This window comes from Kluyvera cryocrescens NBRC 102467 (assembly GCF_001571285.1).
GTDB classification, from domain to species: Bacteria; Pseudomonadota; Gammaproteobacteria; order Enterobacterales; family Enterobacteriaceae; genus Kluyvera; species Kluyvera cryocrescens.
The window spans coordinates 1-115,343 of the sequence record NZ_BCTM01000011.1; the positions used below are offsets into that span (position 1 = coordinate 1).

The window sequence follows — 115,343 nt, forward strand, 5'->3', positions numbered from 1 at the left end:
GTTTGAAAACATATTTCATACATTAGCGGTTTTGCTGAGGATGAATGAAAATTATTTTCATGAGTGTGATCGCGGTTAAAATATTGCTTAAGCTTATGGTTAAAGGATAAAAATGTGACCATCGCAAAAAAAATGAATAATTCAGGCCCGCTTTGCGCAGCGATATCACGGTGGTGATTGAATGAATTGAAAAATAATTTCAATAAATTATGATGTTTTTCATGAGCAGAAAAGAATCTGCTGACAAGAGGACACTCTGGTTATGGACATTGTTTATCAGCTGGTGAATGGGGTTTCTGGGCTACCGGCGCAGGAATCCCGGCTGGCGCGTTTTTTCCTCGACAATTTTGCCCAGATCCCCGAGGCGACCATTGAGGAGCTGGCGGCCAAAGCGGGCGTTAGCCCAGCGACGTTGCAGCACTTCTCTCGCAGCATCGGCTGTAGCGATATTAATGATTTTATCGGCCAGGTGCGTCGGCAGCAGCAGGTCAACAGCCGTGCGCTGCCGGCCGCACCGATGCTGGGCGATGCCGCGTGGGTCGATCCCGGTACGCTGCAAAAGCTGGCGAAAAATGCGGGGGTGAGCAGCGATATTCTCGCACGTTTCTCCCATTCGATTGGCCGGGAAAGCAGCGATGATATTCTGGGGCAGATCCGCCAGCGGCTGCATGATTTCAGCCAGCAGGAGTCGCGGGTCGCGCAGATGATCCTTGACGATGTGTCGTTTGCGGCTTCCGCCACTATCGATCAGTTGGCGACCGCGGCAGGAGTCAGCCCGGCGACAATCACCCGCTTTGCGCGTGCGGCCGGCTGTGATGATATTCGCGATCTGCGCATGAAGCTGGCGCAGGCCAGCGCACCGCTAAGCGCTGGAGATATGCCGGGGCCATGGCGGGAAACGCTCAATCATATTCAGCAGTCCCTAAATACGCAGCTCTGCGAGCTATCTCCGGCGGCGATTGAACAGGCGGCGAGCGTAATACAACAGGCGAAGGGGCTGCATATTTTCAGCGCCAGCACCGCCGATGCGCCGTTTGCCAATTTGCTGCAGTATCGGCTGCTCACCCAAGGCTATCCGGCCAATGTGTGTCTGGATCCCGCGCTGATGGGGATTACCGCGTCAATGCTGGGTGCCGGGCAGGTGCTGGTGGTGTTTGCTGCCAGCTCGCCGGGCAGCGCGCTGATCGCCGCGGTTCATCAGGCGCGTTGGGCGGGAGCGGAGATCGTGATCATTGGGCACTCGCAGGGCGCACTGGCGCACGAGCAAAATATCTCGCTGCCGCTCAACGATCCACGCTACGGATCGCTGCTGGTGATTGATCTGCTCTGCGACGGGATGGATAAAAAATAGAAGGATCGGGCCTCACGCGTATCGCGTGAGGCCGCTTATCAGAACGCGGTTTCCAGGGTTTCCAGCACGTTGTAGCTATCGTCAATCAGCAGCAGCGCTTTCCATTTGTCAAAGGTCAGACAAGGATGTGACGTACTGAAGACCAAGATATCGCCAACCTTCACATCGCTTTCAGGCGTTAGTTTCAACATCGCGTGTTGATCCATAATACCGGTGGTTTCGATACTTTTCGCCGCCATTTCTCGAAGTTTTCCTGCGCGATAATGGGCAATTGGCTGCGGTAACCCGGCGTCAAAAGCGCTATCACGCTTACCAAAATTCACTATCGCCCGGGAGGGTTCCGGCACCGATTGCACCATCGCCACCAGTTCCAGCGCTGAAACCAGATCGCCACCGAGATCGCAGGCGGTCCGGTCTCGGGCGACAATAGCGTCCTGCGCCTCGAGATAGATACCGGCATCGTGGGTGATATAGCACCCCGGACGGATGACTATCCGGCAATTCGTTGGTTTTTCCGTCTCCAGCCAGACGTTACAGACCACGTCATACCACACCGATCCGGCACCGGTCAGAATAAACTCGCCTTCGACGTAGCGCTCAAGCTGACAGGCCAGCGCGGCGGCCTCGCGCAGCAGCGCTTCGACTTTAGGCTGCGGGTTATCGCCGTGTAGCACGCCTTCGTAAAGCTCCAGGCCCCGCAGGCGTAGCGCCGAGAGGTGGGAAATCGCCTCTGCCAGCACTCGCGCTTGCTCCGCAGTGCGGCATCCGCAGCGCCCGCCCGGAACGCCCAGTTCCAGCAGAATATCCAGCGTTTGATTTTTACTGGCAAAGAAGGCTGAAAGCGCATGAGCGTTATCGATACTGTCGACGCAGCACAGATAATCGACCTGTGGGTACTGGTTTTTGAGCTCGGAGATGAGCTGCATATTAGCCTTGCCGACCAATTGGTTAGCCATCAGTACGCGCTGAATGCCGCTGGCCATCGCTACGCTGGCTTGCCAGGCGCTACCAACGCCAATCGCCCAGGCACCGACCTGCTGTTGCTGCAGGAAAATCCACGGCGTCATGGTGGTTTTACCGTGCGGCGCCAGCGATACGCCTCGCGTATCGGCATAGCGCTGCATCCACTGAATATTGTTATCTAACGCCGACTTTTTGATGACGGCGGCCGGTAAACAAACATCTTCATTGAGAATGTTTGCAGGGGTAAAAAGTGGGGCGGATTTGTGAGGGACGAGGAAGTTGTTCTGGTATTTCATAACATAATTCCTTAGCGGTTGTATTTTATATCATGAGACGTTTCAGTTTTAACTTTATGTAAATATTCGAAATTTTTAATTTTTATTGTTGTTATTGAATTAAAGTATCATTATTCGAGGCTGGTTTTGCGTAGTCTTTCACTGTTTTCTGCGCTTGTAAATGGTCAACTTTGGGCCAGGAAACGACAGGGGTAATGAAGAGATGCAGTTTGATTATCTGTTCCGCAACGTCACGGTTATCGACGGCAGCGGCGGCCCGCAGTATCGCGGTGATGTAGCGGTAAAAGGCGATCGCATCGTTGAGATAGCGCCTACCATTCTCGGCTCGGCCCAGCATGACATTGACGGCACCGGGCGGGTGTTAGCGCCGGGATTTATTGATGTTCATACCCACGATGACATCAACGTTATCCGCATGCCTGAGTACCTGCCGAAAATCAGCCAGGGGGTAACAACCGTGATCGTGGGTAACTGCGGCATTAGCGCGGCGGCGGCAAGGATGAAAGGTGAGGTTCCCGATCCGATGAACCTGCTGGGCGAGGCCGGGCATTTTATCTACCCCACAGTTGATGCCTACGCCGAAGCGGTGAAAGAGGCACGGCCTGCGGTGAATGTCGGTACGCTTATCGGCCACACCGCGCTGCGTAACAACCATATGGACTCTCTGTTTCGCGCCGCCAATGATGTGGAAATTCAGGCTATGCGCGAACAGCTGCGCCTGGCGCTTCAACAAGGGGCGTTAGGGCTGAGCACCGGGCTGGCTTATGCTTCTGCCTTCCAGTCGACGACGGAAGAGGTGATGGCCCTGGCGCAGGAGCTGGCTGCCGGGAACGGTATTTACACCACCCATTTACGCTCTGAGTTTGAACCGATTCTTGAAGCCCTTGATGAGGCATTCCGCGTGGGTCGCCACGCGAAGGTTCCGGTGGTGGTGTCACACCACAAATGCGCCGGCGCGCAAAACTGGGGGCGGACGGTGGAGACGCTGGCGCTGTTCGATAAAGTGCGTGCGCAGCAGGACGTCGCCTGCGACTGCTACCCTTATTCCGCCAGTTCCTCAACGCTGGATATGAAGCAAATTACCGCCGATTTTGACATCGTTATCACCTGGTCTACTCCGCATCCAGAAATGGCCGGGCAGACCTTAAAGCAGATTGCCGAGAGCTGGTCGATAAGCCTGGAAGAGGCCGGCAAGCGGCTGATGCCTGCCGGCGCCATCTACTACAACATGGATGAAAAAGACGTGCAGCGCGTGTTGCGCTACCCGTTGACCATGGTTGGCTCTGATGGTTTACCGAACGATCCGATGCCGCATCCGCGCCTGTGGGGGGCATTCCCGCGCGTGCTGGGGCACTACAGCCGCGATGAACAGCTTTTCCCGCTGACCGAGGCGGTTCATAAGATGACCGGCATGTCGGCGGCACGTTTCCAGCTTGCCGATCGCGGGCTGGTAAAATGCGGTTATTTCGCCGATTTGGTGCTGTTTGATCCGCAAACCGTACGCGATGTTGCCAGTTTTAGCGACCCACAGCAGCCCGCCGCGGGCATCGAGGCGGTAATGGTCAACGGCGTGATGAGCTATGACCAGAGCCAGACGATTATTGGGCGTGCCGGACGATTCCTGCGTCGGTAGGCCGCAACACTTAAGGAGCAACAATGAGTATTAAACGTTATGGCGTAGGTGGCAGTACCGGTACCGGCGGGCAGTCGCTGCCGTTTGCGAAAGCGGTAGAGGCCGGCGGCTGGCTGTATGTGTCCGGCCAAACGCCGATGAAAGACGGCGAGGTGGTTGAAGGCGGTATTATCGAACAGTCGCGTCTGGCGATTCAAAACTGCGTGGACATTATGCAGGACGCCGGCTTTTCACTGGCTGACGTCGTGCACGTTAAGGTCTATCTGACCGATGCGCGCTACTTCCCGTCATTTAATAAAGTGTTCCGCGAGTTCTTTGCCGATCATCCGCCGGCCCGCGTCTGCTGCGTGGCCGATCTGGTGGTGGACTGTAAGGTCGAGGTCGATTTGACCTGTTACAACGCGGAGCGCGCGAAGTAACAAGGGGCTGACTGGTCGACCCTCCCCCCTGGAAGGGGGGGATTAACGTTAATCCCCTAGCGGTTGCCGATCAATCCCGCCTCGGTGGCTGTCCAGCGCGAGCTTAATCCGCCGCAGTCGGTTTTTTGCCTGCGTCTTATTCACCATCGCCAGTTCGGTTGCCAGCACGTCCACCATTGCCAGCATGGCGTAACGGGATGTGCTCGGCTTAAAAATATAGTCGTTTTCGCGCACGATAAGCGGCAGCACCGCATCGGCCTGATTGGCCAGCGGCGTATCGGCAGGGGTAATCGCAATCACCTTCGCCCCGTACTGACGGGCAATGGCCGCGCTCTCCACCACTTCCTGGGTGTAGCCGCCAAGCGACAGCGCCAGCACCACGTCATTGGATGCCACCGACGAGCACATCATCCGTACCAGTAAACCATCACTTTGGCTTACGACCGGCAGACCGAGGCGGAACAGACGAAATTGAACTTCCTGCGCGCAGATCGTCGATCCGCCGCCCATTCCAATCGCGAGGATCTGCCGCGCGCCGCTTAACCATTCGACGGCGTTTTTCAGCGATTCAGGATTGAGGGCCCGGCGATTGATCTCCAGCACGTTGATGATCGTTTCATAGATCCCCTGCACCCCTTCAAGATCCGGGACATCGAGAATAAAACGCTGCCCTACCGCTAGCGACTGCGCCAGTTTGACCTTCAGCTCACGCACGTCTTTGCAGCCAATGGCCCGTGCGAATCGGGTGATTGACGCCTGGCTGGTTTGGGTCAGACGCGCCATTTCGGCGATCGGTAAGGTTGTCGCAGCCTGTACGTCATCGAGAATAAATTGCGCGATGCGCTTCTCGGTGGCGGTCAGTTCGACGAAACGGTCGGTAATGCAGGAAATAATGTCGATGGAAACGGACATGGTCAGCCCCTGAAAATAAATAGCCGGTACTTTGTACCATAGAATCCCGGTGCCGTGGGGAACGTCATGCGGATTGTTGGAGTGCGTTCAAGAATCACGCTTCGGAGTGTTCTGGTTTCGCTCACGTTTTTTAGCCACTAACCTAAAATGGTTAGAGTGATAACGAATTTAGCTGAAAAGCAGGAGGGAAACATGACCAACTATAAGCGATTGACCGTAGCGATTCTTACCGCGGGTGCACTCTTTACCGTTGCTGGGTGTTCTTCCAACCAGACGTTAAAAACGACCGATGGCAAAACGATTGTGACGGACGGTAAACCTCAGGTGGATGAAGACACCGGTCTGGTATCGTACAAAAATGCCGAAACCGGGAAAACCGAGCAGATTAACCGCGATCAGGTTAAGGAAATGAACGAGCTCGATAACTAAGATCCTATCTCAGTAGGCTCGACCTATCAGTGTGGCCCCGAGCTCAGTCGTCCGGGGCCTGCGCATCACGCTGATAGCAGTGCGCTATCAATTTTGACGATAATTTTGCGCAGCGGTGCTCCCGCTCCCAGGCTCGCCATGGGGCGATGAAGTTCGCCAGGGAACAGAATAGCGATTTCTTCTGCATGCAGATGAATCAGCGTTTCGCTGCTGATTTGCGTACAAAAACCGATATCGTGCGCATCATTAAACTCACCGTCGGCGATGATCTCCAGCCCTTTATTTCCCGCACCGATAATCTCCTCACCCGCCAGAACGATATGAATATCAATATACTGACGATGGTATTCCGGACGCTGTTCGGCGAGAGGTTTGGTTTCGCCTTCTACCACGTTAAAAAAAAGATTATCTCCGTCGACGATGTATTTTCCCGGCGGCAGCGAGTGCGGCTCCTGCTGGATAACGGCGCGCAGCGCTTTACGAATGACGGCGGGATAAAACGCGTTTTTTTCAGCGCGAGTCAGAGTATCGATAATCATGCCGGAACTCCCTGTAGGGGTTGGTGGGCTAAAAGGGTTAACGAACGGGCGACGATAGTGGAAACATCGGATGAAACATCGACCGGTTGAATATCAGGCTCGTTGGCATCAGGAGCTTCCAGTGCGGCAAATTGGCTGCGGAGCAGCGCTTCCGGCATAAAGTGGCCTTTACGCGCCTGCATTCGTTGCAAAATGCAGTCGTAGTCACCGGTCAGCCATAGAAAACGTAAGCACGGGTTGCCTTCACGCAGCTGATCGCGGTAGTGTTTTTTCAACGCCGAGCAGACCAGCACGCCGGACTCATTTTTTTGCCCCAGGCTGAAAATGACGTCGCCGATACGTTCCAGCCACGGCTGGCGGTCGCTGTCTTCCAGCGGTTGCCCGGCGGCCATTTTAATGATGTTTTGTCGTGGGTGCAGATCGTCACCGTCGATAAATTTCGCTCCCAGCGCCTGCGATAGCGCCAGCCCAACGGTGGTTTTTCCGGTACCGGAAACGCCCATTAAAATAATGCATTGTCCTGCCATGAGTGGCTCCTTTCTTACACCGCAACCAGCATGCCGCCATCGACGAACAGCAAATGGCCGTTAACAAAATCAGAGGCTTTCGACGATAAGAATACCGCTGCACCAACCAGCTCCTGCGGGTCGCCCCAGCGTGCTGCCGGAGTGCGTTTGCACAGCCAGTCGGTAAAGGCTTTATCGTCCACCAGAGCCTGAGTCATCGCCGTTTTGAAATAGCCGGGGGCGATACCGTTAACCTGAATATTGTGCCGCGCCAGCTCCACGCACATACCGCGCGTCAGCATTTTGACCGCCCCTTTGGCGGCCGCATAAGGAGTGATAGTGTCGCGTCCTAGCTCACTTTGCATCGAACAGATATTGACGATTTTCCCCGCCTGGCGCGTCATCATGCGTTTGGCGACGGCCTGCGAAACGAGGAAGACAGCGGTTTGGTTCACGGCAATGACGTCGTTCCATTCTTTCACCGGAAATTCGGTGAAAGGGTGACGGCGCTGAATACCGGCGTTGTTGAACAGCACGTCGATTGCGCCAATGTTCTCTTCAATTTGCGCGATGGCGGTTTCCACGGAGTCCGGGTCAGTCACGTTAAAGACTGCCGTATGGGCGGTAGCGCCTTCATCACGTAATTTCATCGCCGCCTGTTCAGCACGTTCAGCGGAAAGGTCGTTAATGATGATTTCCGCGCCGTACTGCGCCAGCCCCTGTGCCATGACGTAGCCGATGCCCTGGCCGGAACCGGTAATTAAAATACGTTTGCCCTGTAAGCTGAATAAATTGTTCATCACTGTTTCCTGTATCACGGGCGGCATATGCCCTGGGAAGATGCTGTCTATCTCACGGTTTTTATGCCGGTTAAACTGTGATGAAGATCACTGTCAACTATGTTACAAAAAGGGGTTACAGCATGTGTGATCCAAGGGCGGAAATTCGTGGGGAAACCGCGCGGTAAGCGGCTTGTGGCCTGTTCTAGCGCATTCTCTTTTCACCCGCCAGCAGGCATAATAGCGGGACAGTCTTCGGCCATGACGGACAGGGTTAATGAAAGCACAACGGATAACGTTAGATGATATCGCCACGCTCGCGGGCGTAACTAAAATGACCGTCAGCCGTTATCTGCGTACGCCGGAAAAGGTGAAGCCGGAAACCGCAGAGCGGATTGCCAGCGTGATTGCCGAAGTGGGCTACCAGCCGGATGCTGATAATCCTGCCATCAGCAGCAATATTGCACCGCGTATCGGCGTCTTAATTCCCTCCTTTAATAATCAAATATTTGCCGACGTGTTGGCCGGCGTTGAGTCGGTGACGACCGCGCACGGATATCAAACGCTGGTGGTGAATTATGATTACGACAGCCAGCGTGAAGAAGAACAGATTGCCACCGTACTGGCGCTGAACGTGAAGGCGCTGTTATTAACAGAGTCTCTTCATACATTACGGGCTGAGAAATACCTCAAGGCGGCTAAAATACCGATCGCCGAAGTGATGGGATTATCGGATAACGCCGGGCGTATAAATGTCGGATTTGATAATTATCGTGCCGGTTTCGATATGACCAATATGCTGCTGGCCAGCGGTAAAACGCAGATTATCTATTTTGGTTCGATGTCGGATATTCGTGATGAACAGCGTTATGCCGGTTATTGCAAGGCGATGGAAGAGGCCGGTTTGACGGTTGGGCGGATTGCCCCGAATAAAGTCTCTTCGGTCTCCATTGGCACCGGAATGATGACGCTGGCTCGGCAGATGTATAAAGAGATGGATGCCATTTTGTGCACGAATGATGATCTGGCGGTTGGGGTGTTACAGGAGTGCCTCGCTTCGGGTATCGCGGTGCCGCAGGAGATGGCGATTGCAGGTTTCCATGGGCTGGAGATTGGGCAGATAGTTAACCCGCGCCTGGCCAGCGTACTGACGCCGCGCTTTGAAATGGGCAAAGTCGCTACCGAGATTTTAATCAAGAAAATAAAAGGGTTACCGACTATCGAAAAAGTCGATTTGCACTATCGCCTGTCGATGGGTGAAACCATCTAACCTCTCCCTCTCGATCCTCGGTGTTACGTGATTGTTGCCACCCAGCCGGTGCCAGCGCTGGGTTTTGCCTTTGAGATCACGTCATCCGTAACACGGATTTCTAACACGATCCAGCGTGATGCAGATCGCAAAACGACGCAGTGAAAACCCGTTTGATAGGCGTAACGAATTTTCGAACTCTCAAACAGGTAAAACGATGAATACTGCAAACCCGAATACTGTGTTGTTGATTGCTCCGGTGGTTGACGGCTTGCTGGATAAACTCTCTTCTGCATTCCAGGTTTATCGCCTGTATGAACAGGCTGACCCACAGGCGTTCCTGCGTCAGGTTGGCGGCGATGTTCAGGCGGTGGTGACCCGCGGCGATATTGGTGTGACCCGTTCGGTGCTTGAACAGTTGCCGAATGTGGGGCTGGTGGCGGTGTTTGGCGTCGGCACCGACGCGGTGGATCTCGACTACACCCGTGCGCATCAGATTGCGGTGACCATCACTTCCGGCGTGCTGACGAACGATGTGGCCGACCTGGCCATGGGGCTGCTGATCTCCGGCGCACGCCAGCTCTGCCAGGGCGACAAGTTTGTCCGCGAAGGCAAATGGCTCAAACAGGCCCCCGCGCTGGCGACCCAGGTCAGCGGTAAGCGAATCGGCATTTTCGGCATGGGCAATATCGGCCAGGCTATCGCCCGTCGCGCCAGCGGCTTTGATATGGACATTCTCTACACCGATCGTAAAAAACTCAGCCATGTCGACTATCAGTGGTGCGCTGACCTGCACACGCTCGCCCATGAAAGTGATTTTCTGGTGATTGCCGCCTCGGGCGGCGCCGCCAACCGTGGGCTGATCGATGCCAGCGTGTTTAACGTTATGCCGAAACATGCGTGGCTGATTAATATCGCGCGCGGCACCTTGGTGGATGAAAAAGCGTTAATTCATGCGCTCCAGAATGGGGTGATTGCCGGGGCTGCGCTGGACGTTTATGAAGACGAACCGCATGTACCGGCGGCGCTAATGGCGCTGGATAACGTGGTCTTACAGCCGCATGTGGCGAGCGCCACCCATGAAACCCGCCAGCGCATGAGTGAGGTGGTCTTTAATAATGTCGCCGCCTTTTTTGACCGTGCGCCATTACCGAATGCCATTGATTAAGCATGAACCTTTCTCGCCATTGAATAACGTGACCTTCCCTCGATAGAGAGTGTGAATTATGAATGAGAAAATACCTGGCACTCGCTGGCTGCGCATCATTGCGCCTGTTCTCATCGCGTGCATTATTTCGTTTATGGACCGGGTTAATATTAGTTTTGCGCTTCCCGGCGGTATGGAGTCCGATCTGGGTATTACCAGCCAGATGGCCGGTGTGGCCAGCGGTATCTTTTTTATCGGTTATTTATTCCTGCAAATACCCGGTGGCCGTATTGCCGTTAACGGCAGCGGCAAGCGATTTATCGCCTGGTCGCTACTGGCCTGGGCGGTGGTCTCCATCGCTACCGGTTTTGTCACTCATGAATACCAGCTGCTGGTGCTGCGTTTTATTCTCGGCGTCTCGGAAGGCGGAATGTTACCGGTGGTGCTGACGATGATCAGCAACTGGTTCCCGGAAAAAGAGATTGGCCGTGCCAATGCCTTTGTGATGATGTTTGCCCCGCTGGGCGGCATGCTCACAGCGCCGGTCTCTGGGGCGATTATTGCGGCACTGGATTGGCGCTGGCTGTTTATCATCGAAGGGCTGCTGTCGTTGGTGGTGCTTTTGGTGTGGTGGCTGATGATCAGCGACCGTCCGGAAGAAGCACGCTGGCTGCCGGCTCGTGAACGGGAATATCTGCTGACGGCGCTCCACGCCGAACGCGAAGCGCGGCGCTCTGAAGCGCCGGTCAGTAAAGCCCCGGTACGGGAGGTGTTCCGTAACTCTGGGCTAATGAAGTTGGTGCTGCTGAACTTTTTCTACCAGACCGGGGACTACGGCTACACGCTGTGGCTGCCGACCATCCTGAAAAACCTGACCGGGGCCAATATGGCGAGCGTTGGCGTGCTGGCGATTCTGCCCTTTGTCGCCACTCTGGCCGGGATCTATATTATTTCCCTATTCAGCGATCGCAGCGGTAAACGCCGCCTGTGGGTGCGCTTTTCGCTCTACGGTTTTGCTGCCGCGCTGCTGGCTTCCGTGGTGCTGCGCGACCATGTGGTCGCCGCCTATATCGCGCTGGTGGTGTGCGGTTTCTTCCTGAAGGCGGCAACCAGCCCATTCTGGTCGATTCCGGGGCGTATTGCGATGCCGGAAGTGGCGGGCAGCGCGCGCGGTGTGATTAACGGCCTTGGGAATCTTGGTGGCTTCTGCGGGCCGTATCTGGTGGGGGTGATGATTTATTTCTATGGGCAAAACGTGGCGGTGTGTGCGCTGGCCGGCTCGCTGATCATCGCTGGGACCATTACCTTCTTCCTGCCGAAAAACTGCGACCTTAGCCAAACGCCTGATGTTCCGCCGGTGGCGGATAAACCGGCTAATCAACCTTCCTGAACCATCATCGGGGGCGTTTGACGCCCCCCAATTCCTGCGGTTACGCCAACTGATCCTGTAAGTGTCATCATTAACTGTCTAAACTCAGAGATAAAATAATGAAGTAAGACAGGCAAATCATGATTCTAATTATTTATGCGCATCCTTATCCGCATCACTCGCATGCGAATAAGCGAATGCTTGAACAGGTAAGGACGCTCGACGGCGTGGAAATCCGTTCTCTCTATCACCTCTATCCCGATTTTAATATTGATGTTGCAGCCGAACAGGCGGCGCTGTCTCGCGCCGATCTGGTTATTCTTCAGCATCCTATGCAGTGGTACAGCACGCCCCCGTTGCTAAAACTGTGGCTGGATAAAGTGCTGTCGCACGGTTGGGCGTATGGCCACGGCGGAACGGCGCTGCACGGTAAAAGCGTGATGTGGGCGGTGACGACCGGCGGGGGGGAAAGCCACTTTGAGATTGGCTCACATCCGGGGTTTGAGGTACTGGGGCAACCGCTGGAAGCCACCGCCGTTTATTGCGGCATGAAGTGGCTGCCGCCGTTTGCGGTGCACTGTACGTTTATCTGCGATGAAGAGACGCTGCAGGCGAAGGCACGTCACTATAAACAACGGCTGCTGGCGTGGCAGGAGGAGCACAATAATGGATAGCCATACGCTCATACAGGCGCTGATTTATCTCGGATCGGCGGCGCTGATTGTGCCCATCGCGGTACGCTTGGGGCTGGGGTCGGTGCTGGGTTACCTGATTGCCGGCTGTATCATCGGCCCTTGGGGGCTGCGACTGGTGACCGACGCCGAAGCCATTTTGCACTTTGCGGAAATCGGCGTCGTGCTGATGCTGTTTGTGATTGGTCTGGAACTCGATCCGCAGCGGCTGTGGAAGCTCCGCGCCTCGGTTTTTGGCGGCGGGCTGCTACAGATGGTGCTGTGCGGCGCGCTGATTGGCGCCTTCTGTATCTTCCTCGGCCTGCGCTGGCAGGTGGCGGAATTAATCGGCATGACGCTGGCGCTCTCTTCGACCGCCATTGCGATGCAGGCGATGAATGAACGTAACCTGACGGTGACTCAGGTTGGGCGCAGCGCCTTTGCGGTGTTGCTATTCCAGGATATTGCGGCGATCCCGTTGGTCGCCATGATCCCGCTGCTGGCAACCAGCGGTGGCTCCACCACCCTTGGCGCATTTGCGTTTTCCGCACTGAAGGTGGCCGGCGCGCTGGCGCTGGTGGTGGTGCTCGGCCGCTATGTTACGCGTCCGCTGTTACGCTTTGTTGCGCGTTCGGGGCTGCGTGAGGTATTCAGCGCCGTGGCTCTGTTCCTGGTGTTTGGCTTCGGTCTGCTGCTGGAAGAAGTGGGTCTGTCGATGGCGATGGGGGCATTTTTGGCCGGGGTTCTGCTGGCAAGCTCCGAGTACCGCCATGCGCTGGAGAGCGATATCGAGCCGTTTAAAGGGCTGCTGCTGGGGCTGTTCTTTATTGGCGTGGGGATGTCTATCGACTTCGGCACGTTGATCCATAATCCGCTGCGTATCATCACGCTGCTGGTGGGCTTCCTGGTGATTAAGTCATTCCTGCTGTGGCTTATCGCCAAACCGTTGCAGGTGCCGCGTTCCCAGCGCCTGTGGTTTGCGGCACTGCTGGGCCAGGGGAGTGAGTTTGCCTTTGTGGTCTTTGGTGCCGCACAGATGGCGAACGTGCTGGACGCTGACTGGGCAAAAGCGTTAACCCTGGCCGTCGCGCTGTCGATGGCGGCAACGCCAATTCTGCTGGTGTTGCTGACGCGTATGGAAAAACGCGCCAGTAGCGTCGATTCACGTGAAGCGGATGAAATCGATGAAGAACAGCCGCGGGTTATTATCGCCGGATTCGGTCGCTTTGGTCAGATTACTGGCCGTCTGCTGCTTTCCAGCGGCGTAAAAATGGTCATCCTCGATCACGATCCGGACCACGTCGATACGCTGCGTAAATTCGATATGAAGGTATTTTACGGCGATGCCACTCGCGTCGATCTGCTGGAGTCCGCCGGGGCTGCGAAAGCAGAAGTGTTGATTAACGCCATCGACGATCCGCAGGCCAGCCTGCAATTGACGGAGCTGGCGAAAGAGCATTTCCCGCATCTGACCGTGATTGCTCGCGCCCGTGACGTTGAGCACTACATCCAACTGCGCCAGGCCGGGGTTGAAGCACCGGAACGTGAGACCTTTGAAGGGGCATTAAAATCGGGCCGATTAGCGCTGGAATCGTTGGGGCTTGGTGCTTATGAGGCCCGCGAGCGCGCCGACCTGTTCCGCCGCTTTAATACGCAACTGATGGAAGAGATGGTGATGATGGCGGAAAATGATGCGTCTTCACGGGCAGCAGCGTTTAAACGCACCAGCGCGATGCTGACGGAAATCATTAATGAAGACCGTAACCATTTGTCGGTGGTGCAGCGCCACGGCTGGCAGGGAACGGAAGAGGGGAAGCACAGCGGTAATCCACAGGATGAACCGGAGATCAAGCCAACGCTGTAAGCGCGGCTGAAGTGTAATGCTGGCTGTCCACTTTAGCTTCGTGGGCTTGCCAGCAAATCTAAAAATTTTATTATTCTTTACCCGGCAGCCAGTCGACGAAAGTTTATGCTTTCCGTATAGTGGCGACAATTTTTTTCGCATCTGGGACACACTCAATGATCAGTCTGATTGCTGCACTAGCGGTAGATCGCGTTATCGGTATGGAAAACGCCATGCCCTGGGACCTGCCAGCCGATCTGGCCTGGTTTAAACGCACAACATTAAACAAACCCGTGGTGATGGGACGCCTGACCTGGGAGTCAATTGGCCGTCCGTTGCCGGGGCGTAAGAACATTGTTATCAGTAGCCAACCGGGCACCGACGATCGCGTTCAGTGGGTAAAATCGGTTGATGAAGCGATTGCCGCCTGTGGCGATGTCGAAGAGATCATGGTCATTGGCGGTGGTCGCGTGTACGAGCAGTTCCTGCCAAAAGCGCAGAAGCTGTATCTGACGCATATTGATGCGGAAGTGGAAGGTGATACCCATTTCCCGGACTACGATCCTGACCAGTGGGAGTCGGTATTCAGCGAATTCCACGACGCGGATGAGCAGAACTCTCACAGCTACTGCTTCGAAGTGTTGGAACGTCGTTAAGACAGGCTTTCCCGGCGGCGCCATGCTTCGCCGGGAGACCCATCGCCAATAAAAACGCCGGGTTTAACCCGGCGTTTTTTTGTTTGGCTCATTCGTCCGGGCGTAGCGCCGCTGACGATGCGTGCTGTTCTATGATGCCACGGCTTCACTCTCGCCCGGATCCAGGCGACGATTCGACGGCTGCGCAAAGTAGGTTTTATCTTCCCAGCGCAGGCAGGTGAGATCGCCACCCCAGCAGCAGCCGGTATCCAGCGCGTAAATCCCGTCAGGGGTGCCTTTTCCTTCCAGCGAAGCCCAATGACCAAAGGCAATACTGTACTCTTCGGTAATCGGGCCTGGCAGCATAAACCACGGCTTAAGCGGCGCCGCGACATCCTCTGGTGACTCTTTGCTGTACATATCCAACTGGCCGTTGGGGAAACAGTAGCGCATGCGGGTAAACGCATTGGTAATAAAGCGCAGGCGTGCCAGACCGCTAAGATCCGCCGACCAGTTGTTTGGCATATCGCCGTACATCGCATCGAGGAAGAATGGATAAGAGTCGCTGGATAAGACGGCTTCAACGTCCCGCGCGCACTGTTTGGCGGTTTCCATATCCCACTGCGGCGTTATGCCCGCGTGCGCCATGACCAGCTTTTTCTCTTCATCTACCTGCATTAGCGGCTGGCGACGTAGCCAGTTGAGCAACTCATCGGCATCCGGCGCTTCCAGCAGCGGATTGAGGCGATCTTTTGGCTTGTTGCGGCTGATGCCGGCGAAAACCGCCAGCAGGTGCAGGTCATGGTTACCCAATACGATTTTGACGCAGTCGCCTAACGATTTAACGTAGCGCAGCACCTCTAAAGAGCCAGAACCGCGCGCGACTAAATCACCCGTCAACCACAGGGTATCTTTGCCCGGCGTGAATTCAACCTGCTGTAACAGGGCAATAAACTCATCGTAGCAACCGTGAATGTCGCCAATAAGGTATGTAGACATAATTAATGGATCAGCGTGGGAACAAAGAGACGGAAAACGGGGATATCGATGGAGAACGGCACGCCGTCCACGTCGATCATGTCATAGTGGCCCTGCATGGTGCCGAGCGGGGTTTCCAGCACGGCACCGCTGGTGTACTGATATTCACCGCCGGGTTCGATGTGCGGCTGAACGCCAACCACACCTTCGCCCTGTACTTCAGTTTCACGACCGTGGCCGTTGGTGATGACCCAGTAACGGCCAAGAAGCTGAACCGCGGTTCGCCCGAGATTGCGAATGGTTACCGTATAAGCGAAAACGTAACGTTCCTCTTCCGGCATGGAGTGCGTCTCAATATAGACGCTCTGAACCTGGACGCAAACTCGTGGCGAATCGATCATGTTCTAGCTCTCCCTGGAGGGCGCATTCTCTGACAGATAATTGGCCATCCGACAGTACTGCGCAACCGAAATATTTTCAGCTCGCATCGCTGGGTCGACACCTAATTCCGTCAACAGCTCAACGCTGAACAGATTGCCCAGGCTGTTACGGATGGTTTTACGACGTTGGTTAAACGCTTCGGTCGTAATTCGGCTCAGTACGCGGACATCTTTTACCGGGTACGGTTTGGTACTATGCGGCACCAGACGGACGACGGCGGAATCCACTTTTGGCGGTGGCGTAAATGCGGTCGGCGGAACTTCAAGCACCGGGATCACATTACAGTAGTATTGCGCCATGACGGTCAAACGGCCATACGCTTTACTGTTTGGCCCTGCAACCAGACGGTTAACCACTTCTTTTTGCAGCATGAAGTGCATGTCTGCAATAGCATTAGTATAGCTAAACAGATGGAACATCAACGGCGTGGAGATGTTGTACGGCAGGTTACCGAACACGCGCAGCGGCTGACCCAGCTTCTCGGACAGCTCGCCAAAGTTCATGGTCATGGCGTCCTGCTGATAAATGGTCAGCTTCGGCCCCAGGAACGGGTGAGTTTGCAGACGCGCCGCGAGATCGCGGTCGAGCTCGATAACGGTCATTTCGTCAAGACGTTCGCCAACCGGCTCGGTTAGCGCGGCGAGGCCCGGGCCGATTTCAACCATCGCCTGACCTTTTTGCGGGTTGATGGCCGCAACAATGCTGTCGATAACGAACTGGTCGTTTAAGAAGTTCTGCCCGAAACGTTTACGGGCTAAGTGGCCCTGATGGACTCGATTATTCATTAGAGTTAACAATCATTTTGATGGCGAGATTAAGCGCCGTAATAAAACTGCCGACGTCCGCTTTTCCAAGGCCTGCCAGTTCAAGGGCGGTACCGTGGTCAACGGAGGTGCGAATAAAGGGTAAGCCGAGCGTAATATTCACGCCGCGACCAAAGCCTTGGTATTTTAGCACGGGTAGGCCCTGATCGTGGAACATTGCGAGTACGGCATCGGCATGCTCCAGATACTTCGGCTGGAATAGGGTATCGGCAGGTAGCGGCCCGCTAAGGTTCATTCCTTTTTCCCGCATCTCATTCAGTACCGGGATGATGGTGTCGATCTCTTCGGTACCCATATGCCCGCCTTCCCCGGCGTGCGGGTTGAGACCGCAGACCAGGACATGCGGTTCTGCAATACCAAACTTGTTGTGTAAATCGTCGTGCAGGATGGTAATGACTTCCCGCAGCAGGTCCGGTGTGATGGCATCGCTCACCGCTTTCAGCGGCAGGTGCGTGGTGGCCAGCGCAACGCGCAGTTCTTCGGTCGCCAGCATCATGACCACTTTTTCGGCGCCAGAGCTCTCTTCGAAAAACTCGGTGTGGCCAGTAAAGGCGATCCCGGCATCGTTAATAATACCTTTGTGCACCGGCCCGGTGACCAGCGCTGCAAACTCTCCGTTCAGACAGCCATCGCAGGCGCGTGCCAGCGTCTCAACGACGTAGCGCCCATTGTCGACGTTCAGCACGCCGGGCTGGACATCCGCATGCAGCGCAACGGGCAGCAGCGTGAGCGTGCCGGCGCGTTGTGGCGTAGCGGAGTGGTCGGGAGAGTAGGGTTGGAGCGTGAGGGGAAGGCCAAGGAGTCTGGCCCGCTCGGTGAGCAGGTCGCCGTCAGCGCAGACGACCAGTTCGAGCGGCCAGTCGCGCTGGGCCAGTTGGATAACGAGATCCGGGCCAATCCCGGCCGGTTCGCCGGGAGTGATAACAACGCGATGTTGTGTCATTAGTTGCTCAGAATTTTAACGTAGGCGCTTGCGCGCTGTTCCTGCATCCAGGTGGCCGCTTCTTCAGAGAACTTACGGTTCATCAGCATACGATAAGCACGATCTTTCTGTGCGGCATCGGTGCGGTCAACGTTACGCGTATCCAGCAGTTGAATCAGGTGCCAGCCGAAGGAAGAGTGAACCGGGCCGCTCATCTGGCCTTTGTTCAGTTTCATCAGCGCATCGCGGAATGACGGATCGTAAATATCCGGCGTTGCCCAGCCTAAGTCACCGCCCTGGTTAGCAGAACCGGGATCCTGAGACAGCTCTTTAGCCGCTTTCTCAAAGGTGGTTTTGCCGCTGCGGATATCCGCTGCAACCTGTTCCAGCTTCGCACGCGCCTGGTCGTCGGTCATGATTGGCGACGGTTTCAGCAGAATGTGGCGAGCGTGAGTTTCCGTTACCGAAATGCTCTGAGTCTGGCCGCGCATGTCGTTAATTTTCAGAATATGGAAACCAACACCGGAGCGGATTGGACCCACGATATCGCCTTTTTTCGCCGTGCTCAGCGCCTGGGCGAAGATCGCCGGCAGTTCCTGAATACGACCCCAGCCCATCTGGCCGCCTTTCAGCGCCTGCTGGTCTGCAGAATAGGTGATAGCGAGTTTACCGAAGTCGGCACCGTTACGCGCCTGCTCGACGATAGATTCGGCCTGGCTTTGCGCTTCGTTAACCTGATCGGAGCTTGGATTTTCCGGCAGTGGCACCAGGATATGGCTCAGATTCAGCTCAGTGCTGGCGTCGTTCTGGGTACCAATCTGATTGGCCAGGGCGTCAACTTCCTGCGGCAGCACGGTAATGCGGCGACGCACTTCGTTGTTACGCACTTCAGAAATCAGCATCTCTTTGCGGATCTGATTGCGATAGGTGTTGTAGTTCATCCCATCGTAGGCCAGACGGCTGCGCATCTGATCCAGCGTCATGTTGTTCTGCTTGGCGATGTTGGCGATAGCCTGATCGAGCTGCTCGTCAGAAACCTTAACGCCCATTTTCTGCCCCATCTGCAGGATAATCTGATCCATGATCAGACGCTCCAGAATCTGGTGGCGCAGGGTTGCGTCGTCCGGCAGCTGTTGACCAGCCTGGCCAGAGTTCATTTTGACGGACTGCATCAGACCATCAACGTCGCTCTCGAGTACGACGCCATTATTTACGACGGCTGCAACTTTATCGACAACCTGTGGGGCAGCGAAGCTGGTATTCGCAACTAAGGCGATACCGAGAAGCAGCGTTTTCCAGTTCTTCATACTTTTTCCATTTCAATTAACCGCAATGCGGATTATGTGTCTAACCAGTGACATTACAGCGAGCTTTGGTACGGCATGATATTGGAACGCAGCATCTGCTGGGTACCCAGACCGTAGTTAGAGCTCAGACCACGCAGCTCAATGCTGAAGCCGATGGAGTTATCATATTTGGAGCGACCACCCGTGTTGTTGCTGTTGTAGTCCCAACCGTTGAGCTTACGCTCGTAGCCAACGCGGATCGCATAGCAGCAGGAGTTATACTGCACGCCAAGCATCTGATCGGCCGAGCTATGGGTGTTGGTGTCAAAGTAGTACGCACCCACCACGGACCAGCGGTCGACGATTGGCCAGCTTGCCGTTGCGCCAACTTGCGAGATCCCTTCCCGGTACTGCTCGGCCGTTGAGTAAGTTGGCAGCGTGGCCTGAATATACTCTGGGCTGGCGTAGCGGTAGGTCAACTGCACTAAACGCTCGTCGTCCTGGCGGTATTCAATCGCTGAGCTGCTGGTCGAGATGTTGTTCAAACGAGTATCGTACTGAATCCCGCCGCGCAGGCCCCACTTGTCGCTGATGCGCCAGTAGGTATCACCCGCCCATACCAGTGAGCCCGTTTTGTCGTCTTTCTCCCAGTTTACGTTGTCATCACCGGTGCGAGACTCGGTGAAATAGTAGATTTGACCAACGGAAACGTTAAAACGTTCAACGGCAGCGTCATCATAAATACGTGATGTGACACCGGTCGTGATTTGGTTTGCCGACGCAATACGGTCGAGGCCGCTGTAGCTGCGGTCGCGGAACAGGCCCGAGTAGTCAGACTGCAGGAATGTCGAGTCGTAGTTGTTGATTTTGCTCTGGTCACGGTACGGGATGTACAGGTACTGCATCCGCGGTTCCAGAGTCTGGGTATAGCCCGGCGTCAGCTCAACATCGCGCTCAAAGATAAGCTTACCGTCAACTTTGAGCTGTGGCATGGTGCGGTTAACCGAACCGGCCAACTGATTTACGTTATCCGTATCGCGGTTGTAGCTGTCGATATTAGTCTGGTCATAGTGCGTGGCCAGCAGCTTCGCTTCGGTATTGAGACTCCCCCAGCGGTTGCCTAATGGCAGGCTGATGGTTGGCTCCATATGCACACGCGTAGCTTCTGGCATGCTGCTGTTACTGTTGACGAACTTCACCGCCTGCGCGTACAGGTGGGTATCAAACGGGCCCAGGTCGTTCTTGTAGACGTTAACGTCCAGCTGCGGCTCAGCGGAATAAGAGTTGCTGTTGGCGCGGTCAAAGACCTGGAACTGTTTGGATGACACGGTGGCGTCAAAGTTCTGTACCGCATAGCCAACGCTCAGTTTCTGCGTGGCGTAGCCGTCGGTACTGGAACCGTACTTGGAATCGAAGTCGTTGAAATAGTCTGGATCGCTGACTTTGGTGTAGTCGGCGTTGAAGCGCCACACCTGATCCATCACCCCGGCATGACGCCAGTAGAACAGCCAACGACGGCTGTTATCATCGTTCGGGTGATCGTTTGAGTAGACCTTATCTGATGGCAGATAATCGAGCTCAAACAGGCCTTCACCGGCCTGAGTCAGGTAACGGAATTCGTTCTCCCACATGACGCCACCACGCTTGTCCATATAGTGCGGCGTCAGGGTTGCGTCCATGTTTGGCGCAATGTTCCAGTAGTACGGCAGCGAGAATTCGAAGTGGTTTGAGCTGCCGTATTTGGCGCTTGGGATCAGGAAGCCTGAGCGACGCTTGTCGCCTACCGGCAGCTGCAGGTACGGGCTATAGAAAACCGGCACTGGGCCGATTTTGAAGCGGGCGTTCCAGATTTCTGCCACTTGCTCTTCGCGATCGTGGATCACTTCGCTACCGACTACGCTCCAGGTGTTAGAACCCGGAAGACAAGAGGTAAAGGTGCCGTTTTCCAGAATGGTGTAGCGGTTTTCGCCGCGCTGTTTCATCACGTCGGCGCTGCCGCGGCCCTGGCGGCCGACCATCTGGTAGTCGCCTTTCCAGACGTTGGTATCTTTGGTGTTCAGGTTTGACCAGGCTTTTGGCCCTTTCAGGATCACCTGATTATCGTCATAGTGGACGTTACCGAGTGCATCAACGGTACGAACCGGCGTGGGCTGGCCATCGGCCTGTTTCTGATGCAGCTGAACTTCATCCGCCTGTAGGCGGCTATTGCCCTGATTAATATCAACGTTGCCTTTAAAAACGGCGTTGTCAGGGTAGTTGCCGTCGGCATGATCGGCCGTAATGGTGACGGGCTGCTCGTTAGTTTTGCCGCTCACGAGCGGGCGATCGTAACTCGGGACGCCAAGCATACATTGTGATGCGAGATCCGCAGCCAATCCCTGCTGGCTGTACAAGGCGCTGGCGATCATGGTCGCGAGGAGAGTGGGAATACGTTTTTTCATACGTTGTATTTGTTGTTCCGTCATCTATAGCATTGCGGCTTGCAAACGGTCAGAGACTAACGTACTCATCGTTATCACGCTAGTTTTATCCTGCCCGTTCTCGCCAGAGGTGTTATGCACGGCATTGAATGACAGGTATGATAATGCATATTTTAGCCGCTGGCATGACGATTTGGGGAGTATATGCAGTATTGGGGAAAAGTGATTGGTGTGGCCGTCGCTCTGATGATGGGCGGAGGGTTTTGGGGCGTTGTCCTCGGGCTGCTCGTGGGTCACATGTTTGATAAGGCGCGAAGCCGTCGCATGAACTGGTTTGCTAACCAACAGCAGCGTCAGTCGCTGTTCTTTGCAACCACGTTTGAAGTGATGGGCCACCTGACCAAATCGAAAGGGCGCGTGACCGAAGCGGATATTCATATCGCCAGTCTGTTTATGGACCGTATGAATTTGCATGGTGAATCGCGTACCGCAGCTCAGCAGGCGTTTCGCGTTGGCAAGGCTGACAACTACCCGCTGCGCGAGAAAATGCGTCAGTTCCGTAGCGTCTGTTTCGGCCGTTTCGACCTGATCCGGATGTTTCTTGAAATTCAGATTCAGGCGGCGTTTGCTGACGGTTCATTGCATCCGAACGAGCGCGATGTGCTGTACGTGATTGCCGAAGAGCTGGGGATTTCCAACGCCCAGTTCGATCAGTTCCTGCGCATGATGCAGGGCGGCGCGCAGTTCGGCGGCGGCTACCATCAGCAGTCGCAGTCTGGCAACGGTGGCGGCTGGCAGCAGGCGCAACGAGGCCCAACGCTGGAAGATGCCTGCAACGTGCTCGGCGTGAAGCCCGATGATGATGCAACAACCATTAAGCGCGCTTACCGTAAGTTAATGAGCGAACATCACCCGGATAAGCTGGTGGCCAAAGGGTTACCGCCGGAGATGATGGAAATGGCGAAGCAGAAAGCCCAGGAAATTCAAAAGGCGTACGAGCTGATTAAAGAACAGAAGGGGTTTAAGTAAGCGTTTGAGCGTCGCCGGATGGCGGTCTGTGTCTTATCCGGCCTACGCAGAAGGGTAGGCCGGGCAAGCGAAGCGTCCTCGGATAAGGGCTTCGTTAAAAATCGACGGGTGCCTTAAACGTCATGCTAGTGCCAAATTCCGGATGGGTAATAGTCAGCGTCTGTGCATGCAGCTGCAGGCGGGGAGCCATCGCCAACGCTTCCGGGGTTGCGTAGAAACGGTCGCCCAGAATCGGATGCCCCAGCGCCAGCATATGCACGCGCAGCTGGTGGGAACGTCCGGTAATCGGTTTTAGCAGCACGCGGGCAGTATTATCCGCCGCGTACTCCAGTACCTCATATTCGGTTTGCGCCGACTTCCCGGTTTCATAACATACTTTCTGCTTTGGCCGGTTCGGCCAATCACAAATCAGCGGTAAATCCACCAGACCTTCCTGCGGCTGCGGGTGTCCCCAAACGCGAGCCACGTACTGTTTCTTCGGCTCACGTTCGCGGAACTGGCGTTTTAGCTCACGTTCAGCCGCTTTGGTCAGGGCCACTACGATGACGCCGCTGGTTGCCATATCGAGGCGGTGCACGGACTCTGCCTGTGGAAAATCACGCTGGACGCGCGTCATAACGCTGTCTTTATGCTCTTCCTGACGGCCGGGCACGGACAACAGGCCGCTCGGCTTGTTGACCACCATGATATGGTCATCCTGATAAAGGATGACCAGCCATGGATCCTGTGGCGGAAAGTAGTTTTCCATTCCCATCGCGGGCTCCTGTTACTGGTGAGTGACGACGATAAGACGCAGCGCGTCCAGACGCCATCCCGCCTGTGACAGGCTTTCCATCACCTGCTGACGGTTGCTTTCAATCGCCGAGAGTTCATCGTCGCGAATGTTTGGGTTCACCGCTTTCAGCGCTTCCAGACGCGACAGTTCAGCGCTGAGTTTTTCATCAGCTTCCTGACGTGCACCATCAATCAGCGCCTGCGCAGCTTTGGCAATCTGCCCTTCGCCCAGTTGCAGAATAGCGTGCACGTCCTGCTGTACCGCATTCACCAGTTTACTGCCGGTGTGGCGGTTGACCGCGCTGAGCTGGCGGTTGAAGGTTTCAAATTCAACCTGCGCGGCGAGGTTGGTGCCGTTCTTGTCCAGCAGCATACGCACCGGCGTAGGTGGCAGGAAGCGATTAAGCTGCAGTTGTTTCGGCGCCTGCGCTTCGACCACGTAAATCAGTTCAACCAGCAGAGTACCGACCGGCAGCGCCTTGTTTTTCAGCAATGAAATGGTGCTGCTCCCGGTGTCGCCGGAAAGGATCAGATCCAGGCCATTGTGAATCAGCGGGTGTTCCCAGGTCAGGAACTGTGCGTCTTCGCGGGACAGCGCGACATCACGCTCGAAGGTTACGGTGCAACCATCTTCCGGCAGCCCTGGGAAGTCCGGCACCAGCATATGGTCGGACGGCGTCAGCACGATCAGGTTTTCACCGCGGTCATCCTGGTTGATGCCGACAATGTCGAACAGGTTCATGGCAAAGGCGATAAGGTTGGTATCGTCATCCTGCTCTTCAATGCTTTCCGCCAGGCGCTGGGCTTTCTCGCCGCCGTTGGAGTGAATCTCCAGCAGGCGGTCACGGCCCTGTTCCAGCTGTGCCTTCAGCGCTTCATGCTGTTCGCGGCAGTCTTTAATCAGCTCGTCAAAACCGTCGGTATTTTCCGGTGCTGCCAGGTAGCCGATTAGGCGATCGTGAACGCTGTCGTAAATGGTACGGCCGGTTGGGCAGGTGTGCTCGAACGCGTCCAGACCTTCGTGGAACCAGCGCACCAGTACGGACTGAGCGGTTTTCTCGAGGAACGGCACGTGGATTTGAATATCGTGCGCCTGACCAATACGGTCCAGACGGCCGATACGCTGCTCCAGCAGGTCCGGGTTGAAGGGCAGGTCGAACATCACCAGATTGCTGGCAAACTGGAAGTTACGGCCTTCAGAACCGATTTCCGAACACAGCAGAACCTGAGCGCCGCTGTCTTCTTCGCCAAACCACGCGGCAGCGCGGTCGCGTTCGATAATCGACATACCTTCATGGAATACCGCCGCGCGGATGCCTTCGCGTTCGCGCAGAACCTGCTCAAGCTGCAGTGCGGTGGCGGCTTTGGCGCAAATCACCAGTACTTTTTGAGAACGATGCGCGGTCAGGTAGCCCATCAGCCACTCAACGCGCGGATCGAAGTTCCACCAGGTACCGGTATCGCCTTCAAATTCTTGATAAATCTGCTCCGGATACAGCATGTCGCGAGCGCGTTCTTCAGCGCCTTTACGGGCACCCATAATGCCGGATACCTTAATCGCCGTCTGATACTGTGCCGGCAGCGGCAGCTTGATGGTGTGCAGTTCGCGTTTCGGGAAGCCTTTCACCCCGTTACGGGTGTTACGGAACAGCACGCGGCTGGTACCGTGGCGATCCATCAGCATGGAGATCAGCTCCTGGCGCGCGGCTTCTGCACCTTCGCGATCGCTGTTGGCGGTTTGCAGCAGCGCTTCAATATCCTGCTCGCCAATCAGTTCACCCAGCATGTTCAGATCATCGTTGCTGAGTTTGTTACCGGCCAGCAGCAGCGCGACGGCGTCAGCAACCGGACGATAATTATTTTGTTCTTCAACGAACTGTGCGAAATCGTGGAAGCGGTTCGGGTCAAGCAGTCGCAGACGTGCGAAGTGGCTCTCCATACCCAGCTGCTCCGGCGTTGCGGTCAGCAGCAGGATGCCCGGCACGCGCTCGGCCAGTTGTTCAATAGCTTGATACTCGCGGCTTGGCGCCTCTTCACTCCACACCAGGTGGTGCGCTTCATCGACCACCATCAGATCCCACTCGGCATCACACAGGTGTTCGAGGCGCTGTTTGCTACGGCGCACGAAGTCCAGCGAGCAGATCACCAGCTGTTCGGTTTCAAACGGGTTATAGGCATCGTGCTGGGCTTCGGCGTAGCGCTCGTCATCAAACAGCGCAAAGCGCAGGTTGAAGCGGCGCAGCATTTCGACCAGCCACTGATGCTGCAGGGTTTCTGGCACGATAATCAGCACGCGCTGTGCCGCACCGGACAGCAGCTGTTGGTGCAGGATCATCCCGGCTTCAATGGTTTTACCCAGACCGACTTCATCCGCCAGCAGTACGCGCGGGGCGTGACGGCGGCCAACGTCATGGGCGATATTGAGCTGGTGCGGGATCAAACTGGTGCGCTGACCGCGCAGGCCGCTCCACGGCATGCGGTACTGTTCGCTTTGATATTTACGCGCGCGGTAGCGCAGCGCGAAACGATCCATACGGTCAATCTGGCCGGCAAAAAGACGGTCCTGCGGTTTGCTGAACACCAGCTTGCTGTCAAGCAGCACTTCGCGCAGCATCACGTTCTCTTCTTCGGTGTCCTGGCGGGTACCGATGTACGCCAGCAGACCATTTTCTTCTTTAACTTCATCAACGAGCAACTGCCAGCCTTCATGGCTTGTGATCGTGTCGCCGGGATTGAACATTACGCGGGTCACGGGGGAGTCACTACGAGCGTACAGACGATTCTCTCCGGTTGCGGAAAAGAGCAGGGTGACGGTTCGTGCATCCATTGCAACAACAGTACCAAGTCCCAATTCGCTTTCTGTATCGCTGATCCAGCGTTGACCAAGTGTAAAAGGCATATGCGTTCGGCTCTATCTTTAATAAATTGCAGGCAATATCCATCCACCACCTAAAGGAAGGCGGCGAGTGAATGAGGTCCAGGAATGGAAAGGGCGCTATGGTACTGGATGGCGAGACGTTAGTCACCTGTCAAAATAGACCCAGTTGCCCCGTCACTATTGTAGCAAAATCGTCGTCGACAAAGGGGAGAATTCCTTCGGCAACGGGGGCTAATTGTTTTGTCAGGTAGTGATCGTAATCCAGCGGTGATTGCTGGTAAGCCAGTGGCTCTGGGCCGTTAGTGGTCCAGACGTAGCGGATACTGCCGCGCTGCTGGTACTGCTGCGGACGCCCAAGCCGCACGTTGTGTTCATCAGCAAGACGAGCGGCGCGCACGTGCGGCGGGATATTGCGCTGATACTCCGCCAGCGGGCGGCGCAGCTGCTTACGATAAACCAGCTGATCGTCGAGCTCGCCGGCCATCAGTTTATCAATGGTATCGCGAATGAATTCCCGGTATGGCTCGTTGCGGAAAATGCGTAAATAGAGCGCCTGCTGAAACTGCTGTGCCAGCGGCGTCCAGTCGGTGCGCACGGTTTCCAGCCCTTTGTACAGCATGCGCTGTTTATCACCTTCCTGAATCATCCCGGCGTAGCGTTTTTTACTGCCGGTATCCGCCCCGCGAATGGTTGGCATCAGGAAGCGGCAAAAGTGGGTTTCAAACTCCAGCTCCAGCGCGCTGGTCAGGCCGCTTTTGTGTAGTTCATCGGCCCACCACTGGTTAACAAACGCGACCAGCGAGCGGCCGATTTCAGCGGCCTTTTCTTCTTCGTGGGCGCCTTTGAGCCAGACAAAGGTGGAGTCGGTATCGCCGTAAATGACATCGTAGCCCTGCGACTCAATCAGCGCTTTGGTCTGGCGCATGATCGCATGCCCACGCATGGTGATCGACGAGGCCAGGCGTGGATCGAAAAAGCGGCAGGCGCTGGTGCCGAGCACGCCATAAAAGGCGTTCATGATGATCTTCAGCGCCTGCGACAACGGTTTGTTGTGCTGACGCTTGGCCTCATCACGGGCGTGCCAAATCTGGCTGACGATCCCCGGCAGACAGTGTTTATCGCGGGAGAACCATGCGTCGAGAAAGCCTTCCGTACTGTGCTGTTGCTCAGGATGGGCCATCCCTTCAATCAGGCCAACCGGGTCGATCAGGAATGAGCGAATGATCGACGGATACAGGCTTTTGTAGTCGAGCACCAGCACGGAATCATACAGTCCGGGGCGCGAGTCCATGACGTAGCCGCCGGGGCTGGCCTGCGGAGGAACTTCGCCAAGGTTGGGTGCCACATAGCCGAGGCGATGCATGCGCGGAAAATAGAGGTGGCTAAAGGCGGCGACCGAGCCGCCGTGTCTGTCGGCCGCCAGTCCATTGACCGTGGCGCGCTCCAGCAGGAATGGCATGATTTCCGTTTTGTGGAAAATACGCGTCACCAGCTCGCAGTCTTTCAGGTTATAGGTGGCAAGCGCGGGCTTATCTTCGGCGAAACGGCGGTCAATTTCGTCCATTCTGTCCCATGGGTTGTCGATAGCTTTGCCTTCGCCCAATAATTCACGAGAGACATTTTCCAGAGAAAAGGAAGAGAAGCTCCAGAAAGCGGACTTCAGCGCCTCAATGCCATCGATAATTAACCGCCCGGCGGCTTGGGCGAAGAAGACGCCATTTTTAAAGCCGTGCTCGCGCCACTCCAGTTCGCTGCCGCCGCGTCCAAGACGCAGCGGAACCTGATAGCGTTCGGCGCTTTTTTGCAGCACCCGAAGATCAAACTGCACCACGTTCCAGCCGATCAGCACATCCGGATCGTGCTCGGCAAACCAGGCGTTGAGCTTTTCCAGCAGCAGCGGGCGGCTGGCAACATATTCGAGATGAAAATCGACCTGTGGCTGCTGCTCCGGGGGGGAACCGAGCATATAGACGGTGCGCTGGCCACAGCCTTCAAGGCCGATGCAGTACAGCTCGCCGTGACGGCTGGTTTCGATATCCAGCGATACCCACTTCAGCGGGGGGCGATAGTCGGGATTTGGCTTCATCCGCGCCTGGCGAAGGATATTTCCGTGCATATCACCTTCGACCCACACCGGTGCAGTGATAAATCGCTCCATCAGGTAGCGCTCTGGGGGCCGGATATCAGCTTCATAGACGGTAATGCCGTTTTCGCGCAATAGCTTTTCCAGCCGCATCAGTTGGCGATGGGCCCGACAGTAAAGGCCAAAAACCGGCTGACGATGAAAATCTTTGAGCGTGAGCGAAGCAAAACGCAGGCCATTTTCGCCATGTAGCAGACGTTCAACCTGCGCACGCTGGGATTCGGGGATAAACGCCACGGATTCTTGCGGCGGCAGCGTGACCTGTAGCGGGCCGCTATCGGTCGCCAGCCAAAAGGTCAGCTCCGTGCCCTGCGGCGTATCCCGCCAGTGACGGGTGAGTAGAAAACCTGCTTGTGGCTGCGTCACGCTCTGCTCTTTGTCAGTAAACCCTGCCCAAGTATAGCATGAATGCTACAGGGGATATGGGATTATATACAGTATTTATAGGTTGGTTATAAGCTGTATTTACTTCCTTTTCAATGTGTCAATGAGGGGAGAAATCATCTGTGCTCTTAGCGCCTCTTTGTCGCCGCGGCCCGCATATTTGATATCAGGGTGCGCATAGCGGTTCATTTCGCGGGCAATATCCAGCATGGCATTGCCATAGCGGCGCCCTTTCGTCATTTCATTTTCCTGCTCAATTACCTGCACCATGATATCCATGGTGGAATTGAGCATAACCTCGAGCTCACACTTCATTTTGGGCAAAATGCTTTTCACCTGCGCGAGCACCGCGGCTTTGGCATCTTCCATAACATCCTGATCAATAACGTAGTTAGAAACCAATTGAACGGTGATTTTGTCTACCATCCGAGAGAAATTTTTGAAGAGGATCCCATCGCTGCAAATGCGGGGCAGATTCTTAAGGAAGGAGAAGTAATTATTGCCATCATAATCAAGTAGCGAGCCGTATTTGTCTTGAGTGAGCTCGGTGTAGGCATAGATAGCTTTTTTAGGGCCGCGTACTTTTGATTCGGCGATAACCAGGTGACGCGTTTCAGGATCGTAGGCGACAACGTCAATATCACTCCAGCCACCATTTTCGGTTTGATAGGCAAATCGAACCCGGGTCCAATAATCTTTTAACAACCAATAAGATTCAATAATTCCTTCCGAGACCATAACTTCAGACATGAGTGAGACCTTAATATGAGTATTTAGACATATGAAGCGAGCGTATGCCGTAACAACTTAAATATTAAGTTGATTTTACGACGCTTTAGCAGTGCTAAATAAGTCCAGGAATCAGGTAGGGAAGGGATTTAAAAATAGATTGTTATGCCGTCAGAACCTGCTCTGACGGCCATAATTTACTGCCCGTAATAAGCCTTTTCCCCGTGCTTACGCAGGTAGTGTTTGTCCAACAACGTCTTTTGCATATCCGGTAGCTCTGGTGCCAACTGGCGGCAGAAGATGCCCATATAGGCAATTTCTTCCAGTACGATGGCGTTATGCACCGCATCTTCGGCACTTTTTCCCCAGGCGAACGGGCCGTGGGAATGGACCAGCACGCCGGGCATTTGCGCCGGGTCAATGCCGTTTTGCCGGAAGGTTTCGACGATCACCGCACCGGTTTCCCATTCGTAATCACCGTTGATTTCCGCGTCGGTCATCAGGCGAGTACAAGGAACAGCGCCGTAGAAATAGTCGGCGTGAGTGGTGCCGGTTGCTGGAATAGATTGCCCGGCCTGCGCCCAGATGGTCGCATGGCGCGAGTGGGTGTGAACGATACCGCCGAGCGTGGGAAATGCTTGATACAGCAGGCGGTGGGTTGGGGTATCCGACGAGGGCTTTTTCTTGCCTTCAACTACTTCACCCGTTTCGAGGCTCACGACCACCATATCATCGGCGGTCATCACGCTATAGTCGACGCCGGAGGGTTTGATCACCAATACGCCGCGTTCGCGATCGACGGCGCTGACGTTGCCCCAGGTTAAGGTGACCAGGTTGTGTCTGGGCAGCGCCAGATTGGCTTCCAACACCTGGCGTTTAAGATCGTCTAACATGGTTTGCTCCGTGTTTCAGTTTCCTTTACCCCGGCCCTCTCCCTGAAGGAGAGGGGGAGGGGAAAGGAAGCTTCTTAGCGTTTTGACCCGTAATACACTTCGTTCCAGCGCAGTGCGTCTTTGAACGCCGGCAGGCGGGTATCGTTGTCGATGACGGCGATTTCGATATCGTGCAGTTCAGCGAACTGGCGCATATCGTCCAGCGTTAGCGCATGGCTAAACACGGTGTGGTGCGCGCCGCCGGCAATGATCCACGCCTCAGAGGCGGTTTCCAGATTCGGATGTGCTTTCCACAGGGCGTTAGCCACCGGCAGCTTCGGCAGATTGTGCGGGGTTTTCACCGTTTCGATGGTATTGACCAGCAGGCGGTAGCGGTCGCCAAGATCGATCATGCTCGCGACGATTGCCGGTCCCGTCTGGGTGTTGAAGATCAGACGTGCCGGATCGGCTTTGCCGCCGATGCCCAAGGGCTGCACGTCAAGCAGCGGTTTATCTTCAACCGCGATGGACGGGCAGACTTCCAGCATGTGCGAACCGAGCACCAGATCGTTCCCACCGTCGAAGTGGTAGGTGTAGTCTTCCATAAATGAGGTGCCGCCCTGTAGACCGGTCGACATCACTTTCATAATGCGAAGCAGGGCGGCAGTTTTCCAGTCGCCTTCGCCCGCAAAGCCGTAGCCCTGCTGCATCAGGCGCTGCACGGCGAGACCCGGGAGCTGCTTCAGGCCGTGCAAATCTTCAAAGGTGGTGGTGAAAGCGTGGAAACCGCCTTCTTCGAGGAAGCGTTTCATCCCCAGCTCGATGCGCGCGGCGTCTAACACGTTCTGGCGTTTGTCGCCGTGGATCTGCGCGGCAGGCGTCAGGCGATAGCGGCTTTCATATTCATCAACCAGTGCGCTGATTTCACCGTCGGTCACGGCGTTGACCACCTGTACCAGATCGCCAACGGCCCAGGTATTGACTGAGAAGCCAAATTTAATCTGCGCCGCGACTTTATCGCCGTCGGTCACTGCCACTTCGCGCATGTTGTCGCCGAAGCGGCACACTTTCAGCTGGCGGGTATCCAGTTTCGATACGGCCTGACGCATCCAGTCGCCGATGCGCTCCTGCGCGCGTTTTTCCTGCCAGTGGCCGGTCACGACGCTGTGCTGCTGGCGCATACGCGCGCCGATAAAGCCGAATTCGCGGCCGCCGTGCGCGGTTTGGTTAAGGTTCATAAAGTCCATATCAATACTGTCCCAAGGCAGGGAGGCATTGAACTGGGTGTGGAACTGCAGCAGCGGTTTGTTGAGCTGGGTCAGGCCGTTGATCCACATCTTCGCCGGGGAGAAGGTGTGCAGCCAGACAACCATGCCGGCACATTTGTTATCGTAGTTGGCATCGCGGCAAATTGCGGTGATCTCATCCGGGCGCGTCCCCAGCGGTTTGAGCACCAGTTTACACGGCAACTTGGCTTCGGCATTTAAGGCATTAACCACGTGTTCTGCGTGCTGCGTCACCTGGCGCAGGGTTTCAGCGCCATACAGATGCTGGCTGCCAATGACAAACCACACTTCATAATTATCAAAAACGGTCATAGTCGTATCCTTTAATGAGTCAACGCTGCAGGGGAAGTGGCGGTTTTTTCCGACGAAGCAGCAGGAAGATAATGGTGTTCGGCGCTGGTGGCCCATTGCTGGTAGCGCTGGTAGAGCTGTTCAAAGCGCTGAGCTTGCGCAGGCTGAGGTTGTAGCGTGTGTTCGACGCGGCTGGCCATCTGCCGCTGAGCCGCAGGAATATCGTCATGCACGCGTGCGGCGACGGCGGCGAAAATCGCGGCGCCCAGTGCGCAGCACTGATCGGAGGCGACAATCTGCAGCGGACGGTTGAGCACGTCGCAGCAGGCCTGCATGATGACGCGGTTTTTACGGGCGATACCGCCCAGCGCCATCACGTTATTGACCGGGATGCCCTGCTCGGTGAAGCACTCCATAATGGCGCGGGCGCCAAAGGCGGTGGCGGCAATCAGCCCGCCAAACAGCGCTGGAGCATCGGTTGCCAGATTTAAATCGGTGATTACGCCTTTCAGGCGCTGGTTAGCGTTCGGCGTTCGGCGACCGTTAAACCAGTCGAGCACCACCGGCAGGTGGTCGAGAGACGGATTGCTGGCCCACGCTGCAGTAAGCGCCGGCAGCAGCTGTTTCTGGCTGGCTTTGATCTGCTCTTTAAGTTCAGGATGCTGGGCGGCGAGCTGTTCCAGCGGCCAGCCGAGCACGCGGCCAAACCAGGCGTAGATATCGCCGAAGGCCGACTGGCCCGCCTCCATACCGATAAAGTTTGGTACCACGCTGCCATCAACCTGGCCGCAGATGCCTTTCACCGTGCGCGAGCCAACGCTGTGTTTGTCGGCAATCAGAATGTCGCAGGTCGAGGTGCCAATGACTTTTACCAGCGCGTTTGGCTGTGCACCTGCGCCGACCGCCCCCATATGACAGTCGAATGCGCCGCCGGAGATAACCACTTTGGTCGACAGCCCCAGGCGCTCGGCCCAGTCGGCGGTCAGCGTGCCGACGGGAACGTCCGCGGTCCAGGTATCGCCAAACAGCGGGCAGGGCAAATGTTGATTAAGAATCGGGTCAAGTTCGTCGAAGAATGAGGCCGGTGGCAGGCCGCCCCAGCTTTCATGCCACAAGGATTTATGCCCGGCGCTACAGCGACCGCGGCGAATATCCTGCGGGCGAGTGGTGCCAGAGAGCAGCGCGGGAACCCAATCGCATAGCTCAATCCACGATGCGGCCGCCTGCGCGACGGCGCGGTCTTCGCGGGTGACGTGGAGGATTTTGGCCCAGAACCATTCGCTGGAGTAAATACCGCCAATGTAGCGGGAGTAATCTTCTTTTCCCGGCTGGTGGCACAGGCGGGTGATGGCTTCGGCCTCTTCAACTGCAGTATGGTCTTTCCACAGCACGAACATCGCGTTCGGGTTGTCGGCAAACTCCTCTTTCAACGCCAGCACGTTACCGTCAGCGTCAATCGGCGCGGGCGTTGAGCCGGTACTGTCGACGCCAATGCCGACCACATCCGCACGCTGGGCGCTGGAAAGCTCGGCCAATGCGCCTTTTAGCGCCGCTTCCATCGACTCAATGTAGTCGCGTGGATGATGGCGGAAGCGGTTATTTGGCGCGTCGCAGAAACGGCCTTCCTGCCAGCGCGGATACCATTCGACGCTGGTCGCGATTTCTTCGCCCGTCGCGCAATCTACTGCCAGGGCGCGTACTGAATCACTGCCAAAATCGAGGCCAATTGCGATTGCCATCGTGTTACTCCATCTCAAAGAAAACGTGATAGTGAAACAGTAGATATCTCCGCTAAAAACCGTCAGGCAGGAACCGCTAATCTTATGGATGATCTTGCTGTGACCTCTCAAAGTGTGACGCCGTGCAAATAATCAATGTGGACTTTTCTGCCGTCTTTATAGACACTTCAGTTGTTGTCCTGAGTGCGGCTCTTTCCCGGGCTAATTCTCTAAGTGCCTTGAAATAACGGGGTTGCCAGCAGCGCTGGTACGGATGCTGATTGATGGCTGCAGCCGCAAGGATAAAAAGCAGATATGGATAATTGGTTTCTTAAAATATCAATGAGGGGGAGCTGAAATGGCTGAAATGCAAAACGATCCCCTGCTGCCCGGCTACTCGTTTAACGCCCATCTGGTGGCAGGATTAACGCCCATTGAGGCCGGGGGATACCTGGACTTTTTCATCGATCGTCCGCTCGGGATGAAGGGTTTTATTCTGAATATGACGGTGCGCGGTGAAGGGGTCATCGAAAATCAGGGTAAACAGTTTGTTTGTCGGCAGGGGGATATGCTGCTGTTTCCACCGGGTGAAATTCATCATTACGGTCGTCACCCTGACGCCAGCGAGTGGTATCACCAGTGGGTCTACTTCCGCCCGCGCGCCTACTGGCACGAATGGCTGAACTGGCCGGCTATCGTGGCGCAAACCGGTTTTTATCGTCCGGATGAGGCGCATCAGGCTGAAATCGCCAGCCTGTTTAACAAAATCATCGAGGCCGGGCAGGGCGTGGGACGTTATTCGGAGCTGTTGGCTATCAATTTGCTGGAGCAACTGCTGCTTCGCCGTATGGAAGCGATTAACGAATCGCTGCACCCACCGATGGACAACCGGGTGCGGGATGCTTGCCAGTATATCAGCGACCATTTGGCGGATAACCACTTTGAAATTGCCAGCGTTGCCCAGCACGTTTGTCTGTCGCCCTCGCGTTTATCGCACCTGTTCCGCCAGCAGCTTGGCGTGAGCGTGTTGAGCTGGCGTGAAGATCAGCGTATTAGCCAGGCGAAGCTGTTATTGAGCACCACGCGAATGCCTATTGCCAGCGTCGGACGCAACGTTGGTTTTGAAGATCAGCTTTATTTCTCGCGAGTGTTCAAAAAATGTACCGGCGCCAGCCCGAGTGAATTCCGCGCCGGGTGTGAATAAAAAGTAAAGAAAAGGAAATGCGCTGTGTCGGCTTTTGTCTTTGCCAGTAAACTCTATAGACAATTGAAGGCTTGACGATGCGGGGAACGCTCCGGAGAATCCCTGCTTCGTTTTCAAACCGGGCACACTATGCAAGAACTGCTGGAACACTTTATTACGCAATCCACGACCTATTCGCTGATTGCGGTGGCGCTGGTCGCGTTTTTGGAATCACTGGCATTGGTTGGCTTGATTTTGCCGGGCACCGTGATGATGGCGGGACTGGGCGCGCTGATCGGTAGCGGTGAGGTGAATTTCTGGCAAGCATGGTTGGTCGGGATAATAGGCTGCCTGCTCGGCGATTGGATCTCATTCTGGCTGGGATGGCGTTTTAAAAAGCCGCTGCATCGCTGGTCTTTTATGAAGAAAAACCGCGCGCTGCTGGATAAGACCGAGCACGCGCTGCATCAGCACAGCATGATTACCATTCTGATAGGCCGCTTTGTGGGGCCAACGCGGCCACTGGTGCCCATGGTTGCCGGGATGCTCGACCTGCCGGTCGCCAAATTTATCACGCCGAATATTATCGGCTGCGTGCTGTGGCCGCCGCTGTACTTCCTGCCGGGTATTTTGGCCGGGGCGGCTATTGATATTCCTGCCGATGAAAATAGCGCGGGTTTTAAATGGCTGCTGTTGGCGGCGGCGCTGCTGCTGTGGGTGGGCGGCTGGCTGTGCTGGCGTTTGTGGCGTAGCGCGAGTCAAAGCCATGATCGCCTGAGCGCGTATTTACCGCGGCAACGCTTATTGTTGTTGGCTCCGCTCGTGACGGGTGTCGCCGTGGTGGCGCTGGTGAGCGTGATTCGTCACCCGCTGATGCCGGTGTATATCGATATTTTACGTAAGGTTGTCGGCCTGTAATGGGCCGAGCGCCGGATAAGCCAACATCTTATCCGGCGGCCGTCATGCCTTTATGCCCAGCAGGGCTGAAGCACTGGTGTTGCCGCTTAGCAGTGCCTGCGTGTCGCCATCCCAGGCGATACGGCCATCGGCAATCACCATCGCCCGCGTGGCAATGCGCGCGGCATCCTCCACGCTGTGCGACACCATCAACAACGTTAATTGCTGGCGCTGGCAAACGTCGTCGACCAACTGAAGCATCTCCTGACGAAGCGCCGGGTCGAGCGCAGAAAAAGGCTCATCAAGCAGCAAAATAGGTTGTTCCCGCACCAAACAACGCGCCAGTGCCGCACGTTGACGCTGGCCGCCGGAAAGCTCGCCGGGTAACCGGTCCATCAGGCTCTCCAGCCCCATCTGCCCGGCAATAACCTGAATCTTTCGCTGTTGATCGGCTGAAAGCTTCAGGCGTGGGCTCATCCCCAGACCTATGTTCTGACGCACCGTCAGGTGGCTAAATAGATTGTTCTCCTGGAACAGCATCGATACCGGCCGCTGTGACGGCGGAGTATCCGTATGGATACGGCCTTCCAGCATAATCGTCCCGCTGGCGGGCGGAAGAAAACCGGCGATCAGATTGAGCAGCGTGGATTTACCCGCCCCGCTGGGCCCGAGGATCGCCACTTTCTCGCCCTGAGCGATCGAGGTGGTGAAACGCATCGGTAAATGCTCATACAGCCAGGTCACATCATTGAGTTTTAGCATGGCGTCCGGGTAATTTTTCAATCATGGTAAACAGAGCAAAGCACAGCAGAAGCAGAATCAGCGCGGTCACGGCGCCGTCCTGGCTGCGGTAGGCACCAATTTGCTGATAAAGATAAAACGGCAGGGTGCGGAAATTCTCATTGCCGAACAATGCGACGACACCGAAATCACCAATCGACAGCACGCAGGCAAACGCCAGCGCCTGCGCCAGCGGCCGCTTGAGCGCCCGCAGTTCGACCACGCGTAGCCGGTTGAAACCGGCCAGCCCCAGCGATTCGCAGAGAATCGTGTAGCGGGCGGTGATGTCGCGCATTGGCGTTTCCAGTACTTTGATGGCATAGGGCACCGCCATCAGCGCGTTGGTGAAAATCACAATGCCGTCGGCCGATTCCGGCAGGCCAACGGTATTGTTCAGCAGCAGGAAGAAGCCGGTTGCCAGCACGATCCCCGGCATCGCCAGAATCAACATTCCGCTTAACTCCATCGCCTGCCCGGCCAGAGGCCGATTGCGCGCCCGCAGTTCGCGGCTGCTCCACAACAGCATCATCGTAAGGATGACGCACAGCACGCCGGCGGCGAGGGCGATACGCAGCGATGTACCGACCGCTTGCCATAAAATGGGCTGCTGAAGCACCTGCCACAGGCTGGCGTTGAGGCCGTCAAACACCACCGCCAGCAGCGGCGGTAGCAGCAGTAACAGCGTGAGTGCAACAAGCAGTGCGTCGCCAATCCGGCTGTGCCAGCGGTCATCAGGATCGCGCCAGCCGTGGACCTGCGTATTACCGACGGCAATCGCCCGGCTTAAGCGCTGGCTTAACAGCACCAGCGCCAGACAACAGGTCATTTGAATGATCGCCAGCATGGCCGCACGTGCAGGGTCGTAATCGAAGTTCAGCGCCTGGTAAATAGCCAGCTCGATCGTGGTGGCGGAAGGCCCGCCGCCTAGCGATAGCACGGTGGCGAAGCTGGCGAAACAGAGCATAAAAATCAGGGTCGCGATAGGCAGAATCTGCCGCCGCATCCACGGCCATTCAACGTAGCGGAAGAATGGATAGCCGCGCATGCCTAGCTGGGCAGCAAGCTGCCGCTGCTCGCCGGGGATTTGCTCCAGCGCTTGCAGCAGCAGTCGAGTCGCCATCGGCATATTAAAGAACACGTGCGCCAGAAGAATACCCTGTAGGCCGTAGGGCGAGAAATTCCACTGCCAGCCGAGCCACGCGAAAAGCTGTGCCAGCCAGCCCTGCCGCCCGTAAACGCTCAGAATGCCGAATACCGCGACCAGCACCGGTAAGATCAATGTCATTGCGCATAGGCGCAGCAATAGCAGTCGGCCTGGGAAGCGACGCCGATACAGCGCCCGTGCGAGGAAAATGGCTGGGATAACCGACAGCAGCGCCGAAAGAAACGCCTGCCAGAAGGAGAAGCGCACCACGTGCCAGAGGTAGCTATCACCGAGCAGCGTTGACCATGAGAAATCCGGCGCGTTGAGCCACAACGCCAGAAACGCCGCCAGGGCGACGCCCACCATTAACACAGTGGCCGTCAGTCCAGGGTAAAGCCAGCGGGGAATTAGCGGCTGGCTGCGCGAAGCCATGCGTTAATCCAGTTTTGACGTTCAGTCGCCACCTGCTGTGGCGTAAATTCCAGTGCGGTTTGCGGTTTCACCAGGCTGTTAAAGCCTTCCGGCAGCGTGACCTGGGTAACCGGGTACATCCAGTTGCCGGTCGGGATGGCGTTCTGGAACGCTGGGGAGACCATAAAGTTCAGGAATTTATCCGCCAGTTTCTGCTGTTTGCTGGCGGCGGTTTTCGCCGCCACTTCCACCTGCAGATAATGACCTTCGCTAAAGGCCGCCGCCGCGTAGTTATCTTTCTTCTCTTCGATGATGTGGTACGCCGGCGACGTGGTGTAGCTCAGCACCAGGTCGCTTTCCCCTTTCAGGAATAGACCGTAGGCTTCGCTCCAGCCTTTGGTGACGGTGACGGTTTTAGCCGCCAGCTTGTGCCAGGCTTCCGGCGCTTTATCACCGTAGACTTTTTGCATCCACAGCAGCAGGCCTAAGCCGGGGGTGCTGGTACGCGGATCCTGATAAATCACGCGCCATTTCTGATCGCTTTCCACCAGTTCTTTCAGGCTTTTTGGTGGGTTTTTCAGTTTGTTTTTATCGTAGACGAAGGCGAAGTAACCGTAGTCGAACGGTACAAAGGTATCGTTAGTCCAGCCGCCCGGGACGCTCACCGCGCTGGCAGGAACATTGCTTTTGGCAAACAGATTGGTGTCGGTAGCTGCCTGCAGTAGGTTGTTGTCCAGCCCTAACACGACGTCAGCCTTGCTGTTTTTGCCTTCCATCCGCAGACGGTTCAGCAGTGACACGCCGTCTTCCAGCGCCACGAATTTCAGTTCGCAGTCGCAGTCGGCTTCAAAGGCTTTTTTCACCGCCGGGCCCGGGCCCCAGTCAGCGGCGAAAGAGTCATAGGTATAAACCGTCAGAACCGGTTTGGCGAAGACGGGAGCGGCCACCAGGACCAGCAGGGGGAGTAATTTTTTGAACACTTTGCACCTTTAGTATATTGGTGGCAAAGGATTTTGAGTGAGCCTCAAATCCCTTCGCCGGGATTATCCGGATCAGGTTCGACGGGTATTATCTCAGCCCATACGCTTCATCCTTCGAGCTGCCTCTGCGTTGGCTGCACTCGTTCGCCGCCTTGATGCAACTCAAATGATGTCGTGTATGCTTTTTTAGCACCCCGTTGAGAACGGCACATTGTAATGATTACGTGAATAAATCAAAAGCCTTAAGCGTTATCCAGTCGGTTCTACGGATCGGGCGGAGCAAACCACGCCGATTTAAAGTCAAACCAGCCCAATGTATTCATACGCACGCCGCGCATACTGCGCTGCCCCTGGATCATCAACCAGTGGTGAATGAGTGGTACGACGGACTGATTCACCAGCAGCTGTTGGCACCAGTCTGCCTGCGGAAGGTCACCCGCGCGCCAGCGCTCGGCATCTTGTTCCCAATCGATGGGGACGCAGTGACGAATCAGCGGCACTTCATACAGATAGGCAAACAACGAGAAATCCAGCGGCAGCGTAAAGTTGGCGCTGTTGAGCCAGACGTCGCTCACTGCTTCGCCGCGATGCCACTCGTCGTAATCCACTTCCTGAATATTTAGCGTGACCTGATGTTCGGCTAACAGCGCCTGCATGATGAGGCCAATGATTTTGTGTTCAACGTGTTCCCGATAATAGGTGAGGGTGACCGATTCCAGCCCGGCCGGCTTTTCGCAGATTTGGCTGCGCGCATGGTGCCAACGCGGCAGCAGGCCATAGGCAGGGAACCAGTGGCTTTGGTGCTGCTCACCCGCGTGATAGAGAAGATTGTTGGGATGGAAGATGTGGCTTAGCCACTGGCGCACCGCCGGATTGCTACCGCGTGGGCTGCGCGCATCGAATAGCAGATAGTAGCAGCCTTCTTCCAGGCGACTCTCGATCGCTTTTTCGCTCTGCGTGGTGCCCTGAAGCGTCAGACCGCAGTTATTCTCTTCGCCAATTTCCGGCAGTACCCAGACGTTAACCTCATCGATCAGGGCACGGAAACCAAAGTAATCATCAAAGGCATGGATCTTTAACTGGTTCTGATTGTTGCGCGCTACCGCATACGGTCCGGTCCCCACCGGCATACGGGAGAAATCAGGCAGCGATTGCCATTCGCGCGGCAGGATCATTGCCGAAACTTGGCCGAGCAACAGCGGTAGCCAGCGATCGGGCTGGAGCAGATGCACGTCCAGCGTCCAGGCGGTGGGGGAGTCGATGCGCGAAATATTGGAAAACAGCGGCAGGGTCATGCTGCGATGCAGCGAAGCGATGACGTCTTCCATCTCCAGCTCGCGCCCATGATGGAAATGAATCCCAGGACGCAGGTAAAAACGCCAGTGTAATGGGGATATGGCCTGCCAATGGTGCGCAATATCGGCTTCTAGTTCCCCATTTACCTCATTAACGCGGGTCAGTGCGCTAAAAATCTGTCGCGCAATGTGGGTTTCTGAGCGTCGCAGCGCCGTACCGGGCAGTAAATTGTGCATTGGGCGATAGTAAAGCACGCGCAGAATATGTCGGCCTTGACGGAAGCTGCGGCCTAAATGCGACACTAGCATCTGGCGCACCGCTGCTTTATCCCCCACCAGTTGCACCAGCTGATCGATCCGATCTTGTTCCAGCAGATCCTCTGCCCGCTGCTGCTGTAATGCCAATCCGGTATAGAGGAAATGCAGCTTAGAGCGCTTGCCGCGCCCGACTTCGGCTTCCCAGGTCAGCCAGCCGCGCGCTTCCATCGTGTTCAACAGCGTGCGCATATGGCGGCGGGAACAGTTCAGCAGTTCAGCCAGATCGTTGAGCGTGGTTTCCTGCGATTTCCCTTCGCAGCACTGCCATAAGCGGATGAATTGTTGTTGCAGTCGACCTGAAGGCATAAAAGAGGAACTCCCGCTAAAAACTCAGCAATTTATTAATCCCTATATTAAGCCAATAATGACTTTCGATGAAGCGAGGAGGTGTCTACCCATCGTCTTTCAGGTTGCGGATGCATTGGCTGCGCCTGCTCGCCCTGGCCACATCGTTGTATGTGAATGGGGACAAACAGGTATGCGGTTTACCGGCAATGTGAAATCTACGAGGTAGATGAGGAGGTCACTATGTATCAGTTCTACCAGCGTTATTTTTCTGCTACCAAACAGGTTTCCTGGCTGGCCCGCCAGGCAACCGCGCAGCGGCTTGAAGTGCTGAATTATCTGATGCAGTGGGAAGTTACGAAACCGACCTCTGAGCATTAATTCGCCTAATCATGTGTGACTGAGTATTTGCCAGCAGGTATTATCTGCTGGCTTTTTTTTATTCTTTCGCGTGCTTAAAGGATTTCACATGCTCTGGTTAATGACGATGGGACGACGTCTCAACGGTGTGTACGCTGCCTTTATGATGGTAGCGTTTATGATGGGGATCGCGGGAGCGCTCCAGGCGCCAACCCTGAGCCTGTACCTCAGCCGTGAGGTCGGCGTACAGCCGTTCTGGGTTGGCCTGTTCTATACCGTCAATGCGGTCGCCGGGATCGTCGTCAGCCTTGCGCTGGCAAAGCGATCCGATAGCCGGGGAGACAGGCGTAAGCTGATTATGTTCTGCTGTCTGATGGCGGTTGGCAACGCGCTGCTGTTTGCGTTCAATCGCCATTATCTGACGCTGATTACCTGCGGCGTGCTGCTGGCGTCGATTGCCAACGCCGCCATGCCGCAACTGTTTGCCCTGGCGCGCGAGTACGCCGACAGTTCGGCGCGTGAAGTGGTGATGTTCAGCTCGGTGATGCGTGCCCAGCTTTCGCTGGCATGGGTCATTGGCCCGCCGCTGGCCTTTATGCTGGCGCTGAATTACGGCTTTACCGCCATGTTCTCTATCGCGGCAGCCATTTTTGCCATTAGCCTAGCGCTGATCGCGCTGACGTTGCCTTCGGTCGCGCGCGTGGAGCAGCCCAGTGAGGCCGAGCAGAATCAGCTGAGCGGCTGGAAGGACAGCAACGTGCGGATGCTGTTTATCGCATCGACGCTGATGTGGACCTGCAACACCATGTATATCATCGACATGCCGCTGTGGATCAGCAGCGATCTCGGCCTGCCTGACAGCCTGGCGGGGATCCTGATGGGGACCGCAGCCGGGCTGGAAATTCCGGCGATGATCCTCGCCGGTTATTACGTGAAGCGTTTTGGTAAACGACGCATGATGGTCACGGCGGTGGCAGCAGGCGTGCTGTTCTATGTGGGGCTGATCTTCTTCCATAGCCACACGTCGCTGCTGATACTGCAGCTGTTTAACGCCGTGTTTATCGGCATTGTCGCCGGGATCGGTATGCTGTGGTTCCAGGATTTGATGCCGGGACGCGCAGGGGCGGCGACCACGCTGTTTACCAATAGCATTTCAACCGGGGTGATCCTTGCGGGCATTGTGCAGGGCGCGCTGGCGCAAAGTTTTGGCCACTTTTCGGTGTACTGGGTGATTGCGGGAATATCCGTGGTCACTTTGGCCATGACCTGCCGGGTGAAAGACGTGTGAGGTGATGATGCCGGATGCGCAGGGCATCCGGCATCAGAAGCGTTAGCGCATAAACGCTGGCTGCTTGTTTTCGTAGGTGGAGATGGCGTCTTCGTGCTGCAGCGTCAGGCCGATGCTATCTAAGCCGTTAATCATGCAGTGGCGACGGAAGTCGTCAATTTTAAAGCTATAAGACTTATCGCCTGCTTTCACCACCTGTGCTTCCAGGTCTACTTCAAATTTAATCCCCGGATTGGCCTTCACCAGCGCAAACAGTTCGTCGACCTGTGCATCGCTCAGGGTCACCGGCAACAGCTGATTGTTAAAGCTATTGCCGTAGAAGATGTCGGCGAAGCTCGGGGCGATCACCACTTTAAAACCGTAGTCGGTCAGCGCCCACGGCGCGTGTTCACGCGAAGAACCACAGCCGAAGTTTTCCCGCGCCAGCAGGATGGAGGCGCCTTTGTACTCCGGGAAGTTCAGCACGAATTCTGGATTTGGCTGCTCGCCCTTATCGTCGAGGAAGCGCCAGTCGTTGAACAGGTGCGCGCCAAAGCCGGTGCGGGTCACTTTCTGCAAAAACTGTTTCGGGATAATCGCATCGGTATCGACGTTCGCGGCATCCAGCGGCACCACCAGTCCCGTATGTTGGGTAAATTTCTCTGCCATGATGGTTTCCTTATTTCATGCTACGAATATCGGCGAAATGACCGGTGACCGCGGCCGCTGCGGCCATTGCCGGGCTGACCAGGTGAGTACGGCCACCGCGGCCCTGACGGCCTTCAAAGTTACGGTTGCTGGTGGAGGCACAGCGCTCGCCGGGGTTCAGGCGGTCATTGTTCATCGCCAGACACATCGAGCAGCCCGGTAAACGCCATTCAAAACCGGCTTCAATAAAGATCTTATCCAGACCTTCCGCTTCGGCCTGTGCTTTCACCGGGCCGGAGCCTGGCACAACCAGTGCCTGTACGCCCGGAGCCACTTTGCGGCCTTTGGCGATTTCAGCCGCCGCACGTAAATCTTCAATGCGTGAGTTGGTGCAGGAACCAATAAACACTTTGTCGATAGCGACATCGGTCAATGGGATACCCGGCTTGAGGCCCATATAGGCCAGCGCTTTCTCGGCGCTGGCGCGCTCGACCGGATCGCTGAAGGATGCGGGATCCGGAATGTTGTCATTTACGGAAATCACCTGGCCTGGGTTAGTGCCCCAGGTGACCTGTGGCGCAATCTCTTCCGCCTGCAGGGTGACGAAGTTATCAAAGGTCGCGCCATCGTCGGTCTTCAGGGTTTTCCAGTAGCTGACCGCGTCGTCAAAATCTTGGCCTTTTGGTGCGTGCAGACGGCCTTCCACATAGTTGAAGGTGGTTTCGTCTGGCGCCACCAGGCCCGCTTTTGCACCCAGCTCGATAGCCATGTTACACAGCGTCATACGGCCTTCCATGGTCAGATCGCGAATCGCCTGGCCACAGAATTCCACCACGTAGCCGGTGCCGCCGGCGCTGCCGGTTTTACCGATAATTGCCAGTACGATATCTTTTGCCGTGATCCCCGGCGCTGCTTTGCCGTTGACTTCAATCTTCATGGTTTTCGCGCGGCCCTGTTTCAGCGTCTGGGTCGCCAGCACATGTTCGACTTCCGAGGTGCCGATACCAAACGCCAGTGCGCCGAATGCGCCGTGGGTGGCGGTATGGGAGTCGCCGCACACGATGGTCATGCCCGGCAGAGTCACGCCTTGTTCCGGCCCCATCACGTGCACAATACCCTGGTAAGGGTGATTCAGGTCGTACAGCTCTACGCCAAACTCGCTGCAGTTCTTGATCAGTTCCTGCATCTGAATACGCGCCATCTCGCCGGAGGCGTTGATGTCTTTCGTCTGAGTCGAAACGTTGTGATCCATCGTCGCGAAGGTTTTGCCCGGCTGACGTACCGGGCGTTTATGCGCGCGCAGGCCGTCAAACGCCTGTGGTGAAGTCACTTCGTGCACCAGGTGGCGATCGATGTACAACAGCGGCGTTTCGTTTGGCGCTTCAAAGACCACGTGAGCATCAAACAATTTTTCGTATAAAGTCTTCGCCATGGTTACACCCCTTCGGCAACGTAGCGGGCAATAATGTCGCCCATTTCATCGGTACTCACGGCTGCGCCACCGCGGGCTAAATCGCTGGTGCGAACGCCTTCTTCCAGCGCGCGGTTGATCGCGGCTTCAATCGCGGAAGCTGCGTCGTTGGCATCCAGGCTATAGCGCAGCAACAGCGCCAGCGACAGAATTTGCGCAATAGGGTTAGCGATGTTTTTACCGGCGATATCCGGCGCGGAGCCGCCGGCAGGTTCGTACAGGCCAAAGCCCTCTTCGTTCAGGCTTGCGGATGGCAGCATCCCCATGGAACCGGTGATCATTGCGCATTCGTCGGAGAGAATGTCGCCGAACAGGTTAGAACACAGCACCACGTCAAACTGGGACGGATCTTTAATCAGCTGCATGGTGGCGTTATCGATGTACATATGCGCCAGCTCAACGTCCGGATACTCTTTGCTGATTTCGCTGACAATCTCACGCCACAGGATAGAAGACTGCAGCACGTTAGATTTGTCGATGGAGGTCACTTTGTGACGACGTTTACGTGCAGATTCAAACGCGATGCGCGCAATACGTTCAATTTCAAAGCGGTGATAGACCTCGGTATCAAACGCTTTTTCGTGTTGACCGCTGCCTTCACGGCCTTTCGGTTGGCCGAAGTAGATGCCGCCGGTCAGCTCGCGAACGCACAGAATATCGAAGCCGTTGGCCGCGATGTCGGCACGCAGTGGACAGAATTCTTCCAGCCCCTGATACAGCTTTGCGGGACGCAGGTTGCTAAACAGCTTGAAGTGTTTACGCAGCGGCAGCAGGGCTCCGCGCTCTGGCTGCTGTGCGGGCGGCAGGTTTTCCCATTTTGGCCCCCCCACGGAGCCAAACAGAATGGCATCGGCCTGGTCGCAGCCGTCGACGGTGGCCTGCGGTAATGGCTCGCCGTGACGGTCGATGGCAATACCACCGACATCATAGTGGCTGGTGGTAATACGCATATCAAAACGCTGACGCACGGCTTCCAGTACTTTCAATGCCTGTGTCATCACTTCCGGGCCAATACCGTCACCTGGTAACACAGCAATATGGTAATTCTTCGACATTACACGGTTTCCTTGTTGTTCTCGTTATTCTTAATTTTGCGTTGCAATTCTTTTTCGACTTCGGCGGCACGCCAGATATTGTTCAGTACGTGGACCATTGCTTTGGCGGAGGATTCGACGATATCTGTCGCCAGGCCCACGCCGTGGAAGCGACGACCGTTATGGGTCACCACGATATCAACCTGACCCAGTGCGTCTTTACCCTGGCCTTTAGCGTTCAGGTCATATTTGACCAGCTCGACGTCATAGCCGGTGATACGGTTAATCGCCTGATAAATCGCGTCAACGGGGCCGTTGCCGTTAGCCGCTTCGGCTTTGCTCTCTTCGCCGCAGGCCAGCTTGACGGAGGCCGTGGCGATGTCGCTGGAGCCAGACTGCACGCTGAAGTAGTCCAGGCGGAAATGTTCCGGCTCTTCCTGCTGCTTGTTAATGAAGGCCAACGCTTCCAGATCGTAATCAAAGACCTGGCCTTTTTTATCCGCCAGCTTCAGGAAGGCGTCGTACAGGTGGTCCATGTTGTAGTCGGTGTCTTTGTAACCCATCTCTTCCATACGGTGCTTGACGGCAGCGCGGCCGGAGCGAGAGGTCAGGTTCAACTGAACCTGATTCAGGCCGATGGATTCTGGGGTCATGATTTCGTAGTTTTCGCGATTCTTCAGTACGCCATCCTGGTGGATGCCGGAAGAGTGGGCGAAGGCGCCGGTGCCGACAATGGCTTTGTTTGCCGGGATTGGCATGTTGCAGATCTGGCTAACCGTCTGGCTGGTACGCCAGATTTCATTGTGGTTGATAGCGGTGTGCACTTTCATGATGTCTTTGCGCACTTTAATCGCCATGATGACCTCTTCCAGCGAGCAGTTACCTGCGCGCTCGCCGATGCCGTTCATTGCGCCTTCAACCTGACGCGCACCGGCGTGGACTGCCGCCAGGGAGTTACCGACAGCCATCCCTAAATCGTCGTGGGTGTGGACGGAGATAATCGCTTTATCAATATTGGGTACGCGTTCGTACAGGCCGGTAATGATGTTGGAGAATTCAAATGGCAGGGTGTAACCGACGGTGTCTGGAATATTAATGGTGGTGGCACCGGCGTTAATGGCGGCTTCAACCACACGGGACAGCTGATCGATTGGCGTACGGCCGGCATCCTCACAGGAGAACTCTACGTCATCGGTATAGTTACGAGCGCGTTTCACCATATAGACCGCGCGCTCAATAACTTCTTCCAGCGTACTGCGCAGCTTGGTGGCGATGTGCATTGGGGACGTCGCGATAAACGTATGAATGCGGAAGGCTTCAGCCACTTTCAGCGACTCGGCGGCCACATCAATATCTTGTTCTACGCAGCGAGCCAGTGCGCAGACGCGGCTATTTTTAATGTTGCGTGCGATGGTCTGTACGGACTCGAAATCGCCCGGCGAAGAGACAGGGAAGCCGACTTCCATGACGTCAACACCCATACGCTCGAGGGCGAAAGCAATCTGCAGCTTTTCTTTCACGCTCAGGCTCGCCTGTAATGCCTGTTCACCATCACGTAAGGTCGTATCAAAAATAATGACTTGCTGGCTCATGGTTTAGGTCCTTGGGTTTTCTTGGGCGCCTTGCTACGAGCATAAAAAAACCCGCGCAGCGGCGCGGGTTTTTGTTTTACTGATGATGACTTAACGTAATACGTCGCACACCAGTCTACCGCGCACAGAAGAGGCGTTTAGTAGTAGTAGACCGTTGATGCGAGTGGTACGTAACATTGTCATCATTCTCCAGATGAATTCGATATGCTATTAGTGGTACTGGATATGACTTCTGATGTCAACACTGAATGAGATTCACAAGGTCAATTGAGCAAGTAAACGAAACGGCTGGATTAGCTAATTGTGCTGATGAATGTCTCATTTCATAGCGAATCATTTTTTAGGTTAACGTGCGGTTTTAATATTTTGTCGCATTTATACAAGCTTTATTGCATCTGCTCATTATTCTGTCATCTATAAGTGCGATCTATATCATAATGATAGTAAAGGGATAATTTCTTTAAAATTGCATTTTGTATAGTTAAAAAGAGTATTTCTGATAGAAAAATGTTAATTTGCTTTTTTGATTTAATAACACACTTTAATAAAACTTAATCCATTATTACGATTTCGGCATGTTGTGTATTCGTCTAATCCATGAGTAAACTATGTTCCATTAAGTTGGTGATATATATAAGCGCCGCTGTTTTCTGCTGTAAGCCACGCGCTTTGCCTCTTTATATATTCCGATTTTTATTAAATTATCTTTTTTGGAACTTATATGCATGGTAAATCATATGGCCACAATATATTTATGTCATTTGGCAAAGGGAGTTTTGTATGACAATGGTATCTGATTGTGGAATTAACGCATCGGAGCAGCAGCACGTACCGACGAATGAAGGAACAAAACCGCAGCTCCGGATGGTCGATTTAAATTTGCTAACCGTATTTGATGCGGTGATGCAGGAGCAAAATATAACGCGTGCAGCGCACTCGCTCGGAATGTCTCAGCCTGCGGTCAGTAATGCGGTTGCCCGGCTGAAAGTCATGTTCAATGATGAGCTCTTTGTGCGCTACGGCCGGGGGATTCAGCCTACCGCTCGCGCTTTCCAGCTGTTTGGCTCGGTTCGCCAGGCGCTGCAGTTGGTGCAAAATGAGCTCCCGGGTTCGGGCTTCGATCCTTTGAGCAGTGAGCGTATTTTTAATCTTTGCGTATGCAGCCCGCTGGATAATTATTTAACGTCAATTATCCTCAATAAAGTGCATGCCGTTGCGCCACATATTCACATGGTATTTAAGTCAGCCTTAAACCAAAATACAGAGCATCAGCTTCGCTACCAGGAAATTGAGTTCGTTCTGGGTTATGACGAGTTCCGTCGCCCTGAGTTTTCCTGCGTGCCATTATTTAATGATGAAATGGTGCTGGTCGCCAGTAAAAATCATCCTCGTATTAATGGCCCTATTACCGAAGACAGTATTTATCAGGAAGAGCATGCCGTTGTTTCTCTGGAACGCTATGCATCATTTAGCCAGCCATGGTATGACTCAATTGATAAACAAAATCGTATTGCGTATCAGGGCATGGCACTTATTAGCGTACTGAATGTTGTTTCTCAAACGCATCTGGTGGCTATTGCCCCGCGTCGTTTAGCGGCAGAGTTTTCTGAACAGTTGGGTCTACAGATTTTACCGCTGCCGATGAAGCTAAATAGCCGTACCTGCTACCTTTCCTGGCATGAAGCGGCCGGTCGGGATAAAGGTCATCAGTGGATGGAAGAGCTGCTGGTGAATGCTTGTCGCCAGCAGTAACACGAGTAAATAAACGGGGTGCGTTGGCATCCCGTTTATTTTTTTAATAACGATAAATGCAAAATATTATTCTGTTATTGCCGACGAAGGTGGCCGGCAACAAAGTGAAAAATGCAGGTTTTGCTGTAATGGTGCGTTTCGCCCGAGTATCCACGCTCTTCTTTTCTTATCGCTGAAGCAATCATCCATCATTTTCCCTTTTCCCCTTATTTTCCCACTTATTAGTACCGGTTCTACTGCAGATGTGCGAATTGCCTGCCTGTTGGCGAGCGGTTATGTTAGGTCTTTACCGATCATTTAGCGTCGGCGGATGAGTTATACGCCGTCGACACATGGCCGCCGGAAAATGAGTTCCCCGGTCATCAAGATGCAAGAGAAGCCTGGAGGCAAACCATGGAGATGTTGTCTGGAGCCGAGATGGTCGTCCGGTCGTTAATCGATCAGGGCGTGAAGCAGGTATTTGGCTACCCGGGGGGCGCTGTCCTCGATATCTATGACGCGCTACATACGGTCGGTGGCATTGATCATGTGCTGGTGCGTCATGAGCAAGCGGCGGTCCATATGGCCGATGGCCTGGCGCGCGCGACGGGTGAAGTGGGCGTGGTGCTGGTGACTTCCGGCCCAGGAGCGACCAATGCCATTACCGGTATTGCGACGGCTTATATGGACTCGATACCGCTGGTTGTGCTGTCCGGTCAGGTGGCAACTTCGCTGATTGGCTACGATGCATTTCAGGAGTGCGACATGGTCGGGATTTCGCGACCGGTGGTGAAGCACAGTTTCCTGGTGAAGCAGACCGAAGATATTCCCGGCGTTTTGAAAAAAGCATTCTGGTTGGCGGCCAGCGGTCGTCCAGGCCCGGTGGTGGTTGATCTGCCAAAGGATATCCTCAACGCTGCGCATAAGATGCCTTATGTTTGGCCTGATGCGGTGAGCATGCGTTCTTATAATCCGACCACCACAGGGCATAAAGGACAAATCAAACGCGCATTGCAGACGCTTATCGCGGCGAAAAAGCCGGTGGTGTACGTTGGCGGCGGCGTAGTCAACGCCGAATGTCATACGCAGCTACGGGCGCTTATCGAAAAACTCAATTTACCGGTTGCTTCTTCACTGATGGGGCTAGGCGGTTTTCCGGCAACGCATCGACAGGCACTGGGGATGTTGGGGATGCACGGTACCTACGAAGCCAATATGACGATGCATCATTCTGACGTGATTTTTGCCGTCGGGGTCCGCTTCGATGACCGCACAACCAATAATCTGGCGAAGTACTGCCCGAATGCGACCGTACTGCATATCGACATCGATCCTACCTCGATCTCGAAAACCGTTCCGGCGGATATTCCGATTGTTGGCGATGCGGGTCTCGTTCTCGATCAAATGCTGGAGCTGCTGGATCAAGAGAGCACCGTCCAGCCGCTGGATGATATCCGCGACTGGTGGCAGCAAATCGAACAGTGGCGCGCTCGCCAGTGCCTGAAATACGACACCCAGAGCGGCCAGATTAAGCCTCAGGCGGTGGTGGAAACCATCTGGAAACTGACCAATGGTGACGCTTATGTGACCTCTGATGTGGGCCAGCATCAGATGTTCGCCGCGCTGTACTACCCGTTTGATAAACCGCGCCGCTGGATTAACTCGGGCGGGCTCGGCACGATGGGCTTCGGTCTGCCTGCCGCCCTTGGCGTTAAGATGGCTCTGCCGGATGCCACCGTGGTGTGCGTGACTGGCGATGGCAGCATCCAGATGAATATTCAGGAGCTCTCGACCGCATTGCAATATGAACTGCCGGTGCTGGTGCTCAACCTCAACAACGGCTATCTGGGGATGGTGAAGCAGTGGCAGGATATGATCTATTCCGGTCGTCACTCCCAGTCTTATATGCAGTCGCTGCCGGACTTTGTTCGCCTGGCTGAAGCTTACGGCCATGTTGGGATCCGCATTACCGAGCCATCCGAACTTGAGAGCAAGCTGACGGAGGCACTGGAGCAGGTGCGCAATAATCGCCTGGTGTTTGTCGACGTCTGCGTCGATGGGAGCGAACACGTCTATCCTATGCAGATCCGCGGCGGATCAATGGACGAGATGTGGCTGAGTAAAACGGAGAGAACCTGATTATGCGCCGGATATTATCTGTATTGCTGGAAAACGAGTCCGGTGCGCTGTCGCGCGTCATCGGGTTGTTCTCACAACGTGGGTACAACATTGAAAGCCTGACCGTTGCGCCCACTGATGATCCCACGCTGTCACGCATGACCATTCAAACGGTCGGTGATGAAAAAACCATAGAGCAGATTGAAAAGCAGCTGCATAAGTTGGTGGATGTGCTGCGGGTTACGGAGCTAGGGCAGGGCGGGCACGTAGAGCGTGAAATCATGCTGGTGAAGGTTCAGGCCAGCGGTTATGGCCGTGACGAGGTCAAACGCAACACGGAGATTTTCCGTGGGCAGATTATTGACGTCACGCCGTCGCTGTATACCGTGCAGCTCGTTGGCACGAGCGATAAGCTGGATGCATTCCTTGCCTCGCTGCGCGATGTCGCCAGAATTGTGGAAGTGGCGCGCTCAGGTGTAGTTGGATTATCACGCGGTGACAAGATTATGCGTTAGCCTGGATCTCATCGCTTTATCGTAGCCCGGCCAGACGTCGGGCTTTTTTTTGCGAAATCAGCAAGAAGTGCGAAGAAAAGCTATTGCCGATGAGATCATTCTGCGTTTAGATGTTACGGATTATACTTATAAAGCAAGGGGCAATTGTGAAACTGGATGAGATCGCCCGGCTTGCCGGTGTTTCCCGAACCACCGCTAGCTATGTGATTAACGGCAAAGCGAAGCAGTATCGCGTGAGCGACAAGACTGTCGAAAAAGTGATGGCCGTGGTGCGTGAGCATAACTACCATCCTAACGCGGTCGCTGCCGGCCTGCGTGCAGGACGCACGCGTTCTATTGGGTTAGTGATCCCGGACCTGGAGAACACCAGCTATACCCGTATCGCGAACTATCTTGAACGGCAGGCGCGCCAGCGCGGCTATCAGCTGCTGATTGCCTGTTCGGAAGATCAGCCAGATAACGAAATGCGCTGCATTGAGCATCTGCTGCAGCGCCAGGTTGACGCCATTATTGTTTCCACCTCTCTGCCGCCGGAACATCCTTTCTATCAGCGCTGGGCTAACGACTCATTCCCGATTGTCGCGCTTGACCGTGCACTCGATCGTGAGCACTTCACCAGCGTCGTTGGTGCCGATCAGGACGATTCGGAGATGCTGGCCGCTGAGCTGCGTACTTTCCCGGCCGAAACGGTCCTTTATCTCGGAGCGCTTCCGGAGCTGTCGGTAAGCTATCTGCGTGAGCAGGGCTTCCGGACTGCCTGGAAAGACGATCCGCGCGAGGTTAATTTCCTCTACGCCAACAGCTACGAGCGCGAAGCGTCAGCGGTGCTGTTTGAGAAGTGGCTGGAAACGCATCCGATGCCGCAGGCGTTGTTCACCACTTCATTTGCATTGTTGCAGGGGGTTATGGACGTCACGCTGCGCCGTGAAGGTAAGCTGCCGACCGATCTTGCGATTGCGACCTTTGGTGATAATGAGCTGCTCGATTTCCTGCAGTGCCCAGTGCTGGCGGTGGCTCAGCGTCACCGTGATGTGGCTGAACGCGTGCTGGAAATTGTCCTCGCAAGCCTTGATGAGCCTCGTAAACCGAAGCCAGGGCTAAGTCGTATTCGCCGTAATCTTTATCGTCGCGGCAGTTTGAGTCGCCGGTAATCCTTTTACGATGAGGGTGGCAATAGGCTGCCTTCATCGTGAAAACATTATTCTCGTGTGGATATTCAGATAATTCCTTATTTTTTGTTAGCCTTCTATTTAATTCCCCTCAAAATTACCTGCCGAGCGTTTATTATTGTGAACGCAAAATAAAATTATATTATTTGTGTATTATTTTGTTACATTCTCCCGGCAGATTGCCGAAATAACAAACACTTCTTTGCTGACCTACCAGAATGGGATCTCGTCTGCATTTGAAATCCTCGCAAGGGCGCGCCACTAGGACTGTTAACGGACAGCAGAATGTCCTAAAATGCCGCTCGCGTCGCAAACTGACACTTTATAAATTCTTTTGATGATATTTAGTTGCGTTAACGCGTTGTGAAACTGTCTGTATTTTTCTTGCGGGTATTCATGACGTTAATTTGCCTCGTCGGTTGGATAATTTTTAATCAGGGCTATTGTCGTCCGTAAATAACGGTATTTTGGACTCTGTTGGCATTCATGCTGGCTTGACAAGCTTTTCCTCTGCTCCGTAAACTCCTTAAAGTGGGAATTTGTGGGGCAAAGTGGTAATTAGGGGAGAGGCTGGCATGTTCCGAGGGGCAACGTTAGTCAATCTCGACAGCAAAGGGCGTTTAGCCGTCCCAGTCCGATATCGGGACACGCTGCTTGAGAATGCTACCGGTCAAATGGTTTGTACCATTGACATCCATCACCCCTGCCTGCTGCTTTATCCTCTGCCCGAGTGGGAAATTATCGAGCAAAAGTTATCGCGTTTGTCGAGCATGAATCCCGTCGAGCGCCGCGTACAGCGATTGCTGTTGGGACATGCTAGCGAATGTCAGATGGATAACGCGGGGCGATTATTGATTGCGCCGGTTTTACGGCAACACGCCGGATTGACCAAAGAAGTGATGCTGGTCGGGCAGTTCAACAAATTTGAACTGTGGGATGAAACGGCCTGGTATCAACGGGTCAAGGAAGATATCGACGCTGAGCAATCTGCTTCAGGGGCGCTGTCGGAGCGATTGCAGGATTTGTCCTTATAAATATGATGGAAAATTTTAAACATACTTCTGTACTGCTGGATGAAGCCGTTAACGGCCTGAATATTCGTCCAGACGGTATCTATATTGATGGCACCTTTGGCCGTGGCGGTCACTCGCGTCTCATTCTCTCGCAGCTTGGCGAGCAGGGACGTCTGATCGCAATCGATCGCGATCCTGAAGCGATCGCAGTGGCCAAGACCATTGATGATCCGCGTTTTTCCATCGTCCATGGCCCTTTCTCTGCGCTGGCGGACTACGTCGCCGAGCGCGATCTCGTCGGCAAGATCGATGGCATTCTTCTCGATCTTGGCGTCTCTTCGCCGCAGCTCGATGATGCCGAACGCGGTTTCTCATTTATGCGTGACGGTCCGCTGGATATGCGTATGGATCCTACGCGCGGCCAATCGGCTGCCGAATGGCTGCTTACCGCGGAAGAAGCGGACATTGCCTGGGTTATTAAAACCTTCGGTGAAGAACGTTTTGGTAAACGCATTGCGCGCGCCATTGTGGAGCGCAACCGTATTGAGCCGATGACGCGAACCAAAGAGCTGGCGGAAGTGATCGCCGCTGCGATGCCGGTAAAAGACAAATTCAAACACCCCGCAACCCGTACCTTCCAGGCGGTGCGTATTTGGGTGAATAGTGAGCTGGAGGAGATAGAGCAGGCGCTAAAAAGCTCGCTTGGCGTGCTGGCCCCGGGTGGGCGGCTGTCAATCATTAGCTTCCATTCGCTGGAAGACCGCATTGTGAAACGCTTTATGCGTGAACAAAGCCGCGGTCCTCAGGTTCCAGCGGGGATCCCGATGACTGAAGAGCAGCTCAGGAAACTGGGTGGCCGTCATTTACGAGCGCTAGGCAAGTTGATGCCGGGCGAAGAAGAAGTGGCCGAGAATCCACGTGCTCGTAGTTCAGTGCTGCGTATTGCAGAGAGGACGAACGCATGATCGGCAGAGTGACAGAAACCCTAAGCAAAATAACCGGGTCGTTAGGAAATGGCGAACGTCATGCCTTGCCTGGCGTTATTCGCGACGACCTTTTGCAATATGGGAAGCTGCCACTCTGTCTGTTCATTTGCATTATTGTTACGGCGGTAACGGTGGTGACGACCGCTCACCATACTCGCCTGTTAACGGCCCAACGTGAACAGTTGGTGCTGGAGCGCGATGCGTTGGACATTGAGTGGCGAAACCTGATCCTCGAAGAGAATGCTTTGGGCGATCATAGCCGCGTCGAACGTATCGCTACAGATAAGTTGCAGATGCAACATGTTGATCCGTCAAAAGAAAACATTGTTGTACAAAAATAAGGATTATTGCAACGCATGAAACCGGCGGCAAAAACGCTTAAACCGAAACGTCAGGAAGAACAGGCCAGCTTTATAAGCTGGCGTTTTGCGTTGCTTTGCGGCTGTATTCTGATTGCACTGGGTTTCCTGCTGGGCCGCGTGGCTTGGCTACAGATTATCGCGCCAGATATGCTGGTGCGTCAGGGTGACATGCGTTCGCTGCGCGTGCAGGAAGTTTCCACGTCTCGCGGCATGATTACTGATCGCTCTGGTCGCCCGTTGGCGGTGAGCGTGCCGGTAAAAGCCATCTGGGCTGACCCGAAAGAGCTGCATGAAGCCGGCGGTGTGGTGCTGAACAATCGCTGGAAGGCGCTGGCAGATGCGCTCAATATGCCGCTCGATCAGCTGGCATCGCGCATCAACACCAACCCACGTATGCGCTTTATCTATCTGGCTCGTCAGGTTAACCCTGATATGGCCGACTACATCAAAAAGCTCAAACTCCCGGGCATTTATCTGCGTGAAGAATCTCGCCGTTATTATCCTTCGGGCGAAGTGACCGCTCACTTGATCGGCTTTACCAACGTCGACAGTCAGGGGATTGAAGGGGTTGAGAAAAGCTTCGATAAGTGGCTCACCGGCCAGCCGGGCGAACGTATTGTGCGTAAAGACCGCTATGGTCGCGTCATCGAAGATATTTCTTCCACCGATAGCCAGGCCGCACACAACCTTGCGTTGAGTATCGATGAACGCCTTCAGGCGCTGGTTTACCGTGAGCTGAATAACGCCGTGGCGTTTAACAAAGCGGAATCCGGCAGCGCCGTTTTGGTCGACGTGAGTACTGGCGAAGTGCTGGCGATGGCCAACAGCCCGTCCTACAACCCGAATAACTTTACCGGCACGGCGAAAGACACCATGCGTAACCGGGCAATTACCGACGTGTTCGAGCCGGGTTCAACGGTAAAACCAATGGTCGTGATGACCGCGCTGCAGCGCGGCGTGGTGCGTGAAAATACCGTACTGAACACCATCCCATATCGAATTAACGGTCATGAAATTAAAGACGTGGCGCGTTACAGTGAATTGACCCTGACAGGGGTTCTACAGAAGTCGAGTAACGTCGGTGTCTCCAAACTGGCGTTAGCGATGCCCTCCTCAGCGTTAGTAGATACTTACTCACGTTTTGGACTGGGAAAAGCGACCAATTTGGGGTTGGTCGGGGAACGCAGTGGCTTATATCCTCAAAAACAACGGTGGTCTGACATAGAGAGGGCCACCTTCTCTTTCGGCTACGGGCTAATGGTAACTCCGTTACAGTTGGCGCGAGTCTACGCAACGATTGGCAGCTACGGCATCTACCGTCCTCTGTCGATTACCAAAGTTGACCCGCCGGTACCCGGCGAGCGCATCTTCCCGGAATCTATCGTCCGCACTGTCGTTCATATGATGGAAAGCGTGGCCCTGCCTGGCGGCGGCGGCGTGAAGGCGGCGATTAAAGGCTACCGTATCGCGATTAAAACCGGTACGGCGAAAAAAGTCGGTCCGGACGGGCGCTATATCAATAAATACATTGCTTACACCGCGGGCGTTGCCCCCGCCAGCCAGCCGCGTTTCGCACTGGTGGTGGTTATCAACGATCCGCAGGCGGGTAAATACTACGGTGGCGCCGTTTCCGCGCCGGTCTTTGGTGCCATCATGGGCGGCGTACTGCGCACGATGAACATTGAACCGGATGCGCTGGCAACGGGCGATAAAAGTGAATTTGTGACAAATCAAGGCGAGGGTTCAGGTGGCAGATCGTAATTTGCGCGACCTTCTTGCTCCGTGGGTGCCAAATGCGCCGGAGCGAGCACTGCGGGAGATGACGCTCGACAGCCGTGTGGCTGCATCGGGCGATCTGTTCGTGGCGGTAGTAGGTCATCAGGCGGACGGGCGTCGATATATCCCGCAGGCAATTGCGCAAGGTGTTGCCGCGATTGTTGCCGAGGCAAAAGATGAAGCGACCGACGGTGAAATTCGCGAGATGCACGGCGTGCCGGTTATTTACCTCAGCCAGTTAAATGAACGTTTATCGGCGCTGGCCGGGCGTTTTTATGATGAACCGTCCGAGAGTCTGCGCCTGATTGGCGTGACAGGAACAAACGGTAAAACCACCACGACCCAACTGATTGCTCAGTGGTGTCAGCTGCTGGGTGAAACCAGCGCGGTGATGGGGACCGTTGGTAACGGTCTGCTCGACAAAGTGATCCCGACTGAGAACACCACCGGCTCGGCGGTTGACGTCCAGCACGTGCTCTCGGGGCTGGTCGCGCAGGGCGCAACCATGGCGGCGATGGAGGTTTCCTCCCATGGCCTGGTGCAGCATCGCGTGGCGGCACTGAAGTTTGCCGCCTCCGTGTTCACCAATCTCAGCCGCGATCATCTTGATTATCATGGTGATATGGAACATTACGAAGCGGCTAAATGGCTGCTTTACTCCACTCATCACTGTGGCCAGGCCATTGTGAATGCCGATGATGAAGTGGGCCGTCGCTGGCTCGGTCGTCTGCCGGATGCGGTGGCCGTATCGATGGAAGACCATATCAACCCAAATTGTCACGGTCGCTGGCTGAAAGCCGTCGACGTGAAATATCACGACAGCGGCGCAACGATTCGCTTCGCATCAACATGGGGCGAAGGTGAGATTGAAAGCCGCCTGATGGGCGCATTTAACGTCAGCAATCTGCTGCTGGCGCTGGCTACGCTGCTGGCGCTGGACTATCCGCTGGCCGATTTGCTGAAAACCTCGGGGCGTCTGCAACCGGTTTGCGGGCGCATGGAAGTGTTCAGCGCGCCGGGTAAACCTACGGTAGTTGTCGATTATGCCCATACCCCTGATGCGCTGGAGAAAGCGCTGCAGGCGGCGCGTCTGCACTGCGTCGGTAAACTGTGGTGCGTCTTTGGCTGCGGCGGCGATCGCGATAAAGGTAAACGCCCACTGATGGGCGCGATTGCCGAGGAGTTCTCCGACATCGTGGTGGTCACCGACGACAACCCGCGTACCGAAGAGCCTCGGGCAATCATTAACGACATTCTGGCAGGCATGGTTGATGCCGGGCACGTGAAGGTGATGGAAGGCCGCGCTGAAGCGGTGACCAACGCCATCATGCAGGCGAAAGAGAATGATGTCGTACTGTTGGCCGGTAAAGGCCATGAAGATTATCAAATTGTAGGCAACCGCCGTCTGGATTACTCAGACCGTATTACCGCAGCGCGTCTGCTGGGAGTGGTGGCATGATTGGCGTAACGCTTAGCCAGCTTTCCGGCGTACTGAACGGTGAGCTTCAGGGTGAAGATGTACTGATCGACGACGTTACGACCGATACCCGAAAAATTACCCCGGGCTGTCTGTTTGTGGCGCTGAAAGGCGAACGTTTTGACGCGCACGATTTTGCGCAAACGGCGAAGGATGCAGGCGCAGGCGCACTGCTGGTCAGCCGTAAGCTGGCTATCGATCTGCCGCAGCTGGTGGTGAGTGATACCCGTCTGGCATTCGGCGAACTGGCGGCGTGGGTGCGTAAGCAGGTCCCTGCTCGCGTGGTCGCGCTAACCGGTTCATCCGGCAAAACGTCGGTAAAAGAGATGACCGCCGCCATTCTGGCGCAGTGCGGTAACACACTTTATACCGCTGGCAATCTAAATAATGACATCGGCGTGCCGATGACATTACTTCGTCTGACCCCAGAACATCAGTTTGCGGTCATTGAACTCGGGGCAAACCACCAGGGCGAAATCGCCTGGACCGTGAGCCTGACGCGTCCTGAAGCGGCGCTGGTGAACAATTTAGCGGCCGCCCATCTGGAAGGATTTGGTTCGTTAGCCGGCGTGGCAAAGGCAAAAGGCGAGATTTTCTCCGGGCTGTCGGAAGGCGGTATTGCCATTCTCAATGCCGACAATAACGACTGGGCAAACTGGCAGCAGATAATTGGCGATCGCACCGTATGGTGCTTCTCGCCGACTGCCGCAGGCAGTGATTTCAGCGCCTCTGATATTCGCATTACCGCGCAGGGCACCGTATTTACGCTGCATACGCCAAACGGCAGTGCTGAAGTGCTTCTGCCGCTACCGGGCCGCCACAATATCGCGAATGCGCTCGCAGCGACCGCGCTGGCGACGGCGGTTGGTGCCGATTTGAATGCGGTGAAAGCCGGGCTGGCGCAGCTTAAAGCGGTACCGGGGCGTCTGTTCCCGGTGCACTTATCGGAGACTCAACTGCTGCTGGACGACTCCTACAACGCTAACGTCGGTTCAATGACTGCGGCGGTGCAGGTGCTGTCCGAAATGCCGGGCTACCGCGTACTGGTGGTCGGCGATATGGCGGAACTGGGTGCTGAAAGCGAAGCCTGTCATATTCAGGTGGGTGAAGCGGCGAAAGCGGCTAGCATCGACCGGGTGTTGAGCGTGGGTCATTTAAGCCAGGCCATCAGTGACGCCAGCGGGGCAGGGGAGCACTTTACCGACAAGGCCTCGGCGATTGCTCGCCTTAACACGCTGATTAAAGAACATAAAACTATCACCATTCTGGTGAAAGGATCACGCAGTGCCGCCATGGAAGAGGTTGTACGCGCATTACAGGAGAATGGGACATGTTAGTATGGCTGGCCGAACACCTGGTCAAATATTATTCTGGCTTTAACGTCTTTTCCTATCTGACGTTTCGCGCCATCGTCAGCCTGCTGACCGCGCTGTTCATCTCATTATGGATGGGCCCGCGCATGATCGCCCGTCTGCAAAAAATGTCCTTCGGCCAGGTCGTGCGTAACGACGGTCCGGAATCCCACTTCAGCAAACGTGGCACTCCGACAATGGGGGGGATCATGATCCTCACCGCGATTGTCGTTTCCGTGCTGCTGTGGGCTTACCCGTCTAACCCATACGTTTGGTGCGTGCTGACGGTGCTGGTGGGCTACGGCATTATCGGCTTCGTCGATGACTACCGCAAAGTGGTTCGCAAAGACACCAAAGGTCTGATTGCTCGCTGGAAATACTTCTGGATGTCGGTGATTGCTCTGGGCGTTGCCTTCGCGCTGTACCTTGCAGGGAAAGACACGCCAGCCACCGAGCTGGTGGTGCCGTTCTTCAAAGACGTGATGCCCCAACTGGGTCTGTTCTACATCCTGCTGGCCTATTTCGTTATCGTGGGTACCGGCAACGCCGTTAACCTGACCGATGGGCTCGATGGCTTGGCGATTATGCCGACCGTATTTGTGGCTGCGGGCTTCGCGCTGGTGGCGTGGGCGAGCGGTAACATGAATTTTGCCAGCTATCTGCATATCCCTTATCTGCGACACGCCGGTGAACTGGTGATTGTCTGTACGGCTATTGTTGGCGCGGGCTTAGGTTTCCTGTGGTTTAACACCTATCCGGCGCAGGTCTTCATGGGTGATGTGGGTTCGCTGGCTCTGGGCGGTGCGCTGGGTATTATCGCTGTGCTGCTGCGCCAGGAGTTCCTGCTGGTCATCATGGGCGGCGTCTTCGTGGTTGAAACCCTGTCGGTCATTCTGCAGGTCGGTTCCTTCAAGCTGCGCGGTCAGCGTATTTTCCGCATGGCGCCGATTCATCACCACTATGAACTGAAAGGCTGGCCGGAACCGCGCGTCATCGTGCGCTTCTGGATTATTTCGCTGATGCTGGTGCTGATTGGCCTGGCAACGCTGAAGGTACGTTAATCATGGCAGATTACCTGGGTAAAAACGTCGTCATTATTGGTCTTGGATTGACCGGGCTTTCCTGCGTGGATTTCTTCCTTGCGCAGAACGTCACGCCGCGCGTGATGGATACCCGAGCGACGCCACCCGGTCTGGATAAACTGCCGGAGACGGTAGAGCGTTACGTCGGCAGCCTGAATGAAGACTGGTTGATGGCAGCTGACCTTATCGTCGCCAGCCCGGGTATTGCGCTGGCGCATCCGGCGCTTTCCCGCGCCGCCGATGCGGGTATTGAAATCGTTGGCGATATTGAGTTGTTCTGCCGTGAAGCGCAGGCACCGATTGTGGCCATTACCGGCTCGAACGGTAAAAGTACCGTCACCACGCTGGTAGGCGAAATGGCGAAAGCCGCGGGTGTCAACGTCGGTGTGGGCGGCAATATTGGCCTGCCAGCGCTGATGCTGTTGGATCCTTCGCGCGAGCTATACGTGCTTGAACTTTCCAGCTTCCAACTGGAAACCACCTCCAGCCTGCGTGCGGCGGCGGCCACAATCCTCAACGTCACCGAAGATCACATGGATCGCTATCCGCTGGGTTTGCAGCAGTATCGGGCGGCGAAACTGCGCGTTTACGAGAATGCCAAAGTTTGCGTGGTGAATGCCGATGACGGCTTGACCATGCCGGTGCGTGGTGCGGATGAGCGCTGCGTCAGCTTTGGCGTTGATGTCGGCGACTATCACCTGAATCGCCAGCAGGGGGAAACCTGGTTGCGCGTGAAGGGCGAAAAAGTGCTGAATGTGAAAGAGATGCCGCTCACCGGGCAGCATAACTATAGCAACGCTCTCGCGGCGCTGGCGCTGGCGGATGCCGTTGGCCTGCCGCGCGCGACCAGTTTGAAGGCGCTGACCACTTTTACCGGGCTGGCCCACCGCTTCCAGATTGTGCTCGAGCATAACGGCGTGCGCTGGATTAACGATTCTAAAGCCACCAACGTGGGCAGCACTGAAGCGGCGTTAAATGGCCTGCACGTCGCGGGGACACTGCACCTGCTGTTGGGGGGAGACGGTAAATCGGCCGACTTCGCGCCGCTGCAGCGCTATCTGACCGGCGATAACATTCGCTTGTACTGCTTTGGCCGTGACGGCGGTGAACTGGCCGCGCTGCGTCCGGAAATTGCCACGCAAACGGAAACCATGGAGCAGGCGATGCGTTTGCTCGCACCGTTGGTGAAAAACGGCGATATGGTTCTGCTGTCGCCAGCCTGCGCCAGCCTCGATCAGTTTAAAAGCTTTGAGCAACGCGGTGACGTCTTTGCTCGTCTGGCGAAGGAGTTAGGTTGATGCGTTTTTCGCTCCCGCGCCTGAGACTGCCTCAACTGAGGCTGCCGCGTTTGCCGGGCATGGGCATTTTCGCATGGCTGTTTGCTGCGCTGAAAGGCTGGGTAATGGGCTCTCGGGATAAAGATTCCGACAGCCTGATCATGTACGACCGCATGCTGCTGTGGCTGACGTTTGGTCTGGCGGCCATTGGTTTTATCATGGTGACCTCGGCGTCAATGCCGGTCGGACAGCGCCTGGCGAACGATCCATTCCTGTTCGCCAAGCGTGATGGGCTGTATCTGCTGCTGGCGCTTGGGTTATCGCTGATTACCCTGCGTATGCCGATGGCCTTCTGGCAGCGGCACAGCACCTTTATGTTGATTGCTTCTATCGGGATGTTGTTGGTCGTTCTGGTGGTGGGGAGCTCGGTTAACGGGGCATCGCGTTGGATTGCTTTCGGCCCTCTGCGTATCCAGCCGGCCGAACTGACCAAGCTGTCGCTGTTTTGCTATATCGCCAACTATTTGGTGCGTAAGGCCGATGAAGTGCGCAACAACCTGCGCGGCTTCTTAAAACCGATGGGCGTGATTTTCGTGCTGGCGATTTTACTGCTGGCGCAGCCGGACTTAGGTACCGTGGTCGTGCTATTCGTCACGACGCTGGCGATGCTATTCCTGGCGGGGGCAAAGCTGTGGCAGTTCATCGCCATTATCGGCATGGGGATCTCAGCGGTGGTGCTGCTGATCCTTGCCGAACCGTATCGTATTCGCCGCGTGACCTCCTTCTGGAACCCGTGGGAAGACCCGTTCGGTAGCGGTTACCAGCTGACGCAATCGCTGATGGCGTTTGGCCGCGGTGAAATGTGGGGGCAGGGATTAGGCAACTCGGTACAAAAACTGGAGTATCTGCCTGAAGCGCATACCGACTTCATCTTTGCCATCATCGGCGAGGAATTGGGTTATATCGGTGTGGTACTGGCCCTTTTAATGGTATTCTTCGTCGCTTTCCGCGCCATGTCCATCGGTCGCAAAGCGCTGGAGATTAACCAACGTTTTTCTGGCTTCCTGGCTTGCGCAATCGGCGTATGGTTCAGCTTCCAGGCGTTGGTCAACGTCGGGGCCGCGGCCGGTATGTTGCCGACCAAAGGTCTGACCCTGCCGTTGATAAGCTACGGTGGCTCCAGTCTTCTGATTATGTCGACAGCCATTACGTTCTTATTACGAATTGATTATGAAACGCGTCTGGAAAAAGCGCAGGCGTTTACCCGAGGTTCTCGATGAGCGGTCAAACAAAGCGGTTAATGGTGATGGCGGGCGGTACTGGCGGACACGTGTTCCCAGGGCTGGCGGTTGCGCACCATTTAATGGAGCAGGGCTGGCAAGTGCGCTGGCTGGGAACCGCAGATCGTATGGAAGCTGACCTGGTGCCGAAACACGGCATTGAAATCGACTTCATTCATATTTCCGGGCTACGTGGCAAAGGCTTGAAAGCGCTGCTGCTGGCACCGATGCGTATTTTTAACGCCTGGCGTCAGGCGCGCGCCATTATGAAACGCTTTAAGCCGGACGTCGTGCTGGGGATGGGCGGTTATGTTTCCGGGCCTGGAGGTCTGGCGGCATGGTCGCTGGGGATCCCGGTGGTGCTGCATGAGCAAAACGGTATTGCCGGTCTGACTAACAAATGGCTGGCGAAGATTGCCACCAAAGTGATGCAGGCTTTCCCTGGCGCATTCGCCCATGCGGAGGTTGTCGGTAACCCGGTGCGCGTTGATGTGCTTGCGCTTCCGTTGCCGGAACAGCGCCTGGTCGGTCGCGATGGCCCGATTCGTGTGCTGGTGGTTGGTGGCTCTCAGGGCGCTCGCGTTCTTAACCAGACCGTGCCACAGGTTGCGGCGCTGTTGGGTGATGCGGTCACTATCTGGCATCAGAGCGGCAAAGGCGGTCAGCAGACCGTTGAGCAGGCATATGCAGATGCCGGCCAGCTGCAGCATAAAGTGACAGAATTTATTGATGACATGGCGGCCGCCTATGCATGGGCTGACGTGGTCGTCTGCCGCTCCGGTGCGCTGACGGTCAGTGAAATTGCTGCTGCTGGGCTACCGGCGATCTTTGTGCCGTTCCAGCATAAAGATCGGCAGCAGTACTGGAATGCGTTACCGCTGGAAAAAGCGGGCGCGGCAAAGATTTTTGAGCAACCTCAGTTTACCGCGCAAGCGGTCGCCGACACGCTGGCGAGCTGGGATCGCAGAACATTACTGGAGATGGCCGAGCGCGCACGCGCAGCGGCTATCCCGGATGCTACCGAGCGGGTAGCAAAAGAAGTGAGCCTGGCAGCTAAGGCTTAATCATCGCGGCGCATTTGCGTCGCCCGAATTTGTAGAAGTGATGGCGTTTAGAGAATGAATACACAACAACTGGCGAAACTGCGTTCTATCGTGCCCGAGATGCGTCGCGTCCGGCACATTCACTTTGTTGGCATCGGCGGCGCCGGGATGGGCGGTATTGCCGAAGTATTAGCCAACGAAGGGTATCAGATTAGCGGTTCCGATCTCGCGCCGAACCCGGTGACGCAGCAGTTGGCTCAATTGGGCGCCACCATTTATTTCAACCATCGCCCGGAAAACGTTCGCGATGCGAGCGTGGTCGTGGTCTCTACGGCGATTTCTGCGGATAACCCGGAAATCGTGGCAGCACATGAAGCGCGTATTCCGGTGATTCGTCGCGCGGAGATGCTGGCGGAGCTGATGCGTTTTCGCCACGGTATTGCGATTGCTGGCACCCACGGCAAAACGACCACCACAGCGATGGTATCCAGCATTTATGCGGAAGCCGGGCTTGACCCGACCTTTGTTAACGGTGGATTGGTGAAAGCAGCGGGCGTCCATGCGCGTTTGGGCCACAGCCGTTATCTGATCGCGGAAGCGGATGAGAGCGATGCGTCGTTCCTGCATTTGCAGCCGATGGTGGCGATTGTCACCAACATCGAAGCTGACCATATGGATACCTACCAGGGCGACTTTGAGAATTTAAAACAGACCTTTATTAATTTCCTACACAATTTGCCGTTTTATGGTCGTGCGGTGATGTGCGTGGACGATCCGGTGATTCGCGAGCTTCTGCCGCGCGTAGGTCGCCAGACCACCACCTACGGTTTTAGTGATGACGCCGACGTACGCGTTGAAGACTACCAGCAGATTGGCCCGCAGGGGCACTTCACGCTGGTGCGCCAGGATAAAGAAAACCTGCGCGTGACGCTCAATGCGCCAGGTCGTCACAATGCGCTGAACGCCGCAGCCGCCGTTGCAGTCGCGACTGAAGAAGGGATTGAAGACGACGCGATTCTGCGCGCGCTGGAAAGCTTCCAGGGCACCGGTCGCCGCTTTGATTTCCTCGGCGAATTCCCGCTGGCTGAAGTGAATGGTCAGGACGGTTCCGCGATGCTGGTGGACGACTACGGCCACCACCCAACGGAAGTGGATGCCACGATTAAAGCCGCACGCGCGGGCTGGCCGGATAAAAAGCTGGTGATGGTTTTCCAGCCGCACCGTTACACCCGTACGCGCGATCTGTACGATGATTTTGCTAACGTGCTGACGCAGGTCGATGCCCTGTTGATGCTGGATGTTTACCCGGCAGGAGAAGCTCCGATCCCTGGCGCCGATAGCCGTTCGCTGTGCCGTACCATTCGTGGACGCGGGAAAGTGGATCCGATTTTGATTTCCGACCCAGCACAGGTACCGGAAATGCTGGCTTCAGTACTGACGGGTAATGATTTGGTCTTGATTCAGGGCGCGGGAAATATTGGTAAAATCGCGCGTAACTTAGCTGAAATCAAACTCAAGCCGCAAACTCAGGAGGAACCGCGTCATGGCTGATAAAATCGCGGTTCTTTTGGGGGGGACCTCAGCCGAGCGCGAAGTCTCGCTCAATTCCGGCGCTGCGGTGCTGGCGGGTCTGCGCGAAGCTGGCGTTGACGCGCATGCGGTTGACCCAAAAGAGACTGATGTTACCCAGCTGAAAAACATGGGTTTTAAGAAAGCGTTTATTGCACTGCATGGGCGCGGCGGGGAAGATGGCACGCTTCAAGGGCTTCTGGAGCTGATTTCGCTGCCTTATACCGGCAGCGGCGTAATGGCATCGGCGATTTCCATGGATAAGCTGCGCAGTAAATTATTGTGGCAGGGCGCAGGTTTACCTGTTGCTCCATGGGTAGCGATAACGCGCGAAATGTTCGAAAGTGGGCTGTCTGCAGAGGTTTTAGCGCAGGTCACTGATCTGGGTTTACCGCTGATTGTGAAGCCAAGCCGTGAAGGTTCCAGCGTCGGTATGTCAAAAGTCACGGAGAGTGACAAACTGGCCGATGCGTTATCGCAGGCGTTTCAACATGATGACGAAGTTCTGGTGGAAAAATGGCTGAGTGGGCCTGAATTTACCGTAGCGGTGCTCGGTGAAGAAATTTTACCGTCAGTTCGCATCCAACCTGCCGGAACCTTCTATGATTATGAGGCGAAGTATCTCTCTGATGAGACAAAATATTTCTGCCCTGGTTGTGAGGAATTAGGCCAGGAAGCTGCAATGCAGTCTTTGGTGCTGAAAGCCTGGAAAGTTTTAGGCTGTCGCGGCTGGGGACGTATAGATGTAATGCAGGACAACGACGGGCAATATTATCTGCTGGAGGCGAACACGTCTCCGGGGATGACTAGCCATAGTCTGGTGCCGATGGCGGCGCGACAAGCGGGAATGAGCTTCTCGCAGCTGGTAGTACGAATTCTGGACCTGGCGGGGTGATATGTCGCAGGCTGCGCTGAATACGCGGAACCGTGAAGAAGAGGAGTACGCCTCTTCACGGCGCAATAATGGAACACAGTTAGTCGGTATTTTCTTCCTGCTGGCCGTGTTGTGTACCGTGTTTGTTAGCGGCTGGGTAGTGCTGGGCTGGATGGAAGATGCGCAACGTTTGCCCATCTCAAAACTGGTAGTGACCGGCGATCGTCATTACACGCGTAACGATGATATCCGTCAGTCCATTCTGGCACTGGGATCGCCGGGAACCTTTATGACTCAGGATGTGAACATCGTTCAGAGTCAGATTGAACGACTGCCGTGGATTAAACAGGCAAGCGTAAGAAAACAATGGCCGGACGAATTGAAGATTCATCTGGTTGAATATGTGCCCATTGCGCGTTGGAATGATCAGCACATGGTGGACGCGGAAGGCACGGCCTTTAGCGTACCGGCCGATCGTGCCAACAAACAGAACTTACCTATGCTTTATGGCCCTGAAGGTAGCGCAAGCGAAGTTTTACAGGGTTATCACGACATGGGTGCGGTGCTCGCGAAAGGGAAATTCACGTTGAAGGTTGCGGCGATGACCGCGCGCCGTTCGTGGCAGCTGACGCTTGATAATGGTATCAAGCTGAATCTGGGGCGGGGCGATACGATGAAGCGGCTGGCGCGTTTTATGGAACTGTATCCGGTTCTTTTGCAGCAGGCGCAAACAGAGGGTAATCGGATTAGCTATGTTGATTTGCGTTATGACTCGGGGGCGGCAGTAGGCTGGGAACCTGCACCTGCGGCGGACACCAATCAACAACAGAATCAGGCACAGGCAGAACAACAATGATCAAGGCGACGGACAGAAAACTGGTAGTTGGACTGGAGATTGGCACTGCGAAAGTAGCCGCTTTAGTAGGGGAAGTTCTGCCCGACGGAGTGATTAATATCATTGGGGTTGGCAGTTGCCCGTCCCGAGGTATGGACAAAGGCGGAGTGAACGACCTTGAGTCGGTAGTGAAATGCGTACAGCGCGCTATCGATCAGGCCGAGCTAATGGCGGATTGCCAGATCTCTTCTGTGTATCTGGCGCTTTCCGGTAAGCACATTAGCTGTCAAAATGAGATAGGGATGGTGCCTATCTCAGAAGAAGAGGTCACGCAGGAAGATGTTGAGAACGTGGTGCACACGGCGAAGTCTGTTCGCGTTCGTGATGAGCATCGTGTTTTACACGTTATTCCGCAAGAATACGCCATTGATTACCAGGAAGGGATTAAAAACCCGGTAGGCTTGTCCGGCGTACGTATGCAGGCCAAGGTACATTTGATTACCTGCCACAATGATATGGCAAAAAACATTGTCAAAGCGGTTGAACGTTGTGGTATGAAGGTTGATCAGCTGATTTTCGCCGGGCTGGCATCCAGTTATTCCGTATTGACGGAAGATGAACGTGAGCTGGGTGTCTGCGTTGTGGATATCGGTGGCGGTACAATGGATATCGCGGTATACACCGGCGGTGCGCTGCGTCACACCAAAGTGATCCCTTATGCCGGGAACGTGGTGACCAGTGATATCGCTTACGCCTTCGGTACGCCACCAAGCGATGCCGAAGCGATTAAAGTGCGCCATGGCTGCGCATTAGGCTCCATTGTGGGCAAAGATGAGAGCGTTGAAGTGCCAAGCGTAGGTGGACGTCCACCGCGTAGCCTGCAGCGTCAGACATTGGCAGAAGTTATCGAGCCGCGTTATACCGAGCTTTTGAACCTCGTCAATGAAGAGATTTTACAGTTACAAGAGCAACTGCGTCAGCAAGGGGTAAAACACCACCTGGCGGCGGGGATTGTATTGACCGGCGGTGCGGCGCAAATTGAAGGGTTAGCGGCCTGCGCACAGCGCGTGTTCCATACGCAAGTTCGTATCGGGGCACCGCTGAATATTACTGGTCTGACGGACTATGCCCAGGAGCCGTATTATTCAACGGCTGTGGGTCTGCTGCACTACGGGAAAGAGTCCCACTTAAGTGGTGAAGCAGAGGTAGAAAAGCGCGTAACCGCATCGGTTGGATCGTGGATCAAACGACTGAATAGCTGGTTACGGAAAGAGTTTTAATTTTTAAAGAGACCGGGCACGTTAGCGGTCTCAGGCGACAGGCACAAAACGGAGAGAAACTATGTTTGAACCTATGGAACTGACCAACGACGCGGTGATTAAAGTCATCGGCGTCGGTGGCGGCGGCGGTAATGCCGTTGAACACATGGTGCGCGAACGCATTGAAGGTGTTGAGTTTTTTGCTGTTAACACCGATGCGCAGGCACTGCGTAAAACGGCCGTTGGCCAGACCATCCAGATTGGTAACGGTATTACCAAAGGTCTGGGTGCAGGGGCTAACCCGGAAGTCGGCCGTAACGCGGCTGACGAAGACCGTGAAGCGCTGCGCGCAGCACTGGAAGGTGCGGACATGGTCTTCATCGCAGCAGGCATGGGCGGCGGTACCGGTACCGGTGCAGCACCTGTCGTTGCAGAAGTAGCTAAAGATTTGGGTATTCTGACCGTTGCTGTCGTGACTAAGCCATTCAACTTTGAAGGCAAGAAGCGTATGGCGTTTGCGGAGCAGGGTATCACTGAGCTGTCCAAGCATGTGGACTCGCTGATCACCATTCCAAACGACAAACTGCTGAAAGTGCTGGGTCGTGGTATTTCTCTGCTCGATGCATTTGGCGCGGCTAACGACGTGCTGAAAGGCGCAGTGCAGGGTATCGCCGAACTGATCACCCGTCCGGGTCTGATGAACGTCGACTTTGCAGACGTGCGTACCGTGATGTCCGAAATGGGCTATGCGATGATGGGCTCCGGCATTGCGAGCGGTGAAGACCGTGCAGAAGAAGCGGCTGAAATGGCTATCTCTTCTCCGCTGCTGGAAGATATCGACCTGTCCGGTGCTCGTGGCGTTCTGGTCAACATCACCGCGGGCTTCGACCTGCGTCTGGATGAATTCGAAACCGTTGGTAACACCATCCGTGCGTTTGCATCGGACAATGCGACCGTGGTTATCGGTACTTCCCTTGACCCGGATATGAACGACGAACTGCGCGTGACCGTTGTGGCAACCGGTATTGGCATGGACAAACGTCCAGAGATTACCCTTGTTGCGAACAAACAGGCGCAACAGCCGGTGCTGGATCGCTATCAGCAGCACGGTATGGCTCCGTTGACGCAAGAGCAGAAACCGGCCGCTAAAGTGGTAAACGACAATACGGCGCAAACCACGAAAGAACCGGATTATCTGGATATCCCAGCGTTCCTGCGTAAGCAAGCTGATTAAGAATTAGCTGGAATTAGGGAATCTGCGCTCTTTGTGCTAAACTGGCCCACCGAATGTATAGTACACTTCGGTTGGATAGTTAATTTGGCGAGATTATACGATGATCAAACAAAGGACACTTAAACGTATCGTTCAGGCGACTGGCGTCGGTTTACATACCGGCAAAAAGGTCACACTGACGCTACGCCCTGCGCCGGCAAATACCGGGGTCATCTATCGTCGCACCGACTTGAATCCACCGGTAGATTTTCCGGCCGATGCCAAATCTGTGCGTGATACAATGCTCTGTACTTGTCTGGTCAACGAGCATGACGTGCGGATTTCGACCGTAGAGCACCTTAACGCCGCACTGGCGGGGTTGGGTATCGACAACATCATTGTTGAAGTCGATGCGCCAGAAATCCCGATCATGGACGGCAGTGCTGCGCCATTCGTTTATCTGCTGATGGATGCTGGCATTGATGAACTGAACTGCGCGAAGAAATTCGTCCGTATTAAAGACACCGTTCGTGTTGAAGATGGCGATAAGTGGGCTGAATTCAAACCGTACAATGGTTTTTCGTTGGACTTTACCATCGACTTTAACCATCCGGCGATTGATGCAAGCACCCAGCGTTATGCGATGAATTTCTCCGCAGACGCCTTTATGCGCCAGATCAGCCGTGCACGTACCTTCGGTTTCATGCGTGATATCGAATATCTGCAGTCCCGTGGCCTGTGCCTGGGCGGCAGCTTCGATTGTGCCATCGTTGTTGACGATTATCGCGTACTGAACGAAGACGGCCTGCGTTTTGAAGATGAATTCGTTCGTCACAAAATGCTGGATGCTATCGGTGACTTGTTCATGTGTGGTCACAACATTATTGGTGCATTTACCGCGTTTAAATCCGGTCATGCGCTGAATAACAAACTTCTGCAGGCAGTCCTGGCAAAACAGGAAGCCTGGGAATATGTGACCTTCGAAGACGACGCAGAACTGCCGCTGGCGTTCAAAGCACCGACAATGGTTCTGGCATAAGCCTAACCATCGCGTAAATTCGACTGGCAACCTGGCACTCTCTCCGGTCAGGGAACCAGTCGTTTTTTCTTTTTTGACCCCTCTTCATTCTTCTTTTCTGCTATGGGTGTTTCTGGAAAGATCACACTCCTGCGCGACCGCTGTTTTCTTGAGCCATTTTTCGCTGATGAATTCGTCAATACTGCTGCTGTAGAGCTGCATTAATGGTAATATCTGGGCGCTAAAATAGAATAATGACAATAAAAACGAAGGTGGAACATTACGTGAGTGGAATGCTGACGCGCTGGCGACAGTTTGGTAGACGCTACTTCTGGCCGCATCTCCTGTTGGGGATGGTTGCTGCTGGATTTGGCCTGCCTGCACTTGCGAATAATACCGAACCCGCCTCGCCTACCCGTACGACGGCCAGCAACCATAGCCCGTCACAGAAAATCGATTTTACGCAGCTGGCGCGGCTGGAAAATAATCGCCGTCCTTCTTTCAACGTCGATTACTGGCATCAGCACGCTATTCGTACGGTTATCCGTCACCTCTCTTTTGCCATGGTGCCGACTGCGCTTCCGGTTGCAGAAACCGCATCGCCGCTGCAGGCGCAGCATCTGGCGTTACTTGATTCGCTGAATGCGTTACTAAATGTAGAAAGCCAACCGTCGCTTGTCATTGCGCAGGCCGCGGTACTACCTGCTTCACCTCCTCTGGTTTTTAACATTCCGTCCTGGGTTAGCCAGGTACATGGGATCCGCGCAGGACCGCAGCGCCTCGTCTGAAAATAACCGTTTTATCCTTTTATTTTTATGACTCCGAAATGTCGGGGCGTTTGAGATTTTATTATGTTAATCAAATTATTGACCAAAGTTTTTGGCAGTCGTAACGATCGTACGCTGCGTCGTATGCGCAAAGCTGTCGCCCTCATTAACTCGATGGAACCGGAGATGGAAAAACTCTCCGATGACGAGCTGAAAGCCAAAACCAATGAATTCCGCGCGCGCATTGAAAAAGGCGAAAGCGTAGAAAGCCTGATCCCGGAAGCGTTCGCCGTAGTACGTGAGGCCAGTAAACGTGTGTTTGGCATGCGCCACTTTGACGTGCAGCTGCTGGGCGGTATGGTTCTGAACGACCGCTGCATCGCGGAAATGCGTACTGGTGAAGGTAAAACCCTGACCGCAACGCTGCCGGCCTACGTGAATGCGCTGTCCGGTAAAGGCGTTCACGTGGTTACCGTCAACGATTATCTGGCACAGCGTGACGCCGAAAATAACCGCCCGCTGTTCGAATTCCTCGGCATGACCGTGGGCATTAACATGTCTGGCCTGCCGGCTCCGGCTAAACGTGAAGCCTACAACGCGGACATTACTTACGGTACTAACAACGAATACGGTTTTGACTACCTGCGTGACAACATGGCGTTCAGCCCTGAAGAGCGCGTACAGCGTAAACTGCACTATGCGTTGGTGGATGAGGTCGACTCCATCCTGATCGATGAAGCGCGTACCCCGCTTATCATTTCCGGCCCGGCTGAAGACAGCTCGGAAATGTATAAGAAAGTGAACAAAATCATCCCACATCTGGTTCGTCAGGAAAAAGAAGACTCCGACACCTTCCAGGGCGAAGGTCACTTCTCCGTGGATGAAAAAGCGCGCCAGGTCAACATCACCGAGCGCGGTCTGGTGCTGGTAGAAGAATTGCTGGTGAAAGAAGGCATTATGGAAGAGGGCGAATCGCTGTATTCCCCTACGAACATTATGCTGATGCACCACGTGACCGCTGCGCTGCGCGCACACGTGCTGTTCACTCGTGACGTCGACTACATCGTTAAAGATGGCGAAGTGATTATCGTCGATGAACACACCGGTCGTACCATGCAGGGGCGTCGCTGGTCTGACGGTCTGCACCAGGCGGTTGAAGCCAAAGAAGGCGTTGATATTCAGAACGAAAACCAGACGCTGGCATCTATCACCTTCCAGAACTACTTCCGTCTGTACGAGAAGCTGGCGGGGATGACCGGTACTGCAGATACCGAAGCATTCGAATTTAGCTCTATCTACAAACTCGATACCGTAGTGGTACCGACTAACCGTCCGATGATCCGTAAAGATATGCCGGATCTGGTCTACATGACTGAAGCGGAGAAAATTCAGGCCATCATTGAAGATATCAGAGAGCGTACCGCCAACGGACAGCCGGTTCTGGTTGGTACTATCTCCATTGAGAAATCCGAAGTGGTTTCTAATGAGTTGGTCAAAGCGGGTATCAAGCATAACGTGCTGAATGCCAAGTTCCATGCCAGCGAAGCGGATATCGTTGCGCAAGCGGGTTACCCGGCCGCGGTCACCATCGCCACCAACATGGCGGGTCGTGGTACCGATATTATGCTCGGTGGTAGCTGGCAGGCGGAAGTCGCTCAGCTTGAAGATCCAACGCCGGAGCAGATCGCACAGATCAAAGCTGACTGGCAGGTGCGTCATGATGCAGTACTGGCTGCAGGTGGTCTGCACATCATTGGTACCGAACGTCACGAATCTCGTCGTATCGATAACCAGCTGCGCGGCCGTTCTGGTCGTCAGGGTGATGCGGGTTCTTCTCGTTTCTATCTGTCTATGGAAGATGCCCTGATGCGTATCTTTGCCTCTGACCGTGTGTCTGGCATGATGCGCAAACTGGGTATGAAACCTGGTGAAGCGATTGAACACCCATGGGTGACCAAGGCGATTGCTAACGCCCAGCGCAAAGTGGAAAGCCGTAACTTCGATATTCGTAAGCAACTGCTGGAATATGATGATGTCGCCAACGATCAGCGTCGCGCGATTTATACCCAGCGTAACGAACTGTTGGACGTGTCAGACGTAAGCGAAACCATCAACAGCATTCGTGAAGATGTGTTTAAAGCCACGATTGATGCGCACATTCCGCCACAATCGCTGGAAGAAATGTGGGATATCCCGGGTCTGCAGGAACGTCTGAAAAATGACTTCGATCTGGAGCTGCCAATTTCTGAATGGCTGGACAAAGAGCCTGAACTGCATGAAGAGACGCTGCGTGAGCGTATTCTGGAAAATGCGGTTGAAGTCTACAAACGCAAAGAAGAGGTGGTTGGCACTGAGATGATGCGCCACTTCGAGAAAGGCGTGATGTTGCAGACCCTCGATTCCCTGTGGAAAGAGCACCTGGCAGCGATGGATTATCTGCGTCAGGGTATCCACCTGCGTGGCTATGCACAGAAAGATCCAAAGCAGGAATACAAACGTGAGTCCTTTGCGATGTTTGCTTCCATGCTGGAGTCACTGAAGTATGAAGTGATTAGCACTCTGAGCAAGGTTCAGGTGCGCATGCCGGAAGAAGTCGAAGAAATGGAGCAGCAGCGTCGCGAAGAAGCTGAGCGTCTGGCGCAGCTTCAGCAACTGAGCCATCAAAGCGATGATTCCGCTGCCGCACAGGATTTGGCAGCACAAACCGGCGAGCGCAAAGTAGGGCGTAACGATCCGTGCCCATGTGGTTCCGGTAAAAAATACAAACAGTGCCACGGCCGTTTGAGCTAAGGGTCGGTTAGACAATAAAAGGCGCAGATTACTGCGCCTTTTTTATAGGTAAAACAAGATGAAAAAACTGCAAATATCCGTTGGTATCATTCGTAACGCAGAAGGGGAAATTTATATCACCCAGCGTGCTGCCGACGCGCACATGGCGAATAAGTGGGAGTTTCCTGGCGGTAAGATTGAAGAGGGCGAGACTGCTGAACAGGCGGTGATCCGAGAACTGCAGGAAGAGGTGGGGATTACCGTGACGACCCTTCAGCAGTTTGACAAGCTGGAGTATCAGTTTCCCGATCGTCACATCACGCTGTGGTTCTGGTTGGTGAATGGCTGGGACGGTGAGCCGTGGGGTAAAGAAGGGCAGCCGGGACGTTGGATTGCGCAACAGGATTTAGCGGTGGATGAGTTTCCGCCGGCTAACGCACCGATCATTGAAAAGCTCATCGCGAGCTAAACTCATGACGTTGACGCCGGGATAACCCGGCGTCGCTGTATTCAGACCGCTTATAATTCCTTCTCTTCGCTCCAACCATCGGTATCGGAAAGATCGCCGCTGCTTGGAATACGCTTTTCTTCCGCCGCCCACTCGCCAAGATCAATGAGCTGGCAGCGTTTAGAGCAGAATGGGCGATATGGGCTTTGCTCGCCCCAGATAACCGGTTTGTTGCAGGTTGGGCAGTTTACCGTCGTGACGTCAGACATTATGGCTCCTTAGCAGCATGCCAGTTCAAAATCGAGACGTTCCGGAACGCTTCCGTGTTCGCTATCCAGCGGCATGAAGCGAATGGCAAAGCGGCTCTTGTGGCCGGAAATTTGCGGATAAAGCTGGGAAACCAGATCCAGCTTCAAGCGCAGCAGATCGGCATCATCGCCATTGTCCTGGTAGAAGCCGTTCAGGCTGGTTTGCTTGCGGAACTGCGCGGAGTTGCGCACCAGGTCGAGGATCAGCGCTAACGCCTGATTCAGCGGTTCGAGGCTGGCGAGCCAGGATTCTACCAACGTATCGCGCTGGCTCTGCTTGGCGTGTAGCCACATATGCAATGTCGGTAAATCAAAGCTGCAGCAGCCGCCAGGAATGCTCAGACGTTGGCGAACCAGTGCGATCAGTCGATCTTCTCGCAGGAACTGGCCAATACGCGGAGCGGCCATCAGGATACTGCTGCTGTTCTTTAACTGTTGGCGCAATGCATCAATACGACTGATATCAACACCGGGCACTTCGCTCCAGGCATTGAGTTTCCGCTGCTGGCGCTCCAGCTCTTTGAGGAGTTCAGTGCGGATATCACCGCGCTCGAACACATCCAGTAAATCCCCAACATTACGGAAAAAATGCAGCGCGCTGGCGTGATCCCTGATAGGTAAATTGGCATTCATTTGCTCTGTCAGAAATTCAATACGCAGCCAGGTACGCATTTTTTCATTCAAGGGATGCTCAAAAAGGATGTGGGTGTGCATTACGATTTTTCCTGTGATACAGCCTGCGCGGCGAGCTGGAGATAGCGGGCGTGCAGGCGAGCGACATCCGATGCAATTGCATCTGGTGTGCCGTTGTTATTAATAATGTCATCAGCCACGGCCAAACGTTCTTCGCGGGAGGCCTGGGCTGCAAGAATATTCTCCGCATGCTCTCGCGACACCTTGTCGCGCTGCATGGTTCGGTGAAGCTGAGTTTCACGTGCGACGTCGACAACCAGCACGCGATCGGCTCGATGATAGAGCTTATTTTCCACCAGCAGTGGAACAACCCAAAGCACATATGGCGATGTGGCCTGTTGGAACTGACGCTGGGTTTCTTGCTGAATAAGCGGGTGCAGAAGGCTGTTTAACCAGGTTTTGTCATCAGGGTGAGCAAAAATATGCTCGCGTAGCGCACGGCGATTCAGTGCACCGTCTGAGGTTAGCATCTGAGGACCAAAATATTCTTCAATTGCTGCCAGAGCAGGCATTCCCGGTTCGACAACCTGGCGGGCGATAATATCGGCATCAATAACGTTTATTCCCAGGCGAAAAAATGCATCTGCGACCGTACTTTTACCGCTGCCGATGCCGCCCGTTAACGCTACTGTGTAAGTCATACCGCTTTGCCCTGGGTTTTTAGTATGAAAATCATTTGGTTAATAAACTGGCCGCCGGCAACGAGGATATCAATGTTGCACGGCGCTCAACGCCAGGTAAATTTATGGGATTGTAGCTTAAAAAAACTGAAAATCGCAGTCTTGCGAAGCCCTGATTAGTGCGTATGATTACATTACTGGAGTTGTGCTCTCAATTTAATTGCCATTAACCCCAGGAATTCGCACATGCGTATCGAAGAAGATCTGAAGTTAGGTTTCAAAGACGTTCTTATCCGCCCTAAACGCTCTACCCTTAAAAGCCGTTCCGATGTTGAACTGGAACGCGACTTCACCTTTAAACATTCAGGACAACGCTGGTCAGGCGTGCCGATTATCGCAGCGAACATGGATTCTGTGGGCACTTTCGGAATGGCAAAAGTCCTTTCCTCTTTTGGTATTCTGACGGCGGTACATAAGCACTACACCGTTGAAGAGTGGAAAACTTTCGTACAGACCGAGTCTGTGGACGTGCTTAAGCATGTGATGGTTTCTACCGGTACTTCCGATGCTGATTTTGAAAAAACGCAGCAGATCCTCAAACTGAATCCGGCACTGACTTTTGTCTGCATTGATGTAGCGAATGGTTACTCCGAGCATTTTGTACAATTCGTCGCGAAAGCGCGTGAAGCATGGCCGACCAAAACCATCTGTGCCGGTAACGTCGTGACTGGGGAAATGTGCGAAGAGCTGATTCTCTCCGGTGCCGATATCGTTAAAGTCGGCATTGGCCCTGGCTCCGTTTGTACCACTCGCGTGAAAACCGGCGTCGGCTACCCGCAGCTTTCTGCCGTTATCGAATGCGCTGATGCTGCACACGGTCTGGGCGGTCAGATCGTCAGCGATGGCGGCTGCACCATGCCGGGCGATGTGGCGAAGGCTTTTGGCGGCGGCGCGGATTTCGTTATGCTGGGTGGTATGCTGGCGGGTCACGATGAGAGCGGTGGCAAACTGGTGGAAGAGAACGGTGAGAAATTTATGCTGTTCTACGGAATGAGCTCTGAGTCTGCGATGAACCGTCACGTTGGCGGCGTTGCCCAGTATCGCGCTGCGGAAGGCAAAACGGTTAAGCTGCCGCTGCGCGGACCGGTGGAACATACCGCACGCGATATTCTTGGCGGCCTGCGTTCAGCGTGTACCTATGTCGGGGCTTCGCGACTGAAAGAATTGACTAAACGCACGACCTTTATCCGAGTACAGGAACAAGAGAACCGCGTGTTCAACAGCCTGTAGCTTTGAGGATTAACGCTGGTGCTTAGTGCGCCAGCGTTACCCCATCCCACTAATGGCATCTCCCAAGTGAAAGATTGGCAGATACATCGCCACCACCAACGTACCAATAATTAATCCCGTCACGATCAGAAGCATCGGCTCCAGTAACGATGTCAGATTCTCCGCCAGATTTTGCGTATTCTCATCATGATGACGCGCCAGATTATCCAGCATTTCATCCAGCGCACCTGACGCTTCCCCGGTTCTGACCAGCTGCAAGCAAAGCGGCGTAAAAACCTGACTCTTTTCCATTGCTTGCCAGATAGCGCTGCCATGGGCGATGTCCTGATAAAGCGTGCTGATGATTTCGCGCCACCACGGACAGACCAGCGTCATTTCAACCGTTTCCAGCCCCTGTAAGAAAGCGATACCCGCGCGTTGTGTTAGCGCGAGCACGGTGAAGATTTGACTGAGCTTTTGTCCACGCGCGAGCTTTCCCATCACCGGTAGCGATAGCACTATTTTTTGGCGGGTGCGTTGCCACGGGGGGTGATTTTTCAGGGCCGTACTGAGGACGAGGGGAATAATGGGCAGTAATAATATTATGAAAAACCACTGCTCGACAAAAGCGGCCATTGCCATCACGGCAAGCGTGAGCGTGGGTAATGGGGTGTTAAATGTGCGATAGATGGCCGTGAACTCCGGCAGAACGAATCCGGTCATGGCCATCACCACTAGCGCAGCGAGCGACAGAATAATCATGGGATAACGCAGCGCTTTTTTTACCTTCGCCGCCAGCAGGAGCTGCGCTTTTTGCTGGCGTACGAGCTCAAGACAGCACTGTTCCAGTTTACCGGTGATTTCACCGGTGCGAATCATGGCAAGGTATAAAGGCGGAAATGCCTGGGGCCATTGCTGTAGCCCTTCTGACAATGAGACACCTTGTGCCAATCTCTCTGATAACGATGACAGCAGGGCTCGCCACTGCGCACTGGGATGTTGTTGTGCCAGCAGGGTTAGGCTGTCCGATAATGTGAGCCCGGCCTGTAGCAATGTGGCTAACTGACTGATAACCATACAGCTATGCTGTGTGCGCCACTGCGAGGCGTTAATGCTACGGCGCTTTAGCGTTATGACGGTAATACGCTGTTGTTGTAGCGCAATGAGAACGGCAGGGCGATGGTTGCCCCAAATGGTACCATGGAGTCTCTCTCCATTAGCGTTTAGTCCCTGCCAGTGCCAGAGTTGTTCACGCATCCTGAGGCATCCCAAGAACGCGAAGCAGCTCTTCCTGAGTCGTGAGTCCCTGTTCAACGGCAAGGCAGCCGCTCTCGAAGAGCGTGTTCATCCCTTCTTGCCTTGCGCGTTGCATCAATTCAGATGGACTTGAACCGTGGAGAATGGATTGACGTAGCGTTGGCGTGAGCGGTAGAACCTCAAACAGCGCCAACCGTCCGTGATAGCCATGATAGCAATGTGAGCATCCTGGCGCAGCCCAGTGTGGAAGCGCGCGTGGCCAAAGTGCCAGCGGCAGCGTGTAGCCGCCCTGAACTTCAACACGGCAGTGAGGACAAAGTTTCCGTACAAGACGCTGTGCAACGACCATCAGCAATGCAGATGAAACCATCCAGCGGGCTACCCCCATTTGCTCAAGGCGTACCAGTGTTTCTACGGTAGAGTTTGTATGCAGGGTTGAAAGCACCAGATGCCCGGTTTGTGCTGCTTTGATGGCAATTTCCGCGGTTTCGTTATCGCGGATCTCGCCAACCATCACGATATCCGGATCTTGCCGCAGCAAAGATCGCAGCACGCTTTGAAAGGTGAGCCCCGCTCTGACGTTAACCTGGGTTTGATTGAGACCATCCAGCGGGATCTCAACGGGATCCTCGACGCTGCATATATTCACATCACTGCTATTACGACTTTGCAGGGCGCTATAGAGCGTGACCGTTTTTCCGCTTCCCGTTGGCCCGGTAACCAGAATCAGCCCCTGCGGTTGGTTCAGTGCCGATTGGAATTGCACCAACGCTTCTGGCGACATCCCTAGCCCCTGGAGATCCAGCGCTTGCTCAACCTTATGCAGCAGGCGCAGGACCACTTTCTCTCCATAGCGGCAAGGTAGCGTCGAAATGCGAAAAGAGAGGGGAGCACCACTGATCTCAACCGTGAACTGCCCGTCCTGGGGGAGACGACGTTCGGCGATATCAAGACTACCCAGCACCTTCAATCTGGCAACCAGCGGAGTCATCAGCAGCAACGAGGCGGTAGACAGCGTGTGTAACACACCGTCCACTCGCAGACGGATGCGTAGATGGTGTTCCGTGGGCTCGAAGTGAATATCGGATGCGCGCTGGAGCTGTGCTTGTTGAAAGAGTTGGTTCAGTAACTCCACCGGGTTGTTCGCATCGTCATGGAGGACGGGCAGATTAACGCTGCTGCTTTTTTGTCGATATTTATCCATACGCTCCTGGTCCCAACACTCAATGTCTACCCGTTTTTGTGTGGCAAAACGCAGGGAGTCCATGAGTTCGCCTGCCGGGGAGCCAACCACGGCGATGCCGAGTTCGTCCGGGCCGTTAAACAACAGCACAGCATGGTGGCGTTGGCACAGCGTGAGTAATTGTTCATTCTTCATTGACGGCTCCTTTGCCTATTGGGCGTCAAAACGGAAAACATCTTCACAGGCCTGCTGTAACGCACTGTCGCTCTGAATACCACAGGTGCGCTGCCAGCCGGTTATGCCATTTGCGTTATCCCAGCCGGGCACTAATGTGACCGTTAACCCATTGAGGCTCTCCTGGCCGGTGAGTACGACGGTACCTTTGGTGATGCTCATTCCCGAAACATAACGGGTAGTCGTGGGGGAGGGGATGCCGTTGCTGCTGGCATTACAGCTATCAATACCGCCATGATCGAGTGCGCAAAGTTCTATGGCGGTGCGGTAGGGAACAAAAGTTTGCAGCATGTCGGTCAATGCCGCTTTACGCAGGTAGTTTTGATAGGCTGGAATACCGATAGCGCTGAGGATAGCGATGATGCCAATAACAACCATCAGTTCGATGAGGGTGAAACCTTTTTGTTTATCCATGATCTGCTCCTTGCTGAGTCTGGCGCTACTGTGTCAAAGCTCAAGGAGAACGGCGAGGGAGGAAAATGGATTCGGGGAAGCGCGTTCCAGGATGTGTTATGTCGTTGCAGCGATACATAAAAAACGGGAAGCCGGGACGAAAAAAAGCCCTCCAGAGGGAGGGCATTTAGAAAGGGGCGTTTTTAGCGAAAACGCATCGACAGGTCAAGGGCGCGAACGTGTTTGGTCAGTGCTCCGACAGAGATAAAGTCGACGCCCGTTTCGGCGAACTCACGCAGGGTTTCGGCGGTAACATTACCGGAGACTTCCAGCTGCGCCTGACCACGGGTCATTTTCACCGCTTCGCGCATTTGTTCGGTGTCGAAGTTATCGAGCATGATGATATCCGCGCCGGCCTTTAGCGCTTCTTCTAGCTCTTTCAGGCTTTCGACCTCGACCTCCACCGGCACATCAGGATGTAACCAGAAGGCTTTTTCCACCGCCTGGCGTACGGAACCAGAGGCAATAATGTGGTTTTCTTTAATCAGGAAAGCGTCAGAAAGGCCCAGACGATGGTTGGCGCCACCGCCGCACAGGACGGCATACTTCAGCGCGGTGCGTAGGCCTGGTAGCGTTTTACGGGTATCCAGCAACTGAGTATGGGTACCTTCCAGTAGATTGACGTATTTGCGCACTTCGCTGGCCACGCCGGAGAGTGTTTGCACGAAATTCAGCGCGGTGCGTTCGCCTGTCAGCAGTACACGGGATGGCCCGAGAATTTCAAAGAGCGGTTGGTTGGCGGTCACGGCATCGCCGTCAGCGACATGCCAGGTGAGGGTAACGTCATCACCGGCAAGCTGGATAAAGACCTCTTCAACCCAACGTTTACCGCAAAAAACGCCATCTTCGCGGGTGATTACCACCGCATGCGAGTGGCTGTTTTCCGGTAAGAGTTGTGCGGTAATATCGTTATGCGCATCCACTTCGCCTCCGAGGTCTTCACGCAGCGCCTGGGCAACAGCGTTAGGGATATCGAGGTTGATACGTTCTAGCAGCGCGTCACGTCGGTGGTCTGGGTTATAGCGGCGAGGCGGCATGATTAAGCTCCAAAATGGTAACGATGCGAAAGATTGAAACATGCTACTCTGAACCGACAAGCATAACCACTTATAAGGAAATCTCGAATGCGGTTCAACCGATCGCCTTTGAGTGGTCTCAGTCGTGGTTGTGCGCGTTAACCTCAGCCATCGATCTCGATGTATGCCTGAGGATCATCTCCTTTGCCGACGTGATGAAACTGAAATGACTTTGTGTATAGATAAGGGCTGGCTAGTGGGTGTGCGGCAGGTGCCGTCTCCTCATTTTGATGGCCGTCCGGATGATGAAACCCCTTCGCTGCTGGTGGTACATAATATTAGCCTACCGCCAGGGCAGTTCGGTGGCCCCTGGATTGATGCGCTGTTTACCGGCACGCTCGACCCTGATGCCGATCCTTTCTTTGCTGAGATTGTTCATCTGCGGGTTTCTGCCCACTGCCTGATCCGTCGTGATGGCGAGATTGTGCAGTACGTTCCCTTTGATAAACGCGCCTGGCATGCCGGTGTGTCGAGCTACCGTGGCCGCGAACGCTGTAATGATTTTTCCATCGGTATCGAGCTGGAGGGCACTGACACGCTGGCCTATACCGACGAGCAGTATCGACAGTTGGCGACATTAACCGAGCTGCTCATTAGCGAATACCCGGCGATTGCCAACAATATGGCCGGCCACTGTGATATCGCGCCCGTGCGCAAAACCGATCCTGGCCCGGCATTTGACTGGACCCGTTTTCGTGCGCTGGTCACCCCCTCGTCAAATAAGGAGATGACATGACGTTGTTTACCACGCTTCTGGTGCTGTTTGCTGAACGCCTGTTTAAACTGGGCGAACACTGGCAGCTCGATCATCGGCTGGAGACGCTGTTTCGGCGGGTGAAACATTATTCGCTTGCCGGTACTCTCGTCATGACCCTTGTGGCGATGGCGCTGGTCGGCATTATTCAGCGAGCGCTAAGCGGCGTTTTGTTTAACGTGCCGTCGCTGATCTTCTGGATCCTGCTCGGGCTGCTGTGCATCGGTGCCGGTCGCGTTCGCCTGCACTATCACGCCTATCTAAAAGCCGCTTCCCGTGATGATGTCCATGCGCGCGAGGCTATGGCCAGCGAGTTGACGATGATTCATGGCGTTCCCGCCGGCTGCGACGAGCGTGAGTTCTTGCGCGAGCTGCAAAACGCACTGTTGTGGATCAACTATCGCTTTTACCTCGCACCATTGTTTTGGTTCGTCGTCGGCGGCTCGTGGGGGCCTGTGGCGCTGATAGGCTATGCCTTCCTGCGGGCCTGGCAGTCCTGGCTTGCTCGTTACCAGACTCCGCATCACCGCTTACAGTCGGGTATTGATGCCATTTTGCATGTCGTGGATTGGGTGCCGGTCCGTTTGGTTGGGGTGGTTTATGCGCTGATTGGTCACGGTGAAAAAGCGCTTCCGGCGTGGTTTGCATCGCTGGGCGACCGTCATTCGTCGCAGTATCAAGTGCTGACCACTCTGGCGCAGTACTCTCTGGCACGTGAACCGCACGTCGACAAGGTTGAGACACCCAAGGCCGCCGTTTCAATGGCGAAGAAGACGTCCTATGCGGTAGTCGTGGTCATGGCGCTGCTGACGATTTACGGGACGCTGGTGTAGCTTTTCTGGCCCGGTCAATATCGTGTGACCGGGCCAATTCTTTACAGGGTGTCTGCGGGTGGAATACCGAAGTCCGGCATACCATTCTCCTGCCAGCGCACCGTCTTCAGACGCGTATGACGATTCGGGTCATACAGCGGATCACCTTCAATTTCCGTATAATTTCTGGCGTGATATACCAACACGTCTTCACCGTCCGGCGTTTGCGTAAAGCTGTTGTGGCCTGGCCCATACTGGCGGTTTTCATTGCTGGTGGTGAACACCGGCGTGGGCGATTTATGCCAGTTTTCGGTGTCGGTCATCTCGGCGTCTTTATCGATCCACAGTAGCCCCATGCAATAGTTTTCATCGGTGGCACTGGCGGAGTAGCTGATAAATAAGCGATTGCCGCGGGTGATGACGGCAGGCCCCTCATTGACCAGAAAACCCCGACACTCCCAGTCAAACTCCGGTTTGCTGAGCATCAGCGGTTCGCCCTTAATTGTCCACGGGTTGGCCAGCTCTGCCAGATAGATGTTGGAGTTGCCGGCAATCTCCGGGGATTTCTGCGCCCACAAATACCACTGTTTACCCTGATGGTGGAACGTGGTGGCATCAAGGCAGAAGGTATCAAACGGTGTCTTTATCTGACCTTTTTCGACCCATTTCCCGGTTAACGGATCGGCGTCGCTGCACTCGATCGCGTACATACGGTGCTGGAACATCCCCAGTTCATCAAGCGCCTGCGTGTGGGCGGCAGCGAAGTAGATATACCATTTGCCGTCGATATGGTGCAGCTCGGGGGCCCAGATAAGGTTGCTCATCGGGCCGCTATTCGGTTTACGCCATACCACGACGGGCTCTGCGCTGCGTAGGCCGTCGATGTCGGCTGCCCGACGGATCTCCAGCCGGTCATATTCTGGCACTGAGGCGATAAAATAGTACGCTCCCTGGTGGCGCAAAATAAAGGGATCGGCGCGCTGCTCAATAAAAGGGTTGGGCCAATTCTTCATCAGGCTTTCCTTACGTGTTCAGTCGTTTGCAGTTCTTGTTGATATTCATTCAGTTCGCGATAGTTGGTGCGGCGTTTCTCAAGATCTTCCTGGATCTGTTTCATCAATGAGCGGTCCACTTTCAGCAGGCGCACTACGCCGGCGGTGATCAGATAACCTACGCCTGGGATGATGGTGAACAGCAGCATAATACCGTTGAGCGTAGTTTCGCTCTGGGCTTTAGCACCGGCATCGTAGCCGTACCAGGAGAGCAGGAAGCCGACCATCGCCCCAGCGACCGCGAGACCCACTTTCAGGAAGAACAGGTTACCGGAGAAGCTGATCCCGGTGATACGCTTGCCGGTTTTCCACTCGCCGTAGTCGTCAACGTCGGCCATCAGCGACCAGTGCAGCGGCGATGGGATCTGGTGCAGGATGTTCAGCAGGAAGTAGAGCACCACAATCAGCATCGTGGCGTGCGGGTCGAAGAAGTAAAAGGCCACGGAGAAAATGGCCAGCGCGATGTTGGTCCAGAAGAAGACCTGCAGTTTACACCAGCGGTCGGTCAGGACTTTCGCCAGCATACTGCCAATCATCATGCCGATGACGCCAAGGCTGATAAAGAGGGTGGCGAAGTGGGTACTTTCTCCCATCACCCAGGTCACGTAATACATGGTGGCGGCCATGCGGATAAAACCTGGGCAGACGTTACACAAGGTGAGCAGCAGGATGCGTACCCACTGATCGTTTTTCCAGACGTCTTTTAAATCCTGTTTGAGTTCATCGTTGGTCTGTACCGCCGGGCGCACGCGTTCACGCACGGTGGCAAAGCAGAACAGGAACATGCACATGCCAATAAATGCCAGCACGGCCATCGCCATCTGATAGCCTTTGGCTTTGTCTTCACCGCCAAACCAATCGGCCATAGGTAACAGCGTCAGTGACAGCAGCAGGGTTGCGATACCCACGAGGACGAAGCGGTAGGATTGACAGGCGACGCGCTCTTTCGGATCGTTGGTGATGACGCTGCCAAGAGAGCAGTAAGGGATGTTGATTGCGGTATAGGTGATGGATAACAGGAAATAGGTGACAAATGCATAGATAACTTTGCTGCTATAGCTCCAATCAGGCGTGGTGAACATCAGCACGCTGAACAGGGCATAGGGGAAAGCTATCCACAGCAACCATGGACGAAAACGACCGTACTTACTGCGGGTGCGATCGGCTAGTGCGCCCATAATAGGGTCGGTAACGGCATCAATGACGCGAATTGACAGCAATAGCACGCCGACCAGCGCCGGGGCCAAACCAAAAATATCGGTGTAAAAATAGTTTACGAACAGCATGATAGCGCCAAAGATGATATTGCATCCCGCATCGCCCATGCCATAGCCAATTTTCTCTTTTACTGACAGTTTGCTTGCGTTCATCGCCAGATCTCTTTTGTGTGATATGGAGAGGATTATTGGCTGTGAACGAAGAAATTGCGTAGCAGGATAACGTTGTTGATATGGATAAATCTGCTACTTATGGGAAAGTGTGAAGCAGATAACAGGCGCGGTAGCGGTATTTATCCGCTACCGTGTGTGGAGGATTAACGGAGCTCGGCGGCCGGTACCAGCACGCGCGTTTTACCGTAGATAATCGTCAGGATCATCGGCACGCTGAAGGCGACGATAATCGCGAACACCTCATAGATAGCTTTTGATTCCGGGCCGCTGAACAGTCCAAGCTCAAAGACGTTGAGTACCGGTAGGAAGCTGTAGGTTTTGACTTGCAGTAGCCCGGTAATCGCACCGCCCAACGCCGCGCCAATACAGCCGAAGATAAACAGCATCCGGTATTTGAGGTTTACGCCATACAGCGCAGGCTCGGTAATGCCAAAGAACGCGGAGATTGAGGCCGAAATCGCCAGCTGCTTGTCTTTCAGGTTACGGGCGATAAAGATGGCGCCAAAGACGGTACCAAACTGGCCCATGACCGCAGACATAAACATCGCCATCACCGTGTCGTAGCCATTCACCTGCATGTTAATCAGCGCAATGGGAATAATGCCCCAGTGAACGCCGAAGACCACGAACAGTTGCCCAATCCCCGCCAGTAGTGCGCCGGAGAGCATCGGGCTTAGGTTGTAAAGCCAGGTGTAGCCGTTGGCAATGCCAATACCCACATAATCCGCAATCGGGCCAATCACGGTAAAGACCACAAATCCGCTAATAATCAGCGACAGGCACGGTACAAATACCAGCGCGGCGATTTCTGGTACCCACTTTTTGCACCAGCGTTCGACGTAGCTCAGGAACCATACCGCAAAGATAGCCGGGATCACCGCACCGCCATAAATTTTCAGCGGGAACGCGAGATGGAAGAGTTCTACGTGATCCGGCGTGGCGGCGTCGGTCAACGGGAAGACCATCGCCGCGGTCAGCGCCAGCGCGGTGAAGCGGCTGGTTTTAAAACGGTCTGCGGCGGTCACGGCGATAAACAGCGGCAGCATGACAAACACGCCGCTGGAAAGGGCGTTAAACACCACAAACAGCCAGGATTTGGTTGAGATAAGCTCCAGCGTTTGCAGCAGGACGACCAGCCCTTTGACTACCCCAACGCCTGCCAGCACGCCAATGTAAGGGGTGAAAATGGCGGATAGCGTCGCCAGCAGACGGTTAAAGAGCGAAACGTCCTGCGTTTGGGGGCCGGCGGCTTCCTGTGCCGCAGGCAGCAGCTCACTGAGTGCCGCGAAGATTTTTTCGACTTTGGGACCGATCACTATTTGAAACTGGCTCCCGTTGTTGACCAGTTTTACCACCTCAGAAATCTCGTACAGTCCCTTTTCGTCAATCTGCGAATCGTCCCTTAAATTCAGGCGTAAGCGAGTCGCGCAGTGGTTTGCGTGGTCGATATTCTCCTTGCCGCCGACGGCTGCAAGGATTTTTTGTGCAACGGCTAAGTATTGAGTCGCCATAACGAGGCACCTTTATCAGTAGGTAGGGTACAGGCAGTAGATCAGGCGTAATCGCCGGGTTTTGTTTTACTTTTTACTGCGACGCCAAAGTCGGTGAAGATCCGCTGCGGCAGGTTATTACCTTTTGCCTCGGCAATATGGTGCGCGAGGATCTGGAAAGGGATCACCATCAGCAGCGGCAGCACGGTCTCCGGCGTGTTGACATTCAGCGCCAGGGTATGCGGATCGTCGCTGGCCTCAGGTGTGACGGTGTAGACGTATTGGGTATGGCGTTGTTCATACTGGCGAAGCAGCGTCAGTCGTTCGCGGGCCACGCTTGGCACGTCGAGGAAGAACAGGCGATGCTGCGGGTTAATTTCAAAATACGGGCCGTGCATAAAGACTTCCATCTCGATGCCCTGTGAAGGTACACGCACGGTCTCGGTAAATTTGGTTGCCATCTCCATGCACACGCCGATAGCCGGTCCGTAACCGATGCTGGTAAAGCGCGGTGCGGCGGCCAGTTCGGACTGCCAGCGGCGGAAGAAGGCCTCGGTGGTGTGGATGATTGAGCCGATAGCGTTAATCGCCTCGCGAAAAACCGAGAGTTCCTGCTGCTCGCGGGCATCGTCAATCGCGTTCACCGCGCGTGCGTGGCGCAACCCCATCAGCATCAATGTCAGAATGGTCGCCACATAGCCTTTGGTTACATATCCCACGCGCTCTTCGCCAATATCCAGCAAAACAAATTGATCCGCGGTTTTGGCCAGTTCGCTCTGCGGTTTGCTGGTTAAGCCTACCGTTTGCAGCGGGAAGCGCTGTTTCAGCGTTTCCAGCGCGTGCAGCGTTGAGGTGCTTTCACCACTCTGGGAGATGGCAATCACCGTTTTAATCGCCGGATTGTGCTTTTCAAAATGCTGATAGTGGAATGGTTCGGCAAGCGTCAGGCGCACGGCGGAAAGGCTTTCGATATAGTATTTTGCGCTCGCGGCGGCATTGGCGCTGGAACCTGTCGCCAGTAGCAACCATTCGCTATCATCAGCGATAGCTGGAACATTTTGCGGGTAGTTATCCAGAATCTGCGCAAGCGTTGCCTGCTCTTCGTGGATGTAGGTCATCATGTTGGGTTTCATTGCGGCCTCTCGTGACTGAAAAAACTGAAAACGTTTTCAGTAAAATATTATGAGAGAATTTGGATCGTCAATTTTACGATCAGAGATCTGTGATTAAGATCTGAATATTTAGTGTGCGGCTGGCCGGTCGGCCAGCCCGAGGGATTATGCGGATTCGCCGGCGATCAGTTGCGGTGTAATTGGGGAAACGTCGGGCAGCATGTCCTGAAGAATGGTCATCATTTGGCGAATAACTTGTTGACCAATCTCGTTATTTTTATGATCGATAGTCGTTATCCGTGGAATGAAATACTCGCTGCCGGGGAAATACTCACAGCTGGCGACGGCGATGTCCTCCGGGACCGTCAAACCGTTATCTTTCAGCGCGCGAATGGCCCCCATGGCGACGCGATCGTTAATTGCCAGAATGGCCTGGGGGAGGGGACGCCCGGATTTCAGCAGTTTTACCGCCGCGTCATAGCCGTGTTCTGGATAGAAGTTGGTCTCAAAAATAGCGGCTGCGTGTTCATCAATCCCGGCCGCTTTCAGCGTTTGCAGGAAGGTGGCGACGCGTTGGCCGGTCATGTAGACGTGCGATGAGCCCCCCACAAACGCAATGTCACGATAGCCCTTTTCCAGTAAATGGCGGGTGATCATCGCCACGCAGTTAACCTGGTCACGCTCAAGGCAAGTGTAGTCGTAACGGGCGAGTTTGCGGCCCACGACGATCACCGGCAGTGAAGCGATAAGCTTTTTCAGGCCCTGGAGGTAGCTCTCGGGGACCTTCAGGTAGTCGATATTACCGCCGAGAATGATGACGCCGTCGAGCTGGCTATCGATGATGGTATTGAAGATCTGATCTTCGGCAATCACCTGCACTGAACCGGCGCGTTTGTTCGCGGATTGGGTATCGAAGAGGATAATTTTATAACCGGCCTGGAGGCAGGCTTTTTCGATTTGTTCAACCAGCGTGGCGAAGTAGGGGTTGGTAATATCGGAAACCACCACGGCAAGGGTCATGCTCTTGCGGGAAATCATGCTGCGCGCCATCAGGTTGGGGCTGAAGTGGTGCTCGTCGATGACCTTTTGTACTTTGGTTCGGGTTTTATCCGAGACCCAACTGTTGTTGTTGAGCACCCGGGAAACGGTGGCGATAGAGACATTGGCCAGTTCAGCAATGTCTTTGATAGTGAGGTTTTTTTTCATCAGCCACCCAGGTCCTTTTGTCGACGGTAACCCAGGTAATGGTACATCACTTTGGCGGGAGGGTGAACGCTCTGTACCCAAGGCGGGTACAGAGCAGAAACAGAAATTAGTGCGCTTTCACGGTTTTCACATTTTTCTGTTTAAACATGTAGCCGATACCGAGGATAACCAGCCATACCGGAATCAGCCATACGGAGATAGCCATGCCTGGGGTCATCACCATGATCACCAGCACTGCCGCCATGAAGACCAGGCAGATCCAGTTCCCGAGCGGATAGAACAGCGCCGGGAAGCGAGTGGTGACACCCTGCTGTTGTTTCGCTTTGCGGAACTTCATGTGAGCCAGGCTAATCATCGCCCAGTTGATCACCAGCGCCGAGACCACCAGCGCCATCAGCAGACCAAACGCAGATTCAGGCGCCAGGTAGTTAATCAGTACACACAGCGCGGTAACAAAGGCAGAAACCAGAATCGTATTGACCGGTACGCCGCGTTTATCGACGCTCAGCAATGCTTTTGGTGCGTTGCCCTGCTGTGCCAGGCCGAACAGCATACGGCTGTTGCAGTATACACAGCTGTTGTAAACGGACAGCGCTGCGGTCAGCACCACGATGTTCAGGGCGTTAGCAACGAAAGAGTCACCCAGTTCGTGGAAGATCAGCACGAACGGGCTGACGTCTGCGGTGACGCGGGTCCACGGCATCAGGGACAGCAGAACGGCCAGTGAGCCCACATAGAAAATCAGGATACGGTAGATCACCTGGTTGGTGGCTTTTGGAATGCTCTGCTCTGGATTATCCGCCTCTGCTGCGGTGATCCCGACCAGCTCCAGGCCGCCGAAGGAGAACATAATGATCGCCATCATCATCACCAGCCCGGTCCAGCCGTGCGGCAGGAAGCCACCTTGTTCCCATAGGTTGCGTACGGTGGCCTGTGGGCCAGCGGTATCGCTGAACAGCAGCCATGCACCGAACAGAATCATCGCAATAACGGCGATAACTTTGATGATCGCAAACCAGAACTCCATTTCACCGAACACTTTTACGTTGGTCAGGTTAATGGCGTTAATGGCGATAAAGAAGACGGCGGCAGACGCCCACGTTGGAATTTCCGGCCACCAGAACTGAATGTATTTACCGACCGCAGTCAGCTCGGCCATGGCAACCAGTACGTACAGTACCCAGTAGTTCCAGCCTGACGCGAAGCCGGCGAAGTTGCCCCAGTACTTGTAAGCGAAGTGGCTAAAGGAGCCGGCTACGGGCTCTTCAACCACCATTTCGCCCAGTTGGCGCATGATCATAAAGGCAATGAAACCGGCGATGGCGTAACCGAGAATAATCCCCGGGCCTGCCGATTGAATAACGGAAGCGCTGCCGAGAAACAGGCCCGTGCCGATAGCGCCGCCCAGAGCGATCAGCTGTATATGGCGGTTCTTCAGGCCGCGCTTAAGCTGGGAGCCTTGCTGTTGACCTTCCATTGTGAAACCTCGTGTGTGGTTATTATTGTGACGCTGTTTGCGTATGTACTTAAGAAATTCCGTTTTCTGTATTGTTATGTTTACGAAAAGCTTTTCTTAAAAAGAGGTAAGGCTCTTTCGTCATCAGCAGAATAGTGGTAAGCGCGAAGGAATGCACCTGCTTTATGAAGGGATGAAGAGAGGTTGGATAAAAAGCCAACAGCTGTCACGCAGGTGTGCAAATGTTTCATTGAATCAAATGTGGTTATTTATGCGATTTAGATGCATTTAAATTCGAAAATTGCGGAATTGAAACGCTTCAGTTTGCTTATCTTTGTTTTTATTTGGTTAATTGTACTTCTTTATAGGTAAAGTTGTTTTTTGTGCAAGGTTACAATTCTGAAACATCATTTCTGTAATGTTGTTAAAAAGTGCCGGGTTTACTGATTTCAATCAAAACCTGTATGGACAGAAGGTGAATACTTTGTTACTTTAGCGTCAAGAACATGAAATTGGTAAGACCAATTGACTCCGGGCAAATGGCTTAAGACAGGAAATCATGGCCTACAGCAAAATTCGCCAACCAAAACTCTCCGATGTGATTGAGCAGCAGTTGGAGTTTTTAATTCTTGAGGGGACTTTACGCCCCGGGGAAAAACTCCCACCGGAACGCGAACTGGCAAAACAGTTCGACGTCTCCCGCCCCTCCTTACGCGAGGCTATCCAACGTCTCGAAGCGAAGGGTTTACTGCTGCGTCGTCAGGGTGGTGGCACTTTTGTTCAGAGCAGCCTATGGCAGAGTTTTAGCGACCCATTGGTAGAACTGCTCTCCGACCATCCTGAATCCCAGTTTGACCTGCTTGAGACGCGCCATGCGCTGGAAGGTATTGCGGCCTATTACGCTGCACTGCGTAGCACGGATGAAGACAAGATCCGTATTCGTGAACTCCACCATGCCATCGAGCTTGCTCAACAGTCCGGCGACCTTGACGGTGAATCTGATGCGGTACTCCAGTATCAAATTGCTGTCACCGAAGCGGCACACAATGTCGTGTTGCTCCATTTGCTCAGATGTATGGAGCCAATGCTGGCGCAAAATGTTCGGCAAAACTTTGAATTGTTATACGCGCGTAGGGAGATGCTGCCGTTAGTCAGCAGCCACCGAACCCGTATTTTTGAAGCGATTATCGCGGGTAAACCGGAAGAGGCACGCGAAGCGTCCCACCGTCACCTGGCGTTTATCGAAGAGATTCTCCTGGACCGTAGTCGTGAGGAAAGCCGTCGTGAACGCGCCTTACGCCGCCTGGAGCAACGCAAGAATTAGTGATTTTTCTGGCAGAAATTTAACCAGAAGATGTTGTAAATCAAGCGCTATTTAACGCGCGGCAACTAAACGCAGAACCTGTCTTATTGCGTTCTTACGCAAGAGCGCAATGGGACAGGTTCCAGATAACTCAACGTATTAGATAGATAAGGAATACCCCCATGTCAGAACGTTTACAAAATGACGTGGATCCGATCGAAACTCGCGACTGGCTACAGGCGATCGAATCGGTCATCCGTGAAGAAGGTGTTGAGCGCGCTCAGTATCTGGTCGACCAACTGCTCTCTGAAGCCCGCAAAGGCGGCGTTCAGGTAGCTGCTGGTGCAGGGGCGAGCGGTTACGTCAACACTATTGCCGTTGAAGATGAACCGGAATACCCGGGCAATCTGGAGCTGGAACGCCGCATTCGTTCTGCTATCCGCTGGAACGCCATCATGACCGTGCTGCGTGCGTCTAAAAAAGACCTCGAGCTGGGTGGCCACATGGCTTCCTTCCAGTCTTCAGCCACTTTCTATGAAGTGTGCTTCAACCACTTCTTCCGCGCCCGCAACGAGCAGGATGGCGGCGACCTGGTGTACTTCCAGGGCCACATCTCCCCGGGCGTATACGCACGTGCGTTCCTTGAAGGCCGTCTGACCGAAGAGCAGATGAACAACTTCCGTCAGGAAGTTCACGGTAAAGGTCTGTCTTCTTATCCGCACCCGAAACTGATGCCAACCTTCTGGCAGTTCCCAACCGTTTCTATGGGTCTGGGTCCAATCGGTGCGATCTACCAGGCTAAATTCCTGAAATATCTGGAACACCGTGGTCTGAAAGACACCTCCAAACAAACCGTTTATGCCTTCCTGGGCGACGGCGAGATGGATGAGCCAGAATCCAAAGGTGCGATCACCATCGCGACCCGTGAAAAACTGGACAACCTGGTCTTCGTCATCAACTGTAACCTGCAGCGTCTGGACGGCCCGGTCACCGGTAACGGCAAGATCATTAACGAACTGGAAGGCATCTTTGCAGGCGCTGGCTGGAACGTTATCAAGGTTATCTGGGGCGGTCGTTGGGATGAGCTGCTGCGTAAAGACACCAGCGGTAAACTGATCCAACTGATGAACGAAACCGTTGATGGCGACTACCAGACCTTCAAATCCAAAGATGGCGCTTACGTTCGTGAGCACTTCTTCGGTAAATACCCAGAAACTGCTGCGCTGGTTGCTGACTGGAGCGACGAGCAGATCTGGGCACTGAACCGTGGTGGTCACGATCCGAAGAAAGTCTTCGCTGCACTGAAAAAAGCGCAGGAAACCACCGGTAAAGCGACCGTAATCCTTGCTCATACCATCAAAGGTTATGGCATGGGTGACACCGCTGAAGGTAAAAACATCGCTCACCAGGTTAAGAAAATGAACATGGACGGCGTTCGCTACGTCCGCGATCGTTTCAATGTGCCTGTTGCCGATGCTGATATCGAAAAACTGCCATACGTGACCTTCCCGGAAGGTTCCGAAGAGCACACCTATCTGCACGCCCAGCGTGAAAAACTGCACGGTTATCTGCCAAGCCGTCAGCCTAACTTCGATGAGAAGCTGGAGCTGCCAACGCTGGAAGATTTCGGTCCGCTGCTGGAAGAGCAGAACAAAGAAATTTCTACCACCATTGCGTTCGTTCGTGCTCTGAACGTGATGCTGAAGAACAAGTCCATCAAAGACCGTCTGGTGCCAATCATCGCCGATGAAGCGCGTACCTTTGGTATGGAAGGCCTGTTCCGTCAGATCGGTATTTACAGCCCTAACGGCCAGCAGTACACCCCGCAGGACCGTGAGCAGGTTGCTTACTACAAAGAAGACGAAAAAGGTCAGATCCTGCAGGAAGGTATCAACGAACTGGGTGCCGGCGCATCCTGGCTGGCTGCTGCGACCTCTTACAGCACCAACAACCTGCCGATGATCCCGTTCTACATCTACTACTCCATGTTCGGGTTCCAGCGTATCGGTGACCTGTGCTGGCAGGCAGGCGACCAGCAGGCTCGCGGCTTCCTGGTAGGGGGTACTTCCGGTCGTACTACGCTGAACGGTGAAGGTCTGCAGCACGAAGATGGTCACAGCCACATTCAGTCTCTGACTATCCCGAACTGTATCTCTTACGATCCATCTTACGCGTACGAAGTTGCGGTCATCATGCATGATGGTCTGGAGCGTATGTACGGTGAGAAACAAGAGAACGTTTACTACTACATCACCACGCTGAACGAAAACTACCACATGCCGGCGATGCCAGCAGGTGCCGAGGAAGGTATCCGTAAAGGTATCTACAAACTCGAAACCGTTGCAGGTAGCAAAGGTAAAGTTCAGCTGCTGGGCTCCGGCTCTATCCTGCGTCACGTCCGTGAAGCAGCGCAGATCCTGGCGAACGACTACGGCGTAGGTTCTGACGTTTACTCCGTCACCTCCTTCACCGAGCTGGCACGTGATGGTCAGGACTGTGAACGTTGGAACATGCTGCACCCACTGGAAACCCCACGCGTTCCTTACATCGCTCAGGTGATGAACGACGCGCCGGCAGTGGCATCCACCGACTATATGAAACTGTTTGCTGAGCAGGTTCGTACTTATGTACCGGCTGATGATTACCGCGTACTGGGTACCGACGGCTTTGGCCGCTCTGACAGCCGTGAAAACCTGCGTCACCACTTCGAAGTTGATGCTTCCTATGTGGTAGTAGCGGCACTGGGCGAACTGGCTAAACGTGGCGAAATCGATAAGAAAGTGGTTGCGGAAGCCATCACTAAATTCAACATCGATGCAGAAAAAGTTAACCCGCGTCTGGCGTAAGAGGTAAAAGAAACATGGCTATCGAAATCAATGTACCGGACATCGGGGCTGATGAAGTTGAAATCACCGAGATCCTGGTCAAAGTAGGCGACAAAGTTGAAGCTGAACAGTCGCTGATCACCGTAGAAGGCGATAAAGCCTCTATGGAAGTTCCGTCTCCTCAGGCTGGCGTGGTTAAAGAGATCAAAGTCTCTGTCGGCGACAAAACTGAGACCGGTAAACTGATCATGATTTTCGATTCCGCCGACGGTGCAGCAGCTGCTGCACCTGCCAAGGCAGAAGAGAAGAAAGAAGCGGCTCCGGCAGCAGCACCTGCTGCGGCAGCGGCAAAAGACGTACACGTACCTGATATCGGCGGCGATGAAGTTGAAGTCACTGAAATCATGGTTAAAGTGGGCGACACCGTTGCGGCTGAACAGTCTCTGATCACCGTAGAAGGCGACAAAGCTTCGATGGAAGTTCCTGCGCCATTCGCCGGTACTGTTAAAGAGATCAAAATCAACACCGGTGACAAAGTGTCAACGGGTTCCCTGATTATGGTCTTCGAAGTTGCGGGCGCAGCGCCTGCTGCGGCACCAGCTCAGGCTGCGGCTCCAGCTGCGGCGGCTGCACCAGCCGCTTCCGGTTCTAAAGAAGTGAACGTTCCGGACATCGGTGGTGACGAAGTTGAAGTGACCGAAGTGATGGTGAAAGTGGGCGATAAAATTGCCGCTGAACAGTCACTGATCACCGTGGAAGGTGATAAAGCGTCTATGGAAGTTCCGGCACCGTTCGCGGGCACCGTGAAAGAGATCAAAATCAGCACCGGCGATAAAGTGAAAACCGGTTCCCTGATCATGGTCTTCGAAGTGGAAGGCGCTGCACCAGCAGCCGCTCCGGCACAAGCAGCAGCGCCGGCTCCGGCCGCAGCACCTGCGCCAGCCGCGACACCTGCTCCGGCAGCCGCAGCAGCCGGTAAATCCGACTTCGCTGAAAACGACGCTTATGTTCACGCAACGCCGCTGATTCGTCGCCTGGCGCGCGAATTCGGTGTTAACCTGGCAAAAGTGAAGGGCACTGGCCGTAAAGGTCGTATCCTGCGCGAAGACGTTCAGTCTTACGTGAAAGACGCTATCAAACGCGCTGAATCTGCTCCAGCAGCAGCGGCGGGTGGCGGCATTCCAGGCATGCTGCCTTGGCCGAAAGTGGACTTCAGCAAGTTTGGTGAAATCGAAGAAGTGGAACTGGGTCGTATCCAGAAAATCTCTGGTGCTAACCTGAGCCGTAACTGGGTGATGATCCCGCACGTAACTCACTTCGACAAAACCGATATCACCGATCTGGAAGCGTTCCGTAAACAGCAGAACGCCGAAGCTGAGAAACGCAAACTGGACGTGAAATTCACCCCAGTGGTCTTCATCATGAAAGCGGTTGCCGCGGCTCTCGAGCAGATGCCTCGCTTCAACAGCTCTCTGTCCGAAGACGGTCAGAAACTGACGCTGAAGAAATACATCAACATCGGTGTTGCGGTTGATACGCCAAATGGTCTGGTTGTTCCGGTCTTCAAAGATGTGAACAAGAAGAGCATTACCGAGCTGTCCCGTGAACTGACTGTGATCTCTAAGAAAGCGCGTGACGGTAAGCTGACCGCTGGCGAAATGCAGGGCGGTTGCTTCACTATCTCCAGCATCGGCGGCCTGGGTACGACCCACTTCGCGCCGATTGTTAACGCGCCGGAAGTGGCGATCCTCGGTGTCTCCAAGTCTGCTATGGAGCCAGTGTGGAACGGTAAAGAGTTTATGCCGCGTCTGATGATGCCAATTTCTCTTTCCTTCGACCACCGTGTGATTGACGGTGCGGATGGTGCACGCTTTATCACCATCATTAACAACACGCTGTCCGACATTCGCCGCCTGGTGATGTAATAAAAAGCCGGCCTGACGGCCGGCTTTTTTCTGGTAACCTTGGGCTTGTTTCGGGGTTACCAGCAACAAAGGACAAAATCGTTTGCCGTTTGTTGTTTAAAAATTGTTAACAATTTTGTAAAATACACGCGGATAGAACGTCCCGGTGGACATGGGCGTAAAAACATAAGCGTCAGACCCGCCGGATATAAATGATAGAGGTCATGATGAGCACTGAAATTAAAACTCAGGTCGTGGTACTTGGGGCGGGCCCGGCAGGCTACTCTGCTGCCTTCCGTTGCGCGGATTTAGGTCTGGAGACCGTAATCGTAGAACGTTACAGCACCCTGGGCGGTGTTTGTCTGAACGTTGGCTGTATCCCTTCTAAAGCGCTGCTGCACGTAGCAAAAGTTATCGAAGAAGCCAAAGCGCTGGCTGAGCACGGTATCGTCTTCGGCGAACCGAAAACCGATATCGACAAAATTCGTACCTGGAAAGAGAAAGTTATCACTCAACTGACCGGCGGTCTGGCTGGTATGGCGAAAGGCCGTAAAGTGAAAGTGGTAAACGGTCTGGGTAAATTCACCGGAGCAAACACTCTGGAAGTGGAAGGTGAAAACGGCAAAACCGTGATCAACTTCGACAACGCCATCATCGCAGCGGGCTCTCGTCCGATTGAGCTGCCATTTATTCCGCACGAAGATCCACGCGTATGGGACTCCACCGACGCACTGGAACTGAAAGAAGTGCCTAAGCGCCTGCTGGTTATGGGCGGTGGTATCATCGGTCTGGAAATGGGTACCGTGTACCACGCGCTGGGTTCAGAGATTGACGTGGTTGAAATGTTCGACCAGGTTATCCCGGCTGCTGACAAAGACATCGTTAAGGTCTTCACCAAGCGTATCAGCAAGAAGTTCAACCTGATGCTGGAAACCAAAGTGACCGCCGTTGAAGCGAAAGAAGACGGTATCTACGTTTCCATGGAAGGCAAAAAAGCGCCGTCCGAAGCACAGCGTTATGATGCGGTTCTGGTAGCAATCGGTCGTGTACCGAACGGTAAAAACCTCGACGCGGGCAAAGCTGGCGTAGAAGTTGACGACCGTGGCTTCATCCACGTCGACAAACAGCTGCGTACCAACGTACCGCACATCTTTGCTATCGGCGATATCGTCGGTCAGCCAATGCTGGCGCACAAAGGTGTTCACGAAGGTCACGTTGCCGCTGAAGTTATCGCCGGTAAGAAACATTACTTCGATCCGAAAGTGATCCCATCGATTGCTTACACCGAGCCAGAAGTTGCCTGGGTGGGTCTGACCGAGAAAGAAGCGAAAGAGAAAGGCATCAGCTACGAAACCGCCACCTTCCCGTGGGCTGCTTCTGGCCGTGCTATCGCTTCTGATTGCGCAGACGGTATGACCAAACTGATCTTCGACAAAGAATCTCACCGTGTTATCGGTGGTGCGATTGTCGGGACCAACGGCGGCGAGCTGCTGGGTGAAATCGGTCTGGCTATCGAGATGGGCTGTGATGCAGAAGACATCGCGCTGACCATCCATGCTCACCCGACTCTGCACGAGTCTGTGGGTCTGGCGGCTGAAGTGTTCGAAGGTAGCATCACCGACCTGCCGAACCCGAAAGCCAAGAAGAAGTAATTCTTCTGAAGTAAAAAAAGCGGCCAACTGGCCGCTTTTTTTATGCCTGAAAAACCGTAGCGAGGCGGTAACTGATTTATTTAAAAACGTTTCTTCAAAAATATCTGCACACATCTGGTTATGAATTCGACAATCATCACGCACTAAACTGATAGCGTACAAACGATATCGAGGTGCATCATGAAAACGTTTCTGACTACCGCGCTACTTGCTGTTACGTTGATATCTGGCGCTGCTATGGCCAGCGACCCGCTGATCCCATGGGCCGATAATAGCGGTGGCACGGAATCCACGCACATCGCTTCAATGGGGCAGAACCTGAATGCGCAGCATCAGGCGGTGAGTAAAACGCAAGAAGGGGTGTGGGCGGCAAATTCGGGCAGCATTAAAGCCGATGAGCAGGCGCTGACCATCGCCAGGCCAGCCGCCGGGCAGTAGGTTCAGCGTCGAATGACAAGACCTGGCTTGCGCCAGGTCTTGTTGTTTACTGTGCTATCTCTTCCCAGGGTTTATCCACTGTGAAGGCTTTCACCTCCGCAGCTTTCGACGCGGAGAGCTCACCGAGGTTAGCCTGATAAACCGTATCGTTCCGATCGATCATAAAACTCATGATTCCGGTTACCGCATACTTGACCGGCCAGGCGATAAGAGCAAATCCCTGCTGCTTCTGATCCGCAATGATGCGGAAGCGGTAGCCGTGATAGCCGCTTTCTGGTGTGTTTGGGCTATAGGCTGGCCCCAACGGGCTGGGCTGCTCGCCGGGTGCAGTGGGCCAATAGAGTCCATCCTGTTGGCCTTCACTGCTCAGTAATTTTCCGGCATAACGCTGGAAACGTTGATAGTAATCATTCTGCGCATCCACATAAGCATGCATGGCCTGAATTGCCGACAGTTCATTGCGGCCAATTTCGCGGGTCTGGATTTCGTCCTGGGCCTGGGCCATATCGAAATGCCAGCCTTGGGCCGTTTTCACCATAGGGATTGGTAGCTGCCAGCCGCTGCTCCCGACGTTCAGATGCGCGGTATCGCCTTGTTGATCAATTTGGTGTCCCACCTTCCAGTCGCGCAGGAAGCGGGCAACGGCCTCCGGCTCGGCTTCTTGTTGCGGCAGGTACTGACGCCAGTTCTCTCCCAGTACGGCATTAAGCGCCCCGTCATCATGGTTTTGTAGCGCGTCGGCAAAAGCGCTGGCGGCCTTTTCCGGCGTTGCATAATTTTGTTGGGCAAAGACCGGCAAGGCAAACAGCGCAAGCAGGCCTGCGATCATGACTCTTTTCATGACTTCTCCTTAGCGATGACGTATTTCGCGATGTTGAGAGGTACGTTCCCGCACGGCGGATTTCTGCGCATCACTGATGCCTGACGCGCTGCGGCTTTGTTGTCCCCGCTGATTCTGCGCTTGCCAGGATGGCGAGCGACTGTCGTTGCCGCTTAAGGCATTAGCCCGGAGATTTTGTACCTGTTGCTCGCGATGTTGATATTGTTCCAAGGTGGGCGAGGTTCGGTGTTGTTGAACCTGATCGCGGCGCTGTTGCTGCCCAGCGGTAGGGTTCTGCACGTGAGATTTTGCGTTGTCGCGGCGCTGTTGCTGCTGTGCCGTTGGATTCTGCCGTTTTTGTTTCGCCACTGCCGTCTGAGACCCATCGTAACCACGATAGTTGCTGCGTTGGGTGACCTGATGCAGCTGATTTGAGGCCGCCTGACGCTGGGCATCGCGCGACCCCGCCGCGGCAACGCCTCCAGTGGTCAGGTTTTTTGCTGCGCCATTGTGGGTGCTGTGCTGAAATTGGTTCAGTGCCGCCTGACGCTGGTTGTCCAGGGCTGCCGGCGTCCTCTGCGTGGCGCTTAAGCCACCCGGCACGTTGGTCTGGTGGAAGCGCTGTGCCACATTGTTATTCGGATACGGCAAGTTGTTGCGATACGCCGGGTTATGCTGCCAGTTGGTGTTATTCCCGTTCAGATGCTGCCCGGTGATGTGGTTGTAATTATTGACGTCAATATTGATGTTGTTATTGCCGCCGCCGTGCCAGCCGCCATCGTGATAGTCATCATCGTGATGATGGTGATCGTCATCATCATCCCAGTCGATACTACTGAAGAGCGCGTAAGTGGTGGCGACTCCCAGGCTGAAACCTAAACCGTTCACAAAACTGTTGGTAAACTGCTCGCCCGGGGTTGGAGGCAAATAGACCGGAGGATATGCGCTGGAAGGCCAGGTGCCGTATGCCGTGTTCGGATTGTAGGTTGGTACGTAGACCATATTGGGATCGGCCGATTCAATCTTTATCACCTGTGGCGCGGGCGTTGATGTGGTGGTGGTGGTGGTCTTGCCTGATGACGTCGCCGCCGGTGCGGCCGCTTGAGCTGTCGTCGTTACCTTTTGCTGGGGTGTAGATTTCAGCGTTCCCGTTTGCTGGGCCACGGCGCGCAGTTTTTGCACCGAATTCATCACATCCTGCGGCTGCGCGAGGAAGGCGTTCCCCAGATCCTGTACCCACTGTGGATTTTCCCCCATCAATGAGAGCAGCGCCGGGAAAGCGACCAGCGATTTTACGCTTGGATCCCACGGTTGGTTGGCCACGGCCTGCACTGCGGCATCGCCTTGCTGCGTTGGATTATCCTGGGACCACTGTACGGCCTGCAGCACGTTACTCGGATAGGTTGCGGCCATCAGTACCTGTGACAATAAATTGTCAGGATAAAGCGCCACCGGGGCCGTTAGCTGGTCGATTTGCGCCGAAGTGAAGGTCGCCACCGCTGCTGGCGCGCTGGTGGCCGGCTCAACCACCGGCGCTGGAGCGGGTGCGGGCGCGGTAGGTTGTATGGCTGGCGCAGGAGGCGCATCGGCCGCACGGCTTTTGACATAGAGAGTACCGGAGGCCGCTAGCAGCCCTGCACTGCAGATCAGAGCAAGGATATGGGGCTTAAAAGGTAACGTCATTTGTTTCTCCTGGCGCAAATGGTTGGCCTGTTGCAGAGAGTATTGTCGAAAAAGTCAGCACTGGCGGAAGTATAGGGAGGCATATTTTTCGTTTTTGACTTTAGTTGGGATCGCGGGACGAAGTGTGTAACCGGATAAGATTATTGTGTCCCAAAAAATAGTTACGGGAGTCTTTGTTCTGGCCTTAACGATTCAGCAAATGATTTAATGTTGCTTTTTTGTAAACAGATTAACACCCCCTATAAATCCTGATATGCTGGCCCACGCGGTACCGGGCTTTTACCCTACAAACTGCTGTCTCACAGGAGCGTGAAGAGATCGCCGACCGCATATGACAATGAGAGCGAGGAGATACCGTCGTGCTAAAAGAATACCGTGAGCACGTAGCTGAGCGTGCCGCCGAAGGGATTGTTGCCAAACCCTTAGATGCAACCCAAATGGCCGGCTTGGTTGAGCTGCTAAAGAATCCGCCTGCAGGCGAAGAAGAATTCCTGTTAGACCTGTTAATTAATCGCGTACCGCCGGGCGTTGACGAAGCCGCCTATGTTAAAGCGGGCTTCCTCGCCGCCGTGGCGAAAGGTGAAGCGACCTCTCCGCTGGTTACCCCTGAAAAAGCCGTTGAACTGTTAGGCACCATGCAGGGTGGCTACAACATCCATCCGCTGATTGACGCTCTGGACGATGCCAAACTGGCTCCTATCGCGGCGACCGCGCTGTCCCAGACTCTGCTGATGTTTGATAACTTCTACGATGTAGAAGAAAAAGCCAAAGCGGGCAACGCCTTCGCAAAACAGGTTATCCAGTCCTGGGCTGACGCAGAATGGTTCCTGAACCGTCCGCAGCTGGCTGATAAAATTACCGTTACCGTCTTTAAAGTTACCGGTGAAACCAACACCGATGACCTGTCTCCGGCGCCGGATGCCTGGTCTCGTCCAGATATTCCACTGCACGCGTTGGCGATGTTGAAAAACGCCCGTGAAGGCATTGATCCGGATCAGCCGGGCGTTGTGGGCCCGATCAAACAGATCGAAGCGCTGCAGCAAAAAGGTTTCCCGCTGGCCTATGTCGGTGACGTTGTCGGTACCGGTTCTTCCCGTAAATCCGCGACCAACTCCGTACTGTGGTTCATGGGCGATGACATCCCACACGTGCCGAACAAGCGCGGTGGTGGCCTGGTTCTGGGCGGCAAAATCGCACCTATCTTCTTCAACACCATGGAAGATGCGGGCGCGCTGCCAATCGAAGTTGATGTGAACAAGCTGAATATGGGCGACGTGATTGACGTTTACCCGTTCAAAGGCGAAGTGCGTAATCACGAAACCAACGAGCTGCTGGCGACCTTCGAACTGAAAACCGACGTGCTGATTGACGAAGTGCGTGCCGGTGGCCGTATTCCACTGATTATCGGTCGTGGCCTGACGACCAAAGCGCGCGAAGCGCTGGGCCTGCCGCACAGCGACGTATTCCGTCAGGCGAAAGACGTGGCGGAAAGCAGCCGCGGTTTCTCTCTGGCACAAAAAATGGTGGGACGCGCCTGTGGCGTGAAAGGGATCCGTCCTGGCGCCTACTGTGAACCGAAAATGACGTCCGTGGGTTCTCAGGACACCACTGGCCCAATGACCCGTGACGAACTGAAAGACCTGGCGTGCCTGGGCTTCTCTTCCGACCTGGTGATGCAGTCGTTCTGTCATACTGCGGCATATCCGAAGCCGGTCGACGTGACCACGCACCACACGCTGCCTGACTTCATTATGAACCGCGGCGGCGTATCGCTGCGTCCGGGCGATGGCGTTATCCACTCCTGGTTGAACCGTATGCTGCTGCCGGATACTGTGGGTACCGGTGGTGACTCCCATACCCGTTTCCCAATTGGTATCTCCTTCCCGGCGGGCTCTGGTCTGGTGGCGTTTGCTGCCGCGACCGGCGTCATGCCGCTGGATATGCCGGAATCCGTACTGGTCCGCTTCAAAGGCAAAATGCAGCCGGGGATCACCCTGCGCGACCTGGTTCACGCTATTCCGCTGTACGCGATCCGTCAGGGTCTGCTGACCGTTGAGAAGAAAGGTAAGAAAAACATCTTCTCTGGCCGTATCCTGGAAATCGAAGGCCTGCCAGATCTGAAAGTTGAGCAGGCGTTTGAGCTGACCGATGCCTCCGCTGAGCGTTCTGCTGCGGGTTGTACCATCAAGCTAAACCAGGCTCCGATTGTTGAGTACCTGACGTCTAACATCGTGCTGCTGAAGTGGATGATTGCCGAAGGCTACGGCGATCGCCGTACTCTGGAGCGTCGCGTGCAGGGCATGGAAAAATGGCTGGCGGATCCGCAATTGCTGGAAGCCGATGCTGACGCAGAATATGCGGCAGTGATCGACATCGATCTGGCGGATATCAAAGAGCCAATTCTGTGTGCACCAAACGATCCGGACGATGCGCGCCTGCTGTCTGACGTGCAGGGTGAGAAGATTGATGAAGTCTTCATCGGCTCTTGCATGACCAACATCGGCCACTTCCGTGCGGCTGGTAAGCTGCTGGATGCTCATAAAGGCCAACTGCCGACCCGCCTGTGGGTTGCTCCACCAACGCGTATGGATGCGGCACAGTTGACGGAAGAGGGCTACTACAGCGTGTTTGGTAAGAGCGGTGCGCGTATTGAAATCCCTGGTTGTTCCCTGTGTATGGGCAACCAGGCGCGCGTAGCTGACGGTGCGACGGTGGTGTCGACCTCTACCCGTAACTTCCCGAACCGCTTAGGCACCGGGGCTAACGTCTTCCTGGCTTCGGCTGAGCTGGCGGCAGTTTCCGCGCTGATTGGCAAGCTGCCAACGCCGGAAGAGTACCAGACCTATGTGGCTCAGGTAGATAAAACGGCCGTCGATACCTACCGTTATCTGAACTTCGACCAGCTGACTCAGTACACTGAGAAAGCGGACGGCGTGATTTTCCAGACCGCGGTATAAGATCGTTCCCTGAGGACGGCGCGTCAGCGTCGCCTTCGGGCAATCAGAAAGGGGAGAGCGTTGGCTTTCCCCTTTTTATTTCGACGATAACCGCACCAAATGTCTATTACTGCTTTTGACCGTTTCCCTAACATCCTCTTACCGCGCGCTAACTTATCCCTTCACTATTTCTGACTCCTGCATAGGTTTATCCTGGCCGGAAGGAGATCGCTATGGCTTCATTACAGCAACAGACTCTGATGATTATCGGCGGTAGTTCAGGCATTGGCCTGCGGGTGGCTGAGATGGCTGCCGACGCTGGGGCCAACTTGATCATTATAGGCCGCGATCCACAGCGGTTGGCAAAAGCACAGGCGCAGCTACAGCCGTATGGCGTTACGGTGGTGCTCCATCGCGTCGATGCCCACGATCATAACGCGTTGACGGCGCTATTTGCCACGCTGCCTGAGTTCGATCACCTGGTCTCGATGGTAGGGGATGTGATGGGCGGCGGCTTTCTTAATGCGTCGATGGAGGCGATTCGTCACGTGCTGGAGTCGAAGTTTTTTACTAACGTCAAAATTGGCCAGTTGGCGGCAAAAAAACTGCGGACAGGGGGAAGTCTTGTTTTTACCTCCGGCACCGGCGGACGAGCGCAGGATGCCTGCGCGAGCTACGTAGGTAATCTGGGCATCAACGCGCTGGTGGAAGGTCTTGCGGTAGAAATGGCGCCTCGCGTTAGGGTGAATGCGGTATCGCCAACCTGGACCGTTACGCCTTTCTGGCGAGAGATGCCGGCCGAACAGCTGGCGGCAACCCAACAACGTTTTGCTCAAGCGATTCCTCTTGGGCGCACCGCCAGCATTGATGATTTGGCACAGGCGTATCTGTTTTTGCTGCAAAATGATTTCATCACCGGCCAGCATATCGCCATAGATGGCGGAATAATGCTCGGAAGTTGATGATAATGCACCCATACAGGGGGCGAACGTGCTTTTATTTGCATGACCTCTACATGGCGCGCTTTTTTTATTGCGCGCTGCTGCGATAATTACCTATAGGTACAATGCAGCGGTGACGCATTGCCTTTGTAGAGGAACAGATCATGGAATACGAATTTCTGCGCGACGTTACCGGAGGGGTAAGAGTACGTATGTCGATGGGCCACGAAGTGGTCGGGCACTGGTTTAATGAAGAGGTCAAAGATAACCTCTCGCTACTGGATGAAGTAGAGCAGGCCGCACGTACTGTAAAAGGCAGTGAACGTTCATGGCAACGCGCCGGGCATGAGTACACCCTGTGGTTGGACGGCGAAGAGGTAATGATTCGAGCCAATCAGTTGGAGTTCTCGGGCGATGAAATGGAAGAAGGGATGAACTACTACGATGAAGAGAGCTTGTCGCTCTGCGGTGTTGAAGACTTTTTGCAGGTCGTTGCCGCCTATCGACAGTTTTTACAGCAGAAGTAGAGCTGTTCTGGTCCCGCCTATCAGCAAACGCCTCCTTTCGGGAGGCGTTTGCGTTAAGGCTATTTAAGCTGAGGGGTGGCGGCCACGGCGTCGATGATGCTGACTGAATAAACCATGGTGGCCCCAGGTGGAATTTTCGGTGGGCGGCCTTCAGCACCGTAAGCCCGCTCTGCCGGGATCACGATAGTGACCGTTCCGTGATTTTCCAACCGCCTGATGGCCGCCAGGAAAATAGGCGGGTAGGTTTTTAATTTTTGCGCAAGGACCTTATCTTCCGCTGCCATATCATTGATGACCGTTCCATCGGTAAGCATTTCTTTGATGGTGACGGTAACAATATCATCGTCATTAATTTTGCCTTCACCCAGAGAATCTATCCGGCTATAGGCTCCCTGACTGAGTATCACTCCTTTTTGCTTGGCGAATTCCTCCTGGTAGCGTTTGCCATCACTGGCGGACTGTTGCTCAATTTTATGCAGACGATTGGCGACTTTCTCCGAGGCGGCAATGAGGGCTTTATCACGCGTTTCTTCATCTAAAGCGATTGTTCCCGAGAAAGCATCGACGATCCCCCGTAGGGCGGTATCAAGGTCGATTTTGACGCCCTGAGCATCGCGGGTTGACAGTACTTTCAGCGCTTTATCTCCCATCGATACGCCTATCGCATACGCTTGCTGCTGAGATTCACTGGTTAGCGCGATGGCACTGGGTTTCTTATCGGCGTTGCTAGCGGTTAGCGCGGCATTGAGCCGCTCAATTTCGGCCGTTTTAGCCTGTAGCTGCTGTTTATCTTTCTCAGACTGCTGCGTTAGCGCACTGTTGGTCTCTGACGCTTGCTGTTGAGTGATAGTCAGAACATCAAGTTTCGCGGTGAGCGCCTGCGTAATAAGCTGCGCATCCGTCACTTTCGCCATGAGCTTTTGCTTGTCGATTGACGCAGCCGTTAGCTTCTCCGCCAAATCTTGTTTCTCTGTCACGCTGGTCGCGAGCTGCGTTTTTAGTCCCTGTTCCTGCGAGACGACCGTTGAGAGAAAGGTCTCCAGCTTCTGCTTCTCCGATTCAACGACAGAAATCTTTGCCGCCTGCTGGGCGATGATTTTTTCCGTCTCTGCGGACTTCGCCATGTTCTGCGTTTTAGTTTTATCTGCGGTGAGCGCCTGCTGGATTAACTGCTGTTTTTCCGCCGTCGCTGCGTCGAGCTTGTCTTGCAACTGTTTTACCCTAGCAAGCAGCTCTTGCTGTTGGAGGGAGGGCGGTGGTACAGCAGTGGTTTTCTCCGCCAGTTGTTTCTGCAATTGGCGAATCGTTTTCTCTTTTTGCGCAATGATTGCGGGCTGAGCAATGACTCTTTTTGTATTTTGAGGCCTGGCGTCATTAGCGCTTCCCGTACTTATGCGTTTGCTTTCAGCCGCTGTTTTCTGCGTGTTATTCTCCTGAGTTTGCTGCTGAGCATAATTCAAAAATGCCGGGCCTGAACTGCCATTGTTTGAGTTCGCGGTGACATTTGCCAACGGATCTTTTTCGGCATAGGCATTATGTGATAGTGATAGCGCTAATATCATTATTAGCGCTACGCTATTAACGGAAAGCGTAATCAGTCTGCTCATGGTTTAATATTGTCGCCGCGCTTAACCAGACTATCTATCAACTCCTTTTCAATATCCGCGCACAGCTTTATGGATTTAAATTGATACATCGAATCAATCCCTTTTTTTGTCGGTTCCGCTACTTTATTTCGCACGGTGTTGTATTGTGATGCGGCATTGATTAATGCCGTAAAATCACTGCTCAACTTTGTCGCCTGTTGAGGGTTAACTTCTTTTAGCGACTCTAAGGCCTGACGGCAGGTATTGAGGCGCTCTTGCTCGCTGGCCACTCGTTGCTGTTCCGTTTGCTGCTGCGTTTGTTCGCTTGCGGATAACGATCTGGTTAGCCCTGAGGATTGCTGGGATTGGGTTGAATGGCAGCCCGATAATAAAACAATGAGCAGTGGCAGGGCATGGATAATAGAGGATGCGTTCAAGGTTTCATTCCATTGATGGTTAAGTTTCGATATCGAGCGATGGTAGTGAGGGGATAATAGGAATGCAACGAGGGGAAACCTATTTTTTAAATTATGAATTGTGAATTTTTATTTTATTATTAATACATTTTTTAATGAATTTTTGAATTGAGATATGAATTGAATTTATAAAAGGGATGGGCCGTGATTATTATCGCAACATGTAGCCGCCTGATACGGCTACGTGTTTAACTAACGCGACAAATGACTTTTTATTTTACGTAAGCGAGTAGACTCAGTGAGTCACGGGCCAGCGCTTTGCATTTTTTCGCGGTTGGGATGCCGATGCCGCTCAGGTCACGGTAGCTATCTTCACCCAGTGCCTTCATGTTGAAGGTATCGTAATTGCTGAGGTCCCACTGGTTTTGCTGAGCAAAAAAGACCAGTGCACGACGAATTTGCGTATTAGGCAGGTTCTGGTAGCCACAGTCATTTTTCAGGAACACAAATACCGCCGTGAGATCGGCCATATCTTCCGCTTCAGACTCGCTTAATGCATAGCTCGAGCTGGATATCGCCAGTAGCGATCCAAGCAGCACAGTTCGGAAAAACATCGTCATTTCTTATACCTTACATCGTCGATATTCAACGTTAACATACTTCCCAAGGGGACGGGGAGCATTATTCGCCGCTTTATGCTTGACCTTCCTGCAGGGGTAGGGTTTAAGCTCAATTAATCACCAGAAGCCGAAAAAAGGATGTAACGATGCATCGTCGTGATTTTATCAAATTAAGCGCCGCTATCGGCGTCGCCAGCGCCTTGCCTCTGTGGAGCCGTGCGGTATTCGCCGCCGAACGCACCTCGCTTCCCATTCCTCCTTTACTGACCGCTGATGCGAACAATCAAATTGTGCTCAACGTGCAGGCCGGTCAATCGCAGTTTGGCGGGAAAACGGCGACTACCTGGGGATACAACGGCAGTCTTTTGGGCCCGGCAATACGGTTGGAGCAGTGGAAACCGGCAACGGTCAAAATTAGCAATGGCCTGAAAGAAGAAACCACCGTGCACTGGCACGGATTGGAGGTGTCGGGCGATGTAGATGGCGGGCCGCAGGGCATTATTCAACCCGGCGCCAGCCGTACGGTCAGCTTTACGCCGACGCAGCGCGCGGCGACCTGTTGGTTCCACCCGCATCAGCACGGAAAAACCGGGCATCAGGTCGCGATGGGGTTGGCCGGACTGGTATTGATTGACGATGAAGACACCCGCAAGCTGATGCTGCCAAAACAGTGGGGTATCGATGATATTCCGGTGATTATGCAGGATAAGAAATTCACCGCAGCGGGTGAAATTGACTATCAGCTCGATATCATGAGTGCGGCGGTTGGCTGGTTTGGCGATACCCTGCTGACCAACGGCGTCCAGTATCCGCAGCACGCGCCGCCGCGCGGCTGGGTGCGATTGCGTCTGCTGAATGGCTGTAACGCCCGCTCGCTGACGATTGCCGCCAGTGATAAGCGCGCGCTGTACGTGATTGCCAGCGACGGTGGTTTGCTAGCGGAGCCGGTGCAGGTCAATGAACTGCCGATGCTGATGGGCGAGCGTTTTGAAGTGCTGGTGGATGTGCGTGACGGCAAACCGTTTGACCTGGTTACGCTGCCGGTGACACAGATGGGGATGGCCGTTGCGCCATTTGACAAGGCGGTACCGATCCTGCGCGTGCAGCCGGTGGGGATTCCCGGCTCGGGGACGCTGCCGGATTCGCTGGTCTCTATGCCCGCGCTGCCTTCGCTGGACGGACTGACCCAGCGTAAGCTCCAGCTATCAATGGACCCGATGCTTGACATGATGGGCATGCAGGCGCTGATGAAGAAGTACGGTAATCAGGCGATGAGCGGTATGGATCACGGCGATATGATGGGCCACGGTGGCATGAAAATGGATCACGGTGGGATGGGGAATATGCATCATGGCGCAGGCGGTTTCGATTTCCATAACGCGAACCGGATTAACGGCCAAGCGTTTGATATGAATGTGCCGATGTTTGCTGCCGCTAAAGGGCAGTATGAACGCTGGGTGATTTCCAGTGAAGGCGACATGATGTTGCATCCATTCCATATTCACGGTACCCAGTTCCGTATTTTACGTGAAAATGGCCAGGCCCCGGCGGCACATCGCTCTGGCTGGAAAGACACGGTACGTGTGGAAGGCGGAGTCAGTGAAGTGCTGGTGAAGTTCGATCATGAAGCGTCGAAAGAGAACATGTATATGGCGCATTGCCATCTACTGGAGCATGAGGATACCGGCATGATGCTCGGATTTACCGTCTAAGAAAATGACCGGGTGGCGATTATGCCATCCGGTAAAACAGGATGTTCTTCAACGGGGCATCCGTCATTTCATTGATAAACAATGCGGATATGCTGGCATGATTAGCGAGAAATCATGAAGTTAGAATAAGCCTTATCCGTAAGCTCCTCACTGCACTTTTGAGCATGATGGCGGCGGTTTCAGCGCATGCTGGAATGACGCATGTGGTTGCCCAGTACCGGGGCGGCGAGGACTTTGTTGCTGTCGTTGAAATTTGGTGAGGTGTCTCGATCAGCGAGAAGAATAAAAAAACGCCCGCAAATTCTGCGGGCGTTTTTATTGATGACGACAGTGGGGTATTACTTCGCGTCGTCCGGGAGGGCGTAGGCCACAATATAATCGCCCATTTTCGTACCAAACGAGCCGTGACCGCCTGCGGAGATAACAACATACTGCTTGCCGTTCACTTCATAGGTCATCGGCGTTGCCTGGCCGCCTGCTGGCAGTCGTCCCTGCCACAGTTTCTCACCATTGCTCATGTTATAAGCGCGCAGGTAGTTATCAGCGGTGGCGGCGATAAACAGTACATTACCGGCTGTTGAAATTGGGCCGCCCAGCATCGGCATACCCATATTGAACGGCAGTGGAATAGGCATTGGGAACGGCAGGCTATCCTGCGGTGTACCCAGACGTTTTTTCCACACCACTTCGTTGGTTTTCAGATCCAATGCCGAAATGTAACCCCAGGCCGGCTGTTTACACGGCAGACCAAACGGTGACAGGAAGGCGTTCAGCGTCACGCCAAACGGTACGCCATACTGCGGCTGAATACCGGACTCGGTACCGCTGGATTTCGCATCTTTCGGCGGCTCCATTGGATTGCCTGGGCCACGTGGGATCAGTTTCGACACGAACGGCAGCGCCATTGGGTTGGCAATGGCAACCTGACGGTTCGGATCGACTGAGATACCGCCCCATTCAAACATCCCGAGGTTACCCGGGAATACCAGCGTGCCTTGTTCCGATGGTGGAGTGAAGATACCTTCATAACGCATCTGGTGGAACATCACGCGGCACACCAACTGGTCAAACATGGTGGCGCCCCACATGTCTGCGCCGGTCAGATCTTTCTTCGGACGGAAGCTCAGGTCAGAGAATGGCTGTGTTTTGGTGACGTAGTCGCCTTTAGCCGCGCCCTGTGGAACCGGTTTTTCCGGTGCCGGGACAACCAGCTCACCGTTACGACGATCCAGCACGAAGATGTTGCCGGTTTTTGCCGGAGCATAAACCACCGGGACTTTTTTGCCGTTAACCGTAATATCCGCAAGCGTTGGCTGAGACGGCATATCCATATCCCACAGATCGTGGTGTACGGTCTGATAGCTCCAGGCTAGCTTACCGGTGGTCGCATTCAGCGCCACAATCGAGCTGGCGTAACGCTCCTGTTCCGGAGTACGGTTTCCACCCCAGATATCCGGCGTTGTCACGCCCATCGGCAGGTAAACCAGATCCAGCTTCGCATCATAGGCTGCAGGCGCCCACGAGTTTGGTGAGTTGAGGCTGTAATGATGTTCATCATCCGGGATCGCGTTCGGATCTTTAGCACCCGGATCGAAGGCCCACAGCAGTTTGCCGCTGTTGATGTCGAAACCACGAATGACGCCAGACGGTTCACGGGTCGAGAAGTTATCGGTGACCGCACCGGCAATCACAATCACTTTATCGGTAACGATAGGTGGTGAAGTCGGTTCATACATACCCGGTGTGGTAACCGGCATGTTGGTTTGCAGATTGAGAATACCTTTGTTGGCAAAGGATTCGCACAGCTTACCGGTATCGGCGTTGAGCGCAAAAATTCGGCCATCGTTCACCGGCAGAATTATGCGACGCGGGCAGTCGGACACCACATCCGGCGAAGCGTTATCGGCAGTAGCTTCATGATATGAAACGCCGCGGCAGGTTACGTGCTGGAAGCTTGGGTCGGTGCCGAGCTGTGGATCAAAGTGCCATTTCTCTTTACCCGTGGCTGCATCCAGTGCGAATACGCGCTGGTGGGCAGTACACAGATATAGCATGTTGCCGATTTTAATCGGCGTCACTTCATTGGTGATTTCACCCGGGTCGTTGGGCTGCTTCAGGTCTCCGGTGCGGAATACCCATGCTTCCTTCAGGTTGTGTACGTTATCCGCGTTGATTTGCTTGAGCGGGGAGAAACGCTGACCTTCCTGATTACGCCCGTAAGCCGGCCAATCCTGATCGGCTACCTGTGAGATCGGTTCAGCAGGCGTTGCATCAGCGCTCAGTGTACCGTTCACCTCCTGTGGGTCGTTGAAGCCCGCCCAGGTGAGGATCCCGGCGCTAATCAGCAGGGCAACCAGCAGGGCAGCTACCGCGCCGCTGGAAGGCACCACCAGGCGATGCCAGACGAATGGCAAAATCAGCCACACGCCAAAGATCACCAGCACATCGCTGCGCGGCGTCAGCGCCCAGAAGTCAAAGCCGACCTCCCAAACGCCCCAGACCATGGTGGCGACCAGCAGTATGGCATAGAGCCAAAGTGCTGAACGCTTCGCCCGCCACAGCATGGCAGTGATGCCCAGCATCACCAGGCCGGCGATCGGGTAGTACCAGGAGCCGCCGATGGCGACCAGCCATATGCCGCCGATTAACAGATACAGCCCGCAGAATGCGGCAAAGAGGGCCGTTAGCCTCACGAGTAACCGTGATTGTTGAGATTTTGTTTCTGCCATAGAAAGGTGTCCATTCGTTTGTTAATTATTGCTTTCATTTCATTATAGGATTTAACAAGTGTGATCGAAATCACAAAATGAGCTTTATTATCGAATTAGCCGCCCAATCTGTTTTGCTGGTATACTTTCTCGCTTGCTGATCAATCTGCTGGCTATGGGTTAACGGGTTGAGTGATTTACATTTAAAATCATGTGGTTAGTTAAATGAAACATACTGTTGAAGTGATGATCCCGGAAGCGGAGATCAAAGCGCGTATCGCCGAATTAGGTCGTCTGATTAACGAGCGCTATCAGGATAGCGGCAGCGAAATGGTGTTAGTGGGCCTGCTGCGTGGCTCGTTCATGTTCATGGCTGACCTGTGCCGTGAAGTACAGGTTCCGCACGAAGTCGATTTTATGACGGCATCCAGCTATGGCAGCGGTATGTCCACCACCCGCGACGTGAAAATCCTCAAAGATCTCGACGAAGATATCCGTGGTAAAGATGTACTGATCGTGGAAGACATCATCGATTCCGGGAATACCTTGTCGAAAGTGCGCGAAATCCTGGGTCTGCGCGAGCCGAAATCGCTCGCCATCTGTACGCTGCTGGATAAACCTTCCCGCCGTGAAGTGGATGTACCGGTTGAATTTATCGGTTTCTCTATCCCTGACGAGTTCGTGGTCGGTTATGGTATCGACTATGCGCAGCGCTATCGTCATCTGCCGTACGTTGGCAAAGTGGTAATGCTGGACGAGTAATTTTTGCGGGGCGCCTGATGGCGCTTCACTTATCGGGCCTGCGGGCGCAGAACCGTAGGCCGGGTAAGGCATTGCTGCCGCCCGGCAATATCGACCTATTTGTGGTTGATGTGCTTTAACTTGAGGTTAGAAATCCCATGGCGGTAACGCTGCTCCAGGGTTTCACGACTGGTGGCCGTGACGTCAAGATCGCGCAGCAGGCCATCATGAATACCGTAGGCCCAACCGTGAATCATCACCTTCTGACCGCGTTTCCACGCCGATTGCATGATGGTCGAGTGGCCGAGGTTATAGACCTGCTCCATCACGTTCAGCTCACAAAGCGTATCCATGCGACGTTCCGGCGGCATCTCGCCAAGCAATGAGCTATGTTTGAACCAGATATCACGGATGTGCAGCAGCCAGTTGTCGATTAGCCCCAGTTCAGGGTTTTCTACCGCCGCCTGAACGCCGCCGCAGCCGTAGTGGCCGCAGATAATAATGTGTTCAACTTCCAGCACATCAACGGCATACTGCACCACGGAAAGGCAGTTAAGATCGGTATGAATCACCAGGTTGGCTACATTACGGTGAACAAACAGTTCGCCAGGCTCAAGCCCGGTCAAACGTTCGGCAGGAACGCGGCTGTCAGAACACCCAATCCATAAAAAGCGCGGTTTTTGCGCTTGCGACAGTTTCTCAAAAAAACCGGGATCCTCTTCTACCAGCATTTTTGACCATAGTGCGTTGTTGCTGATGAGTGTATCTATGTCGTTCATGGAGGCTGTAACCAAGTAAATTGCGTTGGGCTAATATAGGGCAACTCCTGATTTATTAAAACCAAATACTCG

General features: G+C 54.5%; 98 protein-coding genes and 1 riboswitch. Of the genes, 51 read left to right on the forward strand and 47 right to left on the reverse strand.

The features are described from left to right. The first annotated feature begins 262 nt into the window (after nucleotides 1-262). Complete coding sequence (locus KCR01S_RS08785) at nucleotides 263-1,351, forward strand: MurR/RpiR family transcriptional regulator (protein ID WP_061282182.1); 1,089 nt, start codon at nucleotides 263-265, stop codon at nucleotides 1,349-1,351. 38 nt (nucleotides 1,352-1,389) lie between these two features. Here KCR01S_RS08785 and KCR01S_RS08790 read toward each other — a convergent pair whose 3' ends face one another. Further along, entirely contained in the window at nucleotides 1,390-2,610 is a 1,221-nt protein-coding gene (locus KCR01S_RS08790) for an amino acid deaminase (protein WP_061282184.1), read from the reverse strand. A gap of 202 nt (nucleotides 2,611-2,812) precedes the next feature. Between KCR01S_RS08790 and KCR01S_RS08795 the strand changes: the two genes are divergently transcribed. Together KCR01S_RS08795 and KCR01S_RS08800 are read left to right on the forward strand one after the other, a co-directional pair. Next, nucleotides 2,813-4,243, forward strand: a complete 1,431-nt coding sequence (locus KCR01S_RS08795; protein ID WP_061282185.1) for an N-acyl-D-amino-acid deacylase family protein — start codon at nucleotides 2,813-2,815, stop codon at nucleotides 4,241-4,243. 23 nt (nucleotides 4,244-4,266) lie between these two features. Continuing rightward, nucleotides 4,267-4,662 carry a RidA family protein gene (locus KCR01S_RS08800; protein WP_061282187.1) on the forward strand — a complete coding sequence of 132 codons (396 nt, stop codon included), beginning with the start codon at nucleotides 4,267-4,269 and terminating at the stop codon, nucleotides 4,660-4,662. A gap of 48 nt (nucleotides 4,663-4,710) precedes the next feature. Here the strand turns inward: KCR01S_RS08800 and KCR01S_RS08805 are convergent, their stop codons facing one another. Then, nucleotides 4,711-5,574 carry a MurR/RpiR family transcriptional regulator gene (locus tag KCR01S_RS08805; protein ID WP_061282189.1) on the reverse strand — a complete coding sequence of 288 codons (864 nt, stop codon included), beginning with the start codon at nucleotides 5,572-5,574 and terminating at the stop codon, nucleotides 4,711-4,713. Nucleotides 5,575-5,766: 192 nt separating this feature from the next. On the opposite strand from KCR01S_RS08805, the gene KCR01S_RS08810 reads away from it, so the two are divergent. Next, nucleotides 5,767-6,003 carry a YgdI/YgdR family lipoprotein gene (locus KCR01S_RS08810; RefSeq protein WP_061282191.1) on the forward strand — a complete coding sequence of 79 codons (237 nt, stop codon included), beginning with the start codon at nucleotides 5,767-5,769 and terminating at the stop codon, nucleotides 6,001-6,003. Nucleotides 6,004-6,068: 65 nt separating this feature from the next. Here KCR01S_RS08810 and KCR01S_RS08815 read toward each other — a convergent pair whose 3' ends face one another. From KCR01S_RS08815 to idnO, 3 genes are read right to left on the reverse strand one after another with little or no spacing between them, the layout of a single operon-like run. Further along, on the reverse strand, nucleotides 6,069-6,542 hold the full coding sequence (locus KCR01S_RS08815; protein ID WP_061282194.1) for a NanQ anomerase/TabA/YiaL family protein: 474 nt from the start codon (nucleotides 6,540-6,542) through the stop codon (nucleotides 6,069-6,071). Beyond that, the gene (locus KCR01S_RS08820; protein WP_061282198.1) at nucleotides 6,539-7,069 is read right to left on the reverse strand and encodes a gluconokinase; all 531 of its coding nucleotides are present in this window, start codon (nucleotides 7,067-7,069) and stop codon (nucleotides 6,539-6,541) included. The genes KCR01S_RS08815 and KCR01S_RS08820 overlap by 4 nt, the downstream gene beginning before the upstream one ends. 14 nt (nucleotides 7,070-7,083) lie before the next feature. Further along, the gene (idnO, locus tag KCR01S_RS08825; RefSeq protein ID WP_061282200.1) at nucleotides 7,084-7,848 is read right to left on the reverse strand and encodes a gluconate 5-dehydrogenase; all 765 of its coding nucleotides are present in this window, start codon (nucleotides 7,846-7,848) and stop codon (nucleotides 7,084-7,086) included. A gap of 256 nt (nucleotides 7,849-8,104) precedes the next feature. Between idnO and KCR01S_RS08830 the strand changes: the two genes are divergently transcribed. The 6 genes from KCR01S_RS08830 to folA all read left to right on the forward strand — a co-directional run bounded on the left by KCR01S_RS08830 (nucleotide 8,105) and on the right by folA (nucleotide 14,762). Further along, nucleotides 8,105-9,097 (forward strand): LacI family DNA-binding transcriptional regulator, encoded by a 993-nt coding sequence (locus KCR01S_RS08830; RefSeq protein ID WP_061282202.1) that lies wholly within the window; start codon nucleotides 8,105-8,107, stop codon nucleotides 9,095-9,097. Nucleotides 9,098-9,293: 196 nt separating this feature from the next. Beyond that, on the forward strand, nucleotides 9,294-10,244 hold the full coding sequence (locus tag KCR01S_RS08835; RefSeq protein ID WP_061282205.1) for a 2-hydroxyacid dehydrogenase: 951 nt from the start codon (nucleotides 9,294-9,296) through the stop codon (nucleotides 10,242-10,244). Between the two features lie 58 nt (nucleotides 10,245-10,302). After that, nucleotides 10,303-11,613 carry an MFS transporter gene (locus KCR01S_RS08840; RefSeq protein WP_061282206.1) on the forward strand — a complete coding sequence of 437 codons (1,311 nt, stop codon included), beginning with the start codon at nucleotides 10,303-10,305 and terminating at the stop codon, nucleotides 11,611-11,613. 119 nt (nucleotides 11,614-11,732) lie between these two features. After that, entirely contained in the window at nucleotides 11,733-12,266 is a 534-nt protein-coding gene (kefF, locus tag KCR01S_RS08845; protein WP_061282208.1) for a glutathione-regulated potassium-efflux system oxidoreductase KefF, read from the forward strand. Further along, entirely contained in the window at nucleotides 12,259-14,127 is a 1,869-nt protein-coding gene (gene kefC / locus KCR01S_RS08850) for a glutathione-regulated potassium-efflux system protein KefC (protein WP_061282210.1), read from the forward strand. The genes kefF and kefC overlap by 8 nt, the downstream gene beginning before the upstream one ends. A 155-nt stretch (nucleotides 14,128-14,282) precedes the next feature. Further along, a complete protein-coding gene (folA, locus tag KCR01S_RS08855) occupies nucleotides 14,283-14,762 on the forward strand; it encodes a type 3 dihydrofolate reductase (RefSeq protein WP_052283075.1) in 480 nt (159 codons plus the stop codon). Nucleotides 14,763-14,891: 129 nt separating this feature from the next. On the opposite strand, the gene apaH is transcribed toward folA, so the two are convergent. From apaH to lptD, 6 genes are read right to left on the reverse strand one after another with little or no spacing between them, the layout of a single operon-like run. Further along, nucleotides 14,892-15,740, reverse strand: coding sequence for a bis(5'-nucleosyl)-tetraphosphatase (symmetrical) ApaH (apaH, locus tag KCR01S_RS08860; RefSeq protein ID WP_061282212.1), 849 nt, complete (start codon nucleotides 15,738-15,740; stop codon nucleotides 14,892-14,894). Between the two features lie 2 nt (nucleotides 15,741-15,742). Beyond that, nucleotides 15,743-16,120, reverse strand: coding sequence for a Co2+/Mg2+ efflux protein ApaG (apaG, locus tag KCR01S_RS08865; protein WP_061282214.1), 378 nt, complete (start codon nucleotides 16,118-16,120; stop codon nucleotides 15,743-15,745). 3 nt (nucleotides 16,121-16,123) lie between these two features. Then, the gene (rsmA, locus tag KCR01S_RS08870) at nucleotides 16,124-16,945 is read right to left on the reverse strand and encodes a 16S rRNA (adenine(1518)-N(6)/adenine(1519)-N(6))-dimethyltransferase RsmA (protein WP_061282216.1); all 822 of its coding nucleotides are present in this window, start codon (nucleotides 16,943-16,945) and stop codon (nucleotides 16,124-16,126) included. Beyond that, complete coding sequence (pdxA, locus tag KCR01S_RS08875; RefSeq protein ID WP_061282218.1) at nucleotides 16,938-17,927, reverse strand: 4-hydroxythreonine-4-phosphate dehydrogenase PdxA; 990 nt, start codon at nucleotides 17,925-17,927, stop codon at nucleotides 16,938-16,940. The genes rsmA and pdxA overlap by 8 nt, the downstream gene beginning before the upstream one ends. Then, on the reverse strand, nucleotides 17,927-19,213 hold the full coding sequence (gene surA / locus KCR01S_RS08880; protein WP_061282220.1) for a peptidylprolyl isomerase SurA: 1,287 nt from the start codon (nucleotides 19,211-19,213) through the stop codon (nucleotides 17,927-17,929). Before surA ends, pdxA begins: the two co-directional genes overlap by 1 nt. A gap of 53 nt (nucleotides 19,214-19,266) precedes the next feature. Continuing rightward, nucleotides 19,267-21,633: an LPS assembly protein LptD gene (lptD, locus tag KCR01S_RS08885; protein WP_061282222.1), complete on the reverse strand. Its 2,367-nt coding sequence runs from the start codon at nucleotides 21,631-21,633 to the stop codon at nucleotides 19,267-19,269. Between the two features lie 183 nt (nucleotides 21,634-21,816). Between lptD and djlA the strand changes: the two genes are divergently transcribed. Next, entirely contained in the window at nucleotides 21,817-22,641 is an 825-nt protein-coding gene (djlA, locus tag KCR01S_RS08890; protein WP_061282224.1) for a co-chaperone DjlA, read from the forward strand. Nucleotides 22,642-22,735: 94 nt separating this feature from the next. Here the strand turns inward: djlA and rluA are convergent, their stop codons facing one another. From rluA to araB, 7 genes are all read right to left on the reverse strand, one after another. After that, nucleotides 22,736-23,395 carry a bifunctional tRNA pseudouridine(32) synthase/23S rRNA pseudouridine(746) synthase RluA gene (rluA, locus tag KCR01S_RS08895; RefSeq protein WP_061282226.1) on the reverse strand — a complete coding sequence of 220 codons (660 nt, stop codon included), beginning with the start codon at nucleotides 23,393-23,395 and terminating at the stop codon, nucleotides 22,736-22,738. A 12-nt stretch (nucleotides 23,396-23,407) separates the two neighbouring features. Continuing rightward, nucleotides 23,408-26,314, reverse strand: coding sequence for an RNA polymerase-associated protein RapA (gene rapA, locus KCR01S_RS08900; protein WP_061282228.1), 2,907 nt, complete (start codon nucleotides 26,312-26,314; stop codon nucleotides 23,408-23,410). Nucleotides 26,315-26,444: 130 nt separating this feature from the next. After that, nucleotides 26,445-28,802, reverse strand: a complete 2,358-nt coding sequence (gene polB, locus KCR01S_RS08905; protein WP_061282230.1) for a DNA polymerase II — start codon at nucleotides 28,800-28,802, stop codon at nucleotides 26,445-26,447. A gap of 99 nt (nucleotides 28,803-28,901) precedes the next feature. Next, nucleotides 28,902-29,570, reverse strand: coding sequence for a hypothetical protein (locus tag KCR01S_RS08910; protein ID WP_061282232.1), 669 nt, complete (start codon nucleotides 29,568-29,570; stop codon nucleotides 28,902-28,904). 176 nt (nucleotides 29,571-29,746) lie between these two features. Then, nucleotides 29,747-30,442, reverse strand: a complete 696-nt coding sequence (gene araD / locus KCR01S_RS08915) for an L-ribulose-5-phosphate 4-epimerase (protein WP_061282234.1) — start codon at nucleotides 30,440-30,442, stop codon at nucleotides 29,747-29,749. 74 nt (nucleotides 30,443-30,516) lie between these two features. Continuing rightward, on the reverse strand, nucleotides 30,517-32,019 hold the full coding sequence (gene araA, locus KCR01S_RS08920) for an L-arabinose isomerase (protein WP_061282236.1): 1,503 nt from the start codon (nucleotides 32,017-32,019) through the stop codon (nucleotides 30,517-30,519). Between the two features lie 11 nt (nucleotides 32,020-32,030). After that, nucleotides 32,031-33,737 carry a ribulokinase gene (gene araB / locus KCR01S_RS08925; protein ID WP_061282238.1) on the reverse strand — a complete coding sequence of 569 codons (1,707 nt, stop codon included), beginning with the start codon at nucleotides 33,735-33,737 and terminating at the stop codon, nucleotides 32,031-32,033. 337 nt (nucleotides 33,738-34,074) lie between these two features. Here araB and araC point away from each other — a divergent pair, with 337 nt between their 5' ends. Beyond that, nucleotides 34,075-34,920 carry an arabinose operon transcriptional regulator AraC gene (araC, locus tag KCR01S_RS08930; RefSeq protein ID WP_061282240.1) on the forward strand — a complete coding sequence of 282 codons (846 nt, stop codon included), beginning with the start codon at nucleotides 34,075-34,077 and terminating at the stop codon, nucleotides 34,918-34,920. Between the two features lie 129 nt (nucleotides 34,921-35,049). Then, nucleotides 35,050-35,817, forward strand: coding sequence for a DedA family protein (locus KCR01S_RS08935; RefSeq protein WP_061282242.1), 768 nt, complete (start codon nucleotides 35,050-35,052; stop codon nucleotides 35,815-35,817). A gap of 42 nt (nucleotides 35,818-35,859) precedes the next feature. Here the strand turns inward: KCR01S_RS08935 and thiQ are convergent, their stop codons facing one another. The 4 genes from thiQ to sgrR all read right to left on the reverse strand — a co-directional run bounded on the left by thiQ (nucleotide 35,860) and on the right by sgrR (nucleotide 41,030). Then, nucleotides 35,860-36,558 carry a thiamine ABC transporter ATP-binding protein ThiQ gene (gene thiQ / locus KCR01S_RS08940; protein ID WP_061282244.1) on the reverse strand — a complete coding sequence of 233 codons (699 nt, stop codon included), beginning with the start codon at nucleotides 36,556-36,558 and terminating at the stop codon, nucleotides 35,860-35,862. Continuing rightward, the gene (thiP, locus tag KCR01S_RS08945; RefSeq protein WP_061282246.1) at nucleotides 36,542-38,152 is read right to left on the reverse strand and encodes a thiamine/thiamine pyrophosphate ABC transporter permease ThiP; all 1,611 of its coding nucleotides are present in this window, start codon (nucleotides 38,150-38,152) and stop codon (nucleotides 36,542-36,544) included. The genes thiQ and thiP overlap by 17 nt, the downstream gene beginning before the upstream one ends. After that, nucleotides 38,128-39,111, reverse strand: coding sequence for a thiamine ABC transporter substrate binding subunit (gene thiB, locus KCR01S_RS08950; protein ID WP_061282248.1), 984 nt, complete (start codon nucleotides 39,109-39,111; stop codon nucleotides 38,128-38,130). The genes thiP and thiB overlap by 25 nt, the downstream gene beginning before the upstream one ends. 31 nt (nucleotides 39,112-39,142) lie before the next feature. Next, nucleotides 39,143-39,318, reverse strand: a riboswitch (TPP riboswitch). A gap of 56 nt (nucleotides 39,319-39,374) precedes the next feature. Beyond that, entirely contained in the window at nucleotides 39,375-41,030 is a 1,656-nt protein-coding gene (gene sgrR, locus KCR01S_RS08955) for an HTH-type transcriptional regulator SgrR (protein WP_061282250.1), read from the reverse strand. Nucleotides 41,031-41,252: 222 nt separating this feature from the next. Between sgrR and sgrT the strand changes: the two genes are divergently transcribed. Together sgrT and KCR01S_RS08960 are read left to right on the forward strand one after the other, a co-directional pair. Further along, nucleotides 41,253-41,390: a glucose uptake inhibitor SgrT gene (gene sgrT, locus KCR01S_RS24085; protein ID WP_072129073.1), complete on the forward strand. Its 138-nt coding sequence runs from the start codon at nucleotides 41,253-41,255 to the stop codon at nucleotides 41,388-41,390. 88 nt (nucleotides 41,391-41,478) lie between these two features. Beyond that, entirely contained in the window at nucleotides 41,479-42,657 is a 1,179-nt protein-coding gene (locus KCR01S_RS08960) for a sugar efflux transporter (protein WP_061282252.1), read from the forward strand. 42 nt (nucleotides 42,658-42,699) lie between these two features. Here KCR01S_RS08960 and leuD read toward each other — a convergent pair whose 3' ends face one another. The 5 genes from leuD to leuL all read right to left on the reverse strand — a co-directional run bounded on the left by leuD (nucleotide 42,700) and on the right by leuL (nucleotide 47,567). After that, nucleotides 42,700-43,305 carry a 3-isopropylmalate dehydratase small subunit gene (leuD, locus tag KCR01S_RS08965; protein WP_061282254.1) on the reverse strand — a complete coding sequence of 202 codons (606 nt, stop codon included), beginning with the start codon at nucleotides 43,303-43,305 and terminating at the stop codon, nucleotides 42,700-42,702. Nucleotides 43,306-43,315: 10 nt separating this feature from the next. Then, nucleotides 43,316-44,716 (reverse strand): 3-isopropylmalate dehydratase large subunit, encoded by a 1,401-nt coding sequence (gene leuC, locus KCR01S_RS08970; RefSeq protein WP_061282256.1) that lies wholly within the window; start codon nucleotides 44,714-44,716, stop codon nucleotides 43,316-43,318. A gap of 2 nt (nucleotides 44,717-44,718) precedes the next feature. Continuing rightward, a complete protein-coding gene (leuB, locus tag KCR01S_RS08975; protein ID WP_061282258.1) occupies nucleotides 44,719-45,810 on the reverse strand; it encodes a 3-isopropylmalate dehydrogenase in 1,092 nt (363 codons plus the stop codon). Beyond that, nucleotides 45,810-47,381, reverse strand: a complete 1,572-nt coding sequence (leuA, locus tag KCR01S_RS08980; RefSeq protein ID WP_061282260.1) for a 2-isopropylmalate synthase — start codon at nucleotides 47,379-47,381, stop codon at nucleotides 45,810-45,812. The genes leuB and leuA overlap by 1 nt, the downstream gene beginning before the upstream one ends. A gap of 90 nt (nucleotides 47,382-47,471) precedes the next feature. Further along, nucleotides 47,472-47,567, reverse strand: a complete 96-nt coding sequence (leuL, locus tag KCR01S_RS25110; RefSeq protein WP_309300378.1) for a leu operon leader peptide — start codon at nucleotides 47,565-47,567, stop codon at nucleotides 47,472-47,474. A 594-nt stretch (nucleotides 47,568-48,161) separates the two neighbouring features. Here leuL and leuO point away from each other — a divergent pair. From leuO to mutT, 23 genes are all read left to right on the forward strand, one after another. Further along, on the forward strand, nucleotides 48,162-49,133 hold the full coding sequence (gene leuO, locus KCR01S_RS08985) for a transcriptional regulator LeuO (RefSeq protein ID WP_061282262.1): 972 nt from the start codon (nucleotides 48,162-48,164) through the stop codon (nucleotides 49,131-49,133). A 393-nt stretch (nucleotides 49,134-49,526) separates the two neighbouring features. Beyond that, on the forward strand, nucleotides 49,527-51,251 hold the full coding sequence (gene ilvI / locus KCR01S_RS08990) for an acetolactate synthase 3 large subunit (protein ID WP_061282264.1): 1,725 nt from the start codon (nucleotides 49,527-49,529) through the stop codon (nucleotides 51,249-51,251). 2 nt (nucleotides 51,252-51,253) lie between these two features. Beyond that, entirely contained in the window at nucleotides 51,254-51,745 is a 492-nt protein-coding gene (ilvN, locus tag KCR01S_RS08995; RefSeq protein ID WP_061282266.1) for an acetolactate synthase small subunit, read from the forward strand. A gap of 146 nt (nucleotides 51,746-51,891) precedes the next feature. Further along, on the forward strand, nucleotides 51,892-52,896 hold the full coding sequence (gene cra, locus KCR01S_RS09000; RefSeq protein WP_052283048.1) for a catabolite repressor/activator: 1,005 nt from the start codon (nucleotides 51,892-51,894) through the stop codon (nucleotides 52,894-52,896). A 593-nt stretch (nucleotides 52,897-53,489) separates the two neighbouring features. Continuing rightward, a complete protein-coding gene (gene mraZ / locus KCR01S_RS09005; protein WP_061282268.1) occupies nucleotides 53,490-53,948 on the forward strand; it encodes a division/cell wall cluster transcriptional repressor MraZ in 459 nt (152 codons plus the stop codon). 2 nt (nucleotides 53,949-53,950) lie between these two features. Then, nucleotides 53,951-54,892 carry a 16S rRNA (cytosine(1402)-N(4))-methyltransferase RsmH gene (gene rsmH / locus KCR01S_RS09010; protein ID WP_061282271.1) on the forward strand — a complete coding sequence of 314 codons (942 nt, stop codon included), beginning with the start codon at nucleotides 53,951-53,953 and terminating at the stop codon, nucleotides 54,890-54,892. Then, the gene (gene ftsL / locus KCR01S_RS09015) at nucleotides 54,889-55,254 is read left to right on the forward strand and encodes a cell division protein FtsL (RefSeq protein WP_061282273.1); all 366 of its coding nucleotides are present in this window, start codon (nucleotides 54,889-54,891) and stop codon (nucleotides 55,252-55,254) included. The genes rsmH and ftsL overlap by 4 nt, the downstream gene beginning before the upstream one ends. Before the next feature lie 15 nt (nucleotides 55,255-55,269). Further along, entirely contained in the window at nucleotides 55,270-57,036 is a 1,767-nt protein-coding gene (locus tag KCR01S_RS09020; RefSeq protein WP_052283044.1) for a peptidoglycan glycosyltransferase FtsI, read from the forward strand. Beyond that, complete coding sequence (gene murE, locus KCR01S_RS09025) at nucleotides 57,023-58,510, forward strand: UDP-N-acetylmuramoyl-L-alanyl-D-glutamate--2,6-diaminopimelate ligase (RefSeq protein WP_061282275.1); 1,488 nt, start codon at nucleotides 57,023-57,025, stop codon at nucleotides 58,508-58,510. Before KCR01S_RS09020 ends, murE begins: the two co-directional genes overlap by 14 nt. Further along, entirely contained in the window at nucleotides 58,507-59,865 is a 1,359-nt protein-coding gene (murF, locus tag KCR01S_RS09030) for a UDP-N-acetylmuramoyl-tripeptide--D-alanyl-D-alanine ligase (RefSeq protein ID WP_061282277.1), read from the forward strand. The genes murE and murF overlap by 4 nt, the downstream gene beginning before the upstream one ends. Next, nucleotides 59,859-60,941, forward strand: a complete 1,083-nt coding sequence (gene mraY / locus KCR01S_RS09035; RefSeq protein WP_052283041.1) for a phospho-N-acetylmuramoyl-pentapeptide-transferase — start codon at nucleotides 59,859-59,861, stop codon at nucleotides 60,939-60,941. Before murF ends, mraY begins: the two co-directional genes overlap by 7 nt. A 2-nt stretch (nucleotides 60,942-60,943) precedes the next feature. Further along, nucleotides 60,944-62,260 (forward strand): UDP-N-acetylmuramoyl-L-alanine--D-glutamate ligase, encoded by a 1,317-nt coding sequence (gene murD, locus KCR01S_RS09040; protein WP_061282279.1) that lies wholly within the window; start codon nucleotides 60,944-60,946, stop codon nucleotides 62,258-62,260. After that, nucleotides 62,260-63,519, forward strand: coding sequence for a cell division protein FtsW (gene ftsW / locus KCR01S_RS09045; RefSeq protein ID WP_061282281.1), 1,260 nt, complete (start codon nucleotides 62,260-62,262; stop codon nucleotides 63,517-63,519). Before murD ends, ftsW begins: the two co-directional genes overlap by 1 nt. Continuing rightward, nucleotides 63,516-64,583 (forward strand): undecaprenyldiphospho-muramoylpentapeptide beta-N-acetylglucosaminyltransferase, encoded by a 1,068-nt coding sequence (gene murG / locus KCR01S_RS09050; protein ID WP_061282282.1) that lies wholly within the window; start codon nucleotides 63,516-63,518, stop codon nucleotides 64,581-64,583. Before ftsW ends, murG begins: the two co-directional genes overlap by 4 nt. A 54-nt stretch (nucleotides 64,584-64,637) precedes the next feature. Then, a complete protein-coding gene (gene murC, locus KCR01S_RS09055) occupies nucleotides 64,638-66,113 on the forward strand; it encodes a UDP-N-acetylmuramate--L-alanine ligase (RefSeq protein ID WP_061282285.1) in 1,476 nt (491 codons plus the stop codon). Continuing rightward, complete coding sequence (locus tag KCR01S_RS09060; RefSeq protein ID WP_061282286.1) at nucleotides 66,106-67,026, forward strand: D-alanine--D-alanine ligase; 921 nt, start codon at nucleotides 66,106-66,108, stop codon at nucleotides 67,024-67,026. Before murC ends, KCR01S_RS09060 begins: the two co-directional genes overlap by 8 nt. 1 nt (nucleotide 67,027) lies before the next feature. Beyond that, the gene (gene ftsQ / locus KCR01S_RS09065; protein WP_061282289.1) at nucleotides 67,028-67,861 is read left to right on the forward strand and encodes a cell division protein FtsQ; all 834 of its coding nucleotides are present in this window, start codon (nucleotides 67,028-67,030) and stop codon (nucleotides 67,859-67,861) included. Further along, a complete protein-coding gene (gene ftsA / locus KCR01S_RS09070) occupies nucleotides 67,858-69,120 on the forward strand; it encodes a cell division protein FtsA (RefSeq protein ID WP_052283034.1) in 1,263 nt (420 codons plus the stop codon). The genes ftsQ and ftsA overlap by 4 nt, the downstream gene beginning before the upstream one ends. Before the next feature lie 61 nt (nucleotides 69,121-69,181). Next, entirely contained in the window at nucleotides 69,182-70,333 is a 1,152-nt protein-coding gene (gene ftsZ / locus KCR01S_RS09075) for a cell division protein FtsZ (RefSeq protein WP_052283033.1), read from the forward strand. A 100-nt stretch (nucleotides 70,334-70,433) separates the two neighbouring features. Continuing rightward, a complete protein-coding gene (gene lpxC / locus KCR01S_RS09080; RefSeq protein WP_052283032.1) occupies nucleotides 70,434-71,351 on the forward strand; it encodes a UDP-3-O-acyl-N-acetylglucosamine deacetylase in 918 nt (305 codons plus the stop codon). Nucleotides 71,352-71,614: 263 nt separating this feature from the next. Further along, the gene (gene secM / locus KCR01S_RS09085) at nucleotides 71,615-72,118 is read left to right on the forward strand and encodes a secA translation cis-regulator SecM (RefSeq protein WP_082767954.1); all 504 of its coding nucleotides are present in this window, start codon (nucleotides 71,615-71,617) and stop codon (nucleotides 72,116-72,118) included. Between the two features lie 63 nt (nucleotides 72,119-72,181). After that, nucleotides 72,182-74,887, forward strand: coding sequence for a preprotein translocase subunit SecA (secA, locus tag KCR01S_RS09090; RefSeq protein ID WP_061282293.1), 2,706 nt, complete (start codon nucleotides 72,182-72,184; stop codon nucleotides 74,885-74,887). Between the two features lie 58 nt (nucleotides 74,888-74,945). Further along, a complete protein-coding gene (gene mutT / locus KCR01S_RS09095; RefSeq protein WP_061282295.1) occupies nucleotides 74,946-75,335 on the forward strand; it encodes an 8-oxo-dGTP diphosphatase MutT in 390 nt (129 codons plus the stop codon). 50 nt (nucleotides 75,336-75,385) lie between these two features. On the opposite strand, the gene yacG is transcribed toward mutT, so the two are convergent. Genes yacG through coaE form a run of 3 tightly spaced genes read right to left on the reverse strand, consistent with a single transcriptional unit; the run spans nucleotide 75,386 to nucleotide 76,956 of the window. Next, nucleotides 75,386-75,583 carry a DNA gyrase inhibitor YacG gene (gene yacG, locus KCR01S_RS09100; RefSeq protein WP_061282297.1) on the reverse strand — a complete coding sequence of 66 codons (198 nt, stop codon included), beginning with the start codon at nucleotides 75,581-75,583 and terminating at the stop codon, nucleotides 75,386-75,388. Between the two features lie 9 nt (nucleotides 75,584-75,592). After that, a complete protein-coding gene (zapD, locus tag KCR01S_RS09105; protein ID WP_061282299.1) occupies nucleotides 75,593-76,336 on the reverse strand; it encodes a cell division protein ZapD in 744 nt (247 codons plus the stop codon). After that, complete coding sequence (gene coaE / locus KCR01S_RS09110; RefSeq protein ID WP_061282301.1) at nucleotides 76,336-76,956, reverse strand: dephospho-CoA kinase; 621 nt, start codon at nucleotides 76,954-76,956, stop codon at nucleotides 76,336-76,338. The genes zapD and coaE overlap by 1 nt, the downstream gene beginning before the upstream one ends. A 225-nt stretch (nucleotides 76,957-77,181) precedes the next feature. Here coaE and KCR01S_RS09115 point away from each other — a divergent pair, with 225 nt between their 5' ends. After that, the gene (locus tag KCR01S_RS09115; protein WP_061282303.1) at nucleotides 77,182-78,225 is read left to right on the forward strand and encodes a GMP reductase; all 1,044 of its coding nucleotides are present in this window, start codon (nucleotides 77,182-77,184) and stop codon (nucleotides 78,223-78,225) included. Nucleotides 78,226-78,261: 36 nt separating this feature from the next. Here the strand turns inward: KCR01S_RS09115 and hofC are convergent, their stop codons facing one another. The 4 genes from hofC to nadC all read right to left on the reverse strand — a co-directional run bounded on the left by hofC (nucleotide 78,262) and on the right by nadC (nucleotide 82,368). Next, a complete protein-coding gene (gene hofC / locus KCR01S_RS09120) occupies nucleotides 78,262-79,461 on the reverse strand; it encodes a protein transport protein HofC (protein ID WP_061282304.1) in 1,200 nt (399 codons plus the stop codon). Continuing rightward, nucleotides 79,454-80,839, reverse strand: coding sequence for a type II secretion system protein GspE (gene gspE / locus KCR01S_RS09125; protein WP_061282306.1), 1,386 nt, complete (start codon nucleotides 80,837-80,839; stop codon nucleotides 79,454-79,456). The genes hofC and gspE overlap by 8 nt, the downstream gene beginning before the upstream one ends. A gap of 15 nt (nucleotides 80,840-80,854) precedes the next feature. Further along, nucleotides 80,855-81,292 (reverse strand): prepilin peptidase-dependent pilin, encoded by a 438-nt coding sequence (ppdD, locus tag KCR01S_RS09130; protein WP_061282308.1) that lies wholly within the window; start codon nucleotides 81,290-81,292, stop codon nucleotides 80,855-80,857. A gap of 182 nt (nucleotides 81,293-81,474) precedes the next feature. Further along, nucleotides 81,475-82,368 carry a carboxylating nicotinate-nucleotide diphosphorylase gene (gene nadC / locus KCR01S_RS09135; RefSeq protein WP_061282310.1) on the reverse strand — a complete coding sequence of 298 codons (894 nt, stop codon included), beginning with the start codon at nucleotides 82,366-82,368 and terminating at the stop codon, nucleotides 81,475-81,477. 205 nt (nucleotides 82,369-82,573) lie between these two features. On the opposite strand from nadC, the gene ampD reads away from it, so the two are divergent. Next, a complete protein-coding gene (gene ampD / locus KCR01S_RS09145) occupies nucleotides 82,574-83,143 on the forward strand; it encodes a 1,6-anhydro-N-acetylmuramyl-L-alanine amidase AmpD (protein WP_404821381.1) in 570 nt (189 codons plus the stop codon). Beyond that, nucleotides 83,140-83,994, forward strand: coding sequence for a beta-lactamase regulator AmpE (ampE, locus tag KCR01S_RS09150; RefSeq protein WP_061282314.1), 855 nt, complete (start codon nucleotides 83,140-83,142; stop codon nucleotides 83,992-83,994). Before ampD ends, ampE begins: the two co-directional genes overlap by 4 nt. A 41-nt stretch (nucleotides 83,995-84,035) precedes the next feature. Here ampE and KCR01S_RS09155 read toward each other — a convergent pair whose 3' ends face one another. The 6 genes from KCR01S_RS09155 to aroP all read right to left on the reverse strand — a co-directional run bounded on the left by KCR01S_RS09155 (nucleotide 84,036) and on the right by aroP (nucleotide 91,701). Further along, nucleotides 84,036-84,986: a glycoside hydrolase family 43 protein gene (locus KCR01S_RS09155; RefSeq protein WP_061282316.1), complete on the reverse strand. Its 951-nt coding sequence runs from the start codon at nucleotides 84,984-84,986 to the stop codon at nucleotides 84,036-84,038. Beyond that, a complete protein-coding gene (locus KCR01S_RS09160) occupies nucleotides 84,986-86,395 on the reverse strand; it encodes a glycoside-pentoside-hexuronide (GPH):cation symporter (protein WP_061282318.1) in 1,410 nt (469 codons plus the stop codon). The genes KCR01S_RS09155 and KCR01S_RS09160 overlap by 1 nt, the downstream gene beginning before the upstream one ends. Before the next feature lie 164 nt (nucleotides 86,396-86,559). Continuing rightward, nucleotides 86,560-87,927, reverse strand: a complete 1,368-nt coding sequence (locus KCR01S_RS09165; protein WP_061282320.1) for a PTS transporter subunit EIIC — start codon at nucleotides 87,925-87,927, stop codon at nucleotides 86,560-86,562. A 41-nt stretch (nucleotides 87,928-87,968) separates the two neighbouring features. Further along, a complete protein-coding gene (locus KCR01S_RS09170; protein WP_061282322.1) occupies nucleotides 87,969-89,039 on the reverse strand; it encodes an SIS domain-containing protein in 1,071 nt (356 codons plus the stop codon). Nucleotides 89,040-89,183: 144 nt separating this feature from the next. Beyond that, nucleotides 89,184-90,224, reverse strand: a complete 1,041-nt coding sequence (locus tag KCR01S_RS09175) for a LacI family DNA-binding transcriptional regulator (RefSeq protein WP_061282324.1) — start codon at nucleotides 90,222-90,224, stop codon at nucleotides 89,184-89,186. Between the two features lie 106 nt (nucleotides 90,225-90,330). Continuing rightward, nucleotides 90,331-91,701 (reverse strand): aromatic amino acid transporter AroP, encoded by a 1,371-nt coding sequence (gene aroP / locus KCR01S_RS09180; protein WP_061282326.1) that lies wholly within the window; start codon nucleotides 91,699-91,701, stop codon nucleotides 90,331-90,333. A gap of 538 nt (nucleotides 91,702-92,239) precedes the next feature. On the opposite strand from aroP, the gene pdhR reads away from it, so the two are divergent. The 5 genes from pdhR (at nucleotide 92,240) to KCR01S_RS09205 (ending at nucleotide 99,802) form a co-directional block, all read left to right on the forward strand. Then, nucleotides 92,240-93,004 carry a pyruvate dehydrogenase complex transcriptional repressor PdhR gene (gene pdhR / locus KCR01S_RS09185; RefSeq protein ID WP_061282328.1) on the forward strand — a complete coding sequence of 255 codons (765 nt, stop codon included), beginning with the start codon at nucleotides 92,240-92,242 and terminating at the stop codon, nucleotides 93,002-93,004. A gap of 161 nt (nucleotides 93,005-93,165) precedes the next feature. After that, entirely contained in the window at nucleotides 93,166-95,829 is a 2,664-nt protein-coding gene (gene aceE / locus KCR01S_RS09190) for a pyruvate dehydrogenase (acetyl-transferring), homodimeric type (protein ID WP_061282330.1), read from the forward strand. A 14-nt stretch (nucleotides 95,830-95,843) separates the two neighbouring features. After that, nucleotides 95,844-97,733 carry a pyruvate dehydrogenase complex dihydrolipoyllysine-residue acetyltransferase gene (aceF, locus tag KCR01S_RS09195; RefSeq protein ID WP_061282332.1) on the forward strand — a complete coding sequence of 630 codons (1,890 nt, stop codon included), beginning with the start codon at nucleotides 95,844-95,846 and terminating at the stop codon, nucleotides 97,731-97,733. A 206-nt stretch (nucleotides 97,734-97,939) separates the two neighbouring features. Further along, on the forward strand, nucleotides 97,940-99,364 hold the full coding sequence (lpdA, locus tag KCR01S_RS09200) for a dihydrolipoyl dehydrogenase (protein ID WP_061282463.1): 1,425 nt from the start codon (nucleotides 97,940-97,942) through the stop codon (nucleotides 99,362-99,364). Nucleotides 99,365-99,544: 180 nt separating this feature from the next. After that, on the forward strand, nucleotides 99,545-99,802 hold the full coding sequence (locus KCR01S_RS09205; protein WP_061282333.1) for a hypothetical protein: 258 nt from the start codon (nucleotides 99,545-99,547) through the stop codon (nucleotides 99,800-99,802). A gap of 46 nt (nucleotides 99,803-99,848) precedes the next feature. On the opposite strand, the gene KCR01S_RS09210 is transcribed toward KCR01S_RS09205, so the two are convergent. Both KCR01S_RS09210 and KCR01S_RS09215 read right to left on the reverse strand, forming a co-directional pair. Next, nucleotides 99,849-100,643: a DUF2950 family protein gene (locus KCR01S_RS09210; RefSeq protein ID WP_061282335.1), complete on the reverse strand. Its 795-nt coding sequence runs from the start codon at nucleotides 100,641-100,643 to the stop codon at nucleotides 99,849-99,851. A gap of 9 nt (nucleotides 100,644-100,652) precedes the next feature. After that, a complete protein-coding gene (locus KCR01S_RS09215; protein ID WP_061282337.1) occupies nucleotides 100,653-102,305 on the reverse strand; it encodes a DUF3300 domain-containing protein in 1,653 nt (550 codons plus the stop codon). 359 nt (nucleotides 102,306-102,664) lie between these two features. Between KCR01S_RS09215 and acnB the strand changes: the two genes are divergently transcribed. The 3 genes from acnB to yacL all read left to right on the forward strand — a co-directional run bounded on the left by acnB (nucleotide 102,665) and on the right by yacL (nucleotide 106,709). Next, the gene (gene acnB / locus KCR01S_RS09220; protein ID WP_061282339.1) at nucleotides 102,665-105,262 is read left to right on the forward strand and encodes a bifunctional aconitate hydratase 2/2-methylisocitrate dehydratase; all 2,598 of its coding nucleotides are present in this window, start codon (nucleotides 102,665-102,667) and stop codon (nucleotides 105,260-105,262) included. A 212-nt stretch (nucleotides 105,263-105,474) separates the two neighbouring features. Continuing rightward, nucleotides 105,475-106,203, forward strand: a complete 729-nt coding sequence (locus KCR01S_RS09225; protein WP_061282341.1) for an SDR family oxidoreductase — start codon at nucleotides 105,475-105,477, stop codon at nucleotides 106,201-106,203. Between the two features lie 143 nt (nucleotides 106,204-106,346). Beyond that, complete coding sequence (gene yacL / locus KCR01S_RS09230) at nucleotides 106,347-106,709, forward strand: protein YacL (protein ID WP_052283005.1); 363 nt, start codon at nucleotides 106,347-106,349, stop codon at nucleotides 106,707-106,709. Between the two features lie 59 nt (nucleotides 106,710-106,768). On the opposite strand, the gene KCR01S_RS09235 is transcribed toward yacL, so the two are convergent. The 3 genes from KCR01S_RS09235 to KCR01S_RS09245 all read right to left on the reverse strand — a co-directional run bounded on the left by KCR01S_RS09235 (nucleotide 106,769) and on the right by KCR01S_RS09245 (nucleotide 109,331). After that, a complete protein-coding gene (locus KCR01S_RS09235; RefSeq protein ID WP_244886206.1) occupies nucleotides 106,769-108,004 on the reverse strand; it encodes an FKBP-type peptidyl-prolyl cis-trans isomerase N-terminal domain-containing protein in 1,236 nt (411 codons plus the stop codon). A gap of 308 nt (nucleotides 108,005-108,312) precedes the next feature. After that, complete coding sequence (locus tag KCR01S_RS09240; RefSeq protein WP_061282345.1) at nucleotides 108,313-108,732, reverse strand: hypothetical protein; 420 nt, start codon at nucleotides 108,730-108,732, stop codon at nucleotides 108,313-108,315. Between the two features lie 251 nt (nucleotides 108,733-108,983). Beyond that, the gene (locus KCR01S_RS09245) at nucleotides 108,984-109,331 is read right to left on the reverse strand and encodes a YacC family pilotin-like protein (protein ID WP_052283002.1); all 348 of its coding nucleotides are present in this window, start codon (nucleotides 109,329-109,331) and stop codon (nucleotides 108,984-108,986) included. 146 nt (nucleotides 109,332-109,477) lie between these two features. Here KCR01S_RS09245 and cueO point away from each other — a divergent pair, with 146 nt between their 5' ends. Then, nucleotides 109,478-111,043: a multicopper oxidase CueO gene (gene cueO / locus KCR01S_RS09250; protein WP_061282347.1), complete on the forward strand. Its 1,566-nt coding sequence runs from the start codon at nucleotides 109,478-109,480 to the stop codon at nucleotides 111,041-111,043. 338 nt (nucleotides 111,044-111,381) lie between these two features. On the opposite strand, the gene KCR01S_RS09255 is transcribed toward cueO, so the two are convergent. Continuing rightward, entirely contained in the window at nucleotides 111,382-113,772 is a 2,391-nt protein-coding gene (locus KCR01S_RS09255; RefSeq protein ID WP_061282349.1) for a glucose/quinate/shikimate family membrane-bound PQQ-dependent dehydrogenase, read from the reverse strand. A gap of 204 nt (nucleotides 113,773-113,976) precedes the next feature. On the opposite strand from KCR01S_RS09255, the gene hpt reads away from it, so the two are divergent. Then, complete coding sequence (gene hpt / locus KCR01S_RS09260; protein ID WP_052282999.1) at nucleotides 113,977-114,513, forward strand: hypoxanthine phosphoribosyltransferase; 537 nt, start codon at nucleotides 113,977-113,979, stop codon at nucleotides 114,511-114,513. A gap of 95 nt (nucleotides 114,514-114,608) precedes the next feature. Here hpt and can read toward each other — a convergent pair whose 3' ends face one another. Then, nucleotides 114,609-115,271 carry a carbonate dehydratase gene (gene can, locus KCR01S_RS09265; RefSeq protein WP_052283238.1) on the reverse strand — a complete coding sequence of 221 codons (663 nt, stop codon included), beginning with the start codon at nucleotides 115,269-115,271 and terminating at the stop codon, nucleotides 114,609-114,611. Between the last annotated feature and the right edge of the window lie 72 nt (nucleotides 115,272-115,343).

Bases quoted from the DNA above. Each gene is read 5' to 3' on its own strand.
- KCR01S_RS08785 (WP_061282182.1), top strand. From the start codon at position 263: ATGGACATTGTTTATCAGCTGGTGAATGGGGTTTCTGGGCTACCGGCG.
- KCR01S_RS08790 (WP_061282184.1), bottom strand. From the start codon at position 2,610: ATGAAATACCAGAACAACTTCCTCGTCCCTCACAAATCCGCCCCACTT.
- KCR01S_RS08795 (WP_061282185.1), top strand. From the start codon at position 2,813: ATGCAGTTTGATTATCTGTTCCGCAACGTCACGGTTATCGACGGCAGC.
- KCR01S_RS08800 (WP_061282187.1), top strand. From the start codon at position 4,267: ATGAGTATTAAACGTTATGGCGTAGGTGGCAGTACCGGTACCGGCGGG.
- KCR01S_RS08805 (WP_061282189.1), bottom strand. From the start codon at position 5,574: ATGTCCGTTTCCATCGACATTATTTCCTGCATTACCGACCGTTTCGTC.
- KCR01S_RS08810 (WP_061282191.1), top strand. From the start codon at position 5,767: ATGACCAACTATAAGCGATTGACCGTAGCGATTCTTACCGCGGGTGCA.
- KCR01S_RS08815 (WP_061282194.1), bottom strand. From the start codon at position 6,542: ATGATTATCGATACTCTGACTCGCGCTGAAAAAAACGCGTTTTATCCC.
- KCR01S_RS08820 (WP_061282198.1), bottom strand. From the start codon at position 7,069: ATGGCAGGACAATGCATTATTTTAATGGGCGTTTCCGGTACCGGAAAA.
- idnO (WP_061282200.1), bottom strand. From the start codon at position 7,848: ATGAACAATTTATTCAGCTTACAGGGCAAACGTATTTTAATTACCGGT.
- KCR01S_RS08830 (WP_061282202.1), top strand. From the start codon at position 8,105: ATGAAAGCACAACGGATAACGTTAGATGATATCGCCACGCTCGCGGGC.
- KCR01S_RS08835 (WP_061282205.1), top strand. From the start codon at position 9,294: ATGAATACTGCAAACCCGAATACTGTGTTGTTGATTGCTCCGGTGGTT.
- KCR01S_RS08840 (WP_061282206.1), top strand. From the start codon at position 10,303: ATGAATGAGAAAATACCTGGCACTCGCTGGCTGCGCATCATTGCGCCT.
- kefF (WP_061282208.1), top strand. From the start codon at position 11,733: ATGATTCTAATTATTTATGCGCATCCTTATCCGCATCACTCGCATGCG.
- kefC (WP_061282210.1), top strand. From the start codon at position 12,259: ATGGATAGCCATACGCTCATACAGGCGCTGATTTATCTCGGATCGGCG.
- folA (WP_052283075.1), top strand. From the start codon at position 14,283: ATGATCAGTCTGATTGCTGCACTAGCGGTAGATCGCGTTATCGGTATG.
- apaH (WP_061282212.1), bottom strand. From the start codon at position 15,740: ATGTCTACATACCTTATTGGCGACATTCACGGTTGCTACGATGAGTTT.
- apaG (WP_061282214.1), bottom strand. From the start codon at position 16,120: ATGATCGATTCGCCACGAGTTTGCGTCCAGGTTCAGAGCGTCTATATT.
- rsmA (WP_061282216.1), bottom strand. From the start codon at position 16,945: ATGAATAATCGAGTCCATCAGGGCCACTTAGCCCGTAAACGTTTCGGG.
- pdxA (WP_061282218.1), bottom strand. From the start codon at position 17,927: ATGACACAACATCGCGTTGTTATCACTCCCGGCGAACCGGCCGGGATT.
- surA (WP_061282220.1), bottom strand. From the start codon at position 19,213: ATGAAGAACTGGAAAACGCTGCTTCTCGGTATCGCCTTAGTTGCGAAT.
- lptD (WP_061282222.1), bottom strand. From the start codon at position 21,633: ATGAAAAAACGTATTCCCACTCTCCTCGCGACCATGATCGCCAGCGCC.
- djlA (WP_061282224.1), top strand. From the start codon at position 21,817: ATGCAGTATTGGGGAAAAGTGATTGGTGTGGCCGTCGCTCTGATGATG.
- rluA (WP_061282226.1), bottom strand. From the start codon at position 23,395: ATGGGAATGGAAAACTACTTTCCGCCACAGGATCCATGGCTGGTCATC.
- rapA (WP_061282228.1), bottom strand. From the start codon at position 26,314: ATGCCTTTTACACTTGGTCAACGCTGGATCAGCGATACAGAAAGCGAA.
- KCR01S_RS08910 (WP_061282232.1), bottom strand. From the start codon at position 29,570: ATGTCTGAAGTTATGGTCTCGGAAGGAATTATTGAATCTTATTGGTTG.
- araD (WP_061282234.1), bottom strand. From the start codon at position 30,442: ATGTTAGACGATCTTAAACGCCAGGTGTTGGAAGCCAATCTGGCGCTG.
- araA (WP_061282236.1), bottom strand. From the start codon at position 32,019: ATGACCGTTTTTGATAATTATGAAGTGTGGTTTGTCATTGGCAGCCAG.
- araB (WP_061282238.1), bottom strand. From the start codon at position 33,737: ATGGCAATCGCAATTGGCCTCGATTTTGGCAGTGATTCAGTACGCGCC.
- araC (WP_061282240.1), top strand. From the start codon at position 34,075: ATGGCTGAAATGCAAAACGATCCCCTGCTGCCCGGCTACTCGTTTAAC.
- KCR01S_RS08935 (WP_061282242.1), top strand. From the start codon at position 35,050: ATGCAAGAACTGCTGGAACACTTTATTACGCAATCCACGACCTATTCG.
- thiQ (WP_061282244.1), bottom strand. From the start codon at position 36,558: ATGCTAAAACTCAATGATGTGACCTGGCTGTATGAGCATTTACCGATG.
- thiP (WP_061282246.1), bottom strand. From the start codon at position 38,152: ATGGCTTCGCGCAGCCAGCCGCTAATTCCCCGCTGGCTTTACCCTGGA.
- sgrR (WP_061282250.1), bottom strand. From the start codon at position 41,030: ATGCCTTCAGGTCGACTGCAACAACAATTCATCCGCTTATGGCAGTGC.
- sgrT (WP_072129073.1), top strand. From the start codon at position 41,253: ATGTATCAGTTCTACCAGCGTTATTTTTCTGCTACCAAACAGGTTTCC.
- KCR01S_RS08960 (WP_061282252.1), top strand. From the start codon at position 41,479: ATGCTCTGGTTAATGACGATGGGACGACGTCTCAACGGTGTGTACGCT.
- leuD (WP_061282254.1), bottom strand. From the start codon at position 43,305: ATGGCAGAGAAATTTACCCAACATACGGGACTGGTGGTGCCGCTGGAT.
- leuC (WP_061282256.1), bottom strand. From the start codon at position 44,716: ATGGCGAAGACTTTATACGAAAAATTGTTTGATGCTCACGTGGTCTTT.
- leuB (WP_061282258.1), bottom strand. From the start codon at position 45,810: ATGTCGAAGAATTACCATATTGCTGTGTTACCAGGTGACGGTATTGGC.
- leuA (WP_061282260.1), bottom strand. From the start codon at position 47,381: ATGAGCCAGCAAGTCATTATTTTTGATACGACCTTACGTGATGGTGAA.
- leuL (WP_309300378.1), bottom strand. From the start codon at position 47,567: ATGATGACAATGTTACGTACCACTCGCATCAACGGTCTACTACTACTA.
- leuO (WP_061282262.1), top strand. From the start codon at position 48,162: ATGACAATGGTATCTGATTGTGGAATTAACGCATCGGAGCAGCAGCAC.
- ilvI (WP_061282264.1), top strand. From the start codon at position 49,527: ATGGAGATGTTGTCTGGAGCCGAGATGGTCGTCCGGTCGTTAATCGAT.
- ilvN (WP_061282266.1), top strand. From the start codon at position 51,254: ATGCGCCGGATATTATCTGTATTGCTGGAAAACGAGTCCGGTGCGCTG.
- mraZ (WP_061282268.1), top strand. From the start codon at position 53,490: ATGTTCCGAGGGGCAACGTTAGTCAATCTCGACAGCAAAGGGCGTTTA.
- rsmH (WP_061282271.1), top strand. From the start codon at position 53,951: ATGATGGAAAATTTTAAACATACTTCTGTACTGCTGGATGAAGCCGTT.
- ftsL (WP_061282273.1), top strand. From the start codon at position 54,889: ATGATCGGCAGAGTGACAGAAACCCTAAGCAAAATAACCGGGTCGTTA.
- KCR01S_RS09020 (WP_052283044.1), top strand. From the start codon at position 55,270: ATGAAACCGGCGGCAAAAACGCTTAAACCGAAACGTCAGGAAGAACAG.
- murF (WP_061282277.1), top strand. From the start codon at position 58,507: ATGATTGGCGTAACGCTTAGCCAGCTTTCCGGCGTACTGAACGGTGAG.
- mraY (WP_052283041.1), top strand. From the start codon at position 59,859: ATGTTAGTATGGCTGGCCGAACACCTGGTCAAATATTATTCTGGCTTT.
- murD (WP_061282279.1), top strand. From the start codon at position 60,944: ATGGCAGATTACCTGGGTAAAAACGTCGTCATTATTGGTCTTGGATTG.
- ftsW (WP_061282281.1), top strand. From the start codon at position 62,260: ATGCGTTTTTCGCTCCCGCGCCTGAGACTGCCTCAACTGAGGCTGCCG.
- murG (WP_061282282.1), top strand. From the start codon at position 63,516: ATGAGCGGTCAAACAAAGCGGTTAATGGTGATGGCGGGCGGTACTGGC.
- murC (WP_061282285.1), top strand. From the start codon at position 64,638: ATGAATACACAACAACTGGCGAAACTGCGTTCTATCGTGCCCGAGATG.
- KCR01S_RS09060 (WP_061282286.1), top strand. From the start codon at position 66,106: ATGGCTGATAAAATCGCGGTTCTTTTGGGGGGGACCTCAGCCGAGCGC.
- ftsQ (WP_061282289.1), top strand. From the start codon at position 67,028: ATGTCGCAGGCTGCGCTGAATACGCGGAACCGTGAAGAAGAGGAGTAC.
- ftsA (WP_052283034.1), top strand. From the start codon at position 67,858: ATGATCAAGGCGACGGACAGAAAACTGGTAGTTGGACTGGAGATTGGC.
- ftsZ (WP_052283033.1), top strand. From the start codon at position 69,182: ATGTTTGAACCTATGGAACTGACCAACGACGCGGTGATTAAAGTCATC.
- lpxC (WP_052283032.1), top strand. From the start codon at position 70,434: ATGATCAAACAAAGGACACTTAAACGTATCGTTCAGGCGACTGGCGTC.
- secA (WP_061282293.1), top strand. From the start codon at position 72,182: ATGTTAATCAAATTATTGACCAAAGTTTTTGGCAGTCGTAACGATCGT.
- mutT (WP_061282295.1), top strand. From the start codon at position 74,946: ATGAAAAAACTGCAAATATCCGTTGGTATCATTCGTAACGCAGAAGGG.
- yacG (WP_061282297.1), bottom strand. From the start codon at position 75,583: ATGTCTGACGTCACGACGGTAAACTGCCCAACCTGCAACAAACCGGTT.
- zapD (WP_061282299.1), bottom strand. From the start codon at position 76,336: ATGCACACCCACATCCTTTTTGAGCATCCCTTGAATGAAAAAATGCGT.
- coaE (WP_061282301.1), bottom strand. From the start codon at position 76,956: ATGACTTACACAGTAGCGTTAACGGGCGGCATCGGCAGCGGTAAAAGT.
- KCR01S_RS09115 (WP_061282303.1), top strand. From the start codon at position 77,182: ATGCGTATCGAAGAAGATCTGAAGTTAGGTTTCAAAGACGTTCTTATC.
- hofC (WP_061282304.1), bottom strand. From the start codon at position 79,461: ATGCGTGAACAACTCTGGCACTGGCAGGGACTAAACGCTAATGGAGAG.
- gspE (WP_061282306.1), bottom strand. From the start codon at position 80,839: ATGAAGAATGAACAATTACTCACGCTGTGCCAACGCCACCATGCTGTG.
- ppdD (WP_061282308.1), bottom strand. From the start codon at position 81,292: ATGGATAAACAAAAAGGTTTCACCCTCATCGAACTGATGGTTGTTATT.
- nadC (WP_061282310.1), bottom strand. From the start codon at position 82,368: ATGCCGCCTCGCCGCTATAACCCAGACCACCGACGTGACGCGCTGCTA.
- ampD (WP_404821381.1), top strand. From the start codon at position 82,574: ATGACTTTGTGTATAGATAAGGGCTGGCTAGTGGGTGTGCGGCAGGTG.
- ampE (WP_061282314.1), top strand. From the start codon at position 83,140: ATGACGTTGTTTACCACGCTTCTGGTGCTGTTTGCTGAACGCCTGTTT.
- KCR01S_RS09155 (WP_061282316.1), bottom strand. From the start codon at position 84,986: ATGAAGAATTGGCCCAACCCTTTTATTGAGCAGCGCGCCGATCCCTTT.
- KCR01S_RS09160 (WP_061282318.1), bottom strand. From the start codon at position 86,395: ATGAACGCAAGCAAACTGTCAGTAAAAGAGAAAATTGGCTATGGCATG.
- KCR01S_RS09165 (WP_061282320.1), bottom strand. From the start codon at position 87,927: ATGGCGACTCAATACTTAGCCGTTGCACAAAAAATCCTTGCAGCCGTC.
- KCR01S_RS09170 (WP_061282322.1), bottom strand. From the start codon at position 89,039: ATGAAACCCAACATGATGACCTACATCCACGAAGAGCAGGCAACGCTT.
- KCR01S_RS09175 (WP_061282324.1), bottom strand. From the start codon at position 90,224: ATGAAAAAAAACCTCACTATCAAAGACATTGCTGAACTGGCCAATGTC.
- aroP (WP_061282326.1), bottom strand. From the start codon at position 91,701: ATGGAAGGTCAACAGCAAGGCTCCCAGCTTAAGCGCGGCCTGAAGAAC.
- pdhR (WP_061282328.1), top strand. From the start codon at position 92,240: ATGGCCTACAGCAAAATTCGCCAACCAAAACTCTCCGATGTGATTGAG.
- aceE (WP_061282330.1), top strand. From the start codon at position 93,166: ATGTCAGAACGTTTACAAAATGACGTGGATCCGATCGAAACTCGCGAC.
- aceF (WP_061282332.1), top strand. From the start codon at position 95,844: ATGGCTATCGAAATCAATGTACCGGACATCGGGGCTGATGAAGTTGAA.
- lpdA (WP_061282463.1), top strand. From the start codon at position 97,940: ATGAGCACTGAAATTAAAACTCAGGTCGTGGTACTTGGGGCGGGCCCG.
- KCR01S_RS09205 (WP_061282333.1), top strand. From the start codon at position 99,545: ATGAAAACGTTTCTGACTACCGCGCTACTTGCTGTTACGTTGATATCT.
- KCR01S_RS09210 (WP_061282335.1), bottom strand. From the start codon at position 100,643: ATGAAAAGAGTCATGATCGCAGGCCTGCTTGCGCTGTTTGCCTTGCCG.
- KCR01S_RS09215 (WP_061282337.1), bottom strand. From the start codon at position 102,305: ATGACGTTACCTTTTAAGCCCCATATCCTTGCTCTGATCTGCAGTGCA.
- KCR01S_RS09225 (WP_061282341.1), top strand. From the start codon at position 105,475: ATGGCTTCATTACAGCAACAGACTCTGATGATTATCGGCGGTAGTTCA.
- yacL (WP_052283005.1), top strand. From the start codon at position 106,347: ATGGAATACGAATTTCTGCGCGACGTTACCGGAGGGGTAAGAGTACGT.
- KCR01S_RS09245 (WP_052283002.1), bottom strand. From the start codon at position 109,331: ATGACGATGTTTTTCCGAACTGTGCTGCTTGGATCGCTACTGGCGATA.
- cueO (WP_061282347.1), top strand. From the start codon at position 109,478: ATGCATCGTCGTGATTTTATCAAATTAAGCGCCGCTATCGGCGTCGCC.
- KCR01S_RS09255 (WP_061282349.1), bottom strand. From the start codon at position 113,772: ATGGCAGAAACAAAATCTCAACAATCACGGTTACTCGTGAGGCTAACG.
- hpt (WP_052282999.1), top strand. From the start codon at position 113,977: ATGAAACATACTGTTGAAGTGATGATCCCGGAAGCGGAGATCAAAGCG.
- can (WP_052283238.1), bottom strand. From the start codon at position 115,271: ATGAACGACATAGATACACTCATCAGCAACAACGCACTATGGTCAAAA.